This is a genomic window from Paenibacillus sp. FSL R7-277, from assembly GCF_000517965.1.
GTDB classification, from domain to species: Bacteria; Bacillota; Bacilli; order Paenibacillales; family Paenibacillaceae; genus Paenibacillus_AQ; species Paenibacillus_AQ silagei.
This window is the reverse complement of record NZ_ASPX01000080.1, coordinates 461,224-576,566: the sequence shown is the minus strand read 5'-3', so window position 1 is coordinate 576,566 and position 115,343 is coordinate 461,224. Positions and strand designations below refer to the sequence as shown.

General features: G+C 52.7%; 107 protein-coding genes, 1 tRNA gene and 1 pseudogene (2 of these 109 only partly in view). 84 read left to right on the top strand and 25 right to left on the bottom strand.

Annotated features, from left to right (window positions below; translation table 11 throughout):
• On the bottom strand, nt 1-272 hold the beginning of the coding sequence (locus tag C173_RS24675; RefSeq protein ID WP_036729684.1) for an acrylyl-CoA reductase family protein. The gene continues 721 nt to the left of window position 1, outside the view; only the first 272 of its 993 coding nucleotides appear in the window; its start codon is at nt 270-272; its stop codon lies off the left edge, out of view.
• A gap of 140 nt (nt 273-412) precedes the next feature.
• Between C173_RS24675 and C173_RS24670 the strand changes: the two genes are divergently transcribed.
• The 11 genes from C173_RS24670 (at nt 413) to C173_RS24620 (ending at nt 12,534) form a co-directional block, all read left to right on the top strand.
• Entirely contained in the window at nt 413-904 is a 492-nt protein-coding gene (locus C173_RS24670; protein WP_036729681.1) for a hypothetical protein, read from the top strand.
• Nucleotides 905-985: 81 nt separating this feature from the next.
• Nucleotides 986-2,392, top strand: coding sequence for an NAD-dependent malic enzyme (locus C173_RS24665; protein ID WP_036729678.1), 1,407 nt, complete (start codon nt 986-988; stop codon nt 2,390-2,392).
• Between the two features lie 492 nt (nt 2,393-2,884).
• Nucleotides 2,885-3,424: an AAA family ATPase gene (locus C173_RS24660; protein ID WP_036729675.1), complete on the top strand. Its 540-nt coding sequence runs from the start codon at nt 2,885-2,887 to the stop codon at nt 3,422-3,424.
• A gap of 28 nt (nt 3,425-3,452) precedes the next feature.
• The gene (locus C173_RS24655) at nt 3,453-3,890 is read left to right on the top strand and encodes a hypothetical protein (protein ID WP_036729672.1); all 438 of its coding nucleotides are present in this window, start codon (nt 3,453-3,455) and stop codon (nt 3,888-3,890) included.
• A 14-nt stretch (nt 3,891-3,904) separates the two neighbouring features.
• Nucleotides 3,905-4,348: a GNAT family N-acetyltransferase gene (locus C173_RS24650; protein WP_036729669.1), complete on the top strand. Its 444-nt coding sequence runs from the start codon at nt 3,905-3,907 to the stop codon at nt 4,346-4,348.
• 13 nt (nt 4,349-4,361) lie between these two features.
• Nucleotides 4,362-5,261 (top strand): alpha/beta fold hydrolase, encoded by a 900-nt coding sequence (locus C173_RS24645; protein ID WP_036729667.1) that lies wholly within the window; start codon nt 4,362-4,364, stop codon nt 5,259-5,261.
• A gap of 445 nt (nt 5,262-5,706) precedes the next feature.
• Nucleotides 5,707-7,410: a response regulator transcription factor gene (locus C173_RS24640; protein ID WP_036729664.1), complete on the top strand. Its 1,704-nt coding sequence runs from the start codon at nt 5,707-5,709 to the stop codon at nt 7,408-7,410.
• 5 nt (nt 7,411-7,415) lie between these two features.
• Nucleotides 7,416-9,191: a sensor histidine kinase gene (locus C173_RS24635; RefSeq protein WP_036729661.1), complete on the top strand. Its 1,776-nt coding sequence runs from the start codon at nt 7,416-7,418 to the stop codon at nt 9,189-9,191.
• 194 nt (nt 9,192-9,385) lie between these two features.
• The gene (locus C173_RS24630) at nt 9,386-10,714 is read left to right on the top strand and encodes an ABC transporter substrate-binding protein (protein WP_036729658.1); all 1,329 of its coding nucleotides are present in this window, start codon (nt 9,386-9,388) and stop codon (nt 10,712-10,714) included.
• Nucleotides 10,715-10,820: 106 nt separating this feature from the next.
• Complete coding sequence (locus C173_RS24625; protein WP_036729655.1) at nt 10,821-11,717, top strand: carbohydrate ABC transporter permease; 897 nt, start codon at nt 10,821-10,823, stop codon at nt 11,715-11,717.
• Nucleotides 11,710-12,534 carry a carbohydrate ABC transporter permease gene (locus C173_RS24620; RefSeq protein ID WP_036729652.1) on the top strand — a complete coding sequence of 275 codons (825 nt, stop codon included), beginning with the start codon at nt 11,710-11,712 and terminating at the stop codon, nt 12,532-12,534. The genes C173_RS24625 and C173_RS24620 overlap by 8 nt, the downstream gene beginning before the upstream one ends.
• A 387-nt stretch (nt 12,535-12,921) precedes the next feature.
• Here the strand turns inward: C173_RS24620 and C173_RS24615 are convergent, their stop codons facing one another.
• On the bottom strand, nt 12,922-13,380 hold the full coding sequence (locus tag C173_RS24615) for a GyrI-like domain-containing protein (RefSeq protein WP_235192004.1): 459 nt from the start codon (nt 13,378-13,380) through the stop codon (nt 12,922-12,924).
• Between the two features lie 343 nt (nt 13,381-13,723).
• Nucleotides 13,724-13,879 carry a hypothetical protein gene (locus C173_RS35090; protein WP_235192003.1) on the bottom strand — a complete coding sequence of 52 codons (156 nt, stop codon included), beginning with the start codon at nt 13,877-13,879 and terminating at the stop codon, nt 13,724-13,726.
• 272 nt (nt 13,880-14,151) lie between these two features.
• Here C173_RS35090 and C173_RS33055 point away from each other — a divergent pair, with 272 nt between their 5' ends.
• The 3 genes from C173_RS33055 to C173_RS24595 all read left to right on the top strand — a co-directional run bounded on the left by C173_RS33055 (nt 14,152) and on the right by C173_RS24595 (nt 16,444).
• Nucleotides 14,152-14,979: a copper amine oxidase N-terminal domain-containing protein gene (locus C173_RS33055; RefSeq protein WP_051478349.1), complete on the top strand. Its 828-nt coding sequence runs from the start codon at nt 14,152-14,154 to the stop codon at nt 14,977-14,979.
• Nucleotides 14,980-15,017: 38 nt separating this feature from the next.
• Nucleotides 15,018-15,863, top strand: coding sequence for a DUF1835 domain-containing protein (locus tag C173_RS24600; protein WP_051478348.1), 846 nt, complete (start codon nt 15,018-15,020; stop codon nt 15,861-15,863).
• A gap of 89 nt (nt 15,864-15,952) precedes the next feature.
• On the top strand, nt 15,953-16,444 hold the full coding sequence (locus tag C173_RS24595; protein ID WP_036729646.1) for a DinB family protein: 492 nt from the start codon (nt 15,953-15,955) through the stop codon (nt 16,442-16,444).
• Nucleotides 16,445-16,506: 62 nt separating this feature from the next.
• Here the strand turns inward: C173_RS24595 and C173_RS24590 are convergent, their stop codons facing one another.
• The gene (locus tag C173_RS24590; protein ID WP_036729643.1) at nt 16,507-18,183 is read right to left on the bottom strand and encodes an ABC transporter substrate-binding protein; all 1,677 of its coding nucleotides are present in this window, start codon (nt 18,181-18,183) and stop codon (nt 16,507-16,509) included.
• A gap of 123 nt (nt 18,184-18,306) precedes the next feature.
• Between C173_RS24590 and C173_RS24585 the strand changes: the two genes are divergently transcribed.
• The 3 genes from C173_RS24585 to C173_RS24575 all read left to right on the top strand — a co-directional run bounded on the left by C173_RS24585 (nt 18,307) and on the right by C173_RS24575 (nt 22,478).
• Nucleotides 18,307-19,845, top strand: coding sequence for a DUF4153 domain-containing protein (locus C173_RS24585; RefSeq protein WP_036729640.1), 1,539 nt, complete (start codon nt 18,307-18,309; stop codon nt 19,843-19,845).
• A gap of 64 nt (nt 19,846-19,909) precedes the next feature.
• Nucleotides 19,910-20,608 (top strand): Crp/Fnr family transcriptional regulator, encoded by a 699-nt coding sequence (locus C173_RS24580; protein ID WP_036729637.1) that lies wholly within the window; start codon nt 19,910-19,912, stop codon nt 20,606-20,608.
• A gap of 166 nt (nt 20,609-20,774) precedes the next feature.
• Nucleotides 20,775-22,478 carry a methyl-accepting chemotaxis protein gene (locus C173_RS24575; protein WP_051478347.1) on the top strand — a complete coding sequence of 568 codons (1,704 nt, stop codon included), beginning with the start codon at nt 20,775-20,777 and terminating at the stop codon, nt 22,476-22,478.
• A gap of 54 nt (nt 22,479-22,532) precedes the next feature.
• Here the strand turns inward: C173_RS24575 and C173_RS24570 are convergent, their stop codons facing one another.
• The gene (locus tag C173_RS24570; protein WP_036729635.1) at nt 22,533-23,615 is read right to left on the bottom strand and encodes a nucleotidyltransferase domain-containing protein; all 1,083 of its coding nucleotides are present in this window, start codon (nt 23,613-23,615) and stop codon (nt 22,533-22,535) included.
• Nucleotides 23,616-23,856: 241 nt separating this feature from the next.
• On the opposite strand from C173_RS24570, the gene C173_RS24565 reads away from it, so the two are divergent.
• The 3 genes from C173_RS24565 to C173_RS24555 all read left to right on the top strand — a co-directional run bounded on the left by C173_RS24565 (nt 23,857) and on the right by C173_RS24555 (nt 29,912).
• Nucleotides 23,857-27,753 (top strand): galactose-binding domain-containing protein, encoded by a 3,897-nt coding sequence (locus tag C173_RS24565; protein ID WP_036729632.1) that lies wholly within the window; start codon nt 23,857-23,859, stop codon nt 27,751-27,753.
• Nucleotides 27,754-27,952: 199 nt separating this feature from the next.
• Nucleotides 27,953-28,876 (top strand): cysteine synthase A, encoded by a 924-nt coding sequence (cysK, locus tag C173_RS24560; RefSeq protein ID WP_036729630.1) that lies wholly within the window; start codon nt 27,953-27,955, stop codon nt 28,874-28,876.
• Between the two features lie 19 nt (nt 28,877-28,895).
• Nucleotides 28,896-29,912 (top strand): hypothetical protein, encoded by a 1,017-nt coding sequence (locus tag C173_RS24555; protein ID WP_051478345.1) that lies wholly within the window; start codon nt 28,896-28,898, stop codon nt 29,910-29,912.
• A gap of 29 nt (nt 29,913-29,941) precedes the next feature.
• On the opposite strand, the gene C173_RS24550 is transcribed toward C173_RS24555, so the two are convergent.
• The 4 genes from C173_RS24550 to C173_RS24535 form a co-directional block, all read right to left on the bottom strand.
• Nucleotides 29,942-30,457, bottom strand: coding sequence for a VanZ family protein (locus C173_RS24550; protein WP_036729627.1), 516 nt, complete (start codon nt 30,455-30,457; stop codon nt 29,942-29,944).
• 47 nt (nt 30,458-30,504) lie between these two features.
• Nucleotides 30,505-31,362, bottom strand: coding sequence for a D-Ala-D-Ala carboxypeptidase VanY (locus C173_RS24545; protein WP_036729624.1), 858 nt, complete (start codon nt 31,360-31,362; stop codon nt 30,505-30,507).
• A gap of 180 nt (nt 31,363-31,542) precedes the next feature.
• Nucleotides 31,543-32,640 (bottom strand): sensor histidine kinase, encoded by a 1,098-nt coding sequence (locus tag C173_RS24540; protein ID WP_036729621.1) that lies wholly within the window; start codon nt 32,638-32,640, stop codon nt 31,543-31,545.
• A complete protein-coding gene (locus C173_RS24535) occupies nt 32,633-33,328 on the bottom strand; it encodes a response regulator transcription factor (RefSeq protein WP_036729619.1) in 696 nt (231 codons plus the stop codon). Before C173_RS24535 ends, C173_RS24540 begins: the two co-directional genes overlap by 8 nt.
• Nucleotides 33,329-33,568: 240 nt before the next feature.
• Here C173_RS24535 and C173_RS24530 point away from each other — a divergent pair, with 240 nt between their 5' ends.
• The 9 genes from C173_RS24530 (at nt 33,569) to C173_RS24490 (ending at nt 43,354) form a co-directional block, all read left to right on the top strand.
• Nucleotides 33,569-34,441 carry a sensor histidine kinase gene (locus tag C173_RS24530; protein WP_036729616.1) on the top strand — a complete coding sequence of 291 codons (873 nt, stop codon included), beginning with the start codon at nt 33,569-33,571 and terminating at the stop codon, nt 34,439-34,441.
• Nucleotides 34,410-35,075 (top strand): response regulator, encoded by a 666-nt coding sequence (locus C173_RS24525; RefSeq protein ID WP_036729613.1) that lies wholly within the window; start codon nt 34,410-34,412, stop codon nt 35,073-35,075. The genes C173_RS24530 and C173_RS24525 overlap by 32 nt, the downstream gene beginning before the upstream one ends.
• 29 nt (nt 35,076-35,104) lie before the next feature.
• A complete protein-coding gene (locus tag C173_RS24520) occupies nt 35,105-35,758 on the top strand; it encodes a DUF1775 domain-containing protein (RefSeq protein WP_051478344.1) in 654 nt (217 codons plus the stop codon).
• Between the two features lie 500 nt (nt 35,759-36,258).
• The gene (locus C173_RS24515) at nt 36,259-36,525 is read left to right on the top strand and encodes a hypothetical protein (RefSeq protein ID WP_036729612.1); all 267 of its coding nucleotides are present in this window, start codon (nt 36,259-36,261) and stop codon (nt 36,523-36,525) included.
• 49 nt (nt 36,526-36,574) lie between these two features.
• On the top strand, nt 36,575-36,802 hold the full coding sequence (locus C173_RS24510; RefSeq protein WP_036729609.1) for a bacteriocin immunity protein: 228 nt from the start codon (nt 36,575-36,577) through the stop codon (nt 36,800-36,802).
• Between the two features lie 200 nt (nt 36,803-37,002).
• The gene (locus tag C173_RS24505) at nt 37,003-40,380 is read left to right on the top strand and encodes a X2-like carbohydrate binding domain-containing protein (RefSeq protein WP_051478343.1); all 3,378 of its coding nucleotides are present in this window, start codon (nt 37,003-37,005) and stop codon (nt 40,378-40,380) included.
• Nucleotides 40,381-40,557: 177 nt separating this feature from the next.
• Nucleotides 40,558-41,151 carry a sigma-70 family RNA polymerase sigma factor gene (locus tag C173_RS24500; protein WP_036729604.1) on the top strand — a complete coding sequence of 198 codons (594 nt, stop codon included), beginning with the start codon at nt 40,558-40,560 and terminating at the stop codon, nt 41,149-41,151.
• Nucleotides 41,130-42,110, top strand: a complete 981-nt coding sequence (locus C173_RS24495) for a hypothetical protein (RefSeq protein WP_036729602.1) — start codon at nt 41,130-41,132, stop codon at nt 42,108-42,110. The genes C173_RS24500 and C173_RS24495 overlap by 22 nt, the downstream gene beginning before the upstream one ends.
• 635 nt (nt 42,111-42,745) lie before the next feature.
• Complete coding sequence (locus C173_RS24490; RefSeq protein WP_235192001.1) at nt 42,746-43,354, top strand: hypothetical protein; 609 nt, start codon at nt 42,746-42,748, stop codon at nt 43,352-43,354.
• Between the two features lie 76 nt (nt 43,355-43,430).
• Here the strand turns inward: C173_RS24490 and C173_RS24485 are convergent, their stop codons facing one another.
• A complete protein-coding gene (locus C173_RS24485) occupies nt 43,431-44,048 on the bottom strand; it encodes a nitroreductase family protein (RefSeq protein ID WP_036729596.1) in 618 nt (205 codons plus the stop codon).
• 323 nt (nt 44,049-44,371) lie between these two features.
• Between C173_RS24485 and C173_RS24480 the strand changes: the two genes are divergently transcribed.
• From C173_RS24480 to C173_RS24430, 11 genes are all read left to right on the top strand, one after another.
• Nucleotides 44,372-44,809 carry a DUF1641 domain-containing protein gene (locus C173_RS24480; RefSeq protein ID WP_036729594.1) on the top strand — a complete coding sequence of 146 codons (438 nt, stop codon included), beginning with the start codon at nt 44,372-44,374 and terminating at the stop codon, nt 44,807-44,809.
• A gap of 31 nt (nt 44,810-44,840) precedes the next feature.
• Complete coding sequence (locus tag C173_RS24475; protein ID WP_036729591.1) at nt 44,841-46,019, top strand: NAD(P)/FAD-dependent oxidoreductase; 1,179 nt, start codon at nt 44,841-44,843, stop codon at nt 46,017-46,019.
• A gap of 165 nt (nt 46,020-46,184) precedes the next feature.
• A complete protein-coding gene (locus C173_RS24470; RefSeq protein WP_036729589.1) occupies nt 46,185-46,814 on the top strand; it encodes an SGNH/GDSL hydrolase family protein in 630 nt (209 codons plus the stop codon).
• Between the two features lie 96 nt (nt 46,815-46,910).
• On the top strand, nt 46,911-47,657 hold the full coding sequence (gene map, locus C173_RS24465; protein WP_036729586.1) for a type I methionyl aminopeptidase: 747 nt from the start codon (nt 46,911-46,913) through the stop codon (nt 47,655-47,657).
• Nucleotides 47,658-47,810: 153 nt separating this feature from the next.
• Nucleotides 47,811-48,098, top strand: a complete 288-nt coding sequence (locus tag C173_RS24460) for a carboxymuconolactone decarboxylase family protein (RefSeq protein ID WP_036695137.1) — start codon at nt 47,811-47,813, stop codon at nt 48,096-48,098.
• Between the two features lie 107 nt (nt 48,099-48,205).
• A complete protein-coding gene (locus C173_RS24455; RefSeq protein WP_036729584.1) occupies nt 48,206-48,628 on the top strand; it encodes an Rrf2 family transcriptional regulator in 423 nt (140 codons plus the stop codon).
• Between the two features lie 386 nt (nt 48,629-49,014).
• Nucleotides 49,015-49,563 (top strand): GNAT family N-acetyltransferase, encoded by a 549-nt coding sequence (locus C173_RS24450; RefSeq protein ID WP_155991629.1) that lies wholly within the window; start codon nt 49,015-49,017, stop codon nt 49,561-49,563.
• 30 nt (nt 49,564-49,593) lie between these two features.
• Entirely contained in the window at nt 49,594-49,989 is a 396-nt protein-coding gene (locus tag C173_RS33050) for a hypothetical protein (protein ID WP_051478341.1), read from the top strand.
• A gap of 30 nt (nt 49,990-50,019) precedes the next feature.
• Entirely contained in the window at nt 50,020-50,685 is a 666-nt protein-coding gene (locus C173_RS24440) for a DUF4085 family protein (protein ID WP_036729582.1), read from the top strand.
• A 219-nt stretch (nt 50,686-50,904) separates the two neighbouring features.
• Nucleotides 50,905-51,771 (top strand): VOC family protein, encoded by an 867-nt coding sequence (locus tag C173_RS24435; RefSeq protein ID WP_036729579.1) that lies wholly within the window; start codon nt 50,905-50,907, stop codon nt 51,769-51,771.
• Nucleotides 51,772-51,951: 180 nt separating this feature from the next.
• Nucleotides 51,952-53,982 (top strand): Na+/H+ antiporter, encoded by a 2,031-nt coding sequence (locus C173_RS24430; protein WP_036729578.1) that lies wholly within the window; start codon nt 51,952-51,954, stop codon nt 53,980-53,982.
• A gap of 112 nt (nt 53,983-54,094) precedes the next feature.
• Here the strand turns inward: C173_RS24430 and C173_RS24425 are convergent, their stop codons facing one another.
• The 3 genes from C173_RS24425 to C173_RS24415 all read right to left on the bottom strand — a co-directional run bounded on the left by C173_RS24425 (nt 54,095) and on the right by C173_RS24415 (nt 56,008).
• A complete protein-coding gene (locus C173_RS24425; protein ID WP_036729575.1) occupies nt 54,095-54,532 on the bottom strand; it encodes a threonine/serine exporter family protein in 438 nt (145 codons plus the stop codon).
• Between the two features lie 27 nt (nt 54,533-54,559).
• Nucleotides 54,560-55,327 carry a threonine/serine exporter family protein gene (locus C173_RS24420; protein WP_081751313.1) on the bottom strand — a complete coding sequence of 256 codons (768 nt, stop codon included), beginning with the start codon at nt 55,325-55,327 and terminating at the stop codon, nt 54,560-54,562.
• A 99-nt stretch (nt 55,328-55,426) separates the two neighbouring features.
• A complete protein-coding gene (locus tag C173_RS24415; RefSeq protein ID WP_036729573.1) occupies nt 55,427-56,008 on the bottom strand; it encodes a YitT family protein in 582 nt (193 codons plus the stop codon).
• Nucleotides 56,009-56,124: 116 nt separating this feature from the next.
• Between C173_RS24415 and C173_RS24410 the strand changes: the two genes are divergently transcribed.
• On the top strand, nt 56,125-56,340 hold the full coding sequence (locus C173_RS24410; RefSeq protein ID WP_036729570.1) for a hypothetical protein: 216 nt from the start codon (nt 56,125-56,127) through the stop codon (nt 56,338-56,340).
• A gap of 12 nt (nt 56,341-56,352) precedes the next feature.
• On the opposite strand, the gene C173_RS24405 is transcribed toward C173_RS24410, so the two are convergent.
• Entirely contained in the window at nt 56,353-57,225 is an 873-nt protein-coding gene (locus C173_RS24405) for a helix-turn-helix transcriptional regulator (RefSeq protein WP_036729568.1), read from the bottom strand.
• 168 nt (nt 57,226-57,393) lie between these two features.
• Here C173_RS24405 and C173_RS24400 point away from each other — a divergent pair, with 168 nt between their 5' ends.
• Nucleotides 57,394-59,388: a glycoside hydrolase family 127 protein gene (locus C173_RS24400; protein WP_081751312.1), complete on the top strand. Its 1,995-nt coding sequence runs from the start codon at nt 57,394-57,396 to the stop codon at nt 59,386-59,388.
• Between the two features lie 91 nt (nt 59,389-59,479).
• On the opposite strand, the gene C173_RS24395 is transcribed toward C173_RS24400, so the two are convergent.
• Together C173_RS24395 and C173_RS24390 are read right to left on the bottom strand one after the other, a co-directional pair.
• Entirely contained in the window at nt 59,480-61,915 is a 2,436-nt protein-coding gene (locus C173_RS24395) for a GH36-type glycosyl hydrolase domain-containing protein (protein ID WP_036729562.1), read from the bottom strand.
• Nucleotides 61,916-62,020: 105 nt separating this feature from the next.
• Nucleotides 62,021-63,076 carry a LacI family DNA-binding transcriptional regulator gene (locus C173_RS24390; protein WP_036729560.1) on the bottom strand — a complete coding sequence of 352 codons (1,056 nt, stop codon included), beginning with the start codon at nt 63,074-63,076 and terminating at the stop codon, nt 62,021-62,023.
• Between the two features lie 232 nt (nt 63,077-63,308).
• Here C173_RS24390 and C173_RS24385 point away from each other — a divergent pair, with 232 nt between their 5' ends.
• From C173_RS24385 to C173_RS24355, 7 genes are all read left to right on the top strand, one after another.
• Nucleotides 63,309-65,135, top strand: coding sequence for a cache domain-containing sensor histidine kinase (locus C173_RS24385; RefSeq protein WP_327196486.1), 1,827 nt, complete (start codon nt 63,309-63,311; stop codon nt 65,133-65,135).
• Nucleotides 65,110-66,747 (top strand): response regulator transcription factor, encoded by a 1,638-nt coding sequence (locus tag C173_RS24380; protein WP_235192000.1) that lies wholly within the window; start codon nt 65,110-65,112, stop codon nt 66,745-66,747. Before C173_RS24385 ends, C173_RS24380 begins: the two co-directional genes overlap by 26 nt.
• Nucleotides 66,748-66,811: 64 nt before the next feature.
• Entirely contained in the window at nt 66,812-67,726 is a 915-nt protein-coding gene (locus tag C173_RS24375; protein WP_051478340.1) for a carbohydrate ABC transporter permease, read from the top strand.
• Between the two features lie 3 nt (nt 67,727-67,729).
• The gene (locus tag C173_RS24370) at nt 67,730-68,569 is read left to right on the top strand and encodes a carbohydrate ABC transporter permease (RefSeq protein WP_036729554.1); all 840 of its coding nucleotides are present in this window, start codon (nt 67,730-67,732) and stop codon (nt 68,567-68,569) included.
• A gap of 36 nt (nt 68,570-68,605) precedes the next feature.
• Nucleotides 68,606-69,925, top strand: coding sequence for an ABC transporter substrate-binding protein (locus C173_RS24365; RefSeq protein WP_442792673.1), 1,320 nt, complete (start codon nt 68,606-68,608; stop codon nt 69,923-69,925).
• A gap of 78 nt (nt 69,926-70,003) precedes the next feature.
• Nucleotides 70,004-71,653: an MGH1-like glycoside hydrolase domain-containing protein gene (locus C173_RS24360; RefSeq protein ID WP_036729549.1), complete on the top strand. Its 1,650-nt coding sequence runs from the start codon at nt 70,004-70,006 to the stop codon at nt 71,651-71,653.
• A 40-nt stretch (nt 71,654-71,693) separates the two neighbouring features.
• The gene (locus C173_RS24355; RefSeq protein WP_235191999.1) at nt 71,694-72,611 is read left to right on the top strand and encodes a glycoside hydrolase family 43 protein; all 918 of its coding nucleotides are present in this window, start codon (nt 71,694-71,696) and stop codon (nt 72,609-72,611) included.
• A 448-nt stretch (nt 72,612-73,059) separates the two neighbouring features.
• Here the strand turns inward: C173_RS24355 and C173_RS33045 are convergent, their stop codons facing one another.
• Complete coding sequence (locus C173_RS33045) at nt 73,060-74,322, bottom strand: hypothetical protein (RefSeq protein WP_051478339.1); 1,263 nt, start codon at nt 74,320-74,322, stop codon at nt 73,060-73,062.
• 170 nt (nt 74,323-74,492) lie between these two features.
• On the opposite strand from C173_RS33045, the gene C173_RS24345 reads away from it, so the two are divergent.
• From C173_RS24345 to C173_RS24320, 7 genes are all read left to right on the top strand, one after another.
• The gene (locus tag C173_RS24345) at nt 74,493-74,702 is read left to right on the top strand and encodes a hypothetical protein (RefSeq protein ID WP_143803499.1); all 210 of its coding nucleotides are present in this window, start codon (nt 74,493-74,495) and stop codon (nt 74,700-74,702) included.
• A gap of 83 nt (nt 74,703-74,785) precedes the next feature.
• A complete protein-coding gene (locus C173_RS24340) occupies nt 74,786-75,457 on the top strand; it encodes a stalk domain-containing protein (protein ID WP_036729545.1) in 672 nt (223 codons plus the stop codon).
• Between the two features lie 184 nt (nt 75,458-75,641).
• Nucleotides 75,642-76,187, top strand: coding sequence for a hypothetical protein (locus tag C173_RS24335; RefSeq protein WP_209877689.1), 546 nt, complete (start codon nt 75,642-75,644; stop codon nt 76,185-76,187).
• 182 nt (nt 76,188-76,369) lie between these two features.
• Nucleotides 76,370-76,993, top strand: a complete 624-nt coding sequence (locus C173_RS24330; RefSeq protein ID WP_155991628.1) for a hypothetical protein — start codon at nt 76,370-76,372, stop codon at nt 76,991-76,993.
• Nucleotides 76,986-77,513: an accessory gene regulator ArgB-like protein gene (locus C173_RS24325; RefSeq protein WP_036729535.1), complete on the top strand. Its 528-nt coding sequence runs from the start codon at nt 76,986-76,988 to the stop codon at nt 77,511-77,513. The genes C173_RS24330 and C173_RS24325 overlap by 8 nt, the downstream gene beginning before the upstream one ends.
• Nucleotides 77,514-77,515: 2 nt before the next feature.
• Nucleotides 77,516-77,650, top strand: coding sequence for a cyclic lactone autoinducer peptide (locus tag C173_RS35700; protein ID WP_081751311.1), 135 nt, complete (start codon nt 77,516-77,518; stop codon nt 77,648-77,650).
• A gap of 17 nt (nt 77,651-77,667) precedes the next feature.
• Entirely contained in the window at nt 77,668-78,063 is a 396-nt protein-coding gene (locus tag C173_RS24320) for a LytTR family transcriptional regulator DNA-binding domain-containing protein (protein WP_155991627.1), read from the top strand.
• Nucleotides 78,064-78,147: 84 nt separating this feature from the next.
• On the opposite strand, the gene C173_RS24315 is transcribed toward C173_RS24320, so the two are convergent.
• A complete protein-coding gene (locus tag C173_RS24315) occupies nt 78,148-78,678 on the bottom strand; it encodes a GNAT family N-acetyltransferase (protein ID WP_036729531.1) in 531 nt (176 codons plus the stop codon).
• 236 nt (nt 78,679-78,914) lie between these two features.
• On the opposite strand from C173_RS24315, the gene C173_RS24310 reads away from it, so the two are divergent.
• The 6 genes and pseudogenes from C173_RS24310 to C173_RS24285 all read left to right on the top strand — a co-directional run bounded on the left by C173_RS24310 (nt 78,915) and on the right by C173_RS24285 (nt 82,845).
• Nucleotides 78,915-79,457, top strand: a complete 543-nt coding sequence (locus tag C173_RS24310) for a hypothetical protein (RefSeq protein ID WP_036729528.1) — start codon at nt 78,915-78,917, stop codon at nt 79,455-79,457.
• A 129-nt stretch (nt 79,458-79,586) separates the two neighbouring features.
• Nucleotides 79,587-80,024: pseudogene (locus C173_RS33860) on the top strand (PD-(D/E)XK nuclease family transposase); the annotation flags it as partial.
• A 139-nt stretch (nt 80,025-80,163) separates the two neighbouring features.
• Nucleotides 80,164-80,235: transfer RNA gene (locus C173_RS24300), tRNA-Val, on the top strand.
• A 238-nt stretch (nt 80,236-80,473) separates the two neighbouring features.
• Complete coding sequence (locus C173_RS24295) at nt 80,474-80,896, top strand: NUDIX hydrolase (protein WP_036729525.1); 423 nt, start codon at nt 80,474-80,476, stop codon at nt 80,894-80,896.
• A gap of 32 nt (nt 80,897-80,928) precedes the next feature.
• Entirely contained in the window at nt 80,929-81,738 is an 810-nt protein-coding gene (locus tag C173_RS24290; protein WP_051478338.1) for a helix-turn-helix transcriptional regulator, read from the top strand.
• Nucleotides 81,739-81,891: 153 nt separating this feature from the next.
• Nucleotides 81,892-82,845: an aldo/keto reductase gene (locus C173_RS24285; protein WP_036729523.1), complete on the top strand. Its 954-nt coding sequence runs from the start codon at nt 81,892-81,894 to the stop codon at nt 82,843-82,845.
• Between the two features lie 41 nt (nt 82,846-82,886).
• Here C173_RS24285 and metG read toward each other — a convergent pair whose 3' ends face one another.
• Nucleotides 82,887-84,605 (bottom strand): methionine--tRNA ligase, encoded by a 1,719-nt coding sequence (metG, locus tag C173_RS24280; protein ID WP_051478337.1) that lies wholly within the window; start codon nt 84,603-84,605, stop codon nt 82,887-82,889.
• 505 nt (nt 84,606-85,110) lie between these two features.
• On the opposite strand from metG, the gene C173_RS24275 reads away from it, so the two are divergent.
• From C173_RS24275 to C173_RS24250, 6 genes are all read left to right on the top strand, one after another.
• The gene (locus C173_RS24275; RefSeq protein ID WP_036729520.1) at nt 85,111-86,187 is read left to right on the top strand and encodes a site-2 protease family protein; all 1,077 of its coding nucleotides are present in this window, start codon (nt 85,111-85,113) and stop codon (nt 86,185-86,187) included.
• 70 nt (nt 86,188-86,257) lie between these two features.
• Nucleotides 86,258-86,473, top strand: a complete 216-nt coding sequence (locus C173_RS24270; RefSeq protein WP_036729518.1) for a hypothetical protein — start codon at nt 86,258-86,260, stop codon at nt 86,471-86,473.
• Between the two features lie 123 nt (nt 86,474-86,596).
• The gene (locus C173_RS24265) at nt 86,597-87,040 is read left to right on the top strand and encodes a GNAT family N-acetyltransferase (RefSeq protein ID WP_036729514.1); all 444 of its coding nucleotides are present in this window, start codon (nt 86,597-86,599) and stop codon (nt 87,038-87,040) included.
• 91 nt (nt 87,041-87,131) lie between these two features.
• Nucleotides 87,132-87,368 carry a DUF3892 domain-containing protein gene (locus tag C173_RS24260; protein ID WP_036695032.1) on the top strand — a complete coding sequence of 79 codons (237 nt, stop codon included), beginning with the start codon at nt 87,132-87,134 and terminating at the stop codon, nt 87,366-87,368.
• Nucleotides 87,369-87,626: 258 nt separating this feature from the next.
• Complete coding sequence (locus C173_RS24255; protein ID WP_036729511.1) at nt 87,627-88,181, top strand: copper amine oxidase; 555 nt, start codon at nt 87,627-87,629, stop codon at nt 88,179-88,181.
• Nucleotides 88,182-88,264: 83 nt separating this feature from the next.
• The gene (locus tag C173_RS24250) at nt 88,265-88,588 is read left to right on the top strand and encodes a DUF1292 domain-containing protein (protein WP_036729508.1); all 324 of its coding nucleotides are present in this window, start codon (nt 88,265-88,267) and stop codon (nt 88,586-88,588) included.
• A 75-nt stretch (nt 88,589-88,663) separates the two neighbouring features.
• Here the strand turns inward: C173_RS24250 and C173_RS24245 are convergent, their stop codons facing one another.
• On the bottom strand, nt 88,664-90,139 hold the full coding sequence (locus C173_RS24245) for an aminotransferase class I/II-fold pyridoxal phosphate-dependent enzyme (protein ID WP_036729506.1): 1,476 nt from the start codon (nt 90,137-90,139) through the stop codon (nt 88,664-88,666).
• A gap of 144 nt (nt 90,140-90,283) precedes the next feature.
• On the opposite strand from C173_RS24245, the gene C173_RS24240 reads away from it, so the two are divergent.
• The 4 genes from C173_RS24240 to C173_RS24225 all read left to right on the top strand — a co-directional run bounded on the left by C173_RS24240 (nt 90,284) and on the right by C173_RS24225 (nt 94,873).
• Complete coding sequence (locus C173_RS24240; RefSeq protein ID WP_051478335.1) at nt 90,284-91,573, top strand: MFS transporter; 1,290 nt, start codon at nt 90,284-90,286, stop codon at nt 91,571-91,573.
• 328 nt (nt 91,574-91,901) lie between these two features.
• Entirely contained in the window at nt 91,902-92,498 is a 597-nt protein-coding gene (locus C173_RS24235) for a hypothetical protein (RefSeq protein ID WP_036729504.1), read from the top strand.
• Between the two features lie 264 nt (nt 92,499-92,762).
• Nucleotides 92,763-94,175 carry an NADP-dependent phosphogluconate dehydrogenase gene (gene gndA, locus C173_RS24230; protein ID WP_036729501.1) on the top strand — a complete coding sequence of 471 codons (1,413 nt, stop codon included), beginning with the start codon at nt 92,763-92,765 and terminating at the stop codon, nt 94,173-94,175.
• A gap of 191 nt (nt 94,176-94,366) precedes the next feature.
• Complete coding sequence (locus C173_RS24225) at nt 94,367-94,873, top strand: shikimate kinase (RefSeq protein ID WP_036729499.1); 507 nt, start codon at nt 94,367-94,369, stop codon at nt 94,871-94,873.
• Nucleotides 94,874-94,910: 37 nt separating this feature from the next.
• Here C173_RS24225 and C173_RS24220 read toward each other — a convergent pair whose 3' ends face one another.
• On the bottom strand, nt 94,911-95,219 hold the full coding sequence (locus C173_RS24220; protein ID WP_036729496.1) for a rhodanese-like domain-containing protein: 309 nt from the start codon (nt 95,217-95,219) through the stop codon (nt 94,911-94,913).
• A gap of 126 nt (nt 95,220-95,345) precedes the next feature.
• Here C173_RS24220 and aroA point away from each other — a divergent pair, with 126 nt between their 5' ends.
• From aroA to C173_RS24185, 7 genes are all read left to right on the top strand, one after another.
• On the top strand, nt 95,346-96,638 hold the full coding sequence (aroA, locus tag C173_RS24215) for a 3-phosphoshikimate 1-carboxyvinyltransferase (protein ID WP_036729494.1): 1,293 nt from the start codon (nt 95,346-95,348) through the stop codon (nt 96,636-96,638).
• 148 nt (nt 96,639-96,786) lie between these two features.
• Nucleotides 96,787-97,221, top strand: a complete 435-nt coding sequence (locus tag C173_RS24210; protein ID WP_036729492.1) for a CoA-binding protein — start codon at nt 96,787-96,789, stop codon at nt 97,219-97,221.
• A 221-nt stretch (nt 97,222-97,442) separates the two neighbouring features.
• On the top strand, nt 97,443-98,114 hold the full coding sequence (locus tag C173_RS24205; protein WP_036729490.1) for a hypothetical protein: 672 nt from the start codon (nt 97,443-97,445) through the stop codon (nt 98,112-98,114).
• Nucleotides 98,115-98,540: 426 nt separating this feature from the next.
• Nucleotides 98,541-100,427 (top strand): glucose PTS transporter subunit IIA, encoded by a 1,887-nt coding sequence (locus C173_RS24200; RefSeq protein ID WP_036729487.1) that lies wholly within the window; start codon nt 98,541-98,543, stop codon nt 100,425-100,427.
• A complete protein-coding gene (ptsP, locus tag C173_RS24195) occupies nt 100,424-102,190 on the top strand; it encodes a phosphoenolpyruvate--protein phosphotransferase (RefSeq protein WP_036729485.1) in 1,767 nt (588 codons plus the stop codon). The genes C173_RS24200 and ptsP overlap by 4 nt, the downstream gene beginning before the upstream one ends.
• 212 nt (nt 102,191-102,402) lie before the next feature.
• Nucleotides 102,403-102,927 carry a sigma-70 family RNA polymerase sigma factor gene (locus C173_RS24190; protein ID WP_051478334.1) on the top strand — a complete coding sequence of 175 codons (525 nt, stop codon included), beginning with the start codon at nt 102,403-102,405 and terminating at the stop codon, nt 102,925-102,927.
• 1 nt (nt 102,928) lies between these two features.
• Complete coding sequence (locus tag C173_RS24185) at nt 102,929-104,338, top strand: DUF4179 domain-containing protein (RefSeq protein WP_036729482.1); 1,410 nt, start codon at nt 102,929-102,931, stop codon at nt 104,336-104,338.
• Nucleotides 104,339-104,431: 93 nt separating this feature from the next.
• Here the strand turns inward: C173_RS24185 and C173_RS24180 are convergent, their stop codons facing one another.
• Complete coding sequence (locus tag C173_RS24180) at nt 104,432-104,956, bottom strand: type 1 glutamine amidotransferase domain-containing protein (protein WP_036729480.1); 525 nt, start codon at nt 104,954-104,956, stop codon at nt 104,432-104,434.
• Nucleotides 104,957-105,188: 232 nt separating this feature from the next.
• On the opposite strand from C173_RS24180, the gene C173_RS24175 reads away from it, so the two are divergent.
• From C173_RS24175 to C173_RS24165, 3 genes are all read left to right on the top strand, one after another.
• The gene (locus C173_RS24175; protein ID WP_036729477.1) at nt 105,189-105,626 is read left to right on the top strand and encodes a hypothetical protein; all 438 of its coding nucleotides are present in this window, start codon (nt 105,189-105,191) and stop codon (nt 105,624-105,626) included.
• A 318-nt stretch (nt 105,627-105,944) separates the two neighbouring features.
• Nucleotides 105,945-106,955: a catabolite control protein A gene (gene ccpA, locus C173_RS24170; protein ID WP_036695017.1), complete on the top strand. Its 1,011-nt coding sequence runs from the start codon at nt 105,945-105,947 to the stop codon at nt 106,953-106,955.
• Nucleotides 106,956-107,049: 94 nt separating this feature from the next.
• Complete coding sequence (locus tag C173_RS24165) at nt 107,050-107,745, top strand: 5'-methylthioadenosine/adenosylhomocysteine nucleosidase (protein WP_036729473.1); 696 nt, start codon at nt 107,050-107,052, stop codon at nt 107,743-107,745.
• A 21-nt stretch (nt 107,746-107,766) separates the two neighbouring features.
• Here C173_RS24165 and C173_RS24160 read toward each other — a convergent pair whose 3' ends face one another.
• Nucleotides 107,767-108,399 carry a GNAT family N-acetyltransferase gene (locus tag C173_RS24160; protein WP_036729471.1) on the bottom strand — a complete coding sequence of 211 codons (633 nt, stop codon included), beginning with the start codon at nt 108,397-108,399 and terminating at the stop codon, nt 107,767-107,769.
• A 160-nt stretch (nt 108,400-108,559) separates the two neighbouring features.
• On the opposite strand from C173_RS24160, the gene acsA reads away from it, so the two are divergent.
• Complete coding sequence (acsA, locus tag C173_RS24155; protein ID WP_036729469.1) at nt 108,560-110,284, top strand: acetate--CoA ligase; 1,725 nt, start codon at nt 108,560-108,562, stop codon at nt 110,282-110,284.
• Between the two features lie 78 nt (nt 110,285-110,362).
• Here acsA and C173_RS24150 read toward each other — a convergent pair whose 3' ends face one another.
• On the bottom strand, nt 110,363-113,287 hold the full coding sequence (locus C173_RS24150) for a transglycosylase domain-containing protein (RefSeq protein ID WP_036729467.1): 2,925 nt from the start codon (nt 113,285-113,287) through the stop codon (nt 110,363-110,365).
• Between the two features lie 324 nt (nt 113,288-113,611).
• On the bottom strand, nt 113,612-114,211 hold the full coding sequence (gene rpsD, locus C173_RS24145) for a 30S ribosomal protein S4 (protein ID WP_036729464.1): 600 nt from the start codon (nt 114,209-114,211) through the stop codon (nt 113,612-113,614).
• A gap of 473 nt (nt 114,212-114,684) precedes the next feature.
• On the opposite strand from rpsD, the gene C173_RS24140 reads away from it, so the two are divergent.
• Nucleotides 114,685-115,343, top strand: partial view of a sensor domain-containing diguanylate cyclase gene (locus tag C173_RS24140; protein ID WP_036729461.1) — the start only. The gene runs 1,348 nt beyond the window's last position; the window shows 659 of its 2,007 coding nt (coding positions 1-659); the start codon lies at nt 114,685-114,687; the stop codon falls past the right edge of the window.

Below are 115,343 nucleotides of genomic sequence, written 5' to 3'. Positions count from 1 at the left end.
TAGCTGGTGGCAATGACAGACTGGCCTTCGCGGAAGCGGCTGTCCTTCGATGAGACTACCGTCCCTGACAGGTCAATCCCCGGAATGAACGGATAATTTCGCACAATATTCCCATTCGGGATGCTTGCCAACCCGTCTTTATAGTTTACACTGGAATAAGCTACCTTAATTAGCACTTCACCGGCGGGCAGTTCCTCCAGCGTTACCGGTCTGACCTCTACGGAGAATGGTTCTGTCTTGTCCACTACCAATGCTTGAAAAGGGTTCATCATATCTTCTCTCTCCTAATCCGTGTTATATTTGTTTGGTTTAAAGATAAGAATTCATAGGCTTCGCGCCATTACTATTGTGCCCTGTCAATTAAGGAAACACAATGATATCCTACACTAAATGCTTACAAAGGAGCGTTTATATGAGAGTGAAAATACGTAAAACCGTGCTTACCACAGCAATCTGTCTCGTTCTGGGCGGGGGAGCGCTATACGGGTACGCGGCATCTGATTCCGCCCCGGCGGTACACCGGCTGCGTCTAAGTGAGGACGAGCCTGCGCGGTATTTGCAAGGGTTGGAGTCTGTAACTCAAGATCAGCTGGAGCTGTCCCTTGGCGATCAGAGCCGTCCGGGTAATTATATCAGCATCCCTAATCATACAGAATTGCTATGGAGGAAGCCGGTGCCGACTCCGGAAGGTGAAGGGGAGCTCATCAAATTCGTACAGGGGGGAAGCGCGGTCTATCCTGCTCCTGAAGTTACTTATTATTGGCTGTGTTATCAGCGTCCCGGCAAGAGTGACAGCGATGATACGGTCACCTACTATATAGAAGCAAAAGTATTGGGGCAAGATGAAGAGGCTGCGGAAGCAGAGCTGTTAAAGCTGGCTGAAAACTGGGAAATTCCCGGTTAACCCGGATTTAATTGTGAACAACATGTGAACTGTAGTATATTGAGGATAGAATTCATCCGTCTGATGAGGGAGGCATACTCTATGTCCATTGCAACAACGATGATTATCCGGCTTGAAATACGCAAGGCCGAAGCTTCTTTTGGTGATGTGGCGTCCAGGCTGGCAGCAGCCGGCGGCGATATTGTAGCGATTGACGTAATCCGTGGCGGCAAGGATGTGACGACCCGTGACCTGACTGTGAATGTGCAGGATGCGGCGAATGAAGAGATTATAAGTGTGCTGAAGAATATGCCTGGAATCAAAGTCATCAATGTCTCCGACCGTACCTTCCTGGCCCATCTCGGCGGCAAAATCGAAGTCACCCCGAAGATGCCGATCAAGAACCGGGAGGATCTGTCACTGGTGTATACCCCTGGTGTTGCCCGTGTCTGTACGGCGATTGCCGAAGATCCGTCCAAGGCGTATTCCCTGACGATGAAAAGAAATACGGTAGCGGTCGTCACCGACGGCACCGCAGTGCTGGGGCTTGGCGATATCGGACCGGAGGCGGCGATGCCGGTGATGGAGGGCAAGGCCATGCTGTTCAAGCAGCTGGCGGATATTGACGGGTTCCCGCTGTGTCTGGATACCAAGGACCCGGAAGAAATCATTCAGATTGTGAAAGCGGTTGCTCCCGGCTTCGGAGGGATCAATCTGGAAGACATCAGCTCTCCGCGCTGCTTCGAGATTGAACGGCGGCTGTCGGCGGAGCTGGATATTCCAGTCTTCCACGATGACCAGCACGGAACGGCAGTAGTTGCTCTGGCCGGATTGCTGAACGCGCTCCAGGTCGTGGAGAAGTCGATTGCAGACTCCAGAATTGTAGTCGTCGGCATCGGTGCGGCAGGTGTGTCGATCTGCCGTCTGCTGCTGGCGGCTGGCGCGAAGCAGCTCTACGCAGTAGACAAGGAAGGGATTCTGAACCGCAGCGAAGCCTACACCAATCCTGAATGGAGCTGGCTGGCCGAAGCAACGAACCCCGAGAATCTGAGCGGAGGACTGGATGAGGCGGTGCGCGGGGCAGATGTCTTCATCGGCGTATCCAGGGGAGGGATTTTGCAGGTTAGCCATCTGCAGAGCATGGCCCAGGACAGCATCGTGTTCGCTATGGCTAATCCGACCCCGGAGATTGAACCGGATCTGGCGGAGCCTTACGTGCGGGTGCTGGCAACCGGCAGAAGCGATTACCCTAACCAGATTAATAACGTGCTGTGTTTTCCGGGGATTTTCCGCGGGGCGCTGGACTGCCGGGCGAAGACGGTGAATCTGGAGATGAAGCTGGCAGCGGCGCAGGCCATTGCAGCAGTGGTGCACCCGGATGAGCGGAATGAGCAATATATTATTCCGAGCATTTTCAACGAAAAGGTCGTGGAGCAGGTACGTCTGGCTGTCATCCGGGCCGCTATCGCTACCGGCATCGCCCGGCGCATCCCGCCGGATGTGAGCTGAGGAGTGGGCTGAGCATTAGGAAGGTGAACAAGCTGTGGCCTTAGGCTGCGGCTTTGTTTGCGTCTGCTTTTGCGCAGGAGTATATAGTTGACCAATGTGGGAGCCGGGATGCCAGGGGCCTGGGAGCGATGGGTTGTGGACTACGGCTTACGCCGGTGCTTATGGGAGAGGTGGGAGGGGACGACTGGCAGGAATTAGATGGATTTTGTACACTTGCTGGTGGCTGTTTGGGGCATGGCGCGACAACAATTGGATTAACAACACTTAATTATCGTAATTCAAGTAAAGCGTTCAAAAGTTGAGTTAACAGTTGTGCTTTTTCCACTTGTTCCCCGGAAATCCCCGAAATTCGAGAAATTAAGATACGTTTGTCCACTTGCTTCCTACCGGAGGATTGGAATCCTTTAAAATCAGGCTTCGCTGTTTATATATAAGGGGCAGCATGGTAAAATATACAAATGGATACAATGATTCTTTCATTCAGGAGGGCTTATGTACCGCAGAATTCATATTATGGGAGCTTCCGGGGCGGGAACGACAACCTTGGGCAAGGCGCTGGCGGCGAGGCTTCCGCATGTTCAGTTGGATAGTGACGATTACTACTGGGAACAGAAATACAGCATCAAGAGCGATGTTGCTGCACGTCTGAACAGACTGCAGAGGGACTTGAAGCAGAATGAGCCGTGGATTCTGTCCGGTGCGCTCTGCGGCTGGGGTGATCCGCTGCGCGACACCTTTGACCTGGTGATTTTCCTATGGATTCCGGAGGAGATCCGTCTGGAACGGCTGCGGGCGCGGGAGTATGAACGTTACGGGGATGAGGGTCTGCCGGGCGGAGACAAGTATGAGGATGTTGAGAGCTTCATTGACTGGGCAGCGCAGTACGATACGGGCGGAATGGAGATCCGCAGCCGGATGCTGCATGAGGAGTGGATGGCCGGACTAAGCGGCGATCTTTTGCGGCTGGAAGGAGACCTTACGGTGGAGGAACGGGTGGAGGCAGTACTGCAATACATGTCACGTTCACGCTAATTCAATCTATGGGAAAAGGGGGCTGACCATGAGGAAGATACTGCGTGCGCTGCTGCTTCCGGCAATTCTGCTATTGCTGCTGACGTCCTGCAATACGGAAACGACCCATTTCAACTATACCTTCAAGGGCGAGGGGGACACCTGGTCGGGTGTCTATAAGCAGGAGGCCAGCCAGAAGCTGATTACGAAGAAGGATAAAGTGACAAGTGAAAGCTCCAAACAATATACCTTCGATTTGAAATACAAGGGTGAGCAGTCTGATCTCGAAAAGATTAAACAGATGAAATATACTTACAAAGGCAAAGGAAGCGGCGGTAGCCAAAATATCGAGGCCCCAGTTCTTGCAGGAATGCTAAAAATGGGCGGTTCTGGAACTGGCACTATAGAGAAAGAGGACTCCGTCATTAAAGTCACTGTCGAGTGGGACGGGAAGAGTGAGGAGTTTGAGCTCAAGAATGAGAAGTAGGGAGGCAACCTGCCATGGTAACGATAGAACAAATTGAATTCGCATCACTGGGAGCACTGAACACACTTTACCATGAATTAATAGGCGGGCCGACGGACCCGGTGAAGCTGGAAACCGCTTATCGGAAGATCCGGGAGGACGAGCGGGTTGTGCTGCTGGGTGCTTTTGTAGACGGGGAACTGCTGGGCTCCTTGATGGGGATCGTCTGCCAGGACCTGGTGGGCGATTGCCGCCCGTTCATGGTGATTGAGAATGTGGTCGTGTCTTCGCGCGCACGGCGGCAGGGGCTTGGCAAGAAGCTGATGACTGCGATCGAAGCGATTGCGCATGAACGGGACTGTTACTATATCATTTTCGTGTCGGGGGAGAAGCGGAAGGAAGCGCATATTTTCTATGAGGCGATGGGGTATAGGGAAGAGAAGGTTGAGGGATACCGCAAGCATCTCAGCTCGCATTAGGTGGGAGAAGAATATGGATCATGGAAAACTTATAAGTGTAGGACAGCATAGGTTGTACATCAGTATTATTGGTGAGGACAAAGGCATGCCTCCAGTGGTGTTGGAGCATGGCTGTGGTTCTTCCGCATTGTTCTGGACGCTTGTTGCTCCTGAGGTTGCTAAGCTCACACAAGTTATTGTATATGATCGTGCAGGCTATGGCTGGAGTGAGCCAGGACCGTTTCCGCGTACCAATGAGCAGTGCATAACTGAGCTGTATGAGCTGTTGCAGCAATCTGGGATGGAAGGTCCATATCTATTGGTCGGTCATTCCTATGGCGGATTAAATGTAAGGCTGTTTGCCGGGAGATATCCGGGGCTAGTGGCGGGAGTGGTGCTGGTAGATTCGATGCATGAGGATGAAGTCACAGCGCGGTTTCCGGAAGAGCATGTGAAGGGGCAGCTTTTGGCGGTGAGGTTCTATCGGGCCTTGAATTTGTTGTCCAGAACTGGATTTTTAAAGGTCTTGTCCGCATTGAGAAGCTTCCCCGGATTCTCTGCTACCATTAAGCCTTTTTCCAAGCAGACGCAAGCGCTGTTATGGAGATTATCCTTTCAAAAAAAGACTATAGCGGCCATGCACAGCGAGTTCTCTAATGTTCAGCCCGGCTATGAGCAGGTTAGGGAACTGAAGCAAACCGATATTCCATTGACCGTTATCAAATCGGAAATAGTCAATGATTTCTATCCGGGGACTTCGGAAGATACGAAGCGGATCATAAGAGAGAAGCTGCAGGAAGTGGCAAATGAGCTGAAGCATACCTCCACTAACGGTCACCTAGTTGAAGCACAGGGCAGTGGGCATAACATACATATTGAGAAACCGCAGGTTATTATCGATGCAATAGAGCAGATGCTTGGAATTCTTACTTGATTCATTTGATGAAGCGTGGTTGTATGCCTACCCTTCACCATTCAGTATTCTCAGTAGCTGGGACGTTTAAGTTCCGGCTCTAATTGTATTTACTACAATTAAAAACTTAGATTGGAGTGCTCAATGAGATTTAGTTGTATTTTCAGCAATTAGAAGGTTAAGTGTTCTCCTTAAGAGGGAGTTTACTTGGATTTAGCTGTACAGAATACAATAAAAGTAGAAAAGTTCTGGTTTTCCCCGTTTTTAACTGTATGAAATACAACTATCCTCTAGCCTATAGACTTCATCAGATTTCATCCCCGCATTAGTCTCTGAACACTTGTCCCGAAAGCTCTATCACCACAAATCCCAGAATTTAAGTTTGACCATCTCCATGATAGCGCTTTATAATCCGTTCATAGTGGCTAGGGCCAGAGGTCAAGACTACAGAAAGCGGGGGAGAATCATGAATCCAATATGCAAGGTGCTGATTGTGGACGATGAAATCCTGGTCCGGCAAGGGATTAAATATGTGCTGAACTGGGAGCAGGAAGGATTTCAGATCGTGGGTGAAGCGGCCAACGGGCAGGAAGCGCTGAATTCGCTGCAGACCCTGCAGCCGCATATCATCATTACAGATATTGTCATGCCGGTGATGGATGGCGAGGAGTTAACCCGGCTGGTGAAGCGCGATTATCCGGCTACTGAGGTGATTGTGCTAAGCAGCTTCAGCGAGTTTCATTATGTGCGCTCGACGTTCCAGCATGGGGTGGCGGATTATATTCTGAAGCCGAAGCTGGAAGCCGGGGCCTTATTGCAGGTGTTACAAAAAACCCGGGACCGCATCCCGGGACTCAGTGCCGCGGGAGGACAAACAGAGGCAGAAGCGCAGCCGCTGGATACCTTGCTCGGCCGGATGCTGGCCGGTTACCGGCTGCCGCCGGAGAGCGAAGTGTATGTGAAGCAGCAGCTTCCGCATCACGCCTTCGCGCTGCTGGGCTGGGAACCGGTGCAGCAAGCACCGGGCGGCGAAGCCATGAACCATACCGCCATAAACGCGGTCAGCAGCGACAACGCTATGAATCATACCGCTATTAACGCAGTCAACAGCAGCAATGCCATGAACCGTATCACCATCAATACTGCCAGCAGCGCAGCCAATGCACAAGAGGCCGCATCCGCTACCGTGGTTACCACTATTACCCGTGAACTAAACCAGTGTGTACCGGGACTGGTGCAGTGTATTATTCCAGTCGCAGAGCCTTCGGGCACTACATTCATGCTGATCAATCTGGAGGAAGCCCATTGGCCGCAGCTGCTAAAGGCTGTACACCAGTCGGCCGATACGATGGCCGGGCAGGAAGTGGAGCTGCGTCTGACGCTCAGCCGGAGATTCAGTTCCCTCAGCGAGCTTGCGGCCGTCCAGCAGGAGAGCAATGCGAGACTACAGCAGTGCCGGTTTTTCCGGCCGGAGCAGACCCTGCTAATCCAGGAAAAACGTCCAGATCCGGAGACTCCGTTGCCGAAGTTCAATCTGGCGCAATTCACCGAGCAGTTGAAGCGTCAGCAGCTGGCGGAAGCATTCGGTGACCTGCATCAGCATGTGGATGCGCTCAGCCGCCAGAATGATGGAGATGTGTATCAGTTTAAGTCCTTCCTGAGCAATATGATTTTTAATATTACGAATCAGTTCAGTCATCTGCAGGAGCTGGAGGAGGGGAAATACGGCCTGTTCCGGGCCATCGATGAAGCGGGCACGGCCGAGCAGGCCATGCAGATTCTGGATGATTACCTGCGTCGGATCATGGAGCTGACTGCATCGGCAGCGCCGGCACCGGGCGGCAATGCCAGTATGACGAAGCTGCTTCAGTACATAGAAGAGCATTATACTGAGCCGCTGACCCTTACGGAGCTGGCCCGTCATTTTCATTTCAACCCTTCGTATCTGTCGAGCCTGTTCACGACCTACAATCACGAGGGCTTCAAGGAGCATCTCAACACGGTCCGCACGGGCAGGGCGGCAGAGCTGCTGCGGGCCGGGGAGGCACCCATAGCGGAGATTAGCAGCATGGTCGGATATGGCGATCACAGCTATTTTTGCAAAGTGTTCAAGAAATATTACGGTTTGTCCCCGAGCGGCTACCGGCGTCAGCATTACAGGCAGGAGTAGAGCGTATGCGCAGATACTGGGAGCGTTTTAAATTCCACAGCCTGTTCATCAAAATCTTCCTCGTTATGCTGTTCAGCATCATCGCCGTAGCCATCGCCTCCTCCTGGACGACCGTCCGCATGTCGGAGAAGCTGTTCATGAATACGTTCAGCATTACGAATTCCAAGGTGATCAGCCAGATTAAGGCGAGCTTTGAAGCTTTTCATTATTCGATCGTTACGGCTACTAATAATACCCAGCTGAGCGGCACGATCCGTTCCTTCCTGTCTGAGGAGGACTCGGACTCCCTGCGGATGCTGCGGACCTATTACAATATGACCACACAGATGAAGAAGATTCAGTCCACGCTCGATGCCTACCAGGTCGGGATCAAAATCATGGGCAAAAACGGCCGCAGTTACTCCACCAACACGAACAATCTGCTGATGAGTGACCGGGAGCTGCAGCAGCATGAGCTGACACGTAATACTTTGGCTGAACCGAAACGGCTGATGTATCAGTTCTATGAAGAGACGATGCCGGATTCGGCGCAGAAGGAAGCGGTGATTGTAGGCAGCAAAGCGCTGATGGACCGGACGACGGGCGATATTTACGGGACGCTGTATTTCACCATTCATGAAAAGGATTTCCGCTCCTTCTACGGCAGCTTTGTCAGTACCGGGAACGATGTGGTGATCCTGAATAAGCAGGGGATGATAGTGTCCAGCAACCGTAGTGATCTGATGGGCCAGCGGGCAGAGGATCTATTGCAGGTGGCGAGGCAGATTGAGGAGCAGCAGCTTGCTTACCAGAACACCGATTTCCAGGGCACCGATTCGATTCTGATTGCGGATTACCTGCCGTCTTATGATTTCTATATTGTGAACCTGATCGATAAGCAGACGGCCCTCGGCCAGATGGTCAACGGTAAAATGGTCGTGCTCTTCTGCTCAGCCATCGTGGCCGTGGCCCTGATCGTGGTGTTCCTGATCTTCAGAAGGCTGACCCGGTCGCTCACGCTGCTTACCCGGCAGATGTCCAAGATCACCGAGCGTAACTTCCACAATTACATTACGGTTACGGGAAGCTTTGAATTTCAGGAGCTGGGTCATGCCTATAACTATATGCTGGACGAGCTGAATGAATATGTCGAGAAGCTGGTGGAGACGCAGAAGGAGCAGCGGAATGCCGAGCTTGCGGCCTTGCAGCATCAGATTAACCCGCATTTTCTGTACAATACGCTGGCTTCGGTCAACTTCCTGGTGCAGCAGGGCAGTCAGGAGAAGGCGGTGCAGACGATTCATGCCCTGATCTCGATGCTGCAGAATGCGCTGAGCAATGTCAGTGAGAGCATTACGGTGACGCAGGAACTGGAGAATCTGAAATCCTATGTCTTCATCAACCATGTGCGGTACGGCGAACGGATCCGGGTGAATTTCTTCGTCTCCCCGGATTGTATGGACTGTCATCTGCCGAAGCTGATTATTCAGCCGTTCATTGAGAATGCCTTCTTCCATGCGTTTACGCGCAAAAGCGGCGGATATATCCATATCCTCATCTCCCAGGATGCCGGATCTCTGCTCTGTGAGGTGGTGGATAACGGGGACGGGATGGATACTGGAGCGGCTGATCTGCCTATGTCGAGCCTTGCGGGGAAGCGCCAGCTGTTCACCGGAATCGGTATCCGCAATGTGCATGACCGGCTGGTGCTGATGTACGGTGAAGAATATGGAGTCACCATTAAGAGTGCGCCGGGGGAGGGGACTGCGATCCGAATCCGCCTGCCGCTGATGAAGAAGTGAGATTATTACCATTTTCCAAAAAAAGAACAAACGGCAATCAAGGTAACGCTTACAATCAGGCGATAAAATGACCAATCCCCATAAAGTAAGTTCTAACGGCTCCCCGAGGGCGGGTGATAAGATTATTTATGTAATAAATAAGCGCTTACATTCAAGCGAGAGACAGTAAAGCGCATTAAAGGGGAGGCTTACCAATGAAAAAAGGCTTTGCGTTAGTCCTGATTTGCCTGCTTCTGCTTACGGCCTGCAGCTCGAACTCCGGGTCGAAGAACACCAGCAATAGCGCTGCGGACACGGGAAAGACAGAGAATACAGCAGCTACAGAGCCTGCACAGGCGAAGGAAATCACCATTTGGGCTTGGGACCCTGCATTCAACATCGCCGCACTGGAAGTGGCCAAAGCAGAATATGCCAAGACGAACCCGGATGTGAAAATTAACATTGTGGAATACGCCCAGGCGGATATTATCCAGAAGCTGAACACGGGGCTGAATTCCGGAACCACCAAGGGTCTGCCGAACATCGTGCTGATTGAGGATTACCGTTCCCAGAGCTTCCTGCAATCGTACAAGGATTCCTTCTACGATCTGAGCAGCTCGATCAAGGGCGCTGACTTCGCAGATTACAAGAGCGGGCCGACCAGCCTGGACGGGAAGCAGTATGGGGTTCCTTTTGACTCCGGCGTTACCGGACTCTATGTCAGAACGGACTATCTGGAGCAGGCAGGCTACAAGCTGGCCGATCTGCAGGATATCGACTGGAAGCAATATATTGAAATCGGCAAAGCCGTGAAAGAGAAAACCGGCAAAGCGCTGATTACACTGGACCCGAACGACCTCGGGCTGATCCGGGTGATGATTCAATCCGCAGGCGAGTGGTATCTGAAGGAAGACGGCAAAACGCCGAACCTGGCGGGGAATGCACCGCTTAAGGAAGCTTTTGAAATCTATAAGGAACTGACTGAATCAAACGTAGCTAAGGTACATGCAGACTGGAGCCAGTTCGTAGCCGCCCTGAACAGCGGCGATGTAGCCTCCGTGCCGACAGGCAACTGGATCACCCCTTCGATTACGGCTGAAGCTTCTCAATCCGGCAAGTGGGGAATCGCACCGCTTCCTAAGCTGACTGCGAACAAATCCGTTCATGCCTCGAACCTGGGTGGAAGCTCCTGGTATGTCATGAATGTGGACGGTAAGGAGACGGCAGCAGACTTCATGGCGAAGACCTTCGGCTCGAATGTGGAAATGTACCAGAAGCTGCTCACGGACATCGGTGTCATCGGTACCTTCAAAGCGGCTGCGGGCGGAGAGGCTTATAGCCAGGCCAATGAATTCTTCAGCGGCCAGAAGATTGTATCCGATTTCGCCGCCTGGACGGAGCAGATCCCAAGCGTCAATTACGGAATCAACACGTATGCGATTGAAGACATCCTGATTGTAGAGATGCAGAATTATCTGAACGGCAAGGATATTGACAGCGTGCTGAGCGATGCCCAGGCCCAGGCCGAGTCACAGATTAAATAGTTACTCTCATACAGTGACCTTGGGCGTGGCCTGCAGCTTCCGGGAGTTCAGGAGGCGGGCTGTGCCCGGGGTTTATTTTAAATGATAAGGAAAGGACTGGGCAGCTGTGCATCAAACTAATTCCAAACTAAGATTCCGCACCAAAAGCGTGTTGACCGGATGGTCCTTCGTCCTGTTGGCGGTCATTCTGATCTTCGTCTTCTATTTCTATCCGATGCTTCAGGCACTTATTCTGTCGTTCCAGACGGGAACGGGCAGCAATCTTACGTTTACCGGCTTCGATAACTATTCACGGCTTCTGTCTGACAAGACATTTATTGTATCGGTTAAGAACACCTTCATCTATCTGCTTGTTCAAGTGCCGCTGATGATCATCCTCGCGCTGTTTATCTCGGTGCTGCTGAATGACAGCAAGCTGAGATTCAAGGGGTTTTTCCGGACGGCGATCTTCCTGCCCTGTGTCACTTCACTGGTCGCGTATTCTGTGGTATTCAAGTATTTATTCTCCGGCAATGGCCTGGTCAATACGATGCTGATGAAGCTCCATCTGGTCAGTGCCCCAATTGAGTGGATCACCGATCCGTTCTGGGCCAAAATCACCATTATCCTAGCGATTACTTGGCGTTGGACGGGTTATAATATGATTTTTTACCTGTCGGCCCTGCAAAATATCGATCACTCCATCTACGAGGCCGCCAAAATTGACGGAGCATCTTCATCCCGCCAGTTCTTCGGAATTACGGTCCCGCTGCTGAAGCCGATCATCCTGTTCACCTCGATTACCTCAACCATCGGTACGCTGCAGCTGTTCGACGAGGTCATGAATATCACGAAGGGCGGCCCGGGCAACGCGACCCAGACGATCTCCCAGTACATCTACAATTTGTCGTTCAAATATGCAGCAGACTTCGGCTATGCAGCCACCGTATCGTATTCGATTGTCATTATGATCGCACTGCTGTCGGTCATCCAGTTCAAAGTGGCAGGTGATAAAAATGGCTAAAAGTAAACGTGTCTTCATGTATCTGTTCCTGAGCATCGCGGCTATTGTCTCAATCTTTCCATTCCTGTGGATGGTCGTCAGCTCGACGAACCAGTCGGTGGATGTCACCCGCGGGCGTCTGCTGCCGGGCACTCATCTGCTGGAGAATCTGCGCAAGCTGCTGGACACTACGGACCTGCAGTTATCCCTGATGAATTCAGCGAAAATCTCCATAACCACCACGCTGCTGGCGCTGCTGATTGCCTCGCTGGCCGGTTACGGCTTCGAGGTATTCCGCAGCCGCTCGAAGGATATTGTATTCAACATTCTGCTGCTGTCGATGATGATTCCGTTCGCGGCGCTGATGATCCCGCTGTACCGGATGTTCGGGCAGATCTCGAACGTCTTCCCGTGGATGGGTATTGATACGATGACCTCGGTCATTCTGCCTACTGTGACTACGGCGTTCCTGATCTTCTTCTTTCGCCAGAGCACAAAGATGTTCCCGAAGGAGCTGCTGGAGGCCGGACGGATGGATGGGCTTAGCGAGCTGGGCATCTTCCTGCGCATCTACCTGCCGACCATGAAGACGACTTACGCCGCCGGAGCGATCATTACGTTCATGTCGAGCTGGAACAACTATCTCTGGCCGCTGATCGTATTGCAGACTCCGCAGACCAAGACCATGCCGCTGCTCATCTCCACTCTCGGCTCAGGCTACGCCCCGGATTACGGGATGATTATGATCGCGATTGTAATCGGCACGATTCCTACTGCGCTGGTGTTCTTCGTGATGCAGAAGCAGTTTGTGGCTGGGATGATTGGGTCGGTGAAGTAATGTGAACAGGAGCTATATTGAGTTTGGGAGTAGTCGTGGTTCCGGGGATTGTTTGGACTTTCGGCCGCTGTTAGATTTGGATTTCCTGATTTAAGCCGCATAGTCTGCGGTAGAAATCCAAATCTAAAGGCGGACGCTGCCGCTCCTACAGTTCCAAACATCCCCTCCGCCACTCCTCCCAAAAGGGGAGAAGCTCAAGTTCACTTATTGTGGGGGGGAGGCAGGGGGAAAGGCGAGAGTAAAGGCAAAAGCAAAAGGGTTTGCTTAATTGCACTCGGTACATCTTGTGTTCCGTTATTTTAAATTTGATGCTTTACTAACCTTGCAGAAATACTTCTGGTGACAAAAAAGCGGTGGCCAGTTTTTCCGGGCACCGCTTTTTTCATCCTATTCCCCGACTCTATACCAGAGCTCACAATATTCATAGCCGTCTGCGCTTGTACCATACATCTCGAAATTACCGCCGTCCAGAATCGTATAGGTTGAGGTTGGCAGCCATTCCGAGAAGATCCGGTTCTTCAATGACTGCAGATCGTATTTGCCGCTGCCGTTCCCGTCATGGAGTGTTGAGAACACGGCCCACGTAGACGCGGGAACATCAACGACAGTGTATCCGTTCACTTGGCTGCCTGACGCTCTGTAGCACCCGATTAGATAAGGGAAGGTCGTGTTGCTTGTGAAGGTGTAGGCATCGAAGGCAAAAACTGCTCCAAGTTCCTTGCTGAAATTGCCTGCGTCTCTCCAGGACCCGCCCACTGACTGGGATAAACGTTCGAACTCACCATTCTTGCAGATATTTTGCCAAACCTCCGGGATCGTTACGCCCGCTTCATTCGCTCCAGCCACTCCACGCAATCCCTCCTTTCGAAAGAAGCATATCATCTGGTAGTAATCGTAGCCTGATTATCCATGCAGCATATTGTCAGGTGATCATCTGAGCTGGAGCCGCTTTACTTTTGGAATAGTCGTGGCTCCAGGGATCGTTTGGACTTTCGGGCCACTCCTCCCAAAGGGGGGGACCAAGTGCGCTTACTGTGGGGTGGGGCATGGATGTTTAGTCGCTGCTGTTTGTCTTCATTTAATGACTCCCGTTAGTGTATTTCCCTCCCAATCCACAAAATTGAGATTTTCTTTATCCATCAGGCTCCATTCAATTATAGTTTTCACAAGGCCCGGCGTAATAACGTTGTCATCCCACAACTTCATAGGAAACATTAAATTTTTTATCTTCCGAAACAATAAATAGTTTGATCCGTCCGTAGTCTTCATCATCTTCTTTGACATACCAGAAATAACTCTTTTCGCCATGAACGAACTTTCTTCTTCCCTTTTTATTAACACCCAATATGTTCGTCCCCGCATTCGTAAATATTCTATTTCCGATGTTCCACTAATAATTTCCTTTGCAATAACTTCACTCTAATTATAAATATATCAAGTCAGTATTCAAAGGGCTTTTAAGTGTTCAAGCTGAGAAAAGGCATGTCACGAAAATGACACTGTATCCCTGTGCCGGTTGTTAGATTTTAGTAGAGAGGCGCAACTGATGCGGGAATTTGGAGTAATAAGAAAGATGATATAAAAATATGAAATTGAGGAAAAGAGAGGATGTTTGGGATGAAGACAGGTAAAAAAGTGTTGACAGCCTTACTGGCTGCGGGGTTGAGCTTCGCCATGTTGACGGGTGTGAATCCGGGGAAGGTAGAGGCAGCAGCTAAGAAATACCCTGCACTTCTGAAAATCAACGATTATTATGTACTCTATACGGCACCGAAGGCGCCATATGTGGATGCCAACTACCGGACGATGATCCCGCTTCGCTCCATTAGCGAGCTGATGGGGGCGAAGGTCAGCTATGATGCCAAGGCTAGAACGGCTGCCATCGAAAAGGATAGTGTAACAGTTAAGTTCACAATTGGTTCCAAATCTGTTTCGGTTAACGGAGTTGCCGGGTCGATGGACACGGTTCCGGTGATGGAGCAGAATTCGATGTTCATTCCGGTTAGTGTGCTCGCCGGACGTCTGGGCATTGTGAGCAAATGGGATCAGGCGAATCAGCTATATACGCTGACGGGTGATACCCTGATGCAGACGGATATCATCAAGCTTTCTTTAGAGGACACTGAGAAAGGACCCTTCACTTCCCCACCGGGGAAGATCATTAGCAACGACGCGTTCCGGCCAGTTTCTTACACCTTTGACTCCGCAAAAGGAAGCTTCACGGTGAAGGCGAAGAATATAACAGGTAAGGATGTTCCTGAAGGAGCGGCGGATGTTGCCGCGTATATACTTTATGATGAACTAATTCAATTGCCGCCGCAGGAACGGGAAAGACCGGCTGTGCGTAAGGATGGAACGATTGAGGTTACCGTTAAAACCGAAACACCGAGTACTCCAGCTTATTTACTTGTAAAAGGGCGCCTGCTCGACCGCTCCGGGAATTAATTTCAATTTCGATTTTGAATCAGAGGTGAATTCGGTTGATGGACACTCATATTCATATCCTCTGCGGCGACTCCTTCGGAGGCAGTGTGAAGCAGGTGCTTAAAGAATTTGGCTGGACGGATACGCATAAGCTGATTATCCTGCGGGAGAATTATGCTATAGGTCCGCTGGAGCAGTTGGATACGCCAGTAGGGAGGAAACTGCGCAGCGACTGGTTCCGCCAAAATATAACGGAAAACTATAATGTCTCATATGATTGTGAAGAAGAGTATACGGAGCTGCTGGACAATCTGGAGCAGATTTCTGCACAGGCCAAGATTATAATCTGGACCGGGAGTAATGCATCCGAGCAGGCGGGGCTGCGTCTTGCGGTTCATCTGCTGGGGAACAGACAGAATGAGATCATAGTGTGTGATGCCTGCGCAATCTGTGAGGAACTGTTCAACCGGCCGGATGCTTATATAAATTACTATCATTCCGGTGAGATTCCGTCAGACAAGCTTAGGGAAGCGCTTCTGCGGATTAGTGACGGCAGCAGGCTAACTGCCGTGGATATTGCGCGGCTGTCTCAGGAATGGAAGGAGATCACCAGGCAGTCCAGCGTCCTGCGAATCTGGCATGAGGATATTGTGCTGGAGGTGCCCGCTGATTACTACGACAGCTATCTGCTGGAGAAGCTGGACTCGCTTCAGCCGCCGCCAGGGGATGATGGATTCCTGAAATCAGCCCGGCTAGTCGGAGAGGCGCTCGGATACTGTGAGCAGTATGTCGGTGATGCTTATTTTGAGTACAGGGTGAGAGAGTTGATCTACAGCGGGGTGCTGGAGATCAAGGGTGTTCCCACAGCGATGAGATTCTATAGCATCCGGCGCAGAAAAGGGTAAGGTATATAGAAGCGACATCAGCGGCCAGCAGTCCAAATGTTCACCGCAGCGACGACCAAGCTTTGAGTTCAAATCTAAGGAGGACAACCATGCAAACCTTATTTCGTTATAACTGGCAGGTCCGCGAGGAATGGTATCAATGGTGTGAGGAGCTGCCGGAAGAAGAACGGGTGAAGACACGCATTGGCGGGGTGGGCGGAATCCTGCAGACGCTGGTGCATATAGTGGATGTGGAATTAAGCTGGGTCCGGGATATGGAAGGTAAGCCGGATATCCGTTTAGACTTCACGGAGTACAATACTTTGCAGAAAATCAGAGAGGTGGACGCACGCTTCCGGCCGGAGGTGGAGTCCTTCATAGTGGCCTGGAATGAGGGATTGGAACGGAGGATTCTAAGGGGGAAGGCGGCGGATGGGCAGGTTACTCAGCATAGATGGGGCGAAGTGATGCGCCATGTTGCCGCGCATGAGATTCATCACATCGGCCAGCTCTCCATCTGGTCCAGGGAACTCGGCCGGAAGCCAGTCTCGCCTAATTTGGTGCGCAGAGGTCTGGATACGTATTTACCCGGTACAGAATAAAGGAGGCTGCGGGTCTTAATATAGTCTGGAGGTGCAGCCTCCCCCGAACTTCTACTTCATATCTACAGCTCCGGCGGAAACCACAGATGGCGCAGATCGACCCAGCCCTGGCTGTTGAAGGTCACCCCGCGCACGGAGGGCAGATAGGCGGTCTCGGCAGGCCGTTCGTAGAGAATATGCAGCTGGTGGTCACGGGTTAGAGTATCCTCGATCACCCGGAAGCCTTCCGCCCGAACGGCGGCGTCAGGCTCCCGCGAGATCTGGCGCAGCCTGCCCTCAATGCCCGCACGGGTGCGGGGTTCGATATGCTGCGAGAGGGTCAGGTACAGGTCGTACAGCCGGAGCTGCTCGTCCTGGTCGCGGAGCAGCGAGAAGACGATCAGGTCGGACTTCAGGCGGATCGGACCTTTGAATTCCTCCGGCGACACGGATAACACCTTGCAGGAATATCCATGCTGTGTTAGTCTTGCGGCGATGTATTCGGCATCCCCGGCGTACTGCGGGATTGTGGCAATCTGCAAGACTTCAGCCGGAGGCGCTGCGAAATGCCGGAAGGGCACTCTCGGCGCTTCATGCAGACAGGACAGCAATTCGGCACGGAGAAGGGGATCGCTTAGCGGTCCCTTTTTCTTCGTGTTGCAGGTTACGAATTTGCGGACATAGGACTCAGAGTGGATTCTGCTTAGAGAGTCTGTGCCCGCTGCTGACGGATTCGGGATGACATGGAAGGCGGAGCCGGTCTCTGAGGGCTCCCGGTCAAGGCTCCATGGGACATAGATAATCTCCACACGGTCCAGATGGGCCCGCCCCTGAAAATAATAAGGGAACACCTCCAGCACACAGGTATCCTCATTCATCTCTACGACCTTGAACGGACCGGTGCCAGCCGGCCTGCGTCCAAACAGATTCTCTCCAATGGATTCCAGATCGCGGGGCACAATCGCCGCCCGGCTGGTGCAGAGGAAGGGAAGGAAGAGCTCATTCGGCTTCTTCAACAGGATGCGGACGGTAGAGGCATTCAAGGCCTGGACCTCCTGAATCTCTTTGACAATATAGCTGTACAGCATGCGCTGCGAGGTAGACATCATCCGTTCGAACGAGTATACGACATCCTCGGCGGTCAGTACCTTGCCATGATGGAACAAGACCTCCTTGCGCAGATGAAAAGTCCAGGCCGTCCGGCTCCCGTCTATCTCCCAGGCATGGGCCAGGCCGGGGATCACCTTGCCGCGTTCACCGCTGCGGCCGACCAGCCCGTCAAAAACATGGCTCGAGACAAACGACTCCGCCAGCAAATTCATATAGAGCGGATCGAAGGTATGGAGCTGCTGGGTGACCGGCAGCCGCAGCGTATCGATCCGCTTGTCGCTGTGCACCTCGGCATGATGCCCGAAGTAAGCCAGCAGCCAGCCTTGCAGTGTGTCCTGCAGCGATGAGGTGCGGGCATGTCCGCGGATGCCCTCCAGGGCACTGCTGATATCCTTGCTGCTTATGGCCTGCTTCATGGATTCCAGGGCAATGTCCTCGGCCGCCGCGAGGAACACCAGCTTGGAGCGCCGCCCCCGTCCCCGGCTGGGGGTCCAGGTGATCCAGCCGAGATCGGCCATTTTGCGGATCACATGCAGTGCATTGCGGTGGGTACAGCCAAGGGTCAAGGCCAGCTCGTCCAGGGTGACAGAGATCTCGGCAGGACCTCCATGCTGCGAATGCAGCTTCAGGAATTGACTGTGCAGCTTCATTTGGGACATTCTCCTCCTGCCTAATTTATAAAATAGGAAATTAATAATATTATATTTCTCTTTTTCTTCTTATTTTATCAGCTAGAATCAGGATATGACAGTAAAAAGATGGGGGAATTTACCATGGACGAACAAACGGTATCCAAACCGGGGCTTGGGCGTGTAGCCTTACTGGCCGCATTTCTGCTTGCGATTGTGCATCAGTACCTGTTCTACGGCAAAATGCCAGGGATCTCATACCCGATTTTTGTGGTCTTATTTTATGCTTTTATGCTCTATTTCGCCAAGGAGCAGCTGCGCAAGCAGACCTGGTTCAGCTATGTTTGGATGGTGTCCATATTTCTGTTGTCCCTGACCTATATGCTGTTCGGCAACTGGTTTTTCTTTGCACTTAATATCGTTGTTATTCCGGTGCTCATTCTATTACATATGACGTATATGCTTAGTTACCGCAAGCCCGCCTGGAGCGGACTCGCACTGATCGGCGCAGCGCTTGAGCATCTGTTCCCGCAAAGTCTGCGCAAGTGGGCCACGGCATTGAGGCTGCTGCGCCGGGGCAAAGGCGGGATACCGAATGAACGCAAGCAGGTATTGATGCGGGTGCTGATCGGTCTGCTGATTTCCGTCCCGCTGCTGCTGATTGTGATCTCGCTGCTCTCTACGGCGGACGGAGTGTTCAGTCAGCTGCTGGAAGCACTCCCAGGGATTTTTGACAATATTTCACTGGGGGACTGGATCTTCCGGGGGCTGTGGGTTCTGCTGCTCGGGCTGGGCATGTTCGGCTTCGTCTGGGGGTTCGTACAGAGTAAATCCTATATCCGCACTCCTCTGGTCAGTGAGTTTGATGCGATGGGGCAGAAGCTGGAAGCGGCTGAAGCAGGGGAGGAGGGTATCGGTCTTGATGACCCGGTCATTATCACTACCGTGCTGACCGCAATCAATGCGGTGTACATGCTGTTTGTGAGTGTCCAGTTCTCGTATCTGTTCGGGGCATGGGACGGGATTCTGCCGGAGAATAGTACGTATGCGGACTATGCGCGGAGCGGTTTTCTGGAGCTGATTCTGGTCACATCCATTAACTTTGCGATCTTGCTGTTGTCCTTGCTGGCAGTGCGTAAAGCGGGCGGAATTCTGAAGCGGGTCATTCAGGTCCTGCTGTATATTCTGGTGTTATGCTCCATGGTCATGCTGTATTCTGCGTACTCGCGGCTGACTCTATATGAAGAGGCGTACGGTTACACCTACATCCGGTTCCTGGTGCATGCCTTCATGATCTTCCTCGGATTGCTGCTGGTGCTGGCGGCCGTGCGGATTAGCCGGGAACCCTTCCCGCTTCTAAAATGTTACATCGTGCTCGGCCTGCTCTCCTACGTGCTGATGAACTATATTGGGATGGATCATATCATTGCGCAGCAGAATATCCAGCGTTATGAAGCAAGCGGCACACTGGATGCCGGTTACCTGGCCGGACTCTCCGCAGATGTGGTTCCAGAGCTGATCGAATTCAGCAAGCAGGAGAAGGGGATTCTGGACGAGGCGCTGCGCAGCAGACTGTCTTACCGTACTCAGCCTAAGCAGAGCTGGCCATCATTCAATCTGGCGAATCACCGGGAGCGCAGAGCGCTTGCGGAGTATTTTGCAGGAGAAGTAATGCAGAAATAGCTTCCGGCCTCAGACTTGTGATACAGTAATTTCAGCAGAAATGACACAAGGAGAGAAGAACCTCATGCAATCGATAATAAATCCGGAGGCGGTTCGAAGCCTTACCGAGCAGAATGGTCTCACAGCCATGTTCAGCAGCAGCGCCATTGCACAGATGGAGCTTCGGCGTTACAGCGGAGGGGAGGCAGTCTGCTCGGTTGGCGACCGGCTGGAGAATATGTTTTTCCTGATGCAGGGCAAGCTGAAGATTCATACGCTGCTGCCTAACGGCAAGTCGATGCTGGTCCGGTTCGCCCGGCCGATGTCGGTGATCGGGGATGTGGAGCTGCTGCGCCAGTATCCTGTCAAGAATGAGGTGGTCTCCGTAGGGGATAGCCTGCTGCTTGTCGCCGGAAGGAAGCTGCTGCTCCGGGAGATTGAAGACAATACAGCGCTGCTGCGCTTCCTGGTCGGAGAGCTGAGCCACAAAATGTACACGCTCGGCCAGACCTCAGCCATGAATGTGCTCTATCCGGTGGAGAACCGGTTCGCCAGCTACCTGATGTCGCTGTTCGCGGACAACACTGGCGCCCAGCGCGTTGAAGAGATTCGCACCTCCACACTGACAGAGACCGCCGATCTGCTCGGCACCAGCTACCGGCATCTGAACCGGGTAGTGCGCCGCCTGATTGAAGACGGGATTATTGAACGCAGGAACGGCCGGCTGATTGTGCGGGATGAGGAGCGGCTGGCAATGCTTGCGAACGGGAACCTGTATGATTGAACCGGAATTAAGGGACGTAATTCATAGAACCTCCATTCCTGCTTTTGGCAGGGGTGGAGGTTTTTTTGTGCTCCCGGCAGCATATTTCAGTTTCATTTAAGAATGATGATGTACGATACGTAGAGGTTACACAGTAGAGCTTACATATCGAGTGGAGGTAGTTATAATGTTCAACAGACTTAGAGGAATCCGGGCCAAAATCATGTTTGGCTTCGCCGCTGTAATTATCGTGTTCATTCTCGCTATACTAGGCAGTACTATTTTTCAGGCGAAGGTGACTATGCTTACAGAGCAGATCAACCGTAATTACAGCAAGCTGTCGATGGTACAGAAATTAACTGATGATATCCGGACGGCGGACGGTCTGGCCGCAAGGTATGTGATGAGTAATACCACGGAGGAGCGAACAGCCAATCTGACCGCCTATGAAGCCAAGATACCAGAGATTACAGCCTCAGTCGAAGAGCTTAAGGGAGCCGGTCTGAATGAAGCGGAGCTTGCAGGAATTCAGAAGCTGGAGGGAGAATGGGACAATTATCTGACGGTGCTGGAGCAGGCTTTTGCCTTGGCCAAGGAAGGGAACTTCCCGCAAGCGCAGAAGTCGTTCACAAGCCTCTCCCTTACGACGATCATCGATTCACAGCTCGTGTTCGAGACGATGCTGCATGATGAAATTATGAAGGAACAGAGTCAGGCGGCAACCCACCGCAGCTCCTCTATGATTACCAGCATGGGGGTGACGGGATTATCGGTGGTACTGGCTCTGTTGATCGCATTCGTATTGTCTGCACGGATACTGAAGCCGGTGAAGGATGTCAACAGGCAGCTTCAGGAGATTGCCGACGGCGATGCCGATCTAACCCGCAAGCTTAGTGTGCAGACGAAGGATGAGATCGGTGAGCTGGCCCGGAATTTCAATACAATGACCGATAATCTGGCAACGATGATCACCCAGGTGAAGCTATCCGCGAACGGTCTGGCGGCTTCTTCTGTGAAGCTGACCTCGGATAGCGGATTGACCGCCGAAACGACCGAGAAGATCTCCGGAATTATGGGTGAGGTCGCAAGTGGTGCGGGCATGCAGATGAATGACCTGCAGACTAACATGAACACCATTATTGAAATGTCGGACGGTATCCAGCTGATTGCTGCCAGTGTACAGGATATCTCGGAAGCTTCCCTGCGTTCTGCAGATTATGCCGTTGCCGGGGATCAATCCCTGCAATCTGCCGTCGGGCAGATGGAATCCATCAACGAATCCATTCAGTCCTTATCGGAAAAGGTTATGGGCTTCATGAAGCGTTCACAGGACATTAGCAGCATTGTCGGGGTGATCAAGGGGATCGCCTCGGAGACGAATATGCTGGCACTGAATGCGACCATAGAAGCGGCCCGGGCCGGAGAGCACGGCAGAGGATTTGCTGTGGTAGCCGATCAAGTGCGCAGACTGGCTGAGCAGTCCGCAGATTCCGCCAATCAGATTGCTGAAATGGCAACCGGTATCCAGGCCGATGCAGATCATGCAGTGAAGGTGATGAAGAACAGCATGAACGAAGTGCTGGGGGGAACCCGGATCATAGAAGAGGCCGGGCAGTCCTTCAATGCCATCCGCCATTCGATTGATTCACTAGCGGGACAGGTTCAGGAGGTATCCGGTGCGGTAGAAGAAATCACGGCAGCGACGGAGGAGATTGTAGACTCTATCCGTACCGTTACGCATATCTCGGAGACTACAGCGGCAAGTACACAGCAAGTATCCGCTGCATCGCAAGAGCAGATGGCTTCAGTGGAACAGATCGCCTCTTCTGCCAGTGCCCTCAGCATGCTGGCGCAAGGTCTGCAAGGTCTGGTAGCACGTTTCAATGTATAATTAGGCGAGCCCCCAACCCGAACGAAGGGAGGGGGGCTTGATCTTGCTTATCTGTTACTTTTTCATATATTGCCGGTACAGCTCTTCACAAGTATCGTAACGCTGGGGCTGCCGGCCGACCCGGTGATATTCCTCCAGATATTCATCCATTGCCAGAAGGAACCGCTCCTTGAACAGATCCAGATTACTTGCATCAAAATACTGCATGAGCTCGAACTTCCGCGTTCCCCGCGACTCGGTCATCTCATCCAGCAGACCCTGTGCTCCCATGGCGGCATAGAAGGCGTAGGAAGGATCTTTTTTTTCAGCGCTGGCAATCACCTTGTTGCGGTAGTTGCACCATATTTCCTCATAGGTACCTGCCAGATTATCATAGGTCGGAACAGGCTGTTCCACATACTTCTGATACAGGGTGCTGTATAGATCAAGGATACTTTTAAGCAAAATGCCGGAGGTACTTCGGATCTCGTCCGTCGTCATCGCGCAGATCACATTCATATAGTTCGTTTCATAGTTCACGGGGAGGTAGCGGTAAGCTGCAGTGTCCTCCAGGTATCTTTTCAGCCCTCTTTTCAGATAAGTATTGTTCATATGCGTCAAAGCGTTCACCAGATTGTAAACCAACTCCGCTGAAGCCAGCCTTACGGCTCCCTTATCCTCTGTAAGACAAATATTCGCATATTCCTGCTTGGCCAGATCGATCCACTTCTTCGACCGTTCCAGAGAATCGCGTCCCATGGGCTTCGCCAGAGCATCCAGCGCCCGTTGCTGATAGACCCTAAGCTTCTCCAGATCCTCAGGCTTGGCATAGTAGAGCACCTGCAAATCTATTAGAGAGGAGATCATCGGACTTTCAAGAGCGGCTTGTTCTTCGATCCGGGTCTCCCAAGGAGTGCAGTAGATATCATAACCGACATCCCCCAGAATGAAGCAGGACGAGATGCCCCAGCCTTGGTTGTTATTATTGATGATGATCAGATCCAGGTCGCTTTTCTCATGATAATCCCCGGTACGGCAAGAGCCCGTAAGCCCGATCACCGCAATCTCCTCTGGATAATCCCGTTTGGCCCGCTCGATCACCATGTTGATCAATTTTTCGTTTTTGGATAATAGCTCCTGCTTGGTACTTTCATTCATAGCTGATTCCTCCTGCGCTGTGGCTTGTTGTTGTATTCATTGTAAAAGGATCTGCCGTCCGCGGGTATGCCGACTTCAGTTAGGTCCATTCTCTCCCTGAGCGCTCCGTATGTACGCACATACTTTTCATAGAATACGTCATCGACCTGAGCCAGGCTCTATCTTATATTATTACCATAATTTGTTTTATGAAAGCGCATACTCGAAGGTGGCACCATAATCTATGGGAGGTGGTTGTCAAATGATCAGCAGAACCAGGTCTTCGGTAGCAAGGACATTCCTGATGTACGGTCTGATGCTTGTGTTATGTGTGGGACAGCTCGCGTTATTTCCGGCAGCGGGGGCGGCGGCAGGCAATCTGGCTCAGGGCAAGACGATCAGCGCAAGCTCAGTCGGTGATGTGTATGTAGCAGCGAATGCTAATGACTGTAACCAGGGTACGTACTGGGAGAGTGCCAGCAATGCTTTTCCGCAATGGATCAAGGTGGATCTGGGTGCCAGCAGCAGTGTGAATCAGGTTGTACTGAAGCTGCCTGCGGGCTGGGAAGCCAGAACACAGACGCTGTCTGTGCAAGGCAGTACGGATGATGCGTCTTACAGCAATCTGGCGGCGTCTGCGGGGTATGCCTTCAATCCGGGCAGTGCGAACTCCGTCACCATCAACTTCACAGCTGCAACCGCCCGGTATGTCAAAATCAACTTCACGGGCAACACCGGCTGGCCCGCAGCGCAGCTGTCGGAGATTGAGGTGTACGGCACCACGGCCTCGCCACCCGGAACCTATGAAGCGGAGGCCGCCGCCTTATCCGGCGGGGCCAAGACGAATACCGATCACAGCGGCTATACCGGTGCTGCCTTCGTAGACGGCTACCTGACTCAGGGGGCAGCCACAACCTTCTCGGTAATGGCTCCGGCGGCAGGGAATTACAGCGCAGCCCTGCGGTATGCCAATGCATCCGGCAGTACCAAGACCCTCAGTATCTACGTGAACGGAACGAAGGTCAAGCAGACCTCGCTTGCCAATCTCTCGAACTGGGATACCTGGTCGACACAGGCAGAGATTCTTGCCTTGAACGCCGGAACCAACACCATTGCTTACAAATATGATGCATCTGACTCCGGCAATGTGAATCTGGATCAGCTTGTGCTGAGCGCTTCCTCGACGCCGACGGCAACGGCAACGCCAGCTCCGACGGCTGTGCCGACCGCAGCCCCAACGGCTACGCCAACCGTATCTCCAACGATCGCGCCGACCGTTGCACCGACGGCTACACCTACTGTAGCCCCAACGGCGACTCCGGCTCCGACGATCACGCCAACGGCCACCCCGAGCACGGGTCCCGGCTCGAATCTGGCGGTCGGCAAGGCTATCCATGCTTCTTCTTCTATCTTTACCTTCGTCCCCTCCAATGCCAATGATGGAGATGTCACTACCTACTGGGAAGGTGCGGGCGGCAGCTACCCGAATACGCTGACTGTCAGCCTCGGCGCGAATGCCAATGTCACCTCGGTGGTCGTGAAGCTCAATCCGGCTGCCGCCTGGTCAACCCGTACCCAGACGATCCAGGTGCTGGGACATAACCAGTCCACAGGAACGTTCACCAGTCTGGTACCTGCGGCAGAGTATACGTTTAATCCGGCCAGCGGCAATTCAGTGACCATTCCGGTCACCGCTACAGTCAGTGAGCTGCAGCTGAGAATTACGGCGAATTCCGGTTCAGGCGCCGGACAGGTAGCCGAGCTACAGGTCATCGGCACACCGGCGGCGAATCCTGACCTGACGGTAACCGGAATGTCATGGAGTCCGTCCGCTCCGGTGGAGACAGATGCCCTTACGCTGAGTGCCAGCGTCAAGAATATCGGCTCAGCGGCTTCGGCCGCAACCACAGTCAGCTTCTATGCCGGCACCACCCTTGCCGGGACAGCCCCGGTGGGTGCGCTCGCCGCAGGAGCTTCCGCGAATGTATCCTTCAGCCTCGGAGCCAAGGATGCCGGAACCTATACGGTAAGCGCCAAGGTTGACGAGAACAACAATGTCATTGAGCTGAATGAGGGCAATAACAGCTATGCCCATCCTGCGGGCCTTACTGTGAACCCAGTATCCAGCTCGGATCTGATTGCTTCTCCGGTCAGCTGGTCTCCCGGCAACCCGGCAGCAGGCAACACGGTCAGCTTCTCGGTAGCCATTAAGAATCAGGGAACGGCGGCCTCAGCCAGCGGTGCGCACAACATTACGCTGACCTTGACCGATGCTACGACAGGCGCAGTCCTCAGAACGTTGACTGGCTCCTATAACGGTGTCATTGCTGCCGGAAGTACTACGGCCCCTGTGGCTCTTGGGACCTGGACGGCGGTGAACGGAAAATATAATGTCAAAACAGAAATTGCCGTGGATGGCAACGAACTGGCGGTAAAGCGGGCCAACAACATCCAGAACCAGTCGCTCTACATCGGACGCGGGGCCAATATGCCTTACGACATGTATGAGGCAGAAGATGGAGTGATCGGCGGCGGAGCTGTCAAGCTGGCACCGAACCGGAATATCGGCGATCTGGCCGGTGAAGCTTCAGGCAGACGGGCCGTTACGCTGAATACCACAGGCAGCTATGTTGAATTCACGACCAAAGCCAGCACGAATACCCTGGTTACCCGGTTCTCTATTCCCGATGCTCCGGGTGGTGACGGCACGACAGCTACACTCAATATCTACGTCAATGGAGTGTTCAACAAGGCCATTACCTTGACCTCCAAATACGCCTGGCTGTATGGCTCGGAGGCCAGTCCCGGCAATTCGCCGAGTGCCGGATCCCCGCGCCACATCTATGACGAAGCGAATATCATGTTCGACAGCACGATTCCGGCAGGCAGCACGATCCGGCTGCAGAAGGATGCAGCCAATACTTCGCAATATGCCATTGACTTCATCAGCCTGGAGCAGGTCTCGCCGATAGCCAATCCAGACCCGGCCAAGTATACCGTTCCGCTTGGATTCACGCATCAGGATGTGCAGAATGCGCTGGATAAGGTCCGTATGGATACAACGGGTAATCTTGCGGGTGTCTATCTTCCTGCCGGAAACTATGAGACCTCGAATAAATTCCAGGTCTACGGCAAGGCAGTGAAGATCATCGGAGCCGGACCGTGGTATACCCGGTTCTACGCACCGCTCAACCAGTCGAATACAGACATCGGCTTCCGCGCGACAGATTCAGCGAATGGCTCAACCTTCTCGGGGTTTGCTTACTTCGGCAACTATACTTCACGGATTGACGGCCCCGGCAAGGTGTTCGACTTCTCCAATGTGGCGAACATAACGATCGACAACATCTGGACGGAGCATCAGGTATGTATGTACTGGGGCGCGAATACCGATTATATGATCATTAAAAACTCGCGCATCCGCAATACCTTTGCCGACGGCATCAATATGACCAACGGCAGCACGAACAATCTCGTGTCTAACATCGAGGCGCGGGCAACCGGAGATGACAGCTTCGCCTTGTTCTCGGCGATCGATTCCGGCGGCTCCGACATGAAGGACAATGTCTATGAGAATCTGACGTCCATTCTGACCTGGCGGGCAGCCGGTCTTGCCGTCTACGGAGGGTATGCGAATACCTTCCGCAACATCTATATTGCGGATACTCTTTGCTACTCCGGCATTACGATCAGCTCGCTGGACTTCGGTTATCCGATGAACGGCTTCGGGGCATCACCGACGACGAACTTCCAGAATATCTCCGTCGTCCGCTCAGGCGGACATTTCTGGGGCGCACAGACCTTCCCGGCCATCTGGGTATTCTCCGCTTCCAAGGTGTTCCAGGGCATCCGGGTCAGCGATGTGGACATCATCGACCCGACCTATCACGGAATCATGTTCCAGACGAACTATTCCGGCTCTACGCCGCAGTTCCCCGTAGCCGATACGATCTTCTCGAACATTACGATTTCCGGTGCCCTCAAGAGCGGTGACGCCTTCGACGCCAAATCCGGTGTCGGCATATGGGCTAATGAATTGCCGGAGCCCGGCCAGGGACCGGCAGTGGGCAGCGTGGTCTTCAACAACCTGAAGATTCTGAACACGGTAACGCCGATCAAAAACACAACCTCCACGTTCACGATAACGGTGAATCCTTAGAGGCACGTGAAGAGATCTCACTGAACCTGCACCGCTACCGCAGGTATCATTGAGCAGAAACAGAGCAGAAAGCCGTCTCCCGTTTTGTGGGAGGCGGCTTTTACTGCTGCACCTGATAATCGACAAATGCTATCCCGTAACTATACAATGGGTGTTATATCGTGCATAGGATAAGGACCGAAACAAAGGAGGCACACCCATGACGAAGCGGGTAGTCAATAATATTACAGAGCTGATTGGCGGCACGCCGGTTGTACGCTTGAACCGGGTAACCGGACCGGAGGACGCGGAGCTGTATGTGAAGCTGGAGATGTTCAATCCCAGCGGCAGCGTCAAGGACCGGGCGGCTTATAATCTGATTCGGCAGGCGGAGCTGGACGGACGGCTGCAGCCGGGCGGGACGATTATCGAGCCGACCAGCGGGAATACCGGGATTGGACTGGCGATGAACGCGGCAGCGAAAGGGTATAAGGCGATCCTGATCATGCCGGATAATATGACGAAGGAACGGATCAATATCCTGAAAGCCTACGGGGCGGAAGTGGTGCTTACTCCGGCGGCGGAGCGGATGCCCGGTGCGATTGCCAAGGCGGTGGAGCTGGGACGGAAGATCCCTGGCAGCTTCATCCCGCAGCAGTTCGAGAATCAGGCGAACCCGGATATTCACCGCACCACCACCGCGCCGGAAATTCTGGAACAGATGGAAGGGAGGCTGGATGTCTTCGTTGCCACTTCCGGGACAGGCGGCACCATCACCGGAACCGGCGAGGCTCTGCGCGCACGACTGCCGGAGCTGCGCGTGGTTGTCGTGGAGCCGCAGGGTTCGCCGGTGCTGTCCGGCGGCCAGCCCGGGCCGCATAAGCTGGTGGGGACCAGCCCGGGCTTCGTGCCGGCGATTCTGAATACCAGCATTTACGATGAGATCGTGCAGGTATCCGATGAGGACGCCTTGGAGATGGTAAGAGAACTGGCCCGTACCGAGGGAATTCTGCTCGGACCTTCAGGCGGAGCCGCAGTCTGGACGGCCTTGCAGGAGGCGCAGCGCCTGGGACGGGGGAAGCGGGTGTTATGTATCGCGCCCGATACCGGGGAACGTTACCTCAGCATGGGGATTTTCGACTAAATTATATTGGAGGACCGTTATGAATCAAGCGAAGCACAGTTTCCGGCATAGGGTAAGAGCGGCCGGAAGTCTTATTTTTGCAGCAGCCATAGTCTTTAGCCTGACCGGGTGTGCCCGAACGAATAGCAATGACGCTGCCAGCAGTGCAGCAGCATCGGCCGGGCCGTCTACCGGCAGTCCATCGCCAGCTGCTCAGCAGACGGATAGCCCGCCAAGTGCGGTTCCGACAGCATCATCGTCAGCTACGGCTTCTCCAGCCCCGGCTGCCTTGCTCGACCCTGCCAAGCTGCAGCCAGTCTTCGGATTCGCGAGTGAGACCGGGAGTCATATCATGGTCACCAGGGAAGAGGAGGGCGCCGGGGAGCAGATGAAGTCCCTGAACACTGCCATCGGGAACGGAGGCCAGGTGCTGGCTGTGAAGCTGGAGAAATGGCAGACGGGTAACGAGAACAACAACGGACGGGAGCTGGCGAATAATATTCCGAATCTGTCCGGGTATCTGTTCAAGGTAGAGGGTGACGCAGCGATGCGGGATGAGACCTATGTTCTGGTTGATTCTGCGGTCTTTCCGCAGGCAGCCTTGCTGGAGCTTCAGCCCGCTGACCCGGCAGGCCCGCAGCTTGCAGCTGGTGATCCGCTTCGTAAGAGTGTAGAAACTGCCAAAGGGCGGAAGATCCAGGCAGCCTGGAAGCTGGCCGGGCTTGGCCCGGACAGACAGCTCTATCTGGTGCAATTCGTAAGACAAGATAAGGATATGTTGTTTAGCCTTGTGCTGGTGGAAGGCGGGAAGCTCAGCTTCAAGGACTATCCTGCGGAGATTACGGATAATGAATATTCAGTCTGGCGTGTCGATGACGGCGGTGAGGTGAACCCGCAGATGTTCTCCCTGCTGTTCGCGGCACAATCGGCAGAGGGACTACTGCTTGGGCTGAACTGGTGGGGAGCGGAGGGTGTGAACAGCTTTTTCCTGAAGCAGGAAGGCAATGGCTTCACAGAGCTAGCCATCGAATATGGCCGCTATATCTCTCCCTTGTGAGCAGGGCGAACGGACAGCAGGGCTCCCCGTTACTTCTGGGTGACGGAGGAGCCTTGTCTGCCTGACATATAGATCATCATGATTGGCCTCATCAGCATGTATCCCAGTATTCCGCCGAAGGTGTTCAACAGCAGATCATCCACATCAAACGTTCCAATATAGAAGACGGCTTGCGAGCATTCCAGCACCGCGCTTAACGCGAAGGACCACAGCAGGACACCGGTGAAGGAGCCGCTGCCTTTTCCATTCGGGTTGAGCAGCACCAGGAAGATGCCATAAGGGATAAACAAGGCGATATTTCCCAAGAAATTAACGACGGTGCTAGTGCTGATATGGTGATAGGTGTTAGTCAAGGTGGCCAGCGGGATCAGATTTCCGCGTTGCAGACTGGCCGCAATATGGCCCGGGCTGTGCTGAAGCTGCTGCCATAGAAACGGGAGATCCATCGACCCGAATTTGAACAAAATGATTTTAAACAAAATATACACGTAGACGGTAAACAGTACCTGCAAACCGTACTTTGTCTGCTTGTGTGCCTGATTCATTTTACATCACCGCTTTCTGTAGATTGTACTGTTATATGGGTTAGTCATTAAGGATAGACCGTCATAATCACACCGTTCATATTGTCGCCGGAGAACTCAACGTGCTGGGCGTCAGGGGTAGGGACAGGAGTATTCCCGTTAATTTCGATATAGGAGATCTGATATTCAACCCCGTTAACGGTAGTGGCAATCGACTTCTGCTCCTTTAGGAATTCAAGATATTCTTCAAGCGTGAAGTTCTTGTCGCGCATAATCACACTGTGCGGAAGTCCTACATAACGGAAATGCCATGGCTCATACTTGATGCCGGTGATGTCTGTTTTATCCTCAGGATAGCGCAGAATGAAGCCGTAATCCCATGCATGCTCACGCAGCCACTGCCCTTCAGGGGCATGGCTCATGGCCATTTGGGAGGAGCCGATGTCTAACGACAAGCCCAGGTTATGCTCGCTGTATCCGGGTGGAAGAGCGTAGTCGGCCCCTTTTTCATCGTATAGCTGCTGCTGCTTGTCATTGTCCCTATATCCGCTGCTGATCAGGAAGCTGTTGATGTCCTCCCCGGCTGCAGCATGTACCATCTCTGTGAATTTCTCCGCGACTTGCCTGGAGAGCAGCGTCTTGTGATCCAGCAGCAGGTAGCCTGAAGTCAGCTCCTCATGATCGAGCAGACGGACGATGTCCCGGCTGACTCCTGTATCGTGAACGGGGTAATCCTTGTTGACCAGCAGCAGGTTCCCCTGGTAGATTTGCCCTTTGGGGATAACCGTCAGATTCTTGGAGCTGTTATCTGCACTCATCTGTACCGTCTCTATATTCAGTTCATTCGTTGCGGTCTCCTGGTCCCTATCCATCCATTTCATTCCGAGCAGTCCGGCAATTACGATGATTACTAACCATTTCTTCATGTTCTCGTCCTCCTTGTTTCAATGACTTAAGCATAGAGGGGCGTGTTTAAATAGAAGTGGGGGAAAGATAAAGTTTTTCTTAAAAAATAAAAATAAAGCCGTTTCCACCTGAAGTGTCAACGCAAAAAACCGCCCTTCTAAATTCTAAAAGGGCGGCAACACTGCTATAGCTGGACCAGACTAGTGGATCAGACCCGGCAGACGGACCTCGAAGAGCGTGCGGATCGTGTCACTCTGTACGGAGATCGTCCCCTGATGCTGCTCGACGATATTTTTGGCAATGAACAATCCCAGCCCGGTACTGCCTTCCTGATGGGTCCGTGCCCGGTCACCTGTATAGAACATATCGAACAGAAAAGGCAGGTCCTCTTCCGGAATCCTATCTCCGTAATTCATGACCTGGACAACGATGGTCTCACCCTCCGGGTAGCAGCGGACATCGACATAACGGCCGTCTTTGCCGTAACGCACCGCATTGGTCAGCAGATTCTCGAACACCCGGGCCAGCAGTTCCCCGTCCCCGGTAATTTTGAGCTGTGGAGTGACTTGGGTGCGGGCCGTCAGCCCGTTGTTCTCCAGCAGAGGATACAATTCCTCGTTCAGCTGGACCAGCAGCTCACTCAGATCCAGGGGGCGCTGCTCCACGGTAAGCATGCCGTAGTTCATCCGGGTAATCTCGAACAGCTCGTCGATCAGCTTTTCCAGCCGCTGTGATTTGGTGTAGGCAATCGTGGTGTAATGTTTCACTTGTTCAGCGGTTAACTCCCCGTCCTTCAGCACCAGATCCAGGTAGCCGAGCACAGAGGTCAGCGGAGTCCGCAGATCATGAGCCAGATTCAGCACCAGCTTGTCCTTGCTGTTCTCCGCGAAGTCCCCGCGTTCCACCGCTTCTTCAAGTTTGTCTTTGGCCTGGTTAAGATCAGCGGCGATATCCTCGAACTCATCGTTAGAATTAATTTGAATCCGGCTTTTGAAATCCCCGTTAGCCAGCAGGCGGATATGGTGCGAGATTTCTTTGAAATAGCGGGCATACGGCTTGGTGAACAGGAAGAAGAACAGCAGCGCCAGCGGGATGAAGAAGATCAGGAAGAAATTCAGGTCGCCGAAATCGGCAATCAGATAACGGAAGCGGGTCAGCTTGTCTTCATACTTCACCTGAGAGGTATAATACATTTGCAGGCTTTTGTAGAGTACAAAGGTAATAGCACCGGAGCAAATCATGCTGAGTACCAGCAGCGATATCATTTTGAAGCGGAAGCTGCGGACAAGTTTAGCCATTGAACGTGTACCCTACTCCCCAGATCGTTTTGATCCATGTATTTTTATTCTGGTCATCGCCGAGCTTTTTGCGCAGGGTGCGGATATGGACCATCACGGTGTTCCCGCCTTCATAATAAGCCTCACCCCAGATTTGCTGAAAAAGCTGCTCGGCGCTGAATACTTTCTTCGGGTAGCTGGCGAGCAAATACAGGATGTCGAATTCCTTCGGCGTCAGCTCCACGGGATGTCCGTATAAGGTTACGGAACGGCGGTCCGGATCAACAATCAGTCCCCCGGCTTCCACCACGGCCTTCTGCTCGGTAACTGGCTGGTTCAGCTTCATAGAACGTCTAAGCTGCGCGTTCACTCTTGCGACCAGCTCCATGGGATTGAACGGCTTGGTCATATAATCGTCGGCGCCGATGACAAGACCAGTGATTTTGTCTAGATCCGAAGTCTTGGCGCTCACAAAAATAATCGGCAGCCCATGCTGCTCCCGGATCTGCCGGGTCACCTCATACCCGTCCAGCCCGGGCATCATAATATCCAGAATCGCCAGGTCGATATGCCTGGACTGGATGACCTGCACCGCTGCCGGGCCGTTTGTAACCTTTATGGGGTGGTATCCTTCTTTTTCCAAATGCAGTCCGATCAGATCGGCAATCTCGGGATCATCGTCGGCGATTAGAATCGTAATCCGTTTCATTTCAATATCTCTCCTGTAGTGTCAGTATGAATGTATTCTTGATTAAATGTCATTCCTAGTGTAACCTATCGGATATTGTTTCGCTAACTGTTATGATAGGACGATGGGAGCTATGAAGAGAATTATTTAATTTTTAAATACTTAATTCTGTAACATATGCGGACGGGCATAGCCCTAAAGAGTCATGCCGGAGATCACCCGGAAATGGTAAAATAACGAACAGAAATTAGGGAGGGAACCGTGACGTATACCCGAATTAAAGTGCTTATTCTGCTTATTCCAACGGTCATGGTGGGTATCTGGGAGTGGGTGAGACATCAGTTCCTGATGCAGTACATCTCTATGGACACAGGCAACTTCTTAACACCTGTATTGGTATTTCTCTTCAGTATTATTCTGCTGCTGCCGCTCTTTCGCCTCATGGAGCGCAATCAGCGGGAGCTGGAGCAGGAGCGGGCGGCAACCGGAGCGATGGAAGCACGGGAGGCACTGGCAAAAGAGCTGCATGACGGCATGGCCCAGTCCCTGTTCCTGCTCTCTGTACGGATCGACCGGCTGGAGCACGGCCGCAAGGATGGCGGCATCAGCGCGGACAGTGTGGATCAGATCAAGAAGACCGTTCACGAGGTTAACCGTTATGTACGTCAGGCCATTGCCAATCTGAAGGTGCCGGTGAGCGGCGCGGAGAGCTTCTCGCTGGAGCGTTCTATCCATGAGCAGCTGGCGGCAATAGCCGGAGAAGTCATGATCGAGGTATCGCTGGATTGGCATCTGGAGGAGCAGGCACTGACACCGGCGGAACAGGCAGAGCTGTTGTCCTGCATTCGTGAAGCGATTATCAACGTGCGTAAGCACACACGTGCGGGCAAGGTATCCGTATCGGGCCAAGGGAATGTGCATGGCTGGCGTGTAACCATTGCAGATGATGGTGCTGGAATTGAGCATGACGATCCTTTTGCGGTGAACGGCAGCTATGGCTTGCAGATTATGAGGGAACGGTCCCGTAGTATGGGCTGGGCGCTTCAACTTCACTCAGGAGCGGACGGAACCACTGTAGAAATTGTAAAAGGGGGTGCGCAGGATGGAACGCTGCCGGGTGCTGATCGTCGATGATCATGCGCATGCACGCGAAGCGATGACCGAGATTGTGGGGCTGGATGAACGGTTTGAAGTGATTGGTGCGGTGGCCAGCGGAGCGGAGGCGATCGTCTGGACCGGGCAATGGATGCCCGACCTGATCCTGATCGATATCGAAATGCCGGGAATGGATGGTCTGGAGACCACGCGGCGCATTAAGCTGGAATACCCGTATGTCCGGATTGTCATCGTCACCGTGTCGGATGAGATCTCTTATCTGTTCGAAGCGCTTAAGCAGGGAGCGCAGGGGTACCTCCTGAAGAACCTGGCCCCGTCTACCTGGATCGAATATTTGCTGGCGATTGTAAGCGAAGAGGTGCCGCTGAGCCGGGAGCTGGCGTTCCAGATTCTAAAGGAGTTCGCGGTTACCTCCGTCAAGGAGGAGGGGGAGGCATTAACGGCGCGGGAGAAGGAGATACTGGGCTGTGTATCCTCCGGGTCCACCAATAAGGAGATTGCCGCCACCCTCGGGATCTCCGAGCATACGGTTAAGAATCACCTGAAGAACATTCTGCAGAAGCTTCAGCTTCAGAACCGCACGCAGCTCACAAGGTACGCCCTGGAGCAGGGGCTGGCTTCGCGGGAGCGGGATTTTCCGGGGAAGAGATAGACATACACAAGAGACAAGGAGAGATTCATTTGAATAGATTGTTTCGTAAAATAGCAGCACTGGCCGCACCGGCCGCCGCCGCACTACTGTTGTTCGCAGCCGTAGCGAGCGCCCACGTAACCGTTAGTCCAGCCCAGTCCAGCACGGGGGCCTGGGAGACGTATACCCTGAAAGTGCCGTCTGAAAAAGAAAGCGCCACCGTGCAGGTGGATCTGCGGATTCCGGCAGGCGCGGAATTCAAGCAATATGAAGCCACTCCCGGCTGGGAGGTAACAGTGGACGGGAATAAAGTAAGCTGGATTGCCAAGGATGGCGGCATTCAGGCCGGACAGTTCCAGCGCTTCTACTTCACAGCCAAGAACCCGGACTCCGCAGGCGATATCGCCTGGGATGCCTATCAGCACTATGCCGATGGCAGCCTCGTGCAATGGTCCGGCGAACCCGGCTCGGAATCCCCGCATTCCATCACCGCCATCGCTGAAGCCTCCGGCAGCGCCGATGGCGGTCACGGCCACGGTGCCACAGACATGTCTGGCAACGGCACCATGACCATGGACGAGCATCAGGCCATTGTGGAGAAGGAAGGCACCGGCACCTCGCCGATGGTTTACATTACCCTCGGCATCTCGCTGGTCTCCTTCCTGCTGGCAGCGATCGCTTTGCTCCGGGGGCGCACGGAGTAGGCCGGACGTAAGTGATGGATTGAATTGTATGGAAGAACCCCGCAGCAGATGTGAAATCTGCTGCGGGGTTGTTTGTGGTTGGTATATCCAGTGTGCCAAATTATACTGCTGAAGCCGCGGCTCCTTATCCGTTAAGCAACATGAGGCTAAGTGGAAAAACAGCATTTATTTTCGCTGAAATCCCTACAAACAGGCCAACAGTTGGATAAATGCTGCTTAATTTAGCCGAAAGTAGATAATAAGCAAATTAGACCAGAATTAAGTGCTGTTTATCCAATTGCTGTCGGTGTTGTGGTGGAGAAAGAGGGAATAAGTGTTGGAAATCCAATTGTTGTTTGGAGGGTAAAGGGAGTCATCATCTGTGAATGTATTGAGGAGCTAACACTATATCCATTACCAGCACCTTTTATTATAATTGCAGATAACGGAGTCTAAGACCTGAAAAGACTTACCCTAAGTAAGTTATCTCTCAGAAATATTTCCAATAAGGGAGTGCATTTATGTTTGATTACATTGATTTTTCACCGGGTACAATTACTTATAATGAAACGAGGTACTTGGATCAAGAGGATATATTTCAAGTCAGTTATTTCGAAGGAAAGTATACTCTTGATGTTGGCTGGTATAGAAAAGAGTTCGCGGTATATGTAATTAGAGCTTACGATTGGGAGAATCCGTTGTTAGAAAAGCGTTGTACAGAAGCGGGTATGCTACATGCTCTGGTTCAGGAATGCTCTGTGTATGTTAGGGATATTCTAAGCCGCTAAATGTGTTATGTTTATTGATTGAAATGCACCCTAAAAGGAGGCCCCCGAAATGTCCCTAACCCGACAACAACTAATCACACTCGTAACCAAGATCGTGAACGCCGAAGGAACAGAGGAGGAGCTGGACCAATGGCTGGAGATCGTAGCGAGCAATGTGCCTCATCCCGGTGTGAGTGATCTGATCTTCTGGAATGAGCCGGAGCTGACACCGGAGGAGATTGTAGATGCTGCGTTGGGTTATCAGCCGATTGTGCTGCCGCCGCCAACAGAGAACTAGCTCTGAACTACCTTGCGATTGCTGATCGCGAGGTTTTTTCATATTACGTACTACCCCAATCCCCAATTTCGTCAAGTGTGAAAATGGTGTGCTAATTGCTGACAAAATTCCCGCATAATCAACCATTTTCTCTCACGGAACGGGCGAAGCCTGCTCTATAATGGAAGCGTTACCAAAGTATGTTTGGGGAGGTTAGGATCATGAGTCGAAAACGTATCCGAAGACTAGGAATACTCGTCCTGCTGACAGCGATGTCAGGCTCTTTGTTTAACGTTGCTCCCGCTGTAACCCATGCCGCAGCCAGTGAAGACTACAGCTGGAACAGTGTGGTTACCGGTGCGGGCGGCGGTTTTGTGCCGGGGATTATTTTCAACCAGACGGAACCGAATCTGATCTATGCACGGACGGATATTGGCGGGGCTTACCGCTGGAACGAGGCGGACGGGAGCTGGATTCCGCTGACGGACAGCGTTGGGTGGGCGGATTGGAACAAGAATGGTGTCGATGCGCTGGCTACCGATCCGGTTGATCCGGACAAGGTGTATATGGCAACCGGGACGTATACGAATTCCTGGGATGGCAATGGCCAAATTATGCGTTCCAGCGACCGTGGGGATACCTGGCAGTCTACGCCGCTTCCGTTCAAGGTTGGAGGCAATATGCCTGGACGTTCAGCCGGGGAACGGCTGGTCATTGACCCGAATAAGAACAGTATCCTGTTCTTCGGGGCGCGGAGCGGGAACGGCCTGTGGAAGAGCGTGGATTCCGGGGTGACCTGGTCCAAGGTTACCTCCTTCACTAATGTAGGGACGTATGTTCAGAATCCGGGGAATGAGTATCAGAGTGATATCGTGGGCTTGTCCTGGATTACTTTTGATAAAAGCACCGGCTCTGCCGGACAAGCTACCCAGACCATCTATGTCGGTGTCGCGGATACCGCCAAAAGTGTGTTCCGCAGCACAGATGGAGGTGCAACCTGGTCAGCGCTGCCCGGTCAACCTGTAGGCCTGCTTCCGCATCATGGTGAACTGTCCGCAACTGGTGATCTGTATATTACTTACAGTGACGGGGTGGGTCCATACGACGGAAGCAAGGGCGAGGTCTGGAAATGGAATACAACCAGCGGCATCTGGAAAAATATCAGCCCTTCCACAGGGGCCGATAACTTCTACGGCTTCGGGGGGCTTGCGTTGGATGCCCAGCATCCGAATACAGTCATGGTTACCAGCTTAAATTCCTGGTGGCCGGACGGGGTCATCTTCCGCAGTAAGGACGGCGGGGAAACCTGGAGCCGGATCTGGGATTGGGGCTTCTATCCGGAGCGCAATTACAAGTTCGAGATGGATATCACGGCGGCACCGTGGTTAAATCTCGGGTTGACCTCAACCTCGCTTGATCCCGCGCCGAAGCTGGGCTGGATGATGGGGGATCTGGAGATTGACCCGTTCAACTCGGACCGGATGATGTATGGCACGGGTGCTACGATCTACGGTACGAATAACCTCGGAGCCTGGGACACCGGCGGCAAGGTTAAGATATCCGTGATGGCCAAAGGGGTAGAAGAGACCGCAGTGCTCGGGCTGATCAGCCCGCCAGCGGGTGCCCACCTGATTACCGCGCTTGGTGATGTGTCCGGCTTCCGGTATGAGGATCTAACAGCGGCACCTGTCAAGTTCCAGACCAGCCCTTCCTGGGCCAGCACGAACAGTATCGATTATGCGGAGCTGGACCCGGCCTATGTTGTCCGTGTCGGCGGTGTGGACAAAGAGAAATATCCGAACGGTAAGTCGATTGGGATCTCGAATGACAACGGCAAGAACTGGTACATGCCGAATGCAGAACCCTCCAAAGGAGGCAGTACCACAGTAGGGCAGGGTCAGGTAGCTGTATCTGCCAGTGGGAATGCGCTTCTGTGGAGCACCTCGGATATCGGGGTCTTTTACTCCAAGTCAGGGGGCAACTCCTGGACGGCGAGCAGCGGAATTCCTGCCGGAGCGAAGATAGCATCCGACCGGGTGAATCCGAATAAATTCTATGGCTTCTATGAGGGCAAGCTCTATGTAAGTACAGATAACGGAGCTACCTTCACAGCTACGGCTGCGACCGGCTTGCCAGCCAATAACGTGAACGGCCTGCAGCCGAACCAGGCGCAAGTGAGCCTGAAAGCCATGCCGGGCGTGGAAGGCGATATCTGGTTTGCCGGAGGACATCCGCAGGATAAGTACGGCATATGGCATTCTACGAACTCCGGGGCAAGCTTCACCAAGCTGAGCAATGTGGAAGAAGCGGACCTGATCGGGTTCGGAAAGGCCGCGCCGGGTGAGAATTATATGGCCCTATATACTGTTGCCCAGATTGACGGAGTAAGAGGAGTGTTCCGCTCGGATGACGCCGGAGCCAGCTGGGTGCGGATTAATGATGATAATCATCAGTATGCCAGAATTAATATGGCGATTACAGGAGATCCGCGCGTCTATGGCCGCGTCTATCTCGGGACCAATGGCCGCGGGACCTTATATGCTGATCCGGTGAACCCTCCGGCAGCAGGCTCCGTCATCACGCCGGTCACGGCCAGCTTCGATAAGAAGGCAGCGAATCAGAACGACATCGAAGTGTCGATGACCTTGAACGGGAATACCCTGGATTCCATTACCAATGGTGCTTCTGCATTATCCGCTGGAACGGATTATACGGTGAGCGGTTCCACAGTGACGATCCATAAGGCTTATCTGGCGGCACAGGCTGTGGGAACAACCACCCTAAGCTTCCATTTCAGTGCCGGAGCTGCGAAGACCTTAACGGTTACGGTGGCGGATACGACAACAACGGCTAATGATTCAACCATCACACCGGTCACGGCCAGCTTCGACAAGAAGGCAGCGAATCAGAACGACATTGAAGTGACGATGACCTTGAACGGAAATACTTTAGCTTCTATTAAAAATGGTTCGGCGGCGTTAACCGCCGGAACGGATTATACGTTAAGCGGATCGGCTGTGACGATCCACAAGGCCTATCTGGCAGCACAGGCTGTGGGAACAACCACCCTGAGCTTCCAGTTCAGTGCCGGCGCACCGCAGAGCCTGGCGGTCACGGTGACAGATACGACTGCACCAGTGGATGGCGGTCTGAAGGTCCAGATGTTCAATAGCAGCACGGCTAATGCTGTCAATGCCTTCAGCCCGCGGATCAAGCTGGTGAATACCGGTACTGCTGCGGTCTCCCTCGCTGATGTGAAGCTCAGATATTATTACACCAGTGATGGCGAGCAGGCCCAGAATTTCTTCTGTGACTGGTCGCAGGTAGGGAGCGCCAATGTGACTGGGACGTTCGTGAAGCTTCCGGCAGCCTTGAGCGGCGCGGATCATTACCTGGAGCTGGGCTTCACAGCAGCAGCAGGCTCGCTTGCTCCGGGAGCCAGCATAGATATTCAGATGCGGGCCTCCAAGGCAGATTGGAGCAATTACTCCCAGACCGGCGATTATTCCTTCAATCCAGCAGGCACAGCTCCTGCGGATTGGGCCAAGCTTCCGGCCTATATCTCCGGCAGTCTGGTATGGGGGAATGAGCCCTTGTAATCTGTAACGCATAGCCAGGGAGGTTCCGGCGGCAGCAAAAGAACCGGTTGCACATGATGAAATTCATGGGCAGCCGGTTTTTGATATGTCAGGATGTAATAAATTGCATATCAAGGGAACCTTCCACCGCCAGCGGACCAATATAGAGTGTAAGCAAGATAGAGAGGGGAGAGGAAGATGACAGAAGAAGAGCTTCGGGAATGTCTGCAAAGGCTGGAACAAGGAGATAAAGAAGCCTTCACCTTACTACATAACACCATTAGGCAGCAGGTGTACGGAACCGTCAGCCTGCTGGTGAACCGGCCGGCTGATGTGGCTGATGTAGTCAATGAAATCTACATCGAGCTATTCCGCTGCTTGCAGCAGTACGATGGCAAACGGCCTTTCGGAGCCTGGCTGAACGGTATGATCGTCAGGCAATGCAGCAACTGGAACCGCAGCAGCTGGCGCAGGCTGCGGCTCATGAACCGCACCCGGGCGCATGCATCTGAGAGTCTGAATCCGGGAGCGGACGCGCAGCTTCTGGTCCAGGAACAGCTGGGAGAGCTGATGCAGCTGGTCAGCGGACTGCCGCCTAAGCTCCGCAGCGTAATTGTCCTGCGTTACTACGGAGAGTGCAGCTATGACGAGATTGCTGCGGCCCTGGGCATCCCGCTGGGAACCGCCAAATCCAGGCACCATAAGGCGCTGCGCAAGCTGCGACAGAATGCGGTATTTACAGCGGACGATGAGATGAAGGGGGAATGGACATGTCTGTCGGAAATCAACTGAAGCAGGAGTTCAACAGGTATAAACAACATACAACGATGCCGGAGCCGCTGGAGCAGCGGTTAGCAGCGAGCTTTGAGCAATTCCAGCAGCCGCAGCAGAGAGGAAATAGGCCCGTGCGCGCGCGCGGGACAGCGAGGATCGCCCTGGTACTCTGCGGACTGATGCTCTTCGGAGGCGTGGTCTATGGTGCGGAGCGGCTATGGCAGGTTACCTATGGTGCAACCAGTTTGGAAGTAGATATTCATGAGGGCGCTAATGAGTCAACAGCTTTTGCCAACCAGACCCGGCGGGTGATTACAGAGATTCAATCTCAGCTTGGAGTGAATGAATCGGCTATGTTGTTAATTGCCAGGCCGAACGGGATGAAGGAGCTCCGTATAATCAACCGTCCGCAGATTTTCACAGATATCGAAAGCTGGAAGAAGGCTACAGAGCCTGTCACAGGTAAGCTGGCCGTGCCGGGCAGAATGCCGGAAGAATACCATTTTGCCGAAGGAAGATCCGACAGTACAGTGGGCATTACAGATAGCTCCTGGGTTAAAAAATACACCAATGTTCTAACCAAGCGGCTGAAGCCCGGTGAGCATTACGCCTGGATCAAGAGCTTCAATGTGCCCAACCAACAGGCCGGGACGGTCAGTCCTGAGCTGGTGTACCAAGGTCCTAAGGGCGAGAATGATTTCATCTCCGTTACCTATTCCCCGCTTACTCCGTGGGCACAGCTAATGTCTGATGTTTGGGCGGATACAAAGGTTGAGCATCTGAAGGTAAAATCTCAGGAAGCCTTGTATGTTGAAAACCGCCAAGCCTATGAGAATAACAGCAACGGCTATTATGCGTACATCCGCTGGATTGAGGTTCGGGAGAACGAGGAGAGAAATATAATGCATGAGGTAGGGACCGGATCGCCTGAAGTCACCAGAGAGATGCTGCTAAAAGTGGCGGAAGGCCTGCGTTAACCTAGAGCGGCGGAAAGACCGTGCAGACACATATAAACCTCTATCGTTGATCAGTACATCAACAATAGAGGTTTATATTGTTACCACTATACCCATGTTAGTCTCAGACTCCTTATCCTATCCTTTGTACTCAGCCGGGTAGAAATGGTCCGAGGTGGCAGTATATTTGCCTATCCTGCACATTCAAACTGCTCAAAACTGATCCGCTAACCACGATAGGATGGATTGTGAAGCCTGTGAGCTTTAAGAAGCTCATACCGTTTCGTGCAGGGACTCACTTCAGGCGGGAATGTCAGGATCAAAGATATAGTCTCAGTCACAAGGAGGAGCGCTGCTTAAGATTAGCTGCCGGAGATTATGTCCTGGCTTACGTTCTTCCTGCAGTGTCTGTTTCCTTGAGCTGATACCTGAATTATACCGTCCGTGCGGGGAATAGTAAAAAGCCAAAATTTTTAAATTTGCACTCCCAGTTTGGAAAAAGGTATTGTAAGCGCTATTATTCTGCGTTTTCCTTAGAATCTGCCGAATTCAAATCCCGCTGCCTTTGCTGTATAATGAAAAGGATGGTTTCAATGCTGCGTAGACTCCGGCAGCTTTGCCTGGAGGGAAAGGAAACGGAAATGAGCTTGTATGCAATGAAGCTTGAGGAACTCGGCAGCGGGCTGCTGAAGTCCTTTTTGGAGGATAATTATATATGTGCAGGCTATCCCGGTACGGGAGATCTGGAGAAGCATAGCAGAGAAGAGATCATCAGCAAGCTGGCTGCCGCCGGCTATCACGGGCAGGAGCTGGAGGGTGCAACCCATACTCTGGATATCTTCATTAATGCGATGCAGGATGGGGATTATGTGCTGATCGCCGATGAAGAATGGGTGTATCTCGGGGACCTTGGCGATTACTTCTATGATACCCGGCACAGCGGCGCAGAGGATAGTACAGCCCACCGGCGTGGTGTCACCTGGCTGAAGAGTCTGCCACTCGCTGCGGTTAATCCGGCTGTAACAGGGCTGCTTGCCTCTGACAGCAGAATAACTGCCTATTCAGGAGTGCTGCCCGCAGCCCGAATCGATCTGTGGCTGGGGAATCAGGCAGGGGATGGCGGGAATGCCGCCGGTGCCTGTCCGGTTCAGGTGGATGAAGCTACAGTAGCGCAGGCGCTGGCTGTCCTGAAGGCAGCCTTGAACAGTACGGATGTAGAGCGGCAGGAGCGTGCGGCTGTGGCGATTTTGCAGTATGCGCGGTGAGTATGGATTGAGAATACGGCAGGATGATATACAAAAAAAGGGGTCTTTCGGTGTAGTAGCCGGAAGACCCTTTTTATTAGATGAATTCAACAAACTCATTGACCGGCTTACGATAGCCACGCGGTCTGATCTTATGCTGGTTATCCTTGCCGATCGTAATCAGCATCACCGGAACCATATGGTCGCCGAGACCGAGGGTAGCCTTCACAGCCTCCGGATCAAAGCCGATCATCGGGCAGGTATCCCAGCCCTTATCTTTGGCAATCAGCATGAACTGCATCGCTGACAGAGAAGCATTGCGGATCGCTTCATCCCGCTGGAACGCATCATTCCCGGTATAAGCATCGTTGATAGATTGAATGGTTTGCTCGTATGCATCCTCGCTCATCGCTCCCAGCAGCTTAAGCCCGCTATAGATTTCAGGAGCCTGCAGATAGGCATTTTTGTCACCCAGCACCACAATAACAGCAGAAGCAGTGTGAATCTTGTATTGGCCATACGCGTCCTTGCGGATGGCTTCCTTTACGTTGTCATCGCTGATCACCTTGTAATGGGTGTGTTGAAGATTATAAGCCGAGGGAGCCAGACGTGCCAGGGAGAACATCTCTTCGAGCTCACTCTGCGGAATGGTAACACCTTCCACGAAATTATTAGCCGATCTGCGGGACTGCACCAATTCGGAAAAAGTACTCATAAGTCATTACCTCCATCTAATATGTATGCTGCTTAGTAATAATCAATTGCTGATATTAATTAATAAACTTACATTTAGTTACTTGCTTAAGATATCACGACTCTCTGTATACGTCAATGAGGAAAAACATAATAATTTGTAAATTTAACCTGATTAAACGGCTAAGTTCGGCAAAACCGACGAGGAAGTGATAATAATCACAAAAATAGGTTGCAAAGGCAAAAAGATTGTGACAATAATAACAAATAGAGTGTTATAATAGTCACATAGTTTCACCTGGATGTCATTGTGCAAGAATACGATTTGTAAAAGGAGACTTCGATATGTCAGAAACCGTTACCCAAACCCTGCCTGAACAAGAAATACCAGAAGCAGCTCTTCCCAGAGAGGATGTGCTGAAAGAGCTTTTGAAGCCGGAGGTGCAGCAATCTCTGATTCTTTTGGTAGAGCAGCTGCCGCAGATCACACAAATGGTCAGTGTATTGTCCAAATCACTAGATTTTGTGCAGTCGGTTGCCACGGATGAAGTACTTAAGAATGATACAGTCGGTGCGATTAAGGAAATGGCGGGTCCTGTGGTGGGCACTGCCAAGAATCTGGCGGCTACTGTTATTGAAGCGAAAGACCGCGCGGAAGCAAGCAGCGAAACAGTCAGCCTGTTCGGCATGATGAAGATGATCAAGGACCCGCAGGTACAGAAGGCTCTCCGGTTCATGAATGCCTATCTGCAGGTCAGCGGTGAACGTCAATCGGGCAAATAAGCCCGTAATACTTAATGATGGAGGAATTATCATGTCAAAGCATATAGTGATTCTAGGTGCAGGCTACGGCGGCCTGCTTAGTGCCTTAACCATTCGTAAATATATGAGCAAAGCGGAAGCCAAAATAACAGTAGTCAATCAGTATCCGACACATCAGATTATTACGGAATTGCACCGGCTTGCAGCGGGCAGTGCGTCTGAACAGGCGGTTGCCATGCCGCTGGCGAAGCTGTTCGCCGGTAAAGATATTGATCTGAAAATCGCCAAGGTCAATTCGTTCTCCCCGGAGAACAAGCAGGTTATTCTCTCGGACGGCGTTATGCTGACCTATGATGCTCTCGTTGTCGGTCTGGGCAGCACCACCGCATACTTTGGTATTCCGGGACTTGAAGAATACAGCATGGTGCTGAAATCAGCAGCAGATGCGCTGCGGATCCGCCGTCATATTGAAGACCGGATTCGTGACTACTCCAAAACCCGCAACGCAGCAGATGCAACGATTCTGATCGGCGGCGGCGGACTGACTGGCGTAGAGCTGGTAGGCGAAATTGCCGATATTCTGCCTAAGCTGACGAAGCAATATGGAGTGAATCCTGCTGAGATCAAGCTTCTGCTCGTTGAAGCGGGTCCGAAGATTCTCCCTGTCCTGCCGGATCATCTGATTGAGCGCGCTACAGCCAGCCTGGAGAAGCGCGGGGTGCAATTCCTGCCGGGTCTTCCGGTTACGAAGGTGGCCGATAATAAGATTGATCTCAAGGATGGGCAGCAGATTGTGGCGAACACCTTCGTCTGGACCGGCGGGGTACAGGGCAATCCGCTGGTTGGCGAATCCGGTCTTGAAGTCAACCGCGGCCGGGCCACGGTGAATGAGTTCCTGCAGTCCACTTCACACCCTAATGTATTTGTAGCCGGAGACAGCGCTGTTGTCTTTGCACCGGATGGCCGTCCTTATCCGCCAACGGCACAGATCGCCTGGCAGATGGGTGAGCTGATTGGCTACAATCTGTTCGCTTATCTTAATGATAAACCGCAGGAAGCCTTCAGCCCGGTCAATTCCGGCACACTCGCCAGTCTCGGACGCAAAGACGGGGTAGCCATTGTCGGCGGTAACTCCACTCCGCTGAAGGGGCTGCCAGCCACTCTAATGAAGGAAGCCAGCAATATCCGTTACTTGACTCATATCCATGGCTTGTTCAGCTTGGCCTATTAAATTTCTATCCTAAGATCCCCCTGGGACTGTCATATGACAGCCTGAGGGGGTTTTCTGTTTAAATAGAAGGAATAATTTTCAATGAAAACGTGTCCGCAGGAAAGCCGATTTGCTATAATGATCATGTTTACATACTATAGATGTTTTCATAGGAGGATTTCAGGCATGCCATTTCAAAAGAACGATATCATCCTGTTTCAGGGGGATAGTATCACGGATTGTGGACGCAATTACGCCGATGCCTCATCACTGGGTGTTGGTTACGCGCTGATGGCGGGCGCCCGGCTTGGCCTTCAGTATGCGGAGAAGAATCTTACGTTCCTGAACCGCGGAATCAGCGGCAACCGGGCGGTCGATCTGCAGGAGCGCTGGGAGAGGGATTGTCTTGCGCTGAAGCCAACCTGGGTGTCTATCTATATTGGCATAAATGATACCTGGCGGTGGTATGATTCCGGGCAGGAGACTACAGCGGCTGAATTTGAGACGTCCTACCGTGATCTGATTGAACGGACCAAGCAGCATCTGGATGCAAAGCTGGTGCTGGTGGAGCCGTTCGTATTGCCGGTGCCGGAAGACCGCAAGGGCTGGCGTCAGGATCTGGACCCCAAAATCCACGTAGTCCGTGAGCTGGCCCGTGAATACGGCGCTGTACTCGTGCCGCTGGATGGCCTGTTCGCAGCGGCATCCGTCAAGGCTGAACCTGCCTACTGGGCGGCGGATGGCGTACACCCTTCGCCTGCCGGACATGCCTTAATCGCCGATGCCTGGATGAAGGCTGTAGGTGCAATAAGCTAAGAAGTACGTTGATTTCACTCTGCGTAACAAGGCTGTTATACTTGTAGGATACATACTCAAGGTGAAGCTTTGATAACGAGAGGAATGTGAGCAGGGATGACGAGCGATACGCTCCAGGATATGCAAGGACTGAAAGCGGCGGGTGCAGTGGTAGGCCACACCATCGCCGAGATGAAGAAAAGTGTGGTTCCCGGAATGACGACTGCGGAGCTGGATGAAGTGGGGGCGAAGATTCTCAACCATTTTGGCGCAAAATCTGCTCCAAAGGTAACCTACAACTTCCCCGGAACGACCTGTATCAGTGTGAATGAAGAGGTAGCGCATGGAATTCCGGGACAACGTGTCATTCAGGCTGGAGATCTGATCAATATTGATGTCTCCGCCGAGCTGAACGGTTATTTTGGCGATGCCGGGGTATCGTTTCAATTGCCTCCTTATAATGAGAAGCTGATTCACCTCTGCCGGAGTACGGAAGAGACCATGATGAGCGTGATTAATCATCTCCGGGCGGGCATGAAGGTGAACGAGATCGGCCGGGTTATGGAGTCCGAAGCGCGGAAGCGCGGCTATAAAGTCGTGCGTAACCTGTGCAGCCACGGCATTGGCAAAGCGTTGCATGAGAAGCCGTTTGAGATTCTGCCCTTCTATAATCCGCGTGTAACGACGGTGCTGAAAGAAGGCCAGGTCATTACCATCGAACCGTTTCTGTCCACAGGCACTGATTTCGTAGAGCAGCAGCCGGATGGCTGGACACTCAGCGTTGCCGACAACAGCCGCGTGGCCCAGTTTGAGCACACAATTGTGGTCACCAAGGGCAAGCCGATTATTTTGACTAGTGCTTGAAGATATATAGGAATATTTAACAGTTGTAATGTATGCATTATGCAAGAAACCCTCATACTAAAGATGATGTTATGATATGGAATGCAAGAATCTGTTTCCAGAATCGGAGGGTTAATTAAAGTGGATAATGTACCGCAAGTCAGTCATGCCTTTATGACATTTATGAAGGAAGCGCCGGAGCAGCAAAAGGCCCTTGGCGAAATTGTGAAGAAGCTGGATGCCGCAAGCAGCCTGGATGCCAAAACCGAGGAGATTGCCTATATCTCTGTACTCGCGGCGGTTAGGCTGGAGAGCGGGCTCCCCTTTCATGTTAAGCATGCCAAAGCACTAGGCGCAACCCGTGATGAAATCATCAGCGCAGTGCTGCTGCCCCTTCCGGCAGTGGGTAATGTGGTGATTCAAGCTCTGCCGGTGGCATTGCAGGCGTATGACAGTGAATAGTGTTCTGTTGTCTGCACACTCCTCATGGGATTGACAATTGTCCTAAATGTAACTATTATAGTTGCATCTGGCGGAAGCATTCCGGCCAGTGTGAAGGAGTGATTGTTATGAACATTAGCACGCGATTTGCGGTGGCTATTCATATTCTAACCTTAATCGACAGCAACAAAGACGGCAAAAGCACCTCCGAGTGGATCGCCGGCAGCGTGAATACGAACCCCGTAGTGATTCGCCGCCTTACGGGTATGCTGAATAAGGCAGGACTTGTGGAGGTTCGTCCCGGTGTGGCCGGAGCGAAGCTTGCCCGCAGTGCAGCTGATATTACGCTGCTGCAGATTTATAAGGCGGTGAATGCGGTGGAAGAGGACTCCCTGTTCTCTGTCCATGAGCATCCGAACCCGGAGTGTCCGGTAGGCAAGAACATTGCAGGCGCTATTGTTCCAGTATTCTCTCTTGCACAGAAGGCGATGGAGAATGTGCTGCAGGAGGTCACCCTGGATCAGATCGTACATCAGCTTCCTGTGGCTTGAGACAGGATCTGATGTACGTAAATTTAAGGAAACCTTCAGCCCCGTTTTATGTTTTTTTAAGGTTCCGGGAGTATAGTGAAGTTCTCCACCCCCCAGTGGAACCATTTGTGGAAGACCCCGCCGTGCCTCGGCAGGGTCTTTCTTTGATCCTTGCGGAATTCTGTCTATTTTCATTAAACCTTTATGTGTTTTTCATCTGGGCTTAAGCTTCGCTCAGTATAGTAGACCCATGACCCCCTTACAATAGACTTTTGGCCCTGTCGGTTACCGGCGGGGCCACTTTTTTTGATGAGCAGCTGCTTGGTGCTGACTTTACACTGCGATTTCTATCGTTTAGACTGACACATATGTGACAGGACTATAGGAATATAAGGAGTGATCTCATAATGATTCTTTTTCAGAACGGGGACCTCAGTGTCCGCAGGCTGGAACAGGAGGATGCACCGCTGCTCGTACGATGGCTCTCGGACCCGGCAGTGCTGGAGTATTATGAAGGCCGGGACTGTCCGCATGATCTGGAACGGGTACAGACGAATTTTTATGAAAGTGAAGAAGAGGGATTATACCGTGGGATCGTGCAGTTCATGGGTCAGGATATAGGTTATATCCAGTTCTATCCTGTTGGCAGGGAAGAGCTGACGGAGTACGGCTACGCAGATTATACGGGAAAGGTCTACGGAATGGATCAGTTCATTGGTGAGCCGCAGCTATGGAGCCAGGGGATAGGTTCGCTACTGGTAGGTGGGATGGTGAAGCATCTGCTCGAAGCAGAGCAGGCAGACCTCATTGTCATGGACCCGCAGTGCTGGAATCACAGGGCACTCAGAGTCTATGAGAAAATCGGATTTGTACGCAGCAAGCTTTTACCGGAGCATGAACTGCATGAAGGGGAGTGGAGGGACTGTTGGCTCCTTACTTATACTCCTGCACATTGATTCAAGCATACATATAAGGAGATTTTGCCCATGAAGAACAATTATACCATCCTGGGAGCTGCTCTGATTCTGGGCCTGTGTCTGGTTGCCGGCAGCTTCGTAATCGGAGATCGGATTAGAGCGGGCTACGAGATGCAACTGCTGACACCTGCCGGTGCGCAGACGGAACGCCAAGCTGAGGACCATCCGTTGATGACACTTGCAGAGACTGCGCAGTTCCTGCGCCTGAGCGAAGATCAGGTGAAGAATATTTTGAAGGCGGAGAATGCAATGTTGCGTAATGACGGACCCTTCGGGGGGACGAAGCTCCCGTATCTCAAAGTAGATAGCGAGTTCCTGTTCAGCAAGCAGCAAGTGACGGTCTGGATTGTGGCGGCTTCGCAGGAGCACCGGGTATATCTGGGGGAGAAGCTGGCCGGGAATTAAGGATCGCTACAGAGTGGAGGAAGCTTCAGAATGAAATTTTTTACTATACCCTGGTATGAAGAAATGCAGGTGCGCGGGTTCATGGTCTTCCCGGAGACGGAGCAGGACTGGCTGGAGGATGTGGCCTGGCATGTGGCAGAGGGGATCAGCTATGAGGAGCGGGCCAAGGATTTTGTGGAATATATGAAAAAAGATCTGCTGAAATATCTACCCGGGTACTTCCACGCTTCGATACATGACGGAACGATAAATTCCACTTATCCTGCGCCTGAGTTCAAGCAACGGGCCTTGCAGTGGGGCAGGGAATATGATGAACGGGTGCAGGCGATCTTCAGAGAATACCGCAAAGGGTACGAAGCCATTAAGCATGAACTCCCGGAGAGCGCCGTACAGTTAGTCGAGAAGAGTCTGCATGACGCCAGAGTAATCTCCTATACTATGGCTACAGAAGGTGTGCTGGAGATGATTCTGGACTGCAGCGGGGCGATGCATTATCAGTGTGAGATTAAGCTGACATTCAGCGGTGTGAGCGTACTAAGCTTACCGGAACCGCTTGAAAAGAAATATTGGCTGTATGACGAGATCTATGCCGTGGATCAGGGGTTCGAGCTTCGGGTTCTGATGGATTCCCCGCCAAGTGAACTAAGAATTACTGCACAGGATGTATCAATAGAGATCCTTGGTGAATCTCAATAACGAAATGACTGCTTCGGAGTCTGGCCTGTCGGCTGGGCTTTTTTGTTGGACATGATGTGTATTGTAAAAGTAATTGACAAACATATAGATCGCAACTATACTTAAGTAAGTTAATGTGTAACGGAAATTGAAATTGCCTTTGCATGGACAGGATAGGAACAGTTAACACTAACCGTTATTATGTGGATTTGGAATATATTCATTTCAGGAGGGATTCCTATGACAGCAACAGCTATATTACCGCAACAACTGGAAATTGGACTTGTACAGATCCGTGTAAGTCATTTGGAGCGCTCGCTCAGCTTTTATCAGAATGTAATCGGACTGAAGATTCTGCGGCAGCAAGGGCGCGTGGTAGAGCTGACAGCGGACGGCCAGCAGGTGCTGCTGGTTCTGCGGGAGATTGAGCAGGCTCAGGTGCTGCGCCGGAACTCGGTGGCCGGACTGTACCATTTTGCGATTCTGCTGCCGGATCGGCCTTCTCTGGGACTGGTGCTGCGCAATCTGATCGATTCCGGGATATCGGTGGGCCAGGGGGATCATCTGGTGAGCGAAGCTCTATACATCGAAGACCCTGATCATAACGGAATCGAGCTGTACCGCGACCGGCCCCGTGACACCTGGAAGTATGAAGCAACAGGCAATGTGGTCATGACCACCGATCCGGTGGATGTGGACGGTCTGCTGGCTGCATCGGAGGGCCTGAGCTGGACCGGGCTGCCTGCGGGCACTGTAATGGGTCATGTTCACTTCCATGTGGGCGATCTGGCAGAGGCCAAGAAATTCTACGTGGATGCGCTTGGATTCACGGTGACCGCCCATTACGGCGATGCGGCCATGTTCATTTCGGCTGGAGGCTATCATCATCATATGGGACTGAATACCTGGGCTGGCAAGGGGGCTCCGGCGGCTCCGGCGAATGCGGCGGGCATCGATTATTTTACACTGCTGCTCCCGAACATTCAGGATGTGCATGAAGCCGCTGAACGTGTGAAGCGTGCCGGATACCGTGTGGAAGAAGAGGGCGGTATCATCACTCTAAGGGACCCGTGGAATATAGGCATACAGCTGCTAGTGAAACGCTAAAATAACAGGGCGGACAGCATCGCGTTACTATTTACTGCTAGACCAGCGGCGGAAGCCGTGAATGATAAGGCAACGGAAGGTACGGGCGGAGATTGTAATTTCCGCTGTGCCTTCCGTTTGTTGACGTTGGCCGGGTCACTGCAATATTATAATTGATTATCAGACGGGGAGATGATGGACTTGGAGACTTTTCTGGCTGTGCTGTTGATGCTTGGATTAATCGCCGTATCGAATATATTGAACCGCTTCATTCCGTTTGTCCCGGTTCCCCTGATTCAGATCGGACTAGGAATCATTGCTGCACTAATTCCGACGGGAATACATATGCACTTCGAGCCTGAGCTGTTTTTTGTACTATTCATTGCTCCGCTGCTCTTCAATGACGGGCGGCGGACGCCGCGCGGTGAGCTGTGGAACCTTAGGGCACCGATTCTGCTGCTGGCGCTGGGACTTGTATTTGTCACGGTATTTGTGGCGGGCTATGCGATTAACTGGATGATTCCCTCGATTCCGCTGGCAGCTTCCTTCGCACTGGCGGCTATTCTGTCTCCTACGGATGCGGTAGCGGTAAGCGCGCTGGCTGGACGGGTTCATCTTCCCAAAAGCATCCACCGGATTCTCGAAGGAGAATCGCTGATGAACGATGCCTCCGGCCTGGTCGCCTTTAAATTTGCGATTGCAGCCATGGTTACCGGCGTGTTCTCTCTGCCTAAGGCCTCGTTTAGCTTTGTGCTGATTGCCGCAGGAGGACTGCTGCTTGGTGCAGTGCTGTCATTCCTGCTGATCCGGCTCAGCGTGTTCATCCGCAGGTTCGGTATGGAGGATGTGACCATCCATGTGCTGTTGCAGATCCTTACGCCGTTCATTATTTATCTGATCAGCGAGGAGATCGGGGTCTCGGGCATTCTGGCCGTTGTGGCAGGAGGTGTCATGTACGCCATTGAGAAGGACCGGGCCGTCTCTCCGCAATATAAGCTTCAGCTTGTATCTGCCAGTACCTGGTCAGTGCTGCTGCTGGTGCTGAACGGGCTGGTCTTCCTGATTCTCGGTGTGTCCGTTCCGGATGTGATCGAGGTGATTTACCGGGATCAGACGCTGAATAACTTCATGGTTGCCGGCTATGTTCTGGCGATCACGGCGCTGCTGATTGTGCTGCGTTTTCTGTGGGTCTATGGTTACTCCTTATGGGAGAGCAAGCGGCTGAAGGCAGAGAAGGCCCCGCTGAAGTCACAGATTATTACCTCGATCTCAGGGGTGAGGGGGGCTGTAACCCTTGCAGGTGCCTTCTCCATTCCGCTGGTGCTTGGGGACGGGGTGACACCTTTTCCGGAGCGGGATCTCATTATTGCGCTGGCGGCAGGTGTGATTCTGATGTCGCTGGTCATCGCCAGCATCTTCCTTCCGCTGCTTGCGGACAGTGAAGAGACCGTAGTTCAGAGCGCCGGAGCTGTATACGGGAATACGGAGCTGGCGGCCAGAAATGTGGTCATTGATGCCGGGATGTCGATGCTGCGCAGCCTGGTCTCTGAGAGCCCGGAGCGTTCAACACAGCCTGTGCTGCTGGAATTTACAGATAAGGTTGATAGACTATGTGCTGCAAGACCGGATCATGACCCGGCCCATGAGCAGTTCCTCCGTCTGGGTGTCGAGGCACGCAAGAGTGCGCTCGAAGCCGAACGCACGGAGTTACGGCGGATCATGGACAACGGGGCGCTGCCGGAGCCTGTTGCCGTGAAGATGGAGGAACTGCTGGATCATACGGAGTCTCTGCTGTGCAAACGGCTGAATACGCAGATTAAATTCTCTTTAACAGAAATTCATCGGCTGTTCTCTGGACTGTTCTCAGGTAAGCTCAGCGGGGAAGAAGGACAGCTCGCCCTGCAGAATGCCGAAAGTGCGCGGACGGCAAAGATTGCGATGTGCCAGGCGGCAGTATCCGCCGTTAGCGCAGGAATGAGTGATGAGAACCGGCTCGCCTCACAGAAGGTCATCGACAAGTACGAACGGCTGGAATCCAGGCTGGTGCAGGGGGAAGGCTGGAGCAATGACGGCGTACTGGATGATGACAAGCTGGAGCTGAAGCTGCAGGCGATTCAGGAGCAACGGAATACCGTACAGGAGATGTATCAGAACGGGGCAATTAATCTTAAGATTGCCGGCAGGCTGCGGCGGTTCGTCGACCAGCTCGAAACCTCAATCTGGGAGGATTAGACCGTTAGAACGCCGGTGTTGCAATATATTTTACCTGATACAATATACAAAGCCCGCTTGCGCAGGGACTCGGGGTCCTTGCTGCAAGCGGGCTTGTCTGTGGAATGGAGCGTTACGGTTGTTTGGGCAATTTCTTGATACGCAAAAACATCTGTCCGAGCACCTCGCTTAGCACCAGACCAGCCGCAATGGCTCCGGACAGCAGGAGCGCCTGAACCCCATACTGGATGCCGAGGTTATTATCATTCTCCACGAACCTCCGCATGGCATCATACGCAAGACCGCCCGGCACAAGCGGGATGATGCCGCCGACACTGAAGATAATGACCGGCATCTTGAAGGAACGCGCAAAAAACTGGCTGATCAGTCCGATCACAACGGTAGCACCAAAGGTTGCGACGACAGTATCGGAACTGTAATCCAGCAGCAGGTACAGCATCCAGCCGATCATTCCGGCGAAGCCGCATTGCAGCAGCGCGCGCACCGGTGCGTTGAATAAAATGCAGAAGGTTGAGGCAGCGATGAAACTGGTGATCAATTGCAAAATCATGGCAGGACGACCTCTTTCAAGTGGGTGTTAAAAAATGGACAGGACCAGCCCGATGCCAGTTCCGATGGCGAACGCAGTCAGAAAGGCGTCGGCCCCTTTGGAGATGCCGGATACCAGATGCCCGGCCATCAGGTCACGGACCGCATTGGTGATGAGCAGCCCCGGTACGAGCGGCATTACACAGCCGATAATAATCTTGTCCATCTCCCGTCCCACACCGAGCTTGACGGAGAAGAAGGCCAGCAGACCGATAATGAAGGAAGCAATGAATTCCGCGAAGAAGCGAAACTGCACCAGACGGTGAAGATAAGTGGCCGCTGCGAAGCCTGTACCGGAGATCAGCAGCGACGGCAGAGCATCCTGCAGGCTGCCCTTGAACATGACCGTGAAGCAGGCTCCGGTCAAGGCTGCCGCTGCGATCTGTACCCATACCGGGTAAGCATGCGCCGCATCATCGACCACGCCGAGACGCTCCCGCGCTTCTGCGGCTGTCAGCTGGCGTTCGGTCAGCCGCCTGGAGATGTCATTGACCTCGGATACCTTTTGCAGGTCTGTCGTCCGTTCGGCGATCCGGAACAGCTTCACCGGCTCGGTCCGGCTGGTGGTGAACATAATGACCGTCGGCGTGACATAGCTATGCGCACCGGGGAAGCCTAGTGCCGCAGCCATCCGGCTCATGGTATCCTCCACACGGTATGTCTCTGCACCGCTCTGCAGCATGATCTTGCCTGCCAGCAGGCACAGATCGACAATGTCATGTATGGAAGTGTTGCTATTCGTGCTTGTACTATCCAACTTCGCTGATCCTCCCCGGGAATGTTATCTATTCGATTGTCGCCTGAAAGTCTGAAAATTTCAACCTTTATTCCATAGCATCCGGCAAATTCCGGGTTTTTACTCTTCCAGCGTGCATAATCCCGTAGCGACCCCTCCTGAAACAATCGTCAGAATCGAATGGAAAAAGGTCTCCTTGGAGATCAGAATTCCGCCAGCGCCGATGATCAGGAAATCCGTCAGGAAGATAATCAGGCCGACATTCAGCGGCAGGTAGCGTTGGATGAATCTGGCCAGCAGGTCGGTTCCGCCTGTACTGGCTTTGAACCGCAGCATCAGCCCGAGTCCGGTGCCCATCAGGAAGCCGCCGATAATGGCGCTTGAGATGGAGCCCAGCTCAATATAGTACAGGAAGTAATACTGAAGCGGAAAGAGCAGCTCGATCAGCAGGGAGGAAGCCAGCAGACCCAGAATGCTGTTGTAGAAGATCTCCCGTTGCCGGAACCAGGCCAGCAGGAAGATAGGCAGACTGCATAGCATAATGCACAGTCCGATTTTGGTGCCGGAGATATAATTAATAATGAGGGCAATGCCGATAATTCCTCCATCGAGGATTTTATAGGGGACTAGGAAGAAATTCGTTCCTATTGCAATCAGCAGGCTGGCCAGCAGAATAATAATATAGCTTGGGAAGGATCGCATAGTCAACATCTCCGGAATTGAGGCATGTCTTAATCTTTATGCGCCCATTTGGAAAAAAATAGCTAAAAATTCTGCGCCGCCCGAATCAATTGACCATAAAGCAGGTGAAGTCTGAAATGGGTTATTTCTATAAAATACTGGAGACCGATATGGAGCTGCTGGCTGCTGCACTATCGGAGGTGCCGGTGGCAGTGTTGCTGAAGAGCGGACCGGAGCAGCAGCTGGAAGCGGGCCCGATCAGAGCCTACACGCCCCAGTCCGTACGGATTCGCGGGTTATCCTACTGCCGGGAATTGCACGAGTTCCGTATCCTTGCCCCGGGTTCCGCCTAAGTGCATTCATGCTCAGCGGGAATATCGCTTGCGGAAGCGCAGCGGAGAGATTCCGACCTTGCGGCTGAAGCGCCGGGAGAAGTAAGCTGTACTCTCGAAGCCGGTGCGCTCTGCGATTGCCGCGATCGGGATCTCTGTCTTAAGCAACAGAAGCTTGGCCTGCTCCAGCCGGTAATCGGTCAGGTACTCCATGGGCGTAAGCCCGTAGACACGCTTCATGCAGCGGGCCAGGTAATTGTAGTGAAAATGCAGGGCATCCGCCAGAGAGGTATTCGTGACTTCTTCCATATAATGATTCCGCAGATAGGCCTCCGCCTGCTCGGCAATCTCGTCTGCCTGGCTTCCGGCCGTATCTTGCCGGGCCAGATCCATCGTCCGCAGCATCTCCTCGAAGATACGCTGCTGCTGCCACACGGCGCTTGAGCGCCTGCTATGGTTCAGCTGCAGCAACTGCCCTGCCTGGCCGCTCCGTGCGAAGGGGGCAGGTAGCGGTCCGAACTGGGGAATACGGATGGTATAAGGGTGGGTAAGAAACTGCCGGAAATGCGTTTCCCGGTCGGCATATACCGGCTCACCCGCTGATTCCGTCCATTCTCCCACCGTGTGAAAATGAACCCAAGTGAAGACCGTCTCCGCATCACACGGCTGCACTGAATAATGGTAGCGGTCAGGCAGCAGCAGCAGGGTATGCCCGGCGCCCACTGCCCATTCTGTATGCTCCTCTCCAATGTGCAGGCATCCCTGCTCCACGATGATCAGATCGAATTTGCCCATACGGCTGCGGTTCGGATGCTGGTCTCCGGGCGAATAGACGGTACGGCCGCATTCCAGGAAATAGGGGAAGGGCGGTGCGGCCAGATGAATATAGGAAGAATTAAGTGTCATTAGCAGCTCCTTGGGAAGGCATGTGTCCTGAATTAACTTCGCTAAGCCTTATATAAAAGTTGTGTGAAATAGTACAAAAACGGGGTTGTTTATGCTTCTGTTTTTGTTATATTGTACCGTCTATAATGGCAATTAGCGAGGACGAAATGCTGAAGAGGAGATGCTACAATGAGTCAATTTGAAGGTGCAAAGGTTCGGACAACCGTTCAACCAGATCATTCCGGTCATTCGGATCAGGGAGGCCACAGAGTGCACGTTCAGGATGAATTCTGGGGCCGTTATATCCGGTTGGTGCAGGAGACAGTGATTCCTTATCAATATGAGGCGCTTCATGACCGCGTGGCCGGGGCTGAACCGAGCCATGCCATTGCCAATTTTGAAATCGCTGCCGGAAGAAGACAGGGTAAGTTCGGGGGCATGGTCTTCCAGGACAGCGATGTAGCCAAGTGGCTGGAGGCAACGGGTTATTCCCTCAGCATCCGGCGGGACCCGGAGCTGGAACGCCAGGCGGACGAGGTGATCGATCTGGTGGGAGAAGCACAGCAGGCCGACGGATACCTGAACACTTACTTCACTGTCAAGGAGCCGGGCAAGCGCTGGACGAATCTCCAGGATTGCCATGAACTGTATTGCGCCGGACATTTCATCGAAGCTGCAGTGGCTTATTATGAAGCGACCGGTAAGGACAAGCTGCTGAGTATTATGCGCCGTATGGCCGATCATATCGACTCTGTCTTCGGACCGGAGGAAGGCAAGCTGAAGGGCTATGACGGTCATCAGGAGATTGAGCTGGCGCTGGTGAAGCTGTACCGGCTGACAGGGGAGAAGAAGTATCTGAAGCTCAGCCTCTTCTTCATTGACCAGCGCGGGCAGGAGCCGAACTTCCTGCGCCAGGAATGGGAGAGCCGGGGCAGGGTTACACATTGGGGCGGCCAGACGGATCATATCGATATGGCCTACAATCAGTCCCATATACCGGTCCGTGAGCAGACGGTAGCCGTAGGCCACTCTGTCCGCGCCGTCTATATGTATACCGCCATGGCCGACTTGGCCCGCCTGACCGGAGATGAAGCACTTCGCGAGGCGTGTCTGCGCCTGTGGAACAATATGACAGAGAGACAGATGTATATCACTGGCGGAATCGGCTCCACCCATCACGGCGAAGCATTCACCTTTGATTACGATCTGCCTAACGATACGGTCTATGCGGAGACCTGTGCTTCGATCGGGCTGATCTTTTTTGCCAGACGAATGCTGGAATTGACTCCAGATAGCCGTTATGCCGATGTGATGGAGCGTGCGCTCTATAATAATGTACTCGGCTCGATGGCGCAGGACGGCAAGCATTATTTCTACGTCAATCCGCTGGAGGTCTGGCCGCAGGCCTGCACCTGTAATCCCGGCAAACAGCATGTGAAGGCGCAGCGCCAGGGCTGGTTCGGCTGTGCCTGCTGCCCGCCGAATGTGGCGCGCCTGCTGACCTCATTGAATCAGTATATCTACACTGAACACAGCGATACGCTCTATACGAATCTGTATATCGGAAGTGAGCTTAGAACCTTACTTGGAGGAACAGAGGTGAAGGTCACTCAGTCCAGCAAGCTTCCATGGGAGGGCATAGTCACACTGAAGGTTGATCCTGCGGAAGCCGGGGTGTTCGGTATCGCCCTGCGTATTCCATCGTGGAGCAGCGGAAAGGTCCGGATCAGCGTTAATGGCGGGCTCCTTCCAGCACTTGATGCTTTGGAGCAGGGCTATGCGGTAATCCGCAGGGAGTGGCAGCCCGGTGACATCGTGGAGCTGATGCTTCCAATGGAAGCGCACCGTGTATACGCCCACCCGGAACTGCGGGCTAATGCCGGGAAGACGGCTATTCAGTACGGGCCGCTGGTCTATTGTCTGGAATCTGCGGATAACGGCGAGCCGCTAAGCTCAATATCTCTAAGCAAGAAGGGCAGGTTCAAGGAGGCTTACGATGAAGAGCTGCTTGGCGGAGCTGTAGTAATCCGGGCGGAGGGCTACAGGGTGGAGGAGCAGAGCTGGAGTGGCGGACTCTACGGCAGCACCAGGGCGGCAGTACAGCCGGTGGAAGTAACGGCAATTCCGTACTATCTGTGGGGCAACCGCGGCAGCGGAGAGATGAAGGTGTGGATACCGGAGTAATTCCGGGGCCGCCTGTCCATGAACGAACAACCCGGTTGTACCGCCTAAGCGGACAACCGGGTTGTTATGCTTTTATAGAAGTGATAGATAATTAGCCGAGAGTGACTACAACCTGATGAACAGCACCGTCGCCTACAGGAGCGATAATGTTGCCTTCCACGGCAGCGCCGTCGAGGGTCAGGCTGGCTACGCCTTTAGATACATGGTTCGGATTCTGGATCGAGATCACATAAGTGTCGCCACGGAAGACGCGGGTAATCTCGAAGCCGTCCCATTCTGCAGGGATACAAGGGTCAACCTTGAGCCCGGCAAAGTCTGCCTGAATCCCCAGGATGGACTGTGTAATCGCTACATAGTTCCATGCTGCTGTTCCTGTCAGCCAGGAGTTCTTCGCTTCGCCGTGACGTACAGCATCTTTACCGGCGATCATCTGGGAGTACACGTAAGGCTCCATCCGGTGCACTTCGCTGATGTCCTCCAGATAGGCCGGAGCGATTTTTTTGTAGATTTCAAAAGCTCTGTCGCCGTGTCCAAGGACCGTCTCCGCAATCATGATCCAAGGGTTGTTATGGCAGAAGATCCCGGCATTCTCTTTGTAGCCCGGAGGGTACGTGGAGATTTCACCCAGGTTCAGATAGTACTTGGAATACGGAGGCTGCTGCAAAACGATACCATAGTCCGTATCCAGACGTTCCTGCACGGAAGTCAGGGCGCGGGCTGCTTCACCGTTCTCTACACCGATTCCGGCCATTACGCACATGCCTTGCGGCTCAATGAAGATCTGGCCTTCCTCGTTCTCCTTGCTGCCGATCTTGTCGCCATAGTGGTCATAAGCGCGCAGGAACCAGTCGCCGTCGAAGCCGTGGGACAACGTGATGGCACTCATGTTCTCGATCTTGGCAACAGCGTCAGCGGCTACATCATCCAGTCCGCGCATCCGGCAGATCTCGGCATAGTCCGGTCCAACGAAGACGAACAGACCTGCAATGAACACGGATTCCGCTACGCCGCCTGCGATATTCTCCGTAGTCTGGAACGATTCGCCCGGTTCGGTGGAGAAGCAGTTCAGGTTCAGACAGTCATTCCAGTCCGCGCGTCCAATCAGCGGCAGGCCGTGAGGCCCGAGGTTGTTCGTGACATGCTCGAAGCTCAGCTTCAGATGCTCGAACAGGGTTGCAGTGTGATCCGGATTGCTGTCAAAAGGAACCTGCTCATCAAGGATCGAATAATCGCCGGTCTCCTTAATATAGGCTGCTGTACCCGAGATCAGCCAGAGCGGATCATCATTGAAGCCGGAGCCGACTTCATTGTTGCCCTTCTTGGTTAGCGGCTGGTACTGGTGATACGCGCTGCCGTCAGGGAACTGGGTAGCGGCGATATCGAGAATACGTTCTCTGGCGCGCTCTGGAATCTGGTGGACGAAGCCGAGCAAGTCCTGGTTGGAATCGCGGAAGCCCATACCGCGGCCAATGCCGGATTCGAAGTAGGAAGCGGAACGGGACATGTTGAAGGTAACCATACACTGGTACGGATTCCAGATGTTCACCATCCGGTTCAGCTTGTCGTCCCCGCTTTTAATCTGATATTTGGACAGCAGGTTATCCCAGTGTGCAGCCAGAACCTTCAGGGCGGCATCCACCTGGGCATCTGTAGCGAACTGATCAATAACAGCCTGAGCCGGCTTCTTGTTGATCACGTTCAGGGCTTCCCATTTCTCATCCTCAGGGTTCTCGATGTAGCCGAGCACGAAGATGAAACTTTGAGCTTCGCCAGGCTCCAGCGTGATGTCAAGGGCGTGGGAGCCGATCGGCGACCAGCCGCTGGCGACAGAGTTAGTAGCTTCACCGGCAGCAACCGCCTGCGGAGCATCCAGGCCATTGTACATGCCCACGAAGGATTCGCGGTCCGTATCGAAGCCGGCAATTTCCTTATTTACAGAATAGAAGGCATAGTGGTTTCTGCGCTCGCGGTATTCTGTTTTGTGATAAATGACGGAATCCTTCACTTCTACTTCGCCGGTGCTGAGGTTACGCTGGAAGTTGGTCATATCATCATTGGCATTCCACAGGCAGAACTCGGCAAAAGAGAACAGCTTCACGGTCTTCTTCACATCGCCTGTGTTCTTAACAACCAGACGGTGGACTTCCGCATTATGGCCCATCGGTACAAAAGCAAGCTGATTCACGGAAATGCCGTTACGCTCCCCTGTGATAGAAGTATAGCCCAGACCGTGGCGGCATTCGTAGAAGTCGAGATCCCGCTTCACTGGCATCCAGCCCGGGGTCCAGAAGTCCCCGCCATCGTACAGGTAGTAATAGCGGCCGCCGGTATCCAGCGGAATATTGTTATACCGGTAACGGGTAAGTCGTCTCATCCGCGCATCGCGGTAAAAGGTATAGCCCCCGGCAGTATTAGAGATCAGGCCGAAAAACTGCTCGTTGCCGAGGTAGTTAATCCAAGGATAAGGTGTTTTGGGGGTGTTGATTACATACTCTTTGCGGGTGTCGTCAAAAGTTCCGAATTTCATGAGAGACAAGTCTCCTTTCGATTGTGAACGCGCGTTTACAGAGCGGAGAAAAAATTCCCTCGGGGCAAGGGATTTTTCTGGATCTGTCTGAATCGGAGTGTAGCTCTACTTCTTCGGCGGCTGACAGGAATCTCGGGTAATCAGACGCGCCGGAAAACTGATGGTGCTGAAGGTAGGCTGCTGTGAATCACACAGCTCAATGACCTTCTCGACAGCGGCTTTGGACATTTCATAAATCGGCAGACGGACGGAGGTCAGCTTGGGATGAATCCGCGCAGCAAGCTGCACATCGTCGAACCCCGCAATGGAGATATCCTCCGGCACGGAAATGCCATGCTCCGAGAACGCTTCCATCGCCGAGATAGCCATATCGTCATTGGAAGAGAAGAAGGCTGTCGGCAGCGGGCCGCCGGAACTGAGCAGCTTTTTCACTTCCTGATAGGCGGTTTCCTTGAGAAAATCACCCTGAAGGACGAAGTCCTTCTGCAGGGCAAGTCCATGGCGCTTTAGCGTATTCTCGTAAGCCATGTAGCGCTCCCGTCCGGAATAAGTATTCATCCGTCCGCAGATCATGCCGATCTCCGTATGGCCGAGACCGATTAAGTACTCAATGGCTTCTACCGTACCTTCATAATCCTTGGAATTCACAATGGCGAGATGATTGCGGTCCAGATGCTCTGACATAATCTCTGAAATGTCATAATCGATCAGCACCAGCGGAGCGCTGAGACCGACCATTTCCCGTACAATCCCGATATCCTTCTGGGTGCCGACAATGATGCCGCCGTCAATCCGTTTCTGCAGGAAGGCCTGCTTGACCTTCAGGAAGTCGTCGGGAGAATAGACGGTGTGAATCAGAACATAACAGCCGCGGGCATTCGACGTATCTACCACAGCATCGACGAACGGGGCAAAGTAATTGTTCTGATAGATCCGCGTCGCATTCTCCTTCTCGTTCATGCTGATGGCAAACAGCCCGATCGTATCGGTCTTCTTGCCGGCCAGCGCCCGGGCGAAGCTGTTCGGCTCGTACTGATGCTGTTCAATCACCTTCAGCACCTTGGCCCGGGTCTCTTCAGGGACATTGGAATAGTTGTTGATCACACGGGATACGGTGCTTCGCGAAACCCCGGCTAGCTTGGCAATATCTTCGCTTCGCATAATGTACCCCCTCTAATGTAAACGCGCGTTTATGAGTTTATTGTAAAATAAACCGGGCCGCAGGTCAATCGCCCTCCGCAATATTTTTGCCTCGGAATTCAAGGGGTTTCCACTTGCCGGATTCTCCGTTCTGCGTTACAAATAAATGCAGTAAACAAAATGTACCACGGGAAAGGCAGGAACAGATCATGATACAGGCATCCGCTTCGCATTTGAGCAAGGAGAAGGAGGGATGGCTATCTTTTACTCGCTGAAAAACCGACTGATCGCATTCTTCGTTGTGCTGCTTGTCTTGTCCTTCGGCACGATGTCGCTGCTGCTGTTCAATCAGGCGCGCTCGATTATCCGCTCTTATATCGAAACGTCGGCACTGGAGAAGATGGACGAATACGGGTCCTTTATTCATATGGCGCTCCAGCAGAGCTATGACTTGTCCTCTCTGGTCTATAACAGCGATATCACCCAGAAGTGGGATGCGATACTTACCCAGCCGGCTTCCACCGAAGGGCAGCGGATGCTGGCCAGCATCAACATGAGCAAGTTCCTGACCCAGACGACGAATAATTATTCGATCGTCTCCTCGGTCAACATCTACCGCAAGGAGGGGCTGCGGGTCGGGGCCGAGAATCAGGTGGTGGCAGATAGCTCGTTCAGGCAGGAGGCGTGGTACCGCAACTTCATCGAACACAGCAATCACTGGGTTCCGGCCCATACCGATGAGGCGGAGATCAAGGGAGCTAAGCCATACGAGGTGGTGAGCCTGCTGCTGCCGATCGGGATCTTCGAGCCTTCGCTGGCGAGGAATGTGATGAAGGTCAACATCAAGGCGGATTTCCTGCTGGAGCCGCTGAACCGTATACATCTTGGTGAAAGCGGTACCATCTTCCTGCTCAACGAGCAGGGCAGTCCCATTCTGTCCCAGCAGGAGTACAGCACCCATCCGGAGGCGGCGAAGGAGGTGGAGCGGGTGCGGGCAGCACGGGACGAACAGGGGGTAGTATATCTGAAGGATAAGCAGGGAGCATCCCATATTCTGGTCTACAAAAAGCTGGCCATCACCAACTGGCTGCTGGTCGGCTTCGTCTCGGAGCAGGACCTGTACGCCAATCTGTTCAAGCTCCGTAACAGCATTATAGTATTCGCTTCGCTGATGCTGGCGGCCGCCTTTGCGCTGGCCTACTGGATCTCAGCGGGCATTACCAAGCCGCTCTCGCGGCTGGTCTCGGCCATGCGCCATGTGCAGAAGGGCGACTTCGCCCAAGCCGAGCGGCTTACCTTGCCGGAGCGCAGAATCCAGAGTGAGGTGGACTATGCCACCGTCACCTTCCGCAATATGGTCAAGCAGCTATCGCATCTGATCCGCACCGAGTTTGAACAGAAGCTCCTGCGCCAGCAGGCTGAATACAAGGCGCTCTTGATGCAGATCAATCCGCATTTCCTGTTCAATACGCTGGAGCTGATGAGCAGCCTGGCGATCCAGCAGCGCACGAAGGAGACGGTTACGGTCATAGAATCGCTGGGCAAAATGCTCAGGTTCTCGCTGCGGATCAGCGAGGATCTGATCCCGCTGCGCGAGGAGCTGAAGGTCGTGCGCTATTACATGTCCATCCTGGAGGTCCGCTTCGGTGCGGGTCTTGATCTGCGGCTGGACGAGGAGGAGGCGCCATACGATCTGGAGATCGTCAAGTTCCTGCTGCAGCCGCTGATTGAGAATGCGGTGAAGTACAGCTTCATTCACCAGGCTAAGGCCAAGGTACGGATTACCGTCAGAGCGGACAAGGACCGGCTGGTTCTCTCCGTCGCCGACAACGGAATCGGAATGGACCCGGAGCTGCTGCGCGAGCTGAAGGATCAGGCGATGCGCCAGCAGCCGGAGCAGTTATTGCAGAGCATGACCCATCAGATTGGACTGCGCAATGTACTGGCCAGATGCCGGCTGTATTACGGAGGGCTCTTCACCCTAAGCATAGAATCAAGCAAGGAGGCGGGTACCTGCATCACGCTGGGCCTGCCCCTTCAGAGGAGGAATGACCATGTACCGCGTATTGATCGTGGATGATGAGCCGGAGATCCGCCAGGGCCTGCGGCTCAAGGCTGACTTTGCAGCGCTGGGCCTCAGCGTAACCGGAGAGGCGGGCAACGGCATGGAGGCCATGGAACGGCTGGCAAGCCAGGCGGTCGATATTGTCATTACGGATATGAACATGCCGGTGATGAACGGCGTATCGTTCCTGGACGATTGCCGCAGGCTGTACCCGGAGCTGAAGCTGGTAGTGATTACAGGCTATGAAGATTTCCATTATGCCAAGGCAGCGATCCGCAATCAGGCGCGTGATTATCTGCTCAAGCCGGTGGCCGCCGCTGAGCTGACGGCCGTGCTTCAGAAGCTGAAGGACGAGCTGGATCAGGAGCGCAATGACCGTGACCGGCAGGCGGTGAATGAGTGGCGGCTGTCCCAGTACTACAAGGAGATGAAGGAGCATTTCCTGGTGCAGCTTGTCAAAGAGGAAGTGGAGCCGGTCCATGCGCTGAAGGAGCGCGCTGCGCTGTTCGAGCTGGACGGCTGGGACCTGACGCAGGTGCGGTTCGTAACGGCCGGACTCCGTGAGCGTGCGGGGGAGGCGGCGGTGCCGGAACCTGGGCACAGCAAAGGTTCAGCGCTGCCGGAGCGTACGCCGGGCAAGCTGCGGCTGCCGTTCGAGCTGCTGACCAGGGAATTCGCGGGCAGCTCCGGGGAGCGCTGCCAGGTGCTGCGGGACCCGAGCTATCCGGGGCTGGTCCACTTCATTCTCCAGGATGCGCTGACCGATATGGACCGCTTCTGTGCAGAGCTGGCGGAATGCGTCGCCGCCCATCTGGGCTTCAATCCGGTGATCGGTTACAGCGGCGGGAAGCTTGGATTCCTCCGCTGGAAGGAAGGCTACCTGGAATCTTTGCTGGCCTGGAACCTCTCGGAGAATGCGGCCCAGCCGCCGGCCGAAGGAAGAAACGAGCCGGGACTGGTGCTTACGGAGGAATTGACACGGACCCTGCGCAGGCTTCTGATCCAGGGGGAATGGGACGCCTTCGGGCAGAGCATCCGCCAGGAACTGCAGCAGGCGTTCTCCCAGTCCCGCTCCTGCCTGGTGAAGCTGATCTTCCAGCTCTGCCTGCTCGTGGACGGGGCGGGTGCAGAGGCTGCAGACGTCAACATCCAGTCCCAGGAGCTATGGCTCTATCCTGAGACGGTCCACAAGCTGGATTCGGTGGACAAGGCCGGACAATTCCTGCTGGAGCGGGCGGCCTCCGTGTACCGAATGATGCAGGGGGCCGGCGATGCCGAGGATTCGGTCATCCGCACAGCGACGCAATATATCGACAGCAACTACATGTATGATCTTAACCTGACCCAGCTTGCCAGACGGTTCAATTACAATTCCTCCTATTTCTCGGAGCTGTTCAAGGCCAAGGTGGGCCGGAGCTTCATGGTCTACCTGACTGACATCCGCATGGCCCAGGCCACGCATCTGCTGTTGACGACAACGCTTAACCTGTGGGACATCGCCGAGCTGACCGGCTTCTCGAATGCCAGCTACTTCAGCTCCAGGTTCAAAAAAATGTATGGAACCTCCCCGTCGGACTTCCGCCAGCATCCACCTGAAAAATTCAGTAGTCAACAGCCGAAGAAATAGCATTCAAGCAAGCAGCGTTGCTTTCTATAATGAGCCTATATCCATGAAGAAGGAGAAGGCGCATATGAAGACAGCACACAGATCGGCGATGTGGAGAAGGAGCGGTACCGCTTACCTGTTCCTGCTTCCCTGGCTGATCGGCTTTTTCGGACTGACACTCGGGCCTATGCTGGGCTCCTTGTATCTGTCCCTGACCAAGTACGACCTGCTTAATGCCCCGCGGTGGCTGGGTCTGAACAATTACAGGCACATCTTCACGGCAGACGAATACTTCTACAAGTCTCTTACCGTGACGTTCAAGTACGTGCTATTCTCGGTTCCGCTCAAAATGGCCTTTGCCCTCCTGGTCGCCATCGTCCTGAACAAAGGCATCCGGGCGCTGGGCATCTACAGAACGGTGTATTACATTCCGTCCCTGCTGGGAGGAAGTGTGGCAATCGCCATCGTCTGGCGGCAGATTTTCGACGGGGAAGGGCTGATTAATCACTTCCTGGCCTGGTTTGGGATCGAAGGCCCGTCCTGGATTGCCCATCCCAGCTATATTCTCTCGACCATCGTCACGTTGTCCGTCTGGCAGTTCGGCTCTGCCATGGTCATCTTCCTGGCCGGCATTAAGCAGATTCCTGCGGACCTGTACGAAGCGGCGCAGGTGGACGGAGCCGGGAAGCTGCGCCAGTTCGGCCGGATTACGCTGCCGATGCTCTCACCGGTGATCTTTTTTAACCTGGTCATGGGGATTATCAATTCCTTTCAGGTGTTCACTCCGGGATATGTCATTGGAGACGGGCGCGGCGGTCCGGTGAATTCCACCCTGTTCTACACGCTGTATCTGTATCTCAAAGGCTTCTCCTTCTTCGATATGGGGTATGCTGCCGCTCTGGCCTGGATCATGCTGATCATCATCGGCCTGTTCACCTCCATAGTGTTCGTGACCTCCAAATTCTGGGTGTTCTACGGCGACGGAAAGGACGGGCGATAATTCATGACAGACGACAAAATGATCTTTAGGCTCAGCAAGCATGGCGTCATTATTCTGTTCGGGCTGCTGATGCTGTATCCGGTGCTGTGGCTGCTGTCCAGCTCCTTCAAGCCGAATGCGCTGATCTTTTCGGAACCGGGGCTGTGGCCGGGGAAATTTACGCTGGAGAACTACGTGAACGGATGGAAGGGGCTGCAGGGCATCTCGTTTAGCCGCTTTTTCCTCAATTCTGCCACGATCTCTGTACTGTCGGTCATCGGCAACATAATGACCTGCTCGCTGGCGGCTTATGCGTTCGCCCGGCTGGAGTTCCGCTTCAAAAGTGTGCTGTTTGCCTGCATGCTGGTGACCATTATGCTGCCTTACCATGTCGTGCTGATTCCGCAATATATTATTTTCAGCAAGCTGGAGTGGGTCAACACCTATTTGCCGCTGATTGTGCCGAAATGGCTGGCGCATGACTCGTTCTTCATTCTGCTGATGATCCAGTTCATCCGCGGCATCCCGAAGGAGCTGGACGAGAGTGCCACGATTGACGGCTGCGGCCAGGGCCAGCTGTACTTCCGGATCATTATTCCGCTGCTGGTTCCGGCGCTGATTACAACGGCGATCTTCACCTTCATCTGGTCGTGGGATGATTTCTTCAGCCAGATGATCTACCTCAGCCGGATCAATCTGTTCACCGTGCAACTGGGCATACGCTCGCTCTATGATCCTTCGGGCTCCTCCGACTGGGGCGCGCTGCTGGCGATGTCGGTGCTGTCACTGGTGCCGATTATGACGATCTTCATGCTCTTCCAAAAGCACTTCCTGGAGGGCATAGCCACGACCGGCCTGAAATGAGCAAGCGATTACAATTATTCTTGGGGGGATATGTTTATGAAGAAAAGCTTAGGTCTTACGCTGAGTGTCCTGCTGCTGGCAGCCACAACCGCCTGCTCGGGCGGCAATAACGGCAAGCCTGCGGCGGCCGGCAACTCCGGCGGTGCCGGAACTTCTGCGGATCAGGTGGAGCTGCGGATTATGTGGTGGGGCGACCAGAAGCGTGCGGATAAGACGAACGAGGCGCTGCGCGCCTTCGAGTCGAAGCATCCGAATATTAAGGTGGTAGGGGAGTTTGCTCCGAACTCCGGGTATTTCGACAAGTTGAACACCCAGCTCGCTTCGGGCACAGCGCCTGATGTGTTTTTCCTGGGAGGGAACGTAACTGATTATGCTGCTAAAGGCGTGCTGCTGGACTTACAGCCCTATGTCGGCCAAGAGCTGGATCTGACGGATATGGATCAGACGATGGTGGAATACGGAACGCTGGGAGGCAAGCTGGTGCATATCTCTGCCGGGGCGAACGCCCGGGGGATGGTGCTCAATACAGAACTGTTCAAAAAGGCTGGAATGGAGGTTCCGGCAGACGGCTGGAGCTGGGAAGATTACGCCCGCATCAGTAAGGAAATCTCCGATAAGCTGGGTAAGGGTTATTACGGCACCTACAACTTTACTGTTGAGGGGATGGACATCTATATGAAGCAGCGCGGCAAGCAGGTCTATGATATGGAGAAGGACGCGCTGGGCTTCGGGCAGCAGGATGCAGAGGAGTGGTTCAACTACTGGCACGGGATCACTAAGAACGGCGGAATGGTCACTCCATCCCTGCAGGTATCCAATCCTCCCGGAGACACAAGTAAATCCCTGGTCGTTACCGGCAAGGTGGCGATGAGCCTGATTCCGTCCAACCAGTTCGCCGCTCATCAGAATCTGACTCAAGATAAGCTGACCATGATTCAGGTGCCGCGCGGGCCGAAGGGAACGGGGGTTGTCTTTGAATCCAGTCAAGGCTTGTCCGGTTATGCCAAGACCAAGCACCCGAAGGAAGTCGCGGAGCTGATGAACTTCTGGATCAATGATCCCGATGCCGCGCAGATTCTGGGCAGTGACCGCGGCGTGCCGGTTACCTCCAAGATGCGTGACCTGCTGATGAAGGAGGCTACGCCGCTGGAACAGACCGTATACGACTTCACCAGCCGGGTATCGGAAGCGACGAAGAAGGAGCCGTTTGCCGTCAGCTATAACCCGCCGAATTTCACCGAATTCACCAAGCTGGCGGAGACCGCTGTACAGGAGATCGGTTTTGAGCAAAAGGATGTCAAGCAAGGGGTAGAGGATTTCTATACAGGCGCGACGCAGTTATTCGGAGCCGAGTAGTCATATCCCGGAAGCAGGCTGCCCCTGGCAGTCTGCTTCTCTGTCTGGGGAGCAACTAAAGTTACAGGAGGGAAAGGAATGACTGGTAGTGTACTGGAGAGACTGCGGAAGATAACGGTGGACGACCGGATAGGAGTGCTTAAGAAAGCGGCGGACAGGGATTCGCTGGAGGAGTGGAAGCAATCGGGCGTGGCCTTCGCGGCATCCTCGGAGAATATGGAGAAAGTCTATTACTCTGCGCTGCACAAGCTGCTGGACTGTATCGTGCCGATGGACGGAGGCGGACTTGTGCTGCATGAAGGCGGAGTCTATCTCGGGAGCTGGCTGGAGAGCACGGGCACGATCAGCGCTGAACGGCTGTCGCGGTTCATGCCGGAGGTGGCGGGAGCGACCTTCCGGCTGTTCGCCGACCAGCAGCGGCAGGATGGACTGATGCCCTACAAGGTGACGCCTGCGGGACCGGCCTACCGGCAGATTCAGATGGTGACTCCGCTGGCCCGCAGCGTCTGGAATCATTATCTTGAGAACGGGCGGGACAAGAGCTTCCTTAGCGCCATGTACCAGGCGATGAGCCGGTTCGACCATTGGCTGCATATGCACCGCAACACTAGAGGGACCGGCTGCGTGGAAGCGTTCTGCACGTTCGATACCGGGCATGATCTATCCCCGCGCTTCTGGCATATTCCAGATACACCCCATCTGGAGGACGCGGCACAGGTGAACCCGGATTCACCGCTGCTGCCTTTTCTGGCCCCGGATTTAACGGCCAATGTCTACTGCCAGCGGCTCTACCTGTCCAAGATGGCAGAGGAGCTTGGCGGGAGCGGGGACGAATGGCGTGCCCGGGCAGCGGCAAGCAGCCACAGCCTGTTCAGCCATTGTTATGACGAAGAGGATGAATTCTTCTATGACCGGGATCGCGGGGACCGATTCGTCCGTGTACAATCCGATGTCCTGCTGCGTGTGCTGGCCTGCGAGGTGGGGGACGGGGCGTTTTTTGCGTCAGCCCTCCGCCGTTACCTGCTGAATACGAGCAAGTTCTTCGCCAAATATCCCTTCACCTCCATTGCGATGGATGATCCCAGATTCGACCCTTTCTCCAGCTATAACACCTGGGGAGGATCGTCGAACTTCCTCAGCCTCATCCGTGCGCCGCATGCCTTCGAGCAGCACGGGCGTTATGTTGAGCTGACCTGGGTCATCCTGCCGATCCTGGCAGCGTTCTCGCGGATGACCCGGTTCGGGCAGACGTTAAGCCCATGGACTGGAGAAGAGGGTTATACGGAGACCTATTCACCGGCCATTCTCTGCCTGCTGGATTATATGGAACGGTTATGCGGGATCGTGCCGGTAGCGGGGGAGGAGCTATGGTTCACCGGCCTGCTTCCCTATGACATGGATCACGGCCACGAGGTCGCCCATGAGACCGGATACCGCCGGATCGTGGACGGCGCGGTCTTTGAGCTGATTACTACGCGTGAGCGCTCTGTAATCTACCGCAATGAAGAGGAGTATATGACCTTTCCGTTTGGAGTACGTGTAGTCTTGGACCGGTCCGGACAACTGTTGCGGCTAATCGGCATGAGTGTCCGCCGGATCGAAGGGAATCTGTGTTATGAGGGCCAGACGCTCCCGTTCACTATCAAGGGCAACGAGCAACTGGAATATGCGGACGGCGTTTTTGTGAGCGTCAGCGATATTGGAGTGGTACTGCCGGAGTACAGGTAGATCAGGGAGAGTATAAGAGCGAAGTGAGGAGAGGGTCTAAATGAACCACCCGATGAGAACGACAGCGAATAGCGAGCTGCAGATCAGAGATCCGTATGTACTTCCGCTGGCCGGAGAGGGGCAGGAGGCGGGCACCTACTATTTGTATGGCAGCACGGACAGCAATATCTGGGGCCCGGGCACGGGGTTCAACGCCTACATCGGCACAGATCTGGAGCACTGGGATGGCCCGTTCCCGGTCTTCCGGCCGGATCCGGATTTCTATGCGGAGCGGAATTTCTGGGCACCGGAGGTCTATGGTTATGGCGGCAATTACATCATGTTCGCCACCTTCCGGCGCAAGGACAATGATCTGCTGGGCACCGCCGTTCTGATATCGCTGCATCCGCTGGGTCCGTTCATCCCGCATAGTGAGGGGCCGGTGACTCCGCAGGAGTGGAGTTCACTCGACGGAACGCTGTATGTGGACCGGCAGGGCCAGCCGTGGATGGTCTTCTGCCATGAATGGCAGCAGACCGGGGACGGCGAGGTCTGCGCCATGCGGCTAACGAAGGATCTGCGCCAAGCCGAAGGAGAACCTGTTGTTCTGTTCCGGGCATCCGAAGCCCCGTGGACCACTCCGTTTGAATCCAAGCGTTATGCGAATCAGCTTAATTATGTCACGGACGGGCCGTTCCTTTTCCGCTCAGCGGACGGCACCTTGTATCTGCTGTGGGCCAGCTTCATTAATAATACCTACGCGCTGGGCATCGCCCGTTCCGGGAGCGGAGAGATAACCGGACCCTGGCTTCATCAGGAGCAAGCGCTCTACCAGCAGGACGGCGGTCACGCCATGGTCTTCCGCACGTTCAGCGGTCAGCTGATGCTAGCCATCCACACGCCGAATCAGACGCCTGATGAACGGCCGGTGTTTGTGGAGCTGGAGGAGCAGGACGGTGAGATGAGGGTGAAGGTGTAGGCACTTACGCGGGCAGGCGGGCAGGGGGAGAGCAAATCTGCGGGTAACTAGTCTGCGAGGAATCAGCGGCGGTTCAGCATCAAATGATCAACGAGGCAAGAACATCACTCTCCCTGCGATTTAGGCTCTAAATGTAATTTGTACAACTAAAATGGGCAAATATTGCGCAGGGAGAGCTTTAGTTGCACTCTGTACACTTATAAGTTACTCTCATGGCGGGAAAGAGCGTTTTCCTCAAATTTAGCTGTACAGAATACAACTATCCCTGCGCGCCAGCCAATTCGCCGTCATTTAGCTGTACAAAATACAACTATCTTCCAAACGCTGCCCATTCCCGGGTGAAGTTTGATTTGCACTATCGGAGTAACCTAAGCCTGTAAACGAACAAAACGATTGCCCTCCTTTAAAGAGTGGCAATCGTTTTTGGGTGCGGTTAACCTAAGGAAGCTTACTCGATATCAATGCTCCATTGCCCGTCTGCTTCCACTGAAAAGACATAAATTCCGTCGGATTCGATTTTTTCCGCTGTGGAGCCGGAGTAGTTCCCAATTTCATTAACCAGTAAGAGGCTATCATTCACTTTGACAGCGAAATTGGATTCACCCGTGTGCTTGGATGTGAAGCGGGTCAGCTTGCTTTGCAGCCTTGCAAACACAACATCGTTCCCCTTACCGGATAATTTAACCGGAGCGCTCTTGACGTTCTCGGGGATGCTCTGCTTAATATCTGCTTTCCACGAGCCATCCGACTCCACCTTCAGCATATATTTCCCGCCGTCAGGAATCACGACTAGAGATTTTCCTTTGTAAGGCCCAATTTCATTCACGAGCATTTTTTTGGTATCTCCTGTTTCATCGTACATATAGATCACAAAGTTAGAATCCCCGTTGTCTGTTGCCTCAATTATGGCGATCCCGCTGTTCAAATAAAAGAACTCTGTAGCCTGGTCCTTTTTTCCTTTGAGATGTATGACTTCGTCCTTTGCTGGAGCTGGTGTAGCAGCTGCGGATGTGGCTGAACTAGGTATCCCTTGGTATAACGGCAGCAGCTCAGCGTATAGCTTTTCAACAGTTGCCTTGTCATCCTTTTGAATGGCATTGGCCATTTCCTTGAATTTGCTTTGATTTTTCTTATTTATAAACTCCAGACTATTGAGAATAACTGCTAATACTTCATCTCTAAGTTCTTGGGTGAGGTTCTTTTCCAGATAGCTTTTGGCTAAATTAAGTGATCTGGCTCCTAGCTCCTGGTTTGCTTCATCAAAGGTGTTAATAGTATCCCCGCCAGAGGGTACATCCGTTTCATCGGGTGTAGGTGTGGGATCCGGGTAGCGGCTGGCAACGGAAGCAGGTAGAACTCCACCAATTTTTGTGAAAAGCTTCTTTACATTTTGCACATCATTTTTCTCAATAGAGTCAGCAATCTCCAGATAAGTGAAGGTATTCTCTTTATCCTCCCGGGCCTTAATCCGGATGTTATTGGCAATTTCTTTGGACGACTCAATATTCCATGAATTAGTACCGAAGTTCTCTAGGTATTCCTGCGTCTTATCTTTCACTGAGAAGTTCTTCAGCTCTGGAGCTGGAGTAGGAGAAGCAGTCGGAGCTGCAGAAGGAGTCGCCGTTTCGGCTTGAGTAATCTCATCAGACCCGCCACATCCGCTCAATATCACAGGTGAAGCTAAAGTCATTTTGGATAATTTTCCGTACATGAGTAATTTCCCCCAAATGTTTAATCATACTTAGCCAGTATATCAAAATTGGATTATTTCTACAGTGAAATTTAATAGAACTTTGCATTCCTTACACAAACGTGCCAAACTTGATATGATTAGGATATAGACTTTTATCATGTTGAATTAGGAGGATGTAAGCTGTGTATATGACAGGTTTTGGGTCCTTGCTTGCTGGAGGGTTCAGTATTTTTGCTCTTTTACTCTGGTTGACTTGTCTGGGAATGGGGATATATTTATTTGTGCTGGTGGTGAAGCTTGCCCGCAGGGGAATCATTGCGCTGGATTTGTACAATCACTCCAAAAATCTGGAGATCCGCGAACGTTACGAAGCGGCTCACCGGAGAGATGATTTCTGAATGATTGCATCTGGTGGCAGGATTTATTATACTCCCAATAAGGAATATTCAAATTTGTTATAAATGGAGAGGAGTATGATCGAATGAAGAAGAAGATGACTGCTGCACTGACTGCATTTGCCGTACTTGGAGGAATGGGCACAGGTGTGTACGCCGGAGCCAACCTGCAGGAGATCAAGGCATATCTCAATCCAAGCATCAAATTCAAGATGAACGGCCAGCCCGTACAGCTTAAGAATGGCAGCGGTGCGGTGGTTGCCCCAATTTCCTATAAGGACACAACGTATCTGCCGGTCCGTTCCGTATCCGATCTGCTGGGAGTTACCGTTAAGTTCGATGCTGCAACCAACACCATATCTCTGGGGGAGCAGACAGCGGGCGTACCAATCGCTACAGGTTTTGACGACATGTATCACACCAAAGATCCGGGCAAGACGGTCTTCAAGGACAAGGATTACAAGGATGTCTTCTTCGATAACGCCAGTGGTGACCGCGGCACTTCATTCATGCTCCACCCGAACAAAAAATATCAGAAGCTTTATCTCCAGGTAGCCGCGATCGGCGGAGAGATTAAAGACTTCGCGGTACAAGACAGCGACACCAATACTGTGTTGAAGAAGCAGACCATTGACCCGGCCAGCGGGCTTACTACCATCGAAGTGGATATTGCCGGAGTAAGCAGCCTGTATGTCAACGGAGATGTGAAGGATGGAACCTCGGTCTTCGTTCCGCTTACGACATCGTATTATAAATAAATTCTGAACTTATACATCATTCACGAATGACCCGGGAGCCTTGGCTTCCGGGCTTCTTTTTGTCTATTCGTTGTTTTGAGGAAAAAGAAAATGGGTACTATCCGGTAAGCCTGTGAATCTAACTGGCCATGTAACTTTCAATGAATTGACGAGGAGTGAGAAGATGTACACCAAAAAGCTAATAATGTCCTTATCCTTGACGTTGTCCCTATTGGCCCTCAGTGCCTGCGGTAATGCTGAGGATAAGCCGTCCACCGAATCGATGCAGACCACTGCACCGGCAACAGAGACTGTGCAGACTCCAGCGCCGACAACAGAGGCCGAACAGACTCCAGCACCAACGACAGAGCCGGAGCAGACCCCTGAGGCGACGGCCGGAAGTAACGAGACGGCTGCCGGATCTGCGGACCTGCCGAAATACCTGCCGGAGGACTTCCCGATGCCGGAGAATGTAACGGAGACCATTCTTTCGAATGCGGAGGAGAATGAGGGCAAGAAGACGGCATTGCTGATTTTTAGAACAACGGATAGTATGGAATCGGTAACGAAGCTCTATGATGATTATCTGGCTTCCAAGCTGGGCGATCAGTCCGTGAAGACTATCGATCCCAAGAACCTGATCATTCAAGGCAAGACCAAGGACGATAAGCAGAGCTGGTCAATCATTGGCGGTCCGCTTGCGTCCCAGGAGGGAACCGTGGAGGTTAACGTCATTTGGTCTGAAATTTAGTACGGACAGCCAAGCTGCTGTACACAGAGGAACATCCGTTGAGGCTCGATTCAGAGCGGCCAACGGATGTTTTTTTGATTTGATAAAAAGTGTCGAATTTTGTAATTAAGTAGTATACGTCAGGTGCGGCGGGGATATATAATTAATCTTGTGAACGAAAATTAGTCAGGCGGTGTTATGGTTTGTCGTGGGAACCTGTAGGCTTTATGTTTTTCTCAACGATAGAGACGCTTGCGCTCTATTATCTGATTATGTCTCTCTATAGATTCAAGTGGAGATGGTACATCTGGCAGGCTTTATTTGTCATCTTGCTGAACAATCTGCAAAGCTATCTGTTACGCAATGAACTGGGCATGTCGAATGTTGCACCACTTGTTTTAATCTTGATTTTTATCTTCTTCTTCGCTGCGGTGGTGAGGATGCCGCTCATTCTATCCATCATCGCAACAATATCAGGATTTGCTATTTTTGCCGGGATTCAGACGCTGCTCACCCTGCTCATGTTCGGATCTATATCGAATATTGGTAGTACCGCGAACGGATATTTTCTGCAGGTAGCGACTGCGGCAGCGGTGTTCGGTATTTTTGGGCTTCTGTACCGCAAAGGCAAGGGCTTCACGTTCGACTTGGATAAACTCCGCTTTAAGATAGAAGATATCCTGCTGTCTCTGCTGATTTTCGGCTTCGTAATAGGGATTTCAGTGCTACTCTACTATAATGATATTCTGCTAAATGCCTTGATTTTCCTGGTGATGACTGTATTCCTTCTATATTATTCCACCCGGAGGGAGCGGGAAGATGCTTGAATTCATGTCCGGCAAGCTGGCATTTACGATTAAAAATATCGTACCTGAGCACCCGGCATCCTACGCTGTCCTGAAATTTGCTATTAGCGTAGTGCTTAATGTGGTGTTTATTATTGGGCTGACGCTGGTAGTATCCCTGTTGACGGGCAGGACAAGTGAAGCTCTGCAGATTCTGATCTCCTTTGCCTTATTACGTCAGATGTCCGGCGGAGCCCATCTTAGATCCGGTATTGCCTGTGTCTTGTTTACGGTATGCTTGTTCACGGTCCTATCCTTTGTGGAAGTTAGTTCCCTTTACGTTATGCTAATGAATGGAACTAGTCTGTTAATCGTTTTATGGCTGGCGCCCATTGGGATTGAACGACAGACCCGGATTCCGAGGCGGCACTGGCCTAAGCTGAGAATCGTGGCGTTACTGCTGGTAGCTGCCAATATCGTTATAGGCTCATCTGTTATCGCAGCCAGCTTTTTGGCACAATCCATCAGTCTGATTATAGCTAGAAGGGAGGTGAACATCTGACAATGAGAGCTTTGCAGCGCAAAGTAGTGTATAAGCTTGCTTCTGGTTTGTCCGCCTTGGCTGCCCTTATCGTGTTGGTTACAGCAAGTGTATTATACATTAATCAACCGGAGGTACCTGAAGAGTTACTTAAATAACATTGGAGTTGATCCCTTTGAGCACGATATCTGTTACTAGAGACACAGAGGGAAACACTGGTGTATTCTCACTCGATATTGCAAAAATAACGTTTATGGAATTTGAACGGACTATCTATCGGATCATTGTCCATACGTACGATCAGACCTTTTATACAGTAGGTACGCTGAAATATTGGCTTAATACCCTGGCCAGTTCAGGATATAATTTCGTTCTAGCAGATAGAAACACGTTAATTCAGGTTTCTAACATTATCCAGTTGGATAAGACGTTTCATATTGCTTATTTTGGGGAAGACCACAGAGGAGTCGAGCAAAAGTGTTTTCTGTCAGAGAAGGGCTATAAAGAAATTCTCAAATACGTAAAGACATCCGCATCGGATATTCAATTAGTGGAGCTGCCCCAGTGGTAGCTTTATTTTTTATGGTATATAAAATTAGGCTGACCCTGCGCAGTTTATTCTGCAGCGCTTGGGTCAGCCCTTGTTCAGGTTAGCTTAATCTGCAGCTAATCTGGAGTACATACACAGATCAATGAAGCTTCCTTTGGACCGCTCACTCTGCCTCAATATTCCTTCCAGCGAAAAGTTTAATTTCTGCAGTACCTTAATAGAATTGATATTAGCAGGCTCCACCTTTGCTTCTATTCTATTGAAGCCCAGTGTATCAAACGCATAATCTATTAGTGCGCGAAGGGCTTCAGGCACATATCCTTTTCCCCAGCACTCGCGGCTAAGCTCATAACCGATCTCTGTCTTGGCATTGTCATAGTCCAGCGCATTGAAACCACAGGAGCCGATAATCCGGCCGGATTCTGCTTCCGTGATGGAATAGCGGATCGCCTGATTCTCGGTGGCTAACTTATGAAGCAGCTCAATCATCTCCACGGCCTGACTCTCATCCGTGAAGCTGCTGATATTCATGAACCGGGTGACTTCAGGATCGGACCAGATCGGGAACAGGCTGGCTGAATCGGCGGTGCGCATTTGTCTTAATACTAATCTCTCGGTTTGTAATTCTGTAATCATCAATAAGTTACCTCCATTAAATATATATGGTATTGGTGAGGTACAACTATTGATATCTGCGCATAGTTCAGTCCTTTCCGTGTGTAAGCTGTCTCTATTATATAGAATGCAAGGGAGGAAGTTAAGATCGATTCAGGACCGGTTCAACAAATCTTCATACAGTCCTGTCAGGGATGCAACTGTTTCGTATTCCTCCTAACAAGGTAAACTTTAGATAAAAGGATCTGGAGGGTATTATGAGAAAAACGGTACTGGTAATGTTGTTCTTGTTCGTATTGACGGCTTGTGCGGATTCAAAGGACGGGGTAACCACCAAAGACTTAGCCATTCAAAAGGTGAACGATCATAAAGCCGTTGTTGAGTATGGAATGAGCCGTGCAGAAGCGGAAGAGGTATTGGGTAAGGGGGAGGATAAGGATATTGCGAATTCAGTCATGTATAGCTCTGGCGTGAGGATTATGTACCGGGAGGATAAAGTGGCAGGGATTACTCTGGCAGAGGAATCGAAAGATACATATAAAACCACTGGCGGTTTTAAAATTGGCATGTCTAAGGATGACTTCAAACAAATCTATGGCGATCAATATCTGAAGGAGATGGAGCGCAACCTGGATTATGCTTACGATGCCACCAACAAGCGATATTTGCAGGAGAAAGAGTGGGTGGCGAAAGCGGAGGATGACACGAAAATATATGTAATTTCAGCCATGTTCAACGGTAAGGGTGAAGCAGACGCCGTTGTATTGGTGGATAAGCGAATGGCGATAACATTAAGGTAGAGGGGGGGCTGAAAGATAAAACATATTCTTGTATGTTTCATAGAGCTTAGGGGACAGAATAGCAGTATATGGAGCCCGAAAGCCTGGCTTTGTCTACAACGAGTAGTTCTGCCATGATATAATCAGTGTTTGAAGAAGTGTATAACGATTAATATACTGAACTACTCCTGTCTGCCGAATGACCGTCATCATAATGTGTTTCATCTTCGTGAAGATCACACTGGAATTTCTCTTAATAACGATCTTGAGATTCATGTGATGGAATTAACGAAGCTCGAGGAGCAGCTGACCATGAATGAACCGATGTTGAAAAAAGCAATGGATACGCTGGAGTTCCTGAGTCAGGATGCCGCTACAAGGATGGAGTATGAAGCCCGGAAGAAGTATTTGCGTGATGAGGCATCACGGATGAATGGGGCTAAGGCTGAGGGGATTGCTGAAGGTTTGGCCACAGGAGAACATAAAAAGGCTGTGGAGGTTGCTAAGAATATGTTGAGAATTGGGCTTGAAGTTAAGATTATTTCACAAGTTTCTGGACTTTCGGAACAAGAAATTTTAAAATTGTAATTCCTTTGATAGATGCTAAAATATTGCAAAGTTAACACCGTTGCAGTGAAATTTTAACAGATGCTAAGCATTGCCCCTTCATATCATAAAAATTATCTTGCCATTCCCTCACGTCCTGTGTTATTATAAATTTCGTTGCAGGACGGTAGCTCAGCGGGAGAGCACTATCTTGACAGGGTAGGGGTCATGGGTTCGAACCCCATCCGTCCTATATGCAGAAAGCCTTGATAATCAAGGCTTTCTTTGTTTTTATGAACAGAGAACAACAAACAGAGAAGCTATTGACGTTTAGCGTTAGATGACTTTACGTGTCTAATGCAATGTTATGGTTTCTTTTTTTATATGCATTTAGAGAATGACAAAAAACCACGACACCCCATCCATAATATATTACAATAATGGCGCTTCTCTGGAAGATTCTAACGAACTATAAAAGGTGGAATTCTATCATGATCGTAACATTGCATGAAGCGGAGTGCCCTGGGGTGAGTCTCAAGTATGTAGTGATTTTTATGAAGCAAGGGAACGATTGGGTGCTGGTGCGGCACCGTGAGCGGTCCACATGGGAATTTGCCGGCGGGCATATTGAGGCGGGTGAGAGTCCCGGGGAAGCTGCGGTAAGAGAGCTTTACGAAGAGACAGGTGCTGAAGAATATGAACTGCATCCGTTATGCATCTATTCGGTCAGTAGTGAAGAGCTGGCAGAGAGCTACGGGATGTTGTATTATGCAGATGTCATAAGGTTCGGAAATTTGCCCCCGTACGAAATGGCGGAGCTTCGAAGCTTCAGCGAGCTACCGCAGGCGGTGACATACCCGGGGATTTACCCCACGCTATATGCGAGAGTGTGTGAATATGTGAAGCATCTATGAATCCATCGTAATGCTGAAAGGAGGCCCAGCTCATGAGTTACGAGATTACGAGGTTTAGGCGTCTTGGCGACTACCTGAGATCACGCCGGGAACGTCTGCAGCCTGAAGCTGTAGGGATCAAGGAAACGAACAGTCAGCGCAGAACACCAGGGCTGCGCCGGGAGGAGGTTGCGGTTCTGGCTGGTCTCAGCAGCACCTATTATACTTGGCTGGAGCAGGGCAGGGAGGTTACCGCCTCCAGAGAGGTTATGGAGAGTCTCAGTCAGGCGCTACGGTTGTCGGCAGATGAGCGTAAGCATCTGTTTGAGCTATGGAATCCGGGCTTGCCGGATACACTTGCTTCTATAGATACAGCCAGTCCGGAGCTGAATCCGCAGTGGCGGGATATTATCCGCCAATTGACTTATCCGTCTTTTATTACGAATGAGCGGTCTGAGGTACTGGCTTGGAATGATAAAGCGAGTGAAGTGCTTAGTGATTTCGGAAGTCTGCCTGCTTCAGAGCGCATTATGATGCGTCTTCTGTTCCTGGATCTGGAGCTGCGCCGCCGGATGCGGAACTGGGAGGAGTTCGCAATCTATTCAGTAGGGGTGTACAGAACCTATTATGACATGAACCTGCACGATCCCTGGTACAAGGAGATGGTCGATCAGCTCTTGGAGGACAGTGCGGATTTCGCCAGGGTGTGGAAGCAGCACAATATTCAAGGCAAGAAGGTCAACCGTGTGGTCATAGAGAGTCTTGGCACGAGCCAGCCTGTAGTCTACGATATCAATTCGATGGCCAATCTGGCGGATCACCCGGGTCTGCATATTTGTATCTACACCCCTGTCTTAACCTAGCAGAGAATCACCTGAAGGCGCATATCTTACTGGTCTGCTGCTCCCTGGTAATGATCTTACTAGCATGAACGTACTGTGGCTGCTCCACGGCAGGACGGTTAGAATAAGGTCATGTTCATAAGATCTATTACAGGGACAAGAGGAGGCAACCATATGCACACAAGAACACTTGGGAACGAAGGGCTGATCGTATCGGCTCTGGGACTCGGAACGATGATGATGCCGGATAATGAAGAGTCTGTACGAACCATTCATGGCGCGCTTGACCTGGGCGTAACCCTGCTGGACACAGCGGATATCTACGGAGCTTTCGAGCAGCAGCGCTTCGGCGGCAATGAACGGCTTCTCGGACGGGCACTTAAGGGCCGGAGAGATCAGGCTGTGATTGCGACCAAATTCGGCATTACGCATACTCAGGGACCCAAGGGAGACCCGGCCTATATCAAAAAATCCGTAGATGCCAGCCTCTATCATCTCGGCACAGATTATATCGATCTGTACTATCAGCACCGTCCTGATCCGAACACCCCTATAGAGGAAACCGCCGGTACCCTGGCTGACCTCGTCAAGGAAGGGAAGATCCGTTATATCGGCTTATCCGAGGCTTCGCCTGAACTGATCCGCCGGGCACATGCGGTGCATCCGTTGACCGCCCTGCAGACAGAGTATTCGCTCTGGAGCCGGGAGGTGGAGGATGAGATTCTGCCGCTGGTCAAGGAGCTGGGCATCGGCTTCGTTCCTTATAGCCCGCTGGGCCGCGGTTTTCTGACTGGACAGATCAAGAGCTTCGATGATCTGCCGGAGGATGATTACCGCCGCCATTACCCTCGGTTCCAGGGAGAGAACTTCACCCGGAACCTGGAGGTCGTCTCGCTGATCGGGCAGATGGCGGCCGAGAAAGGCTACGCCCCGGCACAGCTAGCCCTGGCCTGGCTTCTAGCACAAGGAGATCAAATTGTACCGATTCCCGGCACGAAGCGGCTGGAGCGGTTACAAGAGAACCTCGGAGCGATTGAGGTTACATTGACGGCAGAGGATCTCGCCCGGATTGAGCGGATATCCCCGCAAGGTATTGCAGCCGGAGCACGTTACCCCAGCCAGAACTAAGTTATCACACAGAGCGGACAGCCGCTGTGTATTCATCAATATTAAGACCCCGGAGCGTCCTTGCCTTCGCCGCTTGCTTTCGTGAGCGGTATGAGAGGCAGAACGCTTTTGTCTTTCATCCGCTCTATTTCCTCCTCTATGCGCTCTACATCTATCCGCTCGAACAGCAGCTCAAGCTCCAATATAGGCTGCTCTGCCAGGACGGATACCGGGTGCCATACGGGTTGTTCAATGGACAGGAAGCCTCTAATCTTCTCGCAGGAGAAAGGGATGAACGGGTTCAGCAGGTTAGACAGGTTGGCAATAATCTGAACACAAGTGTACAGCGTGTTAGCCCCGGCCGCAGGATCATGCTTGATCTGGAGCCATGGCTGCTGCTGATCGAAATACTTATTGGCCTGGCGGATATGCGAGAAGATGAATTCCAGGGCTTCCTTGAAGTGTCCGGCTTGGGTCAGCCTGCCTGCCTCCTCATACAGATGCTGCAGACTGCTAGCCCATGCTTCGTCCAATACTCCATCTGGAACTCTGCCCTTCCAGAACTTATTCACGAATACGAGGCTGCGGTTGACGAAATTGCCGAACGCGCCCAGCAGCTCGCTGTTATGGCTATAGATGAACTCTCTCCAGGAGAAGTCGGCATCCCGCTTCTCGGGACCGTTCGCAGTCAGGAAATAACGGACTGAGTCCGGGTCATACCGGCTGAGAATATCCGGCACCCAGACCGCCCAGTTGCGGCTGGTGGAGAATTTCTGCCCTTCCAGGGTCAGATATTCAGAAGAGAAGATCCGGTCCGGCAAATGAAGTTCCTCAGCTCCAAGCAGGATAGCAGGCCAGATCAGGCTGTGAAAAGGAATATTGTCCTTCCCGTGCACATAGTAAGCGGTTATAGGCGGCTGCCCATCGTTATCTTGTGCGGACACTACAGACCAGAAATCCTCCCAGCGGCCCCCCGTCTCGGCGGCCCATTGCTTGCTGGCCGCCAGATAACCGCTGACCGCTTCGATCCAGACATAGATTTTCTTGTCTGCGAAGCCTGGGGTGGGGACATCCACGCCCCAGTCCAGATCGCGTGTTGCTGCGCGGTCCTGCAGGCCTTCCTGCAGATATCTGCGGGTTAGACGGACGGCATTGTCTCTCCAGCCCTGCGCGGAATCAGCATATTCTGTGAGTGCTTGCTGGAAGCTGGACAGCGACAGATAGTAATGCTGAGTAGAGCGCAGCACAGGCGTAGAGCCGCAGAGGGCGCATGTGCGCTCCAGCAGATCCACCGGATCGAGAATCGTTGAACAGTAATCGCATTGGTCTCCCCGGGCCTGCTGTCCGCATACCGGGCAGAGGCCATGAACATAACGGTCCGGCAAGAAGCGCTGGTCCTGCTCACAATAACACTGGAGACTCGATTTCTGGTACAGATACCCGTGATCCAGCAGCTTAAGGAACAGCTCCTGCACCGTATTGTGGTGATGTGCCTGATCGGTCCGGGTATACAAGTCATAAGTGAAGCCCAAGTCGCGGAAGCAAGCGGCGAACTCCTCATGATACCGGCTGGCGAATTCACCCGGGGCTACACCCTCCTGCGCCGCCTGTACAGCAACGGGGGTACCGTGACAATCACTGCCGGATACATAGAGCACAGCATCACCTTTAGCACGGTGGTAGCGCGCCAGAATATCTCCCGGAAGAATGCTGGCGAGTCTGCCCAGATGCAGGGAGCCGTTGGCATAAGGCCAAGCCCCTCCAATAAAAATGTTAGTCATATTTCTCTCCTCCTCAAATGATGTGAACGCAAAAAAGGCACTCATCCCCTAAAGGGACGAGAGCCTGTGCTCACGTGTTACCACCCAAATTCATCAATGCCTCGCAGCATCCACCTCTTCAGGTACGTCCGCAGATTAAAGCGGGTATACCCTAGCATGGTAACGGATGCGGGTTCCGGCGCAGCCTACGTCCCGGCGATGCGGGCTTCGATGCGCAGCTCTGAGACCATATTCCCGAGGGTTTTCTTTGCTCCTTTTCAGCATCCGGAGCTCTCTGTGGAAGAATTGCCAGGGTACTCTTTCTCTTCGCAGCTATTGTGGTTATCCTAATTACTGGATATCATATACGCAGGCCGGGAGATTTGTCAACACCGTAAGTCTATTTGCAATCCACTGCACTCCTGTGCGACAGTAGAGAGTAAGGGCTAACGGGAAGGAAGCAGAGGAGTGCCTGATCCTGGCCTGGAATTGAAGCGACACAGTGATCAAAAGGAGATTGAGACTATTGCAGGAAAACAAACAGGAGAAAAAAAGCTCGGGGGCATGGGGGTGGCTGGGCAGTGGGGCGGTACTGCTGCTGCTCAAGGGAAAAGCCATTATCTCTCTGCTTAAGCTGGGGAAAATCGCAGGTCCGCTGATCTCCATGATGGTATCGATCTGGGCTTATGCACTGATTTCACCATGGCAATTTGCTGTGGGCTTCGTTGCATTATTATTCGTTCATGAGATCGGCCATGTTATCGCGGCTAAGCGGATCGGGCTGCCGGTAAGCGCACCGCTGTTTATTCCTTTTATGGGTGCGCTGATTACGATGAAGAAGCAGCCGCTGGATGCCAGAGAGGAAGCTTATGTCGCTTTTGGCGGCCCTATACTGGGGAGCATCGGCGCGCTGATCGTGTTCGGAGCAGCTTATTATTATCATAGTCCTTTGTTATACTCGCTGGCATACGTCGGGTTCTTGCTTAACTTGATTAACCTGCTGCCGATCCATCCGCTGGATGGGGGGCGAATTGCCACGGCGGTAACACGCTGGTTATGGCTGGTAGGGCTCGTTGGCGGCCTGGCTGTAATTATTTATCTGAAATCCATCCTGTTCTCCATCATCTGGGTAATGTTCGCTTATGATATGTATAAGAAGTACATCAGCCGGCGGACGAAGAATCAGATGCATACTGTGCTCAAAAGCTTCCTGATCCCCATCGGGGATCTGCAGGAGCAAGGATATCTGATCCCCGGCCCCGAGCATAAGCGGGAGCTGCCGTTCACCACCTACAGTGATTTGAACCGCCAGCAGTTTGTCGGCGTACGCTGGGATAACCTGGATTACTATGGAACGACGACCATGCCGGTGCAGTCGCTGATCGGAAAAGTCAAAGTCGTGCAGCTCGATCAGCTGTATGTGGATGCCAGCCTGCAGATGAAGATGACCTGTGAGATCAGCTTCACGGTATATGACAATGATAAGTACTATGAAGTACCGGCTGCTACCCGCTGGAGATATGGGGCCGCGTATTTTGTCCTTGCCGGAGTTCTTGGGGGTATGATGTATCTTGTCCATGTAGTTGGCAATGTAAATCTGTAAATCTTCGTTTATGAACCTCCCGATTCGTCAAAGCTGTAAAGAGCCGAGAAGGATGAGGAGGTTAACAACAATGCGTTTGGCAAGAGTATGTTTCTTATGGATTGGAGCATGTCTCCTTCTGGGAATCGCCGGATGTACGGCAGGTAAGCAGGTTCCTGAATATACGGATGTTCACAGGATGACCGGACTAGACGGGAGTCTGAATTCACGGGATAGCCTGACCTCGCCGGTTCTGCGGGATGTGTATGACCGCTCGATTCCCGAGGAGGTCTATGAGACTCCGTAAGTAAGGTGGCCGGAGGTTCCCTGTCCACGGGCCTTGCCCTGAAGCTCTCAGGCTCTATACAGGATATTAATAATTCTGTATAATGCTCCATATTGATTGGAGCTATAGAGAGGAGCCAGGGAGATGGCAGTGGAAATCGTACATGTTACTACAGAGGAGCAGCTTCAAATGGCGCTGGAGATCCGCAAGAAGGTGTTTGTGGAAGAACAGAAGGTGCCGGTAGAAGAGGAAATCGATGAATATGATACCATCAGTGAGCATGTGCATCATTTCCTGCTCATGGAGGGCGGGCAGCCGGCTGCAACCGGCCGGCTGATCTATTATAAAGCGGACACTGCCAAGATGCAGCGGATTGCCGTTCGGGAGGCCTTCCGCGCTAAGGGATGCGGACGTATCCTGCTGCTGGCTATGGAAGAACGGGCACGTGAGCTGGGTCTGCAGGCTTCCATTCTGGATGCCCAGTGTCAAGCAGAACCATTTTACAGCAAGCTCGGCTATGAAGTAATCTCCAAGGAGCCCTTCTATGATGCCGGGATTCTACATGTAAGAATGAGTAAAGCCCTGTAATCTGCCGGATACATACTCTTTCGCTGCTATGGACAAGCTAGAATCGGGCCAGGGGAGCTGGCTAATTCTAGTGCGAAGGAGACGATCCTAAGTGATGAATCAAGAACGGGAACGCTTTATTGCCGCCAAACGTAACGGTGACGGGGACCTGACCGGGTTCCAGACCTCCTCCGGACGCGTGCTGGATTATCAGCAGGCACTTCAGGAGGTTCAGTCCGGCAGCATCGCAGGGGTCAATGTATTTAAGGGCAAAGACGGCGAAATGTATATCCGCGGCGATGCAGATGGAGATCCTACGAACAATCTGGATCAGCTTCCGCAATTTTAGCCGGGCATAGATAACAGGGGGAACGGCCGGACAGGCGTCTTACAGGCGCTGAAGTCTGGCCGTTTCTATGTGCTAAGGGGGACTCCGGCTTCTCTGAAAATACTTCGTTTAAGGTCTGCTGTACATGCCGAAACCGGTTGCTGAAGGGCTTGGTTTTCTTTTCTTCTGCAAAAAGAAATAAAACCCTGAATTCTGCGCAACTTGTCGAAGGCTTAGCAGTATACATTAACAGCATGAATTATTTGGAGGGGCTTTACAATGAGATGGAGAAAAATTGCTCTGTGCACGGTTGTGTTTTTCATGATGGGAAGCTCCTATTTGTTCGCGGACGCTGTGAACCAGAAGATCAAAGTATGGAGCAATGGAAAGGAAATAGCCGATGGCGGCTATTTGATTGACGGCAAGACCTATATTCCCGCCAGGGAGGCCGGGGGTATCGTCAGCTGGGACGGCTCGGGCAGAGTAACGATCCTCAAGCCGAATGTTCATATCGTACTCTTCAAAGGCGACACGGTATTCGGCAATGTTAACACAGGCAAGCTGAAGATGAAAATTCTAACGCAGGTGGACAGCCTCAAGGACAGCATCGCTGCCGTGAAGGTGGCAATCACTGATCCTGCCGGGAATGTGAAGGATATTCTCGAGGATGCCGTCGGCTCCAAGAATGAGGATTTCTGGTTCTCCACACCGGAATTCACCTATGATTTCAAGGAACCGGGCAAATATAGCGTAGGCTTCTTCATGAAGGCGTCGAAGAACGGAGATTACATTCTTGTGTCCGAGAAGGTAGTTACGGCTTCATCCAAAAATTAAGTCTCTCCTGCAAATTGACCTGTCCTTATCTTACGTGTTACGATACCAAATGTAGGATAATTCAATTAAAGTGAGGTATTACAATGAGCGATCACAAACATGAGCATGGCCATGAACATGGTGAAGCATGCGGTTGCGGACATGATCACGACCATGAGCACGAGGAGTTTGTGCTGACCTTGACGAACGAGCAGGGCGAAGATGTAGAAATGGTACTGGTAGAAACGTTCGACGTAGGCGAGAAGTTGTACGCCCTGCTGCTTGAGCGCGAAAATCCGGAAGCAGACGGAATCATCCTTCGTATGGAAGAAGAAGACGAGGAAATGGTTCTGTACAACATTGAAGATGAAACTGAATGGAAAGCTGTTGAAGAAGCTTATAACGAGCTGCTTGCCCAGCAAGAATAGATTTCAGGCATTCATGCAAAACCCCGATACTATACGTATCGGGGTTTTGCATGTCGCACTGCTATAGGACAAGCCTTAGGAGATCGGCTCAGCTTCGACAATTACTTTTATATTGGTAATGCTGCGGTCTTCGGGTCCTTTGACGGGCAATCCGATTTCTACATGGTCAATGATATAGTCGATATTATCCTGGGTAATAACTTCTCCAGGGAGAAGAATAGGAATTCCCGGCGGATAGACGTAGATGAATTCTGCAATGATGTAGCCGGCAGACTCCCGGAAGGGAATCAGCTGCGTATCCGCATAGAAGGCATCTCTCGGGATTAGGGCCAGCTGCGGAATATTCGGCACCTGTACCTTAAGCTCATAGATCTCACCCTTGCTGTAATGGATCGCTGAGAGCACCTGCAGCGCCGCAAGCAGCTTATCTACAGATTCCTTAGTATCTCCAGGGGTAATCAGGCAAAGAATATTATACATGTCGCTGAGTTCAACTTCGATGTTGTACTTCTGCCGGAGCCAGTTCTCGGTCTCGTAACCGGTAATACCCAGATGCCTTACATGAATGTTCAGCTTCGTCGGATCATGATTGAAGGTGGCTTCTGTTCCGAGAATTTCTTTGCCGAAGCTGTACAGCCCCTCGATCTCGTTGATCGAATTGCGGGCATAATTGGACAAGGCGATGGTTCTCGCCGCCATCTCATGGCCGTTCAGGGCAAGGTTGCGTCTGGAGGTATCCAGAGAGGCAAGCAGAATATATGAGGTTGAAGTGGTGGTCAGCATGCTGAGAATGGTCTGTACCCGCTGTGGGTTGACAAGACCCGTCTTGGCATTGAGGTTCAGTACCGAGCTCTGCGTCATGGAGCCGCCCAGCTTATGCACACTGGTTGCTGCCATATCTGCACCGGCCTGCATGGCCGATACCGGTAAGTCCTCATGAAAATGAATCAGTACTCCATGTGCCTCGTCCACAAGTACGGGAACCCCGTAACTGTGGGCCAGGTCGACAATCGAACGGAGGTCGGCGCATACGCCGAAATACGTCGGATTGATAACGAGGACACCCTTGGCATCCGGATGGCGCCTTAAAGCCCGTTCCAGCGAGCTGGTGGTTATGCCGTGGTCTATCCCAAGATTCTCATCCTGTACAGGAGAGACGAAAATAGGCTTGGCTCCGGAGAAAATAATGGCCGACATTACCGATTTGTGAATATTGCGCGGCACAATAATTTTGTCTCCTTCTGAGCAGACAGAGAGGATCATAGTCATGATGGCATTGCTCGTGCCTTGTACACTGAAATACGTGTAATCGGCGCCGAAAGCCTCTGCAGCCAGCTTCTGAGCTTCAAGAATAACCCCGGTGGGCTGATGAAGATCATCAAGCGGTGCAATATTGATCAAATCTATGGATAGAGCGTTATCGCCGATAAACTCACGGAATTCGGCATCGGTCCCTAGCCCCTTCTTATGTCCCGGAATATGGAATTGAACTGGATTTCCGGCGGCATGCTTTTTGAGAGCAGTGAAGAGGGGAGTAGCTTGTTGATTCATTTAATGCTGTCACAACCTTTCGCGAAGAGTGGTTTTTTGATTTCGCTGAAGCAAAAGGCGTCCCCGGAGGGACAGAATACCTATTTCTACTTGAGCAAGCATCAGTATAACAAATCAATCAACATAATACTAGGATGTGATGAAATGTCTGGCAAAGCAGCGGAACGTATGCATATCAGTTTAGCCTCACCGTTCATATTAAAAATGTGGATCATTATTTTCCTGGTCGAATTCGTCAAAGGATCGCTGCTGGTAGCTCTGCTGCCGGTCTATATGGAGAATATTCTGGGCCTCTCCGTAACGGTGGTCGGGTTCGCCTTCGCGCTGCAGTATCTCGGGGATAACCTGTTCCGCAGCCCGTTCGGCTGGGTCATGGAGCGGATCGGCTACCGCTGGACGATGACAGGAGCGCTGCTGCTGCTGCTGGTGGCAGTCGGGCTGATTATCTATGCCAAAGATGCCGTAAGCTTGTCCCTCGCCTGTCTGATTCTGGGGATCGGCACCTCGCCGCTGTGGCCTTGTACGATGACTGGTATCACCGAGCTGGCAGGCTCTACCCAGAGCGGCAGCAGCGGCGCAGCCATGGGGGCGGTGGAGATGGCCTCACTGGCCGGAACCGGCGTCGGTCCGATTATCGTCAACTTCATGATGGATCATGGCGGACAGGGCTACCGGACGGTCTTCCTGGTGCTGATGGGCTTCGCTGCTGCTGTTGTAGCCGTGGCGCTGTTCCTGCCCTCGAAGATCGGCGGTCATGCGCCGCGCGTTGTCCGAGAGATATCGGCGGAAGGGCCACCGGTGCCGCGTAAGCCGGTAAGGCCCCTGGAGAGTCTGAAGCGGACCTGGCAGCAGGTCACCTCCTCCCTGAAGGTAAGCCGCCTGCTGTTCCCGGCATTGTTCCTGCAGGCTTTTGCGATCGGGCTTATGACCCCGGTGGTCACCTTGTTCGCACGTTCGGAGCTGCATGTCACCCCCAACCAGTTCAGCCTGCTGCTGATTGCCGGAGGAGGGATTACCGTGCTAACCCTTATACCCGCCGGGAAGCTGGTCGATAAGGTCGGCACCTCCATCTTCCTTAATATCGGCTTCCTGCTGGCAGCCTGCTCCATGGCTTTCTTCTCACAGGTCCGCTGGCTGCCGCTGGCCTTCGTGGCGGTGGCGCTGGTCGGGATCAGCTATGCGCTGATTCTCCCGGCGTGGAACGCCTTCCTGGCCAAGCAGGTGCCGGAGGGTGAGCGCGGGACCGTCTGGGGGCTCTTCCTGACGCTGCAGGGCTCAGGGATGGTTGCCGGTCCGGTGGTGTCAGGCAAGCTGTGGGATACGGTCAGCCACGGTGCCCCTTTTCTGGCCAGCGCGGGTGTAATGGTTGTGTTATTCGGCCTGCATCTGCTGATCGTCCACCGGACGAAGCTGAAGCACGGCAGGGCGCACTGAGTAGAGCGGACACAGGGGGGGGGAGCCCGTGTGGAAATGCAATAAGCCGTAGACTGCCTGAAAAGGAGGCGCAATGCGGCTTTATTGCTGTTTTTGCATATAAAAGGGCTGGTCTAACTCACCTAAAACGAGTTCCAGCGTTTGGAAAAGGCCAAAAACGGGTAAAAATAGTCAATAAACCAAGTTACCGCTACATATTATGAAGTATAAAATAAGTGTAAGCCACACAAAGCATCAAGGTGCAAGCGGAGGTCCGGCAGTCTGTTCTACTCTTAGGTTAGGCCGTGAAGCTGACTATGCTTAAATCAAGCAGTTAGGGGGGAGTGCCGTGAACAAAAACGATGAAGTGGAGTACTGCAATCTGGAGCTGCGGTTCGACAGACAGCATATCCAGGATCTAATCAAGGACCTGATCAAGGAAGGTTATTCCCTGTACTGGAGTGAGAACGAGAGTGTTTTTCTTATTTCGGTGCGCACCGGCCGCAAGCTTGTGAAGCTGCGCTTCCAGAGGATTAAGGACGGCTTCAAGCTGGTGGGAGACTACATGATCCGTGATGCGCGCCTGTCAGAATGGATGGAGAAGCTGATTGGGGATATGAGAGGTCATGCCGTTGTCAAGCGCTTCCGCGACCGTCAGATCATTATAGAGAATATTTTATTCGGTGAAGTCATCCGCCTGGTGGAGATTTCCGGTTATCAGCAGCGTGTGCTGTACCAGAAGGGGCCGCTGCTGTCGGATCAGGAGCTGACGAAGCTGTTCTACTCCATAGAGGGCGAAGAGCGGATCCGTGACCGCAGGCTTGCCGTGGATGAACAGCTCGACTTGCTGAATGAAGCTATGCGTGAGCGAGATACGGAAGCGGTGGCGGCCAGCACAGCGAGGCTTGAGCAATTGACCAGGGAGCTGGCAGCGCTGGAGTGGTAGTGCACTGAGTGAACTTAGGCGATTAAGGGCATCCCATAATGGGGTGTCCTTTTATTGTGCCTTTCTGGTGGAGGGGGTTCACTTCTGCGGACAAAACCGTTAAAATAGTCATTGTGAGCAATTTCCCTGATGGATCGAAGTTTGTCAATGAAATTGATCTCTCTTTCGCAGGCAGAACTTTGCTGTCTCTGACAAAGGGTGGTATTCTTATACTGCGAGAAATGGATTTCACAAAAATACAGGGTGCAAAGGGTGGAGAACCAGATGTCAAAACAACAAATCGGCGTTATTGGCTTGGCGGTAATGGGCAAAAATTTGGCTCTTAACATCGAGAGCAAAGGCTTCAGCGTATCCGTGTTTAACCGTTCCCCGGAGAAGACACATGATCTGGTCGCAGAAGCAGCAGGCAAGAACCTGGTAGGCACGTTCTCCGTTGAAGAGTTCGTAGGGTCGCTGGAAGTACCGCGCAAGATTCTGATCATGGTTCAGGCAGGCCAGGCTACGGATGCCACCATTGAGCAGCTTCTGCCGTATTTGGATCAAGGCGATATCATCATCGATGGCGGTAACGCTTATTTCCCTGACACGGTACGCCGCAGCAAATATCTTGAAGACAAAGGCTTCCGCTTCGTCGGCACCGGCGTGTCCGGCGGTGAAGAAGGAGCACTCAAGGGTCCTTCCATTATGCCTGGCGGTCAAGAAAGCGCGTATAAGCTGGTTGAACCTATCCTTACGGCGATTTCAGCTCACGTGGGCGGAGAGCCTTGCTGTACATATATAGGGCCGGACGGCGCAGGACACTATGTCAAAATGGTGCATAACGGCATCGAGTATGGCGACATGCAGCTGATCGGCGAAGCCTACCACCTGCTCAAGGACGTTCTGGGTCTGGATGCCAAGGAGCTGCACAGCACCTTCGCAGAGTGGAATAACGGCGAGCTGGACAGCTATCTGATCGAGATTACGAAGGATATCTTCGCCCAGTATGACGAAGAGACCGGCAAGCCGATGGTGGACGTCATCCTTGATGCTGCCGGACAAAAGGGTACCGGCAAGTGGACAAGCCAAAGCTCGCTGGATCTCGGCGTTCCGCTGTCCATGATTACCGAATCCGTCTTCTCCCGCTTCCTGTCTGCCATGAAGGAAGAACGCGTTGAAGCCAGCAAGGTGCTGAGCGGCCCTGCTACGGCTCCATTCGATGGTGACAAGGCTGAATTCATCGAGAACGTGCGTAAAGCGTTGTTCGCCAGCAAGATCGTATCGTATGCCCAGGGCTTCGCCCAGTTGCGTGTGGCTTCTGACGAATACGGCTGGAATCTGAAATACGGCGAGCTGGCCAAGATCTGGCGCGGCGGCTGCATCATCCGTTCCCGGTTCCTGCAGAACATCACGGATGCCTATGCCAATAATGCAGAGCTGAAGAACCTTCTGCTTGATCCGTTCTTCAAGGATGTTATGGACAACTACCAGTCGGCATGGCGCAAGGTTATCGCTTCGGCTGTAACTCTGGGTATTCCGGTTCCGGGATTCTCCAGCGCCCTTGCATACTACGACAGCTACCGTACAGAACGTCTTCCGGCGAACCTGCTGCAAGCACAGCGCGATTACTTCGGCGCTCACACCTTCAAGCGTGTGGACAAAGAAGGCGTGTTCCACCACAACTGGCTGGCAGAGTAACAGGCAGCGTTCAGCTTATTGCTTAGGAACCCGAGATGCTTTCCGCTTCATGCGGAGGGCTTTCGGGTTTTTTGCATCCATGAGGCATAGCCATGGCAGGCACAGCCCGCCTGAAAATGAAGGCTGCCGGCATTGTGCAAACTTTTCACCCTGTGTTATGATATGACAAATGTCGCGGCTTGGAGGTTGTTATGGACGATCGAAATATCATTCTCGTCGGGATGATGGCTACGGGGAAATCCACAGTAGGCGCCATTCTGGCCGAGGAGCTTGACTATGAACTGGTTGATCTGGATGCAGTGATTACCGGAAGAGAGGGCCGTAGTATTGCGGATATCTTCGCGGAAGGCGGAGAGCAGGCATTCCGGAGTATTGAATCAGCGGTACTTCAGGAAATGCTGCAGGGAGAGCGCAAAGTGATCTCTACAGGCGGAGGGGCGGTGCTTGCGCCGGGGAATGCCGAAGTCATGCTGGAGCATGGATTCGTAGTGGCCCTTACAGCCTCGGAGGATACCATTATTGAACGGGTCAGCGGGGATGAGAACCGGCCGCTGCTCGCCGGCAATGCGGCAAACCGGGTCCGTTCCATTATGGAACAGCGCAGAGAAGCTTACCGTTTCGCGCATTGCACGGTCGATACAACGGAGTTAAATGTGGCAGAGGTCTCGCAATACATTTTACTGCGTTACCGCGCTTGAGCTTTTATGTGTGTTGGCGCTATGCATCAGGATGAGGCTATTCCGCGCTGGTATCATCCCACTCGATCATGCCGCCGCTCAGGTTAGAGCCTTGAATGCCGAATTGCTGCAGATATTCACAGACCCGCTGGCTACGGTTGCCGGAACGGCAAATGAAGATGATCTCAGTGTCTGACGGAAGCTTCTCCGTCTGCTGCGGGATCTGGCCCATCGGGATATGCTGCGCACCGGGAATCATGCCGAAGGCAACCTCATCCTCTTCACGGACGTCGATCAGTACAAGTTCTTCGCCGGCAGCGAGCCGTTTACGCAGCTCCTGCGGTGTAATTTGCGGAATTTCATTCATGATAGTACCCTCTTTTCTGCCCGAATGGGAATGGATTCTCTTCACGCAATAATAACACAACTGCGGATTACCCTGTCAAACAGGCCCGTACATACAGACTATATATTATGAAGGAGCGCTTATACTATGGACGTTATTGTTAGGCCTACGCCGACGCTGCAAGGAGAATTCGGAGCCCTGTCCTCCAAAAACTACACCACGCGCTACCTGCTGGTAGCCGCTCTCTCTGAAGGAGTCAGCACGATCTACCATCCTGCCCACAGCGAGGACAGCGACGCGATCCGCAGATGTATCGCTGATCTCGGTGCAGTCCTGACCGAAGATGATGAGAAAATCATCGTGCAGGGGTTCGGCCGCCATCCCCGTGACGTAAAGGAGCTGAATGTCGGTAATGCCGGCGCTGTGCTGCGCTTCCTGATGGCGGTGGCTGCGCTTAGCCCGGAGGTTACCTTCGTGAATACGTATCCCGATTCTCTGGGCAAGCGGCCGCATGACGACCTGATTCTGGCACTTGGCCAGCTCGGCGTGGAAGTAGAGCATAATAACGGAAGACTGCCGATTACGATCCGCGGCGGCAAGCCGCAGGGCGGACGGATTACCGTCTCCGGTGCCGTCAGCTCGCAGTATCTCAGCGCACTTTTATTCCTGACCCCGCTGCTTGAAGAAGACAGTGAGATCATCGTGCTGGATGATCTGAAATCCAAGGTGGTCATCGGGCAGACGCTGGAGGTGCTGGAGCAGGCAGGGATTATCGTACATGCGGCGGACGATTATATGTCCTTCAAGGTGCCTGGACGCCAGAGCTATGCTGCCAAGACCTATACGGTGCAAGGCGATTATCCGGGATCAGCCGCAGTGCTTGCGGCCGCAGCGGTGACTAAGTCGGATGTGACGATTCACCGGCTGGCGGAGAGAAGCAAGCAGGGGGAGCGGGCCATTGTTGATGTGCTGCGGATGATGGAGGTGCCGCTCACCCATGAGAACGGAACAGTGCATGTGCAGGGGAACGGGGTCCTGAAGGCGGTGGAATTCGACGGCGATGCGGCAACTGATGCGGTCCTGGCTATGGTGGCCGCGGCGGTTTTTGCCGAAGGGACCTCACGCTTCTACAATGTGGAGAATCTGCGCTACAAGGAATGCGACCGCATCACGGATTATCTGGCAGAGCTGACCCGGGCCGGTGCGAAGGTTGAGGAACGCCGGGATGAGATTATTGTGCATGGCACACCGGAGGGCGTGGAAGGCGGCGTAACGATTAATGCCCACTATGACCACCGTGTGATTATGGCCCTTACTGTAGTAGGGCTGCGGGCACGCCAGCCACTGCTCATCAAGGATGCCCATCATGTGGCGAAGTCTTATCCGCAGTACTTCGATCATCTGCGCTTGCTGGGTGCGGATGTGGAATGGGTGAAGTGAGTCTGCTTTAGCTCCTGAGTCTTCAGGTTGCTTATCGCTAATCGCAGATTAACGATGTGGCGCGAATGATGGCGGTGTGGTGATTTGGAACTTTTTCCGTTGCAGAGTATGATGTACGTATATCTCATAACCGGAAGGGGTAATACACATGAGCTTTGAGAATCCAAGCAGGGAAGAAATCGGCGAGATTCTGGCTGCGGCAGGCAATATCGCTGTTGTTGGCCTATCCGACAAAACAGACCGTACCTCATACATGGTTGCAGGCGCTATGCAGAGCCGGGGCTACCGGATCATTCCGGTCAATCCGTTAGTAGACGGGGAAATCCTGGGTGAGAAATGCTACCATACGCTGGCGGAGATTCCGGAGCCGGTGGATATTGTGAATGTGTTCCGCCGCAGCGAATACTGCGCAGCTGTAGCTCAGGAGGCTGCTGATATCGGCGCGCGTGTTCTCTGGCTGCAGCAGGGGATCATCAGCGAGGAGGCGGCGGACATTGCCGCTGCAAATCATATGATCGCAATCATGGACCGCTGCATCAAGGTGGAGGAAGCGATCACGATGAAGGGCCGGAGCCGGGGGTAAGACGAATCGTATGCATGATCAGGTACACAGATCCGGATATACTTGTAGTTCAGAACTATCCAGATTAAATTTTGCCAAACGTACCTCAGACCTGGTTGCTGCATTCTCGATTAGTTTTACTAATAAGTATTGCTATACTTGACACAGACGAAGAACGTCCTTTACTCCATTTTAAATGGGGAAAGGGCGTTTTTTGTATTTTCAGGGAGGGGGAAGTAGATATGGAATTTGAGCAGGCACACAGCAACTTTATGGAGGCACATACAATTGTAAGAACGGGTGAACGGCGCGGGAGGCTGCTGCGCGGACATAACTATGCGGAGAAGCTATTTCTGCAGAATGTATGGTGGCCGCTATTCGAGTCACTGGAGCAGTTGCACCCGGAATATGAGGTGTATGACTGGAACCGGAAATCGCAGTTTCTGGATTTTGCCTTTCTGCCGCAGAACGGGACCCGCTTCGGGATTGAGTGTGACGGCTATCAGAGCCATATCAAGGATATGGACCGGGAGAAGTTCAACTATGCGCTTAACCGGGACACCTTCCTGACCGGGATAGGCTGGAAGATGCTGCACTTCTCGTTCGACGACATCCAGCAGCGTCCCGAAGTGTGCCGGATGCTGCTGCAGCTGGCGCTGGCGCCGTATTTGGCGCGGAGTTCGTCCAGCAGGGAGCAACTATTGTCAAAAGAAATGGATGTGCTAAGGCTGGCATGGCGGATTTCTAGACCGCTTCGGCCTAAAGACTTAATTGAATCTTTACACATTAATTACCGGACAGCACACAAGCTGCTGGTGGCGTTGAGTGATAAGGGTTTCATCAAACCAGTCTCTTCAAAAGAACGGATACGGTATTACGAGGTGAATTCCATGCGGCTAGATCAAATATGGTGAAGGAGGAGCTCAAGATGTAACATGTAATCTATGCGATAATTGGCTTAAGTGTAGTTCGTACAACTAAAATGCGCTGGATAAGGTGTTTATTGGGTTTAATCGCACTTCGTACAACTAAAAATACGCATTATTGCGATTAGAGTTAAATTGTCCAAAAATAGTTGTACAGAGTGCAGTTAAAGTAAAATAGAAGGTCGTATTGCCAAATATAGTTGTACAAACTACACTTATCCAGTCACAGGAGTCACAGGAGTCACAGGAGTCACAGGAGTCACAGGAGTCACAGGAGTCACAGGAGTCACAGGAGTCACAGGAGTCACAGGAGTCGCAGGAGTCGCAGGAGTCGTCCTTTTCACGCCCAGATTCTTTTGACAAAAACTGCTGTAACGCTTACCATTCAATATAGAAAGAAAGGAGAGGGTCGCCTTGAACTGGCTCGGATCTTTGCAGCAGTTGGGCAGAGCCATTATGCTTCCTACCATGGTGCTTCCGGCGGCAGCGATTCTGCTGAGTCTGGGCAGCTTACCGTGGTCTGCATGGGGACTTTCTTCGGTATCCGAAGTGACGACGTACGCGGGGCAAGGAATATTCTATTTCATGCCTTATTTGTTTGCTGTCGGTGTGGCGTGGGGGTTGTCCAATCAGGCCGGACCGGCCGGACTGGCCGCACTCGCAGGGATGTTCACTTATGACCGGATTGTGTCCAACATGGGAGACGGGGCTGTACAGCCTGCAACATTAATTGGGATTATCCTGGGGATTGTAGCCGGTGTAGCGCATAACCGGTTTAAGAATATCAAGCTGCCGGAGGCGATCCAGTTTTTTGGCGGGTCGCGTTTTGTTTTGCTGTTCATGGGCTTATTCTCGGCGCTGTTCGCCTGGGTCATGCTCGGAGTGTCTCCCCTCCTGCAGGAACTGCTTAATGAGCTGTTCAGGGTAGTGCAGGTGACCGGCGGCTATGGAGTGTTCGTCTACGGGGTGCTGTACAGGGTGCTGACGGCCTTTGGCCTGCACCATATTCTGAATAATGTGTTCTGGTTCCAATTGGGCTCCTTTACGACGCCTGACGGCAGTGCAGTCGTACAGGGGGATTTGCCGCGCTTTTTTGCCGGTGATCCTACAGCGGGTGTGTTCATGGCCGGACTGTTCCCGATTATGATGTTCGCCCTGCCCGCAATTGCCTTTGCAATCATTCAGGAAGCGCGCGAGGACCTCAAGCCCAAGATCAAGAAGACTTTTTTGCGTGCAGCTTTAGTGTGCTTTTTGACCGGTGTGTCGGAGCAGATTGAATTTGCCTTCTTGTTCGCGTCGCCGTATTTGTTTGCGCTGCATGTGGTTATGTCCGGGCTTGCGATGGTGCTGACCTACTCGCTCGGGATTCATCACGGCTTCTCCTATTCGGCGGGGACCATCGATTTCTTCCTCAACATGCATCTGTCCCAGCGGGCCTGGCTGCTGATTCCAATCGGGATCGGCTATGGCATTGTGTATTACAACGTGTTCCGCTGGGCGATCCGCCGGTTTCAGATTCCTACCCCTGGCCGTGAGGAAGGCTCTGAGCTGGGCGACTGGGCGGGCAATATCCCGTATCAGGCTCCGCTGATTCTGGAGGCGCTGGGCGGCAAGGAGAATATTGTGCAGGTTCAGGCCTGCATCACCCGGCTGAGATTAACGGTGCATAATGACCGCTTCATAGATACAGGGGCGCTTAAGGGGCTGGGCTCCGCAGGCATTATCAAGCTGGGCGGCGGCAATGTGCAGGTCGTCTTCGGGACGTATTCGGAGCTGATTCGCGAGGAGATCGACAAGCTGATGCTGCGCGATCTGCCGCAGGTGCTGTTCAGTGCACCGATCCAGGGGCGGATGATGCCGATTGAAGAGGTGCCGGATCATATTTTTGCCGCGAAGCTGGTGGGGGATGGAGTGGCCTTTGTCCCGGAAAAAGGAGAGCTGGTCTCGCCTGTATTCGGCAAGGTGATGCACGTATACCCTACGATGCACGCAGTGGGCATTGCTACGCCCGAAGGGCTGGAGGTGCTCATGCATATCGGGATCGACACTTCGCAGCTTAAAGGGCCGTTTGAGGCGCTTGTACAGGAAGGGGACAGCGTGGAGCCAGGGCAGCTGCTGGTCAAGTTTGACCTGGCCTTCTTGAAGGAGCATGCCGCTTCGCTGGCGACACCGATGGTGATTACCAACCCGGACCGGGTCAAATCCTGGAGCTACGCGCCATTCAAAAACGTGAAAAAGGGGCAGTCTTCCGTCATGTCCGTGGTACTACATGAAAGCAATGTTGGAGGGATCGAAGCATGATACAAGGCGTAGGCGCCGCAGCAGGTGTTGCCATTGGGAAGGCCTTTGTCTTGCCGAACTGGGAATGGAGTCTGCCGGACACTCAGGTGAATCCGGTGGATCTGGCTAAGGAGTTCGAACGGTTGTACGAAGGCATTCGGACCTCCAAGGACGAAATCGAGTTTATCAAAAAAGAATTCCGCGAGGTCGTCGGACCGGAGGAATCGAGCATTTTCGATGCCCATCTGGCGATCCTGGATGATCCGGTGTTCATGAGCGAAATCCGCGGCATTATCGAACGCCAATACAAGGCAGCCGAGGTGGCGGTCAAGGAAGCGATCGACCACTTCGTGGCGATGTTCGATTTGCTCGACGATGAATATATGAAAGAACGTGCAGTGGATATCAAGGATGTCGGCAACCGCCTGCTGAAGCATCTCCTGGGTGCGCCGGAGGTCACTCTGCCGTCAGATACCCAGCCGTACATTCTGGTAGCGAAGGAGCTGTCCCCCTCACAGCTGGCGCATTTGAATCCGGCGTATGTGCTGGGCATCGTGACGATGATGGGCGGCAAAACCTCGCATTCCTCCATCATGGCCCGTGCGCTCGGCATTCCGCTGGTGGCAGGCCTGGAGAACAAGATCCTGACTCCTATCCAGACAGGGGACATGCTGGTGCTCGATGGGGAGACCGGGGCGGTTATGATTCATCCAGATGAATCCACACTGCTGGACTTCAACACCAGACGTGCGAAGCAGCAGCGGAAGCGGGAGCAATTGGAGCTGCTTGCAACCGTCGAAGCCGTGACGAAGGACGGTGTGTCTCTGCGGCTGGCCGGCAATATCAGTTCCGTGAAGGAGCTGAACATGGCACTGAAATACGGGGCCGAGGGAGTGGGACTGTTCCGTACAGAGTTTCTGTACATGGACCGTAGTACTTTTCCGACAGAGGATGAACAGTTCGAAGTCTATAAGCTGGTTGCGGAAAAAGTCGGCAAGGAGACCGTAGTCATCCGTACACTTGATATCGGGGGAGACAAGCATCTGGATTACTTCCAGCTGCCGGAGGAGCAGAACCCGTTCCTCGGCTACCGGGCCATCCGGATCAGCCTGGACCGCAAGGACATGTTCAAAACCCAGATTACAGCCATTCTGCGGGCCAGTCATTACGGCAATGTCCGGATGATGTTCCCGATGATCTCTTCTGTCGAAGAGGTGCAGGCGGCCAAAGCAGTGTTGAACGAGGTAAAGAGCGAGCTCGACAGCCGGGGTGTACCGTATAACCGTGACATGAAGGTAGGTATAATGATCGAGGTTCCGGCCGCAGTGATGATTGCCGACCTGCTGGCGGAGGAAGTGGACTTCTTCAGTATCGGCACGAATGATCTGGTGCAGTATGTACTGGCTGTGGACCGGATGAATGAGCAGATTGCCCATATGTATCATCCGTACCATCCGGGAGTGCTGCGTATGATCCGCATGACGGTGGATGCGGCACGCAGCGTAGGCATCGATGTCAGTGTATGCGGTGAGATGGCCGCAGATGAGCGCTCACTGCCGCTCTGGCTGGAACTGGGGATCCATGTGCTGAGCATGTCACCGCAAGCCTTGCTGAAGGTGAAGCACCGCACACTGAACACACTGGCTTCTGAAGCCAGGGAGATTGCGAAGGTCTGCTTCCGCAACCGCACCAGCTCCGAGACAGAGGAGCAGCTTACTGCTTTTGCCTCACGGAGCGGATTCCCGCTGGGCGCCGGCGGTGATTCCAAAGAGAAGACATCATAGCCGGGTAACGGCTGAACGTTATCGGGTTTTCAAGGACAAGCAGCAAGAATATCTAAATAAAGTCCGGGTGAGGGTCAAGGGGGCCACACACCGGACTTTTTGTTTTGAGATCTGAGGGAACAGGCCTGCCGTGCAAAAAAGTAAAACCGTTTGGACTGCTGGACAGTCAGTATATACAGAATTCAAAAAAAGAAAGGGGAGACTAAGCCTGGATGGAGCATACATGGGAGGCTGAGCAGGTGCGCCACTTGAATGAACAGGAGCAGCTGTTTATCAACCGGGTACTGGAGCAGAAGAAAATACTCTACAGTATTGCGTACAGCTACTTGCGCAGCGAGGCGGAGGCACTCGAGATGGTTCAGGAAACTACATACCGGGCCTGGGTAAAGCGCAGGAGCTTGAAGGATGAGGTCCGGTTCGCACCCTGGCTGACCCGGATTCTGATCAACTGCTGCAAGGACGAACTGAAACGGAGGAAGCGGCTGGCGGCTCCTGTGCCGGAACAGGCAAGCGCTGGACTGCAGGAGATGACCAGTGACCGTAAGCTGGATATGGAGCAGGCTCTGGAAGCGGTAAAGCCCAAATACCGTCAGGTGCTTGTGCTGAAGTATTACCGGGATATGACACTGACAGAAATTGCCGAGGTGCTGGGCAAGCCGGAAGGAACGGTCAAGACCTGGCTGAACAAGGGACTTAAGCAGTTACGTGACAAAATGAAAATCAAAGGGGGACTATAGCATGGTCAAGACAGAAGAAGAGCTGCTGAAGGAGTATTACCACAGTCTGTCGGCAGAAGCGGAGGAGGTCCCGGAAATGCGGCTGAACACGGCAATCCGCAGAGGCATAACACGTTCCCGGAGAAGCTCTATGTCATTAAGGAAGCGTTATGCTCTGGCTACAGCGGCGGCAGTACTTGGACTTGTGCTGTTATTCTCCTTTCCCCGGGCGAGTGAGGTGTTGAAGTCACAGGGGGCAGCTCCGGATCAGGCAGCAATATTTCAGAGCTACGGACCCTTTGAAAAGTATATTCCAGCTGTGATGACCACAAACGCTGTATCTTCGGCAATCGAGGATGGCCTTGTACAGCGCGTCACGGGTGTTACTGCGGAGCATAACGGATTTGTTCTGACTGTAGATGGAATTGCTGCGGATCAGAAGGGGATTATCGTTTTGTATTCATTACAGAATAAGACTGATGAGAATGCCCGAGTAGCACATATTCAGTTAACATCAGCTGTTTCAAATCCTTTGCATACATCCCTGGGGCCTGATAATTCAATTTCCCCAAAACGTATAACCTACGGTTATGAGGTAAGGCAGTGGGAGAGTGATGATGCAGGCGCTCTTCCCAATCAAATTAAGTTTGAGCTTGAGCTTGGTAAGTACAAGCAGTTCACGCCAGCTTCAGCAGATAGCCCTCTCGCTAAATTTTCTGTAGCTCTTCCGCTGGACCGGGAGCAGCTCGCCAAGGCAGGAGAAACCATACATGTAGACAAAACACTGGAAATAGACGGTCAGAAAATTGAAATTAATGAGGTCTATCTGGCCGCCTCCGGCATTTATCTGGACTATACCTGCGACCCGCTGAACTCCAAACAGATCTTCTCTATGTACAAACCGGGGTTCTTAGCAGGCGGCAGCGGTGATTATTCGTATCTGGCTTTACGCGCCGCCAGCTTTACGGACAGTGGAGGCAGACTGATATTTGCCAACGACAGGAGCTCGACACAATCGCTCCAGCTGCAAATCAATGGAATTCTGGCGCTGGATAAGCAGGCAACCCAATTAATTATTGATACGGATAAGCAACAAATTATTAAGGCTCCGGATCACAATCTGCAAATGTCCATTCACAACACGGAGAAGGGCTCCACGATGGTGCTGGAATATGATTCTCAAGCACAGAGTAACAGCATCTACAATGACCTTATGCTGGGACAAACATTTACCGATGGAGCAGGTACAGTTCATTCAGCAGATAAATTTGATATCGATATTCCGCAGCGCACTGAGCCGGAGAATGCGAAGTCCATCCCTCACATGTACTACCGGGGTCTGGGCAGCAATAAATACCCGCAGCCGCTGACGTTCACTATTGAGGCGTATCCTGCCCTGATCAAAGAGAAGCTGTCTGTCCCTATCCGCTAATCCCCCATATAAAAGCAAAAGCGGCAACAAGCCCTGAACCCTGTCAGACGACAGGGCAGGGCTTGTTGTTTATAGCAGATCTCATGTTGCCTGCTACTCACCGGCAAGCGCATCGCAGAACGCTTTGCCGTAAGGCGGCAGGTCCGGCGGGCGGCGGGCGGAGATGATGTGTCCGTCCTGGACGAGCGGCTCGTCCTTCCAGATGGCTCCGGCATTCTCCATATCGTCACGGATGCCCGGCGTGGAGGTGACCGTTACACCTTCGAGAATTTTGGCGGAGATTAAGACCCAGCCGGCATGGCAGATCTGGCCAATCGGCTTCTTCGCAGTATTGAAATCCTGCACCAGCTTCAGTACTGCGCTGTAGCGGCGGATTTTGTCGGGTGCCCAGCCTCCGGGAACGAGGATGCCGTCATAATCGGCAGCCTTCAGCTCGTCCCAGCTGTATTCAGCGGTGGCAGGTACGCCATATTTACCGACATACGTCTTGCCCTTCTCAAGGCCGGCCAGATGTACCTCCGCCCCTTCCTCACGCACGCGGTATACGGGATACCACAGCTCAAGATCTTCAAACTCATCGTCCACCAGCGCAATGACTTTTTTACCAGACAGTCTCATTCTGTACAGCTCCCTTCGGCTTAACTTCCTGATATCTATGTCATTCTATCAAAAGAGACAGTTGAAGTCACTTTTCGATATGGAAATTCCTAAGACTATTGCCAATTAAAACATTATATGCAAACTTGAAGGGATTCAGGGGGATGAAGTCGAATACTAGAGAGGGAAAAGGCAAAGCTATGCGTTTTTAAAAGATCATTCTGAGGTGTGGGAGATGTATAACGAACAATTAATGAAGAAGTCTTGTGGCTGCGGCGGGATCATGACCATACATATGCACACGCTGATTTATAGTGCGAAGATCAAAATTACGAATGTCCCTGTATATACCTGCGGGCAATGCGCCTGTTATGAGCCCTTGCCGGTTATTAAGCGTGACCTGGGCCTGCTGATCCGGGAGCTTGGAGAGCGCCCTGCGGGCAAGCTGCATCTGTCCTTTGCGGACCGTAATGAGTGGGCCAGTGTGCTGAAGGATACCTTTGCTGCGGGCTTGTTTGCCGGCGGCTTGCCGGAATTGGAGGAGGCTATCCGCAAGGCTATGCAGAGCCGGATTGATCTGCTGCTGGATGTATACCGCACAGCGGCGGATCTGTCCGACAAGAAGTGGATGGAAGAGATCGGCCTGCGCCTCTCCCAGTTGACGGCTCATTCGGCAGAAAGTGCCAAATAAAGAGCATTTTTTGACATTTTGAAAAAAAGTCTGCAAAAACAATGAAAAACTTTCAACGAATGTTGGATTTTTCACGCGCTTTTTGATACGATAGAGAAAGCATACAGAATTCTTGAAATTTTAAGGGCTTTCCACTGGAAGCTATTGGAGAATCAGGAATTGGCGGAAGGCGTCAAAGCCGCGCCAGGACTGGCGTTTCAACCTTTGAAAGAAATTTTGAAAGGAAAATGAAGCGTTATCATTGCACAATTGTACAAAGTGTCGTATCATAATTTTAATTAGTCGAACGATAAAATTTATCGCAATGGAGAGAGTAATTTGACGGTAACCATTTACGATGTAGCTCGAGAAGCAGGCGTATCTATGGCTACGGTATCACGGGTTGTGAATAATAACCCCAACGTGAAACCGCAGACCCGGAAGAAGGTTTTTGAAGCGATTGAGCGTTTGGGCTATCGTCCGAATGCGGTGGCGAGAGGTCTCGCCAGCAAGAAAACGACAACCGTAGGGGTTGTTATCCCTGATATCTCAAACTCGATTTTTGCGGAAATTGCACGCGGGATTGAAGATATTGCCAATATGTATCACTACAACATTATTCTCTGTAACGCTGACAAGCGTAAAGAGAAGGAGATTCGTGTCATTAACACACTGCTCGAGAAGCAGGTGGACGGGCTGCTGTTCATGGGCGGAACCGTTACGGAAGAGCATATTCAGGCGTTCCAGACCTCTGCTGTGCCTATCGTGCTCTGTGCGACCCGCGATGAGAAGGGAACGTATCCTTCCGTGGACATCGACCATGAGACGGCTGCATTTGATGCAGTGAATACGCTGATCCGCCACGGACACCGCGAGATCGCAATGATCAGCGGTACGCTGCAGGACCCTGCGAACGGCTATGCCCGCTTCCACGGCTACAAGAAGGCGCTGGAGGCGGCAGGTATCGAGTATCAGGAGGATCTGGTACGCATCGGTAACTATCGTTACGAATCCGGTGTCGAAGCCATGAAGTACTTCCTGGGTCTGAAGAAGAAGCCGACGGCTATCTTTGCTGCTACCGATGAGATGGCGATTGGCGCCATTCACAGTATTCAGGATGAAGGCCTTAAGGTGCCGGATGACTTCTCGATTATCAGTGTAGACAACATCCGGATGGCTTCAATGGTTCGTCCGCTCCTCACTACTGTAGCACAGCCGATGTATGATCTCGGTGCTGTAGCGATGAGACTGCTGACGAAACTGATGAAGAAGGAGACAGTTGAGAATCCGCGGGTTATTTTGCCGCATGAGACCATTCTTCGTCTGTCTGTCAACCATGTCAATAAATAAGTTCAGTACGTTTAGCACGTGAACATAGGTTTCTTAAGAAGCTCCTTCGGGAGCTTTTTATGTTTGCGGACACAAAGTTCGAGGGGGATATGAAATGAGCGGAGTACTGGGGCTGATTGGCGCAATGGATGAAGAAATCAAGCTGCTGCTGGAAGAGATGGAGAATCGGCAGACCACGGTGAAGGCCGGAATTATCTTTTATGCAGGGACAGTGTTCGGGAAGGCAGCTGTAGTCTGCAAATCAGGGGTAGGGAAGGTGAACGCCGCAGTAACCACACAGATTCTGCTGGACAGCTTCGACGTGGAGCAGGTGCTGTTCACTGGTGTGGCCGGGGCGCTGCACCCTGAGCTGAACATCGGGGATATTGTTATTTCGTCATCCTGTATTCAGCATGATATGGATGTTACAGCGCTCGGTTATGCCAGAGGAGTGATTCCGTATCAGGAGATCTCCGTCTTCCAGGCAGATCCGCTGCTGGTGAAGTTAGCAGAAGAGGCCTGTCTAGAGCTGGAGCAGAAGTCTGTAACAGGCATTGTGCTGTCCGGGGATCAATTCATTGCCAGCAGAGCGTCAGTAGCTATGCTGCGTGAGCAGATGGACGGGGCCTGTGCAGAGATGGAGGGTGCGGCGGTCGCCCAAGTCTGCCATATGAACGGGATCCCTTTTGTAATCGTACGTTCAATGTCGGACAAAGCCGACGGCTCAGCCCATGTGAATTACAGTGAGTTCACCGTAACGGCCTCGCAGCATTCCCATGCCATTCTGGAGCATATGCTTAAGGCTATGTAACCTGCAGGCAGGCCGCCTGAATTAATACATAAACCGCTGTCTGAAGCGCACACGGTCGAAGGTCTCGCGGGAGGACAGCGGCACATCCTGGCCCATGCGGACCATGAGGCAATTCGCCGGATGCGAGCAGATCTCCGGGTCATCGGTGGCATACCACACCATATCTACCGTCTTCATCAGCTTCTCCATCATCTGGCGGTACTCCCATACATTAAGACCGCTCCCCTTGAGGTCCCAGTGCCAATAATATTCGGTTGTGAATACGATGCAGTTCTCCAGTTGTCCCTTTTCAAAAGCGCTTGAAACCAGCAGCTTCGCAAGCCCGCTTCCGCGATACTCGTCAGCCACTTCGATGGCTCCCAGCTCAATCAGATCCTCCATCCCGCCCTGAGACCATAACTCCAGTTCATCCGGATAATGAAAAGTAACATAGCCCACGATAACGTCTGAGACCACTGCTGCTACGATGCGTCCTTCGGGTAAGCCAGATATCTCGATCAAGGCTTCAAGCTGCTCCTGCGGCTTACGGAAGGCGTCCAGATCGCGGTGCATGCTTAAGGTCTGGAGCGTTTCGGGAGATAAGGGTCCTCGGACAGAAATCAGCCGGCCTTGATGCCCTATGGTATGGGATACAGGGATTTTATGGTGCTCCATGCTTGGGCTCCCTTCCAGTTCACTATAATATGGAATGTAACCGCTTCCTGTGATATACTGATTCCGACACGGAATATTCACATTTAGAGCATTGACGGAATTAATAGAATTAGAGGGTACCCTTAAAGCTTAAAGCAAACCAGTAGGGGAGGCAAGAGTAATGGGGCAAGTTCAAGGCGAAATTTTACCGGGCCGGGTGCAGCATTCGAATATGGAGGATTATTCCCGGGCAGTTGATGAATTCCGGTGGGAGGATGTCGAGCGCAGCTTCTCCTGGCATGGGACCGGTAAGGTGAATATGGCACATGAAGCTATAGACCGTCATGTCGAAGAGGGGCGGGGGGCTGCTACGGCACTGATCTACAGCGATGCGGTGCGCGAGGAGCGTTACACCTTCGCTGACTTGCGGGAACGCTCGAATAAGTTCGGTAATGTACTGCGCAAATACGAAATCGGAAAAGGCGACCGGGTGTTCATCTTCATGCCGCGTACTCCGGAGCTGTATTTCAGCTTGCTTGGCATTCTGAAGACGGGAGCAGTGGCAGGTCCGCTGTTCGAGGCATTCATGGAGACGGCGGTCAAGGACCGTCTGGAGGACAGCGGAGCGGTGGCGCTGGTGACCACGCCGGAGCTGCTGCACCGGGTGAAGCGGGAGCAGCTCCCCGGATTGCGCCATATTTTTGTAGTCGGAGCCTCTGCTGATGAGGATGCGGGGTTGCTGAGCTATGAAGCGGAAATGGATGATGCCTCCGCCGAGCTGGAACCGGAATGGCTGAGCCTGGAGGATGGTCTGATTATGCATTATACCTCCGGCTCCACCGGGAAGCCCAAAGGCATCTACCATGTGCAGAGAGCCATGATCCAGCACTATTATACAGGCAAGGTAGTTCTGGACCTGCGGCCGGATGATGTGTACTGGTGCACGGCCGATCCGGGTTGGGTGACCGGAACCTCTTACGGAATTTTTGCTCCCTGGCTGAATGGAGTAGCCAATGTAGTCCGGGGAGGCCGCTTCAGTCCGCTGGATTGGTATAAGACGATCGAGCGCTTCGGGGTGACGGTATGGTACAGTGCGCCCACGGCTTTCCGGATGCTGATGGGGGCTGGCAAGGAGACGCTGGAGGGGATCGATCTCAGCAGTCTGCGCCATGTGCTGTCTGTCGGCGAGCCGCTGAACCCGGAGGTCGTGCGCTGGGGCGATAAAATCTATCAGCAGCGGATTCATGATACGTGGTGGATGACCGAGACGGGAGCGCAGCTCATCTGCAACTACCCGGGAATGGACATCAAACCCGGCTCCATGGGACGGCCGCTGCCGGGGATTGAAGCAGCTATCCTTGATGACCGCGGCAACGTACTGCCGCCGTATTCCATGGGTAATCTGGCCATCCGCACTCCCTGGCCGTCTATGATGGCCAAAGTGTGGAATAACCAGGCTAAATACGATGAATACTTCCGAATTCCCGGATGGTATATCTCTGGGGACTCGGCGTACATGGATGAAGACGGTTATTTCTGGTTTCAGGGCCGGATTGATGATGTGATCAATTCCTCCGGGGAGCGGATCGGACCCTTCGAGGTCGAGAGCAAGCTGGTGGAGCATCCGGCTGTCGCGGAGGCAGGGGTAATCGGCAAGCCGGATGTCATGCGCGGAGAGATCATCAAGGCCTTCATCTCGCTGCGGGATGGATACAGTCCAACTGCTGAGCTGAAGGAAGAGATCGCGGCATTTGTCAAAGCGGGCTTGTCTGCCCATGCTGCACCGCGCGAAATCGAGTTCAAGGATAAGCTGCCCAAGACCCGGTCCGGTAAAATTATGCGCCGTGTACTTAAGGCCTGGGAGCTGCATCTTCCGGCAGGCGATCTGTCTACCATCGAAGACTAGGCAGAATTTAAAAAAGCCCGTTCCCCTTATCCCGGGGAACGGGCTTTTGAAGCTTTTACTGAAGTCTGCCTGATGAGCTTAACGTCCGGAGTTGCCTGGTGCGTTAGTAGCGGTACTGCCTCCGGCATTCCCGCCGCCAGCATTGGTACCGCCTAATGGAGTAGAAGTATCCACAGCAGGCGGCTGAACAATGATCATGCCAGGGTCTTCCGTACTGTCCGGGATGATTCCGGCGTCCGGTGTCGGCTCAGCGTCCGGCGTCTGTTCCGGAGTTGGTGTCGGCTCAGGTGTAGGCTTAATGCCGCCAGCCACACTGCCGGAAGCAGTCTCATGTCCGGCTACGTCCACGGCAGCCACATAGAAGCTAGCATTAGCGCCTGCCGGAGTACCCGGCCTGAAGACGGTGCTCTCTCCAGCCGCGAGAACGGCTTGCTTCTGGAAAGATCCGCCGTTCAGGGAACGGTAGAGGCGGTAGCCGACAACATCCGGCGAACCGCTTGGAGTGAAGGTAACTACAGCCTTGCCTGTGCTGTAGGAGACCATGACTTCACCGGGAGCACTTGGCCCGTTGCCGTCATCGACCCGCGGATCGACCTCGGTCGGATAGTCGGTTTTGGCATCCTGCGGCATGTAGTACGATAGCGACTCATGCGACTTCATCGCCGGGAAGGCGGCCAGCAGCTCTTTGACCAGCTCCTGAATCGGCTTCTCGCGCTTGACTACGATCTTCTCCTTCAAGAAATCCTCAGGAGTTCCTTCCAGGGGGATGTAGTTCACCCCGTTATAAGTGATGTATTTGGCATTGGAGATTCCGTCATCGCTCTCCTTAGGAACAAATTTCGCGTTGAACAGATCCGTTGTGAATCTATCCGTCAGCTTGGAAGGCTTCTTGCCGCTGTATGCCGAGACTGTCGCCTTGACAATACCCTCCGGCTGGGCGAATTCCTTCGTGGTGAACAGCTCGGGACGCTTGTCAATCACTGTATTCATTACCTTGGTCCACAGGGTCTGCGCCTGACGCTTCTGCGTATCCCCCTGAAGGGTATTGACCTGCTCTTTGTAGCCCACCCAAATTCCAAGGGTGACATCCGGGGAATAGCCCATGAACCAGACATCCCCGTAGTTCTGGGTGGAGCCGGTTTTGCCGACAATTGGAACTTCCTTGAAATGCTTGTAGTTCCTCTTCACTGTAGTTGCTGTTCCGTCAGTAATTACGGTACGCAGCATATCCGTCATCAGATAAGCGGTCTGCTTGGAGAAGACCTGTTCCGGGTTGACTTTATGCTGGTAGACGATTTTGCCCTGACTGTCCACGATCTTCTCGATCATATAAGCATCATTGAAGGCACCGCCGTTACCGATGGAGGAATAAGCATTAGTCAGCTCTTCCACGGATACCCCGTAACGCAGCCCCCCGATAACCCCGGTCTGAGCGCTATAGTCATTGTCCTGGATGGTGGTAATCCCCAGCTTCTTGGAGAAGGCCCAGGCCTTCTCAATTCCCACCTTGTCGTTGAACAGCTTCAAGGCGGGAAGGTTCAGGGATTTGTTCAGGGCATACCGGGCGGTAACCAGACCCTGATAACGGTTGTTGGCATTCTTGGGAATGTGGTAGCCTTTACCCCCGTCCTTCATGACAATCGGCGCATCATCCAGAATGCCGGCAGGCTGAATCAGCCCTGCATCCAGTGCAGGCAGGTACGCTGCAATCGGCTTCATGGTAGAGCCGGGCTGGCGGATCATCTGGGTGGCATAGTTCATCTGCTCGATGTTGAAATCGCGCCCTTCGATCATGCCGAGAATCGCGCCGGTCTTATTGTTGATCATCATGCCGGCTGTCTGTTCCTTGCCTCTAGCCTTGCTGTCCTTGGTGAAATTGCTGCTGTCATCCGAGACACTGTGCATCGCACTGTACACTTTCTTGTCTATGGTGGTGTACACCCGGTAGCCGCCGGTCATCAGCTGCTGGCGGGCTTCCTCCAGAAGCTGGGCGGAATCGGCAGCAGTGGCCGCCTTGTCTGCCGTGCCCTGGTTCAGCTTCAGCAGGATCTCGGACGCTTTGCGTTCGGTCTCCATCATGAGATAAGGGAAGGTGGCATAGGCCTTCTTCGTATGCGGTGCAAGAGAGCTCTTGATGTCGAAGAGCAGCGCCTCGTCGTATTGGGAGGTGGTAATTTTGTTCTCCTCCAGCATCCGCCGTAAGACCAGCTTCTGGCGGTCCATCGCCCGGCCGAAGGCCGTCTCGTTGAATTCGCCTACGCCGTTGAACGCAGAATACTTGGAAGGGAGCTGCGGCAAGCCGGCGAGATACGCCGCCTGGGCCACATTCAGCTTCTCCAGATCATCCAGGCCGAAGATGCCTTTGGCGGCGGCCTTGATACCAAATACATTATAGCCGTTGGAACCGTTCCCGAAAGGAACCTTATTTAAATAAGCCGTTAAAATCTCCTGCTTGGACAAGAAACGTTCCAGCCGCAGGGAGAGCAGGATTTCCTTCACCTTGCGGTCTTCCGTACGGTCCAGGTTCAGGAACACGCGCCGTGCAAGCTGCTGGGTCAGGGTACTGCCCCCGGTCTGAACGGATTCATTCAGTACCTTTTGCTTGACGGCCCGCAGGGTGCCGCTGAAATCCACCCCTTTATGATTGTAGAAATTATTGTCCTCTATAGCGAGAACGGCATCAATCACAAGCTGCGGAATATCGTTGAATTCAATAAGTCTGCGGTCTTCTTCTGTGCGGAGCTGGCCGATCGGCTGTCCGTCACTGAAATAGGCAAAGCCGGTAATGGCGTTCAGCCCAACCTGCTGCTGGATTAGTTCTTCGGGCCGGACCGGGTCGTCCTTCACTATTGAAGTGACGTAGCCGGCTACAGCGCCGCCGGCGAACAGGCAGCCGAGTATACCGAGTATGAACATCCACTTCACAACTGAACCGAACCTGCGGAGCCAGGATCTGCGCGGTGGACGCTGTTTTGCGGTCTTCTTTTTCTTCTCCTCAACCATCGACGATAATCCTCCTTTTAACGGAACTATTATAGCACAATTTGGCGATTTTGAATGCGCTTCTGCCGGAGAGGATTTTTAAAATAACCCCACAAAGTGGGGACTTCTGCTTAAATATAAGACTTTATATGTTGCACACGATAAATTATCCTTCTATTTCTCGTTGAAACGGTACCGTCCTCTAAAAAGACGGCCAAGCCGTTTCCACTTGCGATGATGACCCAAAAACTTTGCGGGGGCCCAAAAACATATACATTCTTATCATAAAAAAAGCTCCCGGATAGAAATCCGGGAGCTTTGATCAGATTCCGCTCTAAGCGAATCTTAACGGTTGTAGAATTCGACGATTTGCTTCTCATCGATATCCTGGGACAGCTCAGCACGTTCTGGCAAACGGATATATTTGCCTTCGAACGATCCGTCAGCATATTCCAGGTAAGCCGGAAGGTGGTTACGGTTCTCGAGAGCTTCCTTGATCGAAGTCATAGCGCGGCTTCTTTCGCGGAGTCCGATAACGTCGCCAATGCTTACACGGTAAGAAGCGATGTCGACTTTTTTGCCGTTAACGGTTACGTGGCCGTGGGATACCAACTGACGTGCGCCTGCACGGGAGTTAGCGAATCCAAGACGGTAAACCAGGTTGTCCAGGCGGCTTTCGAGCAGGAACATGAAGTTTTCGCCCGCAATACCCTGGAGCTTTTGTGCCTTAGTGAAAAGAGTTTTAAACTGCTTTTCGCCCAGGCCGTACATGTGACGCAGTTTTTGTTTTTCCAAAAGCTGCATTCCGTAGTTACTTACTTTTCTGCGTTGGTTAGCGCCGTGCTGTCCTGGTGGGAAAGGGCGTTTCAGGTCTTTGCCTGTACCGCTAAGGGAAATGCCCAGACGACGGCTGAGTTTGAATTTAGGTCCGGTGTAACGTGCCATATTATAGTAGACTCCTTTTAATGAAAAAATGTATTGTAGGGCCTATTTGCGCCGCAATTCGTATCCGTGAAAGCGTTAAATGGTTTCACACTGCCGAGGGAAGTTCAGCCGCTGCCCTGGCAGTAACGAAATGCGTAGAGGGTGACACAACGTTACGCCCAATAAGACTTGTTACAGTCTTGTTCAACAATAAATATTATATGAAAATGGCAGTCAAAGTCAAGCGCAACTTAAAAGAGTTTTTGTCTATGTTTGTCGTTAGTTCTTTGGTCCTAAAAAAAATCCCGGTTTTGCGGAAAATATAATGCAATACCTCAAGAAAGGGAGTAAAATATAACTAATTGGATGTTATCGGAAAACTGTGATTTCAAATATCCTGACTATATTTACGCTGGATTGGTAATGTCTCTACTATAGAATCAGGGGGCGTACTCCGGTCTGGCCTGATTGAAGATGCAAAGGAGGTCCTCTTTATGTCAGAGCAGGAGGCATACGGCCATAAGGATCGGGACAGCCGTATGCTGTTACAGGACATGAGGCAATCCGGCGGAGAAGATGTAGATCCCGCCGCCTGGCTGAAGGAGACGGATATCGTGTCTCACGATTTCCCCTACGCCGCCAGCTTGATTGCCGAGAGCTTCAGGGAATGGCAAGGACAGGGAGTCCCCGCCTTCGCGAAGGCCTGGAGCTGGTGTGTGCTGAATTATGAAGGTGATTGGATTGAACCCGGCTCTGAATTCCGGCAGGGGCGCTGGAGAGCAGAGTGGGAAGAAGCGGCGGGAATCTGCCTGCAGACAGGCGGGATGTATGCCGCCGAGGTTCTGGAGGAAGGACAAGCCTATACCCTTCTGGCTTTGCCGGTATTTACGCGCGGGCACCGGGAAATCTTTGCCGTGCTTGGCTGCAGAATGCCTGCTGAGCAGTACGAGTCGGGCGGGAAGCATACGGCTGAAGCGATGTCGATGCATTTCCAGACCTGCTTTTATCACCGGTTTGAGCATGTGTTTGTCTCGGATCTTGCGGGAATTCATCTGCATGCCGAGCGTGAGGGCAGCCGCCGTTCGCTGCTTTTTCAGATTGTCCAGCGTATGCATGACAACATTGATGTAGATGCCGTGCTGACGGAGGTCAT

Bases quoted from the DNA above. Each gene is read 5' to 3' on its own strand.
- C173_RS24670 (WP_036729681.1), top strand. From the start codon at position 413: ATGAGAGTGAAAATACGTAAAACCGTGCTTACCACAGCAATCTGTCTC.
- C173_RS24665 (WP_036729678.1), top strand. From the start codon at position 986: ATGTCCATTGCAACAACGATGATTATCCGGCTTGAAATACGCAAGGCC.
- C173_RS24660 (WP_036729675.1), top strand. From the start codon at position 2,885: ATGTACCGCAGAATTCATATTATGGGAGCTTCCGGGGCGGGAACGACA.
- C173_RS24655 (WP_036729672.1), top strand. From the start codon at position 3,453: ATGAGGAAGATACTGCGTGCGCTGCTGCTTCCGGCAATTCTGCTATTG.
- C173_RS24650 (WP_036729669.1), top strand. From the start codon at position 3,905: ATGGTAACGATAGAACAAATTGAATTCGCATCACTGGGAGCACTGAAC.
- C173_RS24645 (WP_036729667.1), top strand. From the start codon at position 4,362: ATGGATCATGGAAAACTTATAAGTGTAGGACAGCATAGGTTGTACATC.
- C173_RS24640 (WP_036729664.1), top strand. From the start codon at position 5,707: ATGAATCCAATATGCAAGGTGCTGATTGTGGACGATGAAATCCTGGTC.
- C173_RS24635 (WP_036729661.1), top strand. From the start codon at position 7,416: ATGCGCAGATACTGGGAGCGTTTTAAATTCCACAGCCTGTTCATCAAA.
- C173_RS24630 (WP_036729658.1), top strand. From the start codon at position 9,386: ATGAAAAAAGGCTTTGCGTTAGTCCTGATTTGCCTGCTTCTGCTTACG.
- C173_RS24620 (WP_036729652.1), top strand. From the start codon at position 11,710: ATGGCTAAAAGTAAACGTGTCTTCATGTATCTGTTCCTGAGCATCGCG.
- C173_RS33055 (WP_051478349.1), top strand. From the start codon at position 14,152: ATGAAGACAGGTAAAAAAGTGTTGACAGCCTTACTGGCTGCGGGGTTG.
- C173_RS24600 (WP_051478348.1), top strand. From the start codon at position 15,018: ATGGACACTCATATTCATATCCTCTGCGGCGACTCCTTCGGAGGCAGT.
- C173_RS24595 (WP_036729646.1), top strand. From the start codon at position 15,953: ATGCAAACCTTATTTCGTTATAACTGGCAGGTCCGCGAGGAATGGTAT.
- C173_RS24590 (WP_036729643.1), bottom strand. From the start codon at position 18,183: ATGAAGCTGCACAGTCAATTCCTGAAGCTGCATTCGCAGCATGGAGGT.
- C173_RS24585 (WP_036729640.1), top strand. From the start codon at position 18,307: ATGGACGAACAAACGGTATCCAAACCGGGGCTTGGGCGTGTAGCCTTA.
- C173_RS24580 (WP_036729637.1), top strand. From the start codon at position 19,910: ATGCAATCGATAATAAATCCGGAGGCGGTTCGAAGCCTTACCGAGCAG.
- C173_RS24575 (WP_051478347.1), top strand. From the start codon at position 20,775: ATGTTCAACAGACTTAGAGGAATCCGGGCCAAAATCATGTTTGGCTTC.
- C173_RS24570 (WP_036729635.1), bottom strand. From the start codon at position 23,615: ATGAATGAAAGTACCAAGCAGGAGCTATTATCCAAAAACGAAAAATTG.
- C173_RS24565 (WP_036729632.1), top strand. From the start codon at position 23,857: ATGATCAGCAGAACCAGGTCTTCGGTAGCAAGGACATTCCTGATGTAC.
- cysK (WP_036729630.1), top strand. From the start codon at position 27,953: ATGACGAAGCGGGTAGTCAATAATATTACAGAGCTGATTGGCGGCACG.
- C173_RS24555 (WP_051478345.1), top strand. From the start codon at position 28,896: ATGAATCAAGCGAAGCACAGTTTCCGGCATAGGGTAAGAGCGGCCGGA.
- C173_RS24550 (WP_036729627.1), bottom strand. From the start codon at position 30,457: ATGAATCAGGCACACAAGCAGACAAAGTACGGTTTGCAGGTACTGTTT.
- C173_RS24545 (WP_036729624.1), bottom strand. From the start codon at position 31,362: ATGAAGAAATGGTTAGTAATCATCGTAATTGCCGGACTGCTCGGAATG.
- C173_RS24540 (WP_036729621.1), bottom strand. From the start codon at position 32,640: ATGGCTAAACTTGTCCGCAGCTTCCGCTTCAAAATGATATCGCTGCTG.
- C173_RS24535 (WP_036729619.1), bottom strand. From the start codon at position 33,328: ATGAAACGGATTACGATTCTAATCGCCGACGATGATCCCGAGATTGCC.
- C173_RS24525 (WP_036729613.1), top strand. From the start codon at position 34,410: ATGGAACGCTGCCGGGTGCTGATCGTCGATGATCATGCGCATGCACGC.
- C173_RS24515 (WP_036729612.1), top strand. From the start codon at position 36,259: ATGTTTGATTACATTGATTTTTCACCGGGTACAATTACTTATAATGAA.
- C173_RS24510 (WP_036729609.1), top strand. From the start codon at position 36,575: ATGTCCCTAACCCGACAACAACTAATCACACTCGTAACCAAGATCGTG.
- C173_RS24505 (WP_051478343.1), top strand. From the start codon at position 37,003: ATGAGTCGAAAACGTATCCGAAGACTAGGAATACTCGTCCTGCTGACA.
- C173_RS24500 (WP_036729604.1), top strand. From the start codon at position 40,558: ATGACAGAAGAAGAGCTTCGGGAATGTCTGCAAAGGCTGGAACAAGGA.
- C173_RS24495 (WP_036729602.1), top strand. From the start codon at position 41,130: ATGTCTGTCGGAAATCAACTGAAGCAGGAGTTCAACAGGTATAAACAA.
- C173_RS24490 (WP_235192001.1), top strand. From the start codon at position 42,746: ATGAAGCTTGAGGAACTCGGCAGCGGGCTGCTGAAGTCCTTTTTGGAG.
- C173_RS24485 (WP_036729596.1), bottom strand. From the start codon at position 44,048: ATGAGTACTTTTTCCGAATTGGTGCAGTCCCGCAGATCGGCTAATAAT.
- C173_RS24480 (WP_036729594.1), top strand. From the start codon at position 44,372: ATGTCAGAAACCGTTACCCAAACCCTGCCTGAACAAGAAATACCAGAA.
- C173_RS24475 (WP_036729591.1), top strand. From the start codon at position 44,841: ATGTCAAAGCATATAGTGATTCTAGGTGCAGGCTACGGCGGCCTGCTT.
- C173_RS24470 (WP_036729589.1), top strand. From the start codon at position 46,185: ATGCCATTTCAAAAGAACGATATCATCCTGTTTCAGGGGGATAGTATC.
- map (WP_036729586.1), top strand. From the start codon at position 46,911: ATGACGAGCGATACGCTCCAGGATATGCAAGGACTGAAAGCGGCGGGT.
- C173_RS24460 (WP_036695137.1), top strand. From the start codon at position 47,811: ATGACATTTATGAAGGAAGCGCCGGAGCAGCAAAAGGCCCTTGGCGAA.
- C173_RS24455 (WP_036729584.1), top strand. From the start codon at position 48,206: ATGAACATTAGCACGCGATTTGCGGTGGCTATTCATATTCTAACCTTA.
- C173_RS24450 (WP_155991629.1), top strand. From the start codon at position 49,015: ATGATTCTTTTTCAGAACGGGGACCTCAGTGTCCGCAGGCTGGAACAG.
- C173_RS33050 (WP_051478341.1), top strand. From the start codon at position 49,594: ATGAAGAACAATTATACCATCCTGGGAGCTGCTCTGATTCTGGGCCTG.
- C173_RS24440 (WP_036729582.1), top strand. From the start codon at position 50,020: ATGAAATTTTTTACTATACCCTGGTATGAAGAAATGCAGGTGCGCGGG.
- C173_RS24435 (WP_036729579.1), top strand. From the start codon at position 50,905: ATGACAGCAACAGCTATATTACCGCAACAACTGGAAATTGGACTTGTA.
- C173_RS24425 (WP_036729575.1), bottom strand. From the start codon at position 54,532: ATGATTTTGCAATTGATCACCAGTTTCATCGCTGCCTCAACCTTCTGC.
- C173_RS24415 (WP_036729573.1), bottom strand. From the start codon at position 56,008: ATGCGATCCTTCCCAAGCTATATTATTATTCTGCTGGCCAGCCTGCTG.
- C173_RS24410 (WP_036729570.1), top strand. From the start codon at position 56,125: ATGGGTTATTTCTATAAAATACTGGAGACCGATATGGAGCTGCTGGCT.
- C173_RS24405 (WP_036729568.1), bottom strand. From the start codon at position 57,225: ATGACACTTAATTCTTCCTATATTCATCTGGCCGCACCGCCCTTCCCC.
- C173_RS24400 (WP_081751312.1), top strand. From the start codon at position 57,394: ATGAGTCAATTTGAAGGTGCAAAGGTTCGGACAACCGTTCAACCAGAT.
- C173_RS24395 (WP_036729562.1), bottom strand. From the start codon at position 61,915: ATGAAATTCGGAACTTTTGACGACACCCGCAAAGAGTATGTAATCAAC.
- C173_RS24390 (WP_036729560.1), bottom strand. From the start codon at position 63,076: ATGCGAAGCGAAGATATTGCCAAGCTAGCCGGGGTTTCGCGAAGCACC.
- C173_RS24385 (WP_327196486.1), top strand. From the start codon at position 63,309: ATGGCTATCTTTTACTCGCTGAAAAACCGACTGATCGCATTCTTCGTT.
- C173_RS24380 (WP_235192000.1), top strand. From the start codon at position 65,110: ATGTACCGCGTATTGATCGTGGATGATGAGCCGGAGATCCGCCAGGGC.
- C173_RS24375 (WP_051478340.1), top strand. From the start codon at position 66,812: ATGAAGACAGCACACAGATCGGCGATGTGGAGAAGGAGCGGTACCGCT.
- C173_RS24370 (WP_036729554.1), top strand. From the start codon at position 67,730: ATGACAGACGACAAAATGATCTTTAGGCTCAGCAAGCATGGCGTCATT.
- C173_RS24365 (WP_442792673.1), top strand. From the start codon at position 68,606: ATGAAGAAAAGCTTAGGTCTTACGCTGAGTGTCCTGCTGCTGGCAGCC.
- C173_RS24360 (WP_036729549.1), top strand. From the start codon at position 70,004: ATGACTGGTAGTGTACTGGAGAGACTGCGGAAGATAACGGTGGACGAC.
- C173_RS24355 (WP_235191999.1), top strand. From the start codon at position 71,694: ATGAACCACCCGATGAGAACGACAGCGAATAGCGAGCTGCAGATCAGA.
- C173_RS33045 (WP_051478339.1), bottom strand. From the start codon at position 74,322: ATGTACGGAAAATTATCCAAAATGACTTTAGCTTCACCTGTGATATTG.
- C173_RS24345 (WP_143803499.1), top strand. From the start codon at position 74,493: ATGACAGGTTTTGGGTCCTTGCTTGCTGGAGGGTTCAGTATTTTTGCT.
- C173_RS24340 (WP_036729545.1), top strand. From the start codon at position 74,786: ATGAAGAAGAAGATGACTGCTGCACTGACTGCATTTGCCGTACTTGGA.
- C173_RS24335 (WP_209877689.1), top strand. From the start codon at position 75,642: ATGTCCTTATCCTTGACGTTGTCCCTATTGGCCCTCAGTGCCTGCGGT.
- C173_RS24325 (WP_036729535.1), top strand. From the start codon at position 76,986: ATGCTTGAATTCATGTCCGGCAAGCTGGCATTTACGATTAAAAATATC.
- C173_RS35700 (WP_081751311.1), top strand. From the start codon at position 77,516: ATGAGAGCTTTGCAGCGCAAAGTAGTGTATAAGCTTGCTTCTGGTTTG.
- C173_RS24315 (WP_036729531.1), bottom strand. From the start codon at position 78,678: ATGATTACAGAATTACAAACCGAGAGATTAGTATTAAGACAAATGCGC.
- C173_RS24310 (WP_036729528.1), top strand. From the start codon at position 78,915: ATGAGAAAAACGGTACTGGTAATGTTGTTCTTGTTCGTATTGACGGCT.
- C173_RS24295 (WP_036729525.1), top strand. From the start codon at position 80,474: ATGATCGTAACATTGCATGAAGCGGAGTGCCCTGGGGTGAGTCTCAAG.
- C173_RS24290 (WP_051478338.1), top strand. From the start codon at position 80,929: ATGAGTTACGAGATTACGAGGTTTAGGCGTCTTGGCGACTACCTGAGA.
- C173_RS24285 (WP_036729523.1), top strand. From the start codon at position 81,892: ATGCACACAAGAACACTTGGGAACGAAGGGCTGATCGTATCGGCTCTG.
- metG (WP_051478337.1), bottom strand. From the start codon at position 84,605: ATGACTAACATTTTTATTGGAGGGGCTTGGCCTTATGCCAACGGCTCC.
- C173_RS24270 (WP_036729518.1), top strand. From the start codon at position 86,258: ATGCGTTTGGCAAGAGTATGTTTCTTATGGATTGGAGCATGTCTCCTT.
- C173_RS24265 (WP_036729514.1), top strand. From the start codon at position 86,597: ATGGCAGTGGAAATCGTACATGTTACTACAGAGGAGCAGCTTCAAATG.
- C173_RS24255 (WP_036729511.1), top strand. From the start codon at position 87,627: ATGAGATGGAGAAAAATTGCTCTGTGCACGGTTGTGTTTTTCATGATG.
- C173_RS24250 (WP_036729508.1), top strand. From the start codon at position 88,265: ATGAGCGATCACAAACATGAGCATGGCCATGAACATGGTGAAGCATGC.
- C173_RS24245 (WP_036729506.1), bottom strand. From the start codon at position 90,139: ATGAATCAACAAGCTACTCCCCTCTTCACTGCTCTCAAAAAGCATGCC.
- C173_RS24240 (WP_051478335.1), top strand. From the start codon at position 90,284: ATGTCTGGCAAAGCAGCGGAACGTATGCATATCAGTTTAGCCTCACCG.
- gndA (WP_036729501.1), top strand. From the start codon at position 92,763: ATGTCAAAACAACAAATCGGCGTTATTGGCTTGGCGGTAATGGGCAAA.
- C173_RS24225 (WP_036729499.1), top strand. From the start codon at position 94,367: ATGGACGATCGAAATATCATTCTCGTCGGGATGATGGCTACGGGGAAA.
- C173_RS24220 (WP_036729496.1), bottom strand. From the start codon at position 95,219: ATGAATGAAATTCCGCAAATTACACCGCAGGAGCTGCGTAAACGGCTC.
- aroA (WP_036729494.1), top strand. From the start codon at position 95,346: ATGGACGTTATTGTTAGGCCTACGCCGACGCTGCAAGGAGAATTCGGA.
- C173_RS24210 (WP_036729492.1), top strand. From the start codon at position 96,787: ATGAGCTTTGAGAATCCAAGCAGGGAAGAAATCGGCGAGATTCTGGCT.
- C173_RS24205 (WP_036729490.1), top strand. From the start codon at position 97,443: ATGGAATTTGAGCAGGCACACAGCAACTTTATGGAGGCACATACAATT.
- ptsP (WP_036729485.1), top strand. From the start codon at position 100,424: ATGATACAAGGCGTAGGCGCCGCAGCAGGTGTTGCCATTGGGAAGGCC.
- C173_RS24190 (WP_051478334.1), top strand. From the start codon at position 102,403: ATGGAGCATACATGGGAGGCTGAGCAGGTGCGCCACTTGAATGAACAG.
- C173_RS24185 (WP_036729482.1), top strand. From the start codon at position 102,929: ATGGTCAAGACAGAAGAAGAGCTGCTGAAGGAGTATTACCACAGTCTG.
- C173_RS24180 (WP_036729480.1), bottom strand. From the start codon at position 104,956: ATGAGACTGTCTGGTAAAAAAGTCATTGCGCTGGTGGACGATGAGTTT.
- C173_RS24175 (WP_036729477.1), top strand. From the start codon at position 105,189: ATGAAGAAGTCTTGTGGCTGCGGCGGGATCATGACCATACATATGCAC.
- C173_RS24165 (WP_036729473.1), top strand. From the start codon at position 107,050: ATGAGCGGAGTACTGGGGCTGATTGGCGCAATGGATGAAGAAATCAAG.
- C173_RS24160 (WP_036729471.1), bottom strand. From the start codon at position 108,399: ATGGAGCACCATAAAATCCCTGTATCCCATACCATAGGGCATCAAGGC.
- acsA (WP_036729469.1), top strand. From the start codon at position 108,560: ATGGGGCAAGTTCAAGGCGAAATTTTACCGGGCCGGGTGCAGCATTCG.
- C173_RS24150 (WP_036729467.1), bottom strand. From the start codon at position 113,287: ATGGTTGAGGAGAAGAAAAAGAAGACCGCAAAACAGCGTCCACCGCGC.
- rpsD (WP_036729464.1), bottom strand. From the start codon at position 114,211: ATGGCACGTTACACCGGACCTAAATTCAAACTCAGCCGTCGTCTGGGC.